The sequence below is a fragment of the Actinokineospora iranica genome (assembly GCF_900101685.1).
Taxonomy (GTDB): Bacteria; Actinomycetota; Actinomycetes; order Mycobacteriales; family Pseudonocardiaceae; genus Actinokineospora; species Actinokineospora iranica.
Genome location: NZ_FMZZ01000009.1, coordinates 114,645 through 227,244 on the forward strand (window position 1 = coordinate 114,645; position 112,600 = coordinate 227,244).

Below are 112,600 nucleotides of genomic sequence, written 5' to 3' on the forward strand. Positions count from 1 at the left end.
CCGGGTCAGTTCGGTCCCCCGCAGCCGTACCACCCGGGGCAGCCGATGCCGCCCGGTGGCCAGCAGCCGCCGCCGTACGGGCAGCCGCAGCAGGCCCAGCCCTATGGGCAGCAGCCCCCGCCGCCGTACGGCCAGCAGCCCCAGCAGCCCGGTCAGCCCTACGGCCAGCCCCAGGGACCCGGCCAGCCCTACGGCCAGCCTCAGGAGCCCGGCCAGCCCTACGGCCAGCAGCCTGGCCAGCCGTACGGCCAGCCCCAGGACCCAGGTCAGCCCTACGGCCAGCCCGGTCAGCCCTATGGGCAGCAGCCTCCGCCGCCGTACGGGCAGCAGCCGCACCCTGGTTTCCCGCCCGCGCCGCCGGAGGGCGGCGGTGGCGCGCCCAAGAGCAAGGCCAAGGTCATCCGGCTGGTCGTCGGCCTCGTCGTGGTGGCCGCGATCGGCATCGCCGTGTTCGCCTTCTCCGGCACCTCCGCGGCGAGCGCCGAGCCGGGGGACTGCATCAAGGTCAACAGCGCCGACGCCAACGACGCCGACGTCGAGAAGATCGACTGCGCCAAGCCGGAGGCCGTCTACAAGGTCGGCAAGAAGCTCGACTCCAGCGTCGGCGACTGCGGCGAGTTCTACGAGGAATACTCCGAGCGCAGGACGGGCAGGCGCAGCAGCGGCAAGAGCTTCAAGCTGTGCCTCATGCTCAACGCCAAGGAAGGCGACTGCTTCGACAACGTCGTGGGCACGAACACCGCGGGCAAGGCCGTCCGGGTGTCCTGCGCGGGCGGCAGCGCCGAGGTCAAGGTCGCGGCCGTGATCAACGGCAAGGCCGACGAGAACGCGTGCTCCCGTGACGTCGACAGCGCGTACATCTACAGCCAGCCCGCCACGACGCTGTGCTTCAAGCGCGTCAAATAGGCGACCCAGCATGCAGAGGGACTCACACTGCCGCCCTTTCTGTTTTCCCTGAAAACGATTTCTTTAATGCCCATCTTGGATTGGTTAACCAGGCCATATGGGCATTGACGTACGACAGCTTGACCACCCCTCGATCAAGCTGGTAGTCTAAAGTTGCGCTTGGCGCTCGATCGGACATGATAAATGGGGGTTTATTTAGTATGGCTACTTTTCGACGTTTCGCCACTGCCGCTCTGCTTGCGGGAGCATTGTCCCTGACCTGTACATCTTGGGCTTCCGCCGAGTCCGGTCAGCGTGATGGTGAAGTCGGCGGTTTGACTGCGGCGCAGTGTCAGAAGTATTTGGCCGATGCGGGTTACGTGGTCGGTAACGATGTCATCAACGCGTGCGCCAAGGCGGCCGGTGGGGATTTGGGGGATTTCAACGCCTGTTCGCTTTCGCTTCAGTTCATTGGCGTTGCCCACGAGGACGCCACAATCGCCTGTCGCCTCGCCCTGCCGTGAATCAATAAGCTTCATTAAGGGTACATCCCACTGGTCGATACGTGGTGGAGTTATCGGTATTAGATAAACAACTGGAGTGGGTCACAACTTCGCGTGCCGAGGTGTGGCCCACTCTATTTTCGGCCGGTGTCGCACATTGCTCATCGGGATTTGGTGACGCATAGGTATATGGAGTCTTAATTCAAGATCCCAAAGTGGTTGAGAAGAAGGGAAAACCTCGGGCCGCTTCAAGGCTTCGCGGTAGTTGGAGCAGGAGCGACGTTAGTCAGTATGCAGGATTCGCCATGATTTGAAGTGAGAGGCCACGCGTTCGTTGGGAGCGCTGAGATGGGTTGCCTTCTTTGCCTCGTTTGCTCAACTCCCTGCGCTCGCGACGATCGTGTCGACGATGACGGGTGTGATCGCGATAGTGTAGGGTAAACTTGGTGGCCGTATTTCGGTAAAACTTTGACCCGTTGGGAAAACCTTTCATCGTCGCGTTAATTCGGTTGCCCGATCGCGGATTTCATCCTCAACTCGTAGAGAAATCGGCGACGAAAGCTGTCAAGGGGGGCTGTCTCCTGTGCGGTTAAGGAGGTGGCGGAGGGAGTGCTCATCAAAATTACCAAAGAACCAGCTCCGGTTTGGCTATCTTTGTGTCGAATGCGCCCATTTCGCCACATCTGCTTCATTCGCCATGAGGCCGTTCACTTGATTTCATGGCAGGTCTCAAGATAGAGAGATTTTCTCGACAGGTTCAGCAAGTGCAGCCTGAACTGGACGTGCAGACGACGAGAGTGCGTGCGTCAAGCCCTACTAATGTGCTGGCGTGTCGATCACTCAGACCTCGCTTGTTATCGGCACACCTTGACTGGATGGTCAAATAAGTTTCGCATCCTCAATGTGAGAAGCGCCACGCAGCAGTTCCGCGACCTTGGCCCGCAGGTCCACGAACGTCTCGCTGGCCCGGGTCTTGATCTGGTCGCGGGCGTCGCCGAGGTCGACGGGGAGGTCGGCGACCACCGAGGCGGGGGACTTGGTCAGGACCAGCACCCGGTCGCCGAGGTAGACGCTCTCATCGATGTCGTGGGTGACCAGCAGGACCGTGGTGTCCTGTTCGCGGCGCACGCGCAGCAGCAGGTCCTCCAGCTCGAACCGGGTCTGCGCGTCGACGGAGGCGAACGGCTCGTCCATGAGCAGTAGCGACGGCCGGTACGCCAGCGCCCGCGCGATGGCGACCCGCTGCTGCATCCCGCCGGAAAGCTGTCCCGGGTGCTTGCGCCCGGCCTGGTCCAACCCGACCGACGCCAGTGCCTCCCTGGCCCGCGCGGCCCGCTGCGACCGCGGGAGCCCGCGCAGCGGGAACTCCACGTTGCGCTGCACCGTCAGCCACGGGAACAGCGACCGGCTGTAGTCCTGGAACACGACCGCCAGCTCGGACGGCACCCCGTCGACGCGGGTCCCGCGCAGGCTTACCGTGCCGCGGGTAGGCGTGATCAGGCCCGCGATCGCGCGGAGCAGAGTGGACTTACCGCAACCCGACGGCCCCACGACGCACACGAGTTCACCCGCGTCGACGGTGAAGCTGAGGCCGTCGACCGCGTTGTGCGCGCCGTCCTTGCCCGGATAGGTGTGTCCGAGATCGGCGACTTCGAGCATGGTGGGCACGTCATCCTCCGGTGGCGCTCGACCGGGCTTCGAGGGAGTGCCGCGGCTGCCAGGCCAGCGCGCGCCGCTCGAAGGCCAGCAGCAGGGTGTTGAACAGGTAGCCGAGCACGCCGAGCAGCACGATCCACGCCCACATGGCGGGCAGCTCGTAGTCCCGCTGGGCGCGCACGAGCTGGTTGCCGATGCCGTTCACCGAGCCGACCAGCTCGGCGACGACCATCAGGATCAGCGCGATGGACAGGCTCAGCCGCAGCCCGGCGAAGATCTTCGGCGCGGCCGAGGGCAGCACGACCCCGAGCGTCCACTGGGTCCGCGACAGCCGGAACGCCCGCGCCGTGTCGACCTTGGTCGCGTCCACGCTCCGCGCGCCGTCGACGGTGTTGAGCAGCACCGGCCAGACGGTGCCGAAGACGATCGTGGGCAGCTGCATGGTGGTGATCCCGACCGAGGCCACGAAGAACGGCACCAGCAGCGGCGGCGGGATGGACCGCATGAAGGTGAAGACCGCGCCCAGGTAAGCCATGGCGGGCCGGGACCGGCCGAGCAGGATGCCCAGCGCGACGCCGATGGCCGCGGCGAGCGCCCAGCCGAGCAGCATCCGCCCGACCCCGGGGGCGATGTGGTCGAAGAAGGCCGGGGAGAACCAGAGCGTGCCCGCGGTCTGGGCGATGGTCGACGGCGGCGGGAAGAACCGGTCGCCCGCCTGCCGGGTGGCCAGTTCCCACAGGGCGACCGCGACGGCGAAGCAGGCCCAGCGCTGCGCGATCCGCTTGAGCGCGCTCACAGGGCCACCTCACGAGTTCGGTGGCCCCGCGCGCCTACCCGCTGTGTCGTTTGTTCGCTCGCAAGCTCGTTCACCGTAGGCCGTCCGCCGACACGTTCCAGGCGAACACCGCGCGGTGCAGCCATTCCAGCCCGGAGTTCGCGGCGAACCCGATGAGCCCGGCCAGCACCGTTCCCGCGAGGACCTCGTCCATGTGCGCCCCGCCGCTGCTCGCCGCCAGGATGAACTGCCCGAGCCCGATAGCGCCGCCCGCGAACAATTCCGTGCTGATCACCACGGCAAGGGAAATCGCGAACGACAACCGCACGCCGGTAAGCACGAACGGCGCGGCGCTCGGTAGCGCTACCCGAGTCAGGACAGCGAGCCTTCCCGTGCCGAACGCGCGGGCGGTTTCCACGTGCAGCGGATCGATCTCGTCGAGGGCGTACATGGTGTTGAACAGGATCGGCCAGAGCGCGCCGTAGACCGCGAGGGTGACCTTGGTGTCCGGCCCGGTGCCGAAGGTCAGCAGCGCCAACGGGATCAGCGCCACCGACGGGATCGGCCGCAGGAACTCCACGATCGTCATCGTCGCCCTGCGCACTGGCGGGAAGCTGCCGAGCACGAGCCCGGCGGGCACCGCGATCAGCACCGCGATGCCCAGCGCGAGCAGGGTGGCCGCGACCGTGGCCACGACCGCCCGCAGGAACACCGGGTCGCCGAGCAGGCGGACCAGGGTCGGGAACACCACGCTGGGCGGGCGCAGGTAATGGGCGGGGACCAGGTCGCTCCGGCTCGCCGCTTCCCAGACCGCGAAGAGGCAGGCCAGGCCGGTCAGGCTCGCGGGAACGCGCGGTGTGCGCACGCTTCGCTCAGCGCTTGCCCGTCACCTGCCCGACTTCTGGATCATGGTCGACACGTCGAGGTGCCCCTTGATCACGCCGAAGTCCTCCATCAGGTTGGCCACCCGCTGGATGCGGTTGGCCTCAAGCGATGTCGAGTAGGTGGAGATGGTGACCAGCTGCGCGGTCTGCGGGTCGATCTTGGCGTACTTGACGAACATGGGCTCGATCTTGGCCCGGTCGGTGGCCTCCGCCTGCGCCTTGGCCAGGCCGCGCTGGAAGGCGGCCAGCGTGTTCGGGCTGGTGGTGGCGAACTTGCCCGCGCCGCCCACGGCGACGTAGCCGGACATCGGGATCTCCGCCGTCGGACCGGAGGCCGCGTCGAACACCGGGGTGGCGCCGAGCTGCTTCATCGCGGTGGTCACCCAGGGCTCCACCAGGACCGCGCCGTCGACTTCGCCGCGCTCCATGGCCGGGATCATCTCCGGGAACGGCAGTTCCACCCAGTTGATCGTGGAGGTCTCGACGTCGAGGGTCTTGAGGACCGACATCGGGGCCAGGTCGGTGAAGCTGCGTCGGGCGGTGATGGCGATCCGCTTGCCGGGGGCGTCGGAGGGCTTGCGGAACGACGAGTTCGGCGGGGCGACGACGACCATGTGCCCTGGCTTCGCGCTGAGCGCGTCGGCGACGATCTTGAACTCGGCGAGCTGCTTGCTCTGCGCGAGCAGCGGCGCCGGGTAGGCGGTGAAGGCGATGTCGAGGTCGCCGTTGAGGACGCCGTTGATGCTGGTCTGGCCGGAGGCCATGACGACGGCCTCGACGTCGAGGCCCTGCTCCTTGAAGTACCCCTGCTCGATCGCCAGGTAGAACGGGGCGACGTCGACGACGGGCAGCACGCCCACCTTGATCTTGGCCTTCTCCACTCCGCCCGCTCCCTGGCCGGAACCGGACCCCTCGTCGTCCCCGCCGAGCAGCCCGCAACCGCTCGCGGTGGCGAGCACCGTGAGCGCGAGCGCCGCGAGCGGCAGGCGGCCGAGGAAGGACCGCCGGGTGGTAACGCTTCGGAGCATTGGAGCCTCTCCTCGTCGGAGCTGGTCGTTGTCAGCCGGTGGTTGTCGCTGCGTTGCCCCCTGGACACCAGGTCGCACTCTAGAGACAGGAGAGTCCATGTCACAATGAGTGCACACAGGATGCCGTGCGGTGAACTCTCTCACTGAATCAGGGGCTCGTGTTGCCCCGTGTGGGGGTATTGTGCAGGAGGTCAGGCCGTGTTTCCACGGCCCGTAGCGAAACGGGACGACAGGGCTCGATGAGTCATCCATCCGGGCGAGGTAGCCGGAGCTGGGCCTCCGCGCGACGTCACGTCAGCATTGTGATGCACAGGTCAACCATCTGGCACCGCCTGTGACTATGCCCTGGAAGGGTTACATCGTGACGTAGACTTCGCTACCTTCTGTGTTCACAGTGAGGCGTAGGCTCAACTGAGTCGCAGGCAGAGCAGAGGCGACTGCTCAGCGCGTCCATGGTGTGCCGTGCCTTCGACTGGGTAGTTGTCCGTTAGAGCTGGCCAACGAGAGTAACGGGCTACTGGCTCAGATGCAGGGAGTGTGCTGGCTGTGCCCGATCACACCGCTGGGGTGTATTCAGGCCCAGGGAAAGACGGTGGTGGCGCCGTGTCGGACCTAGAGGTTGGCGCGGCCGCCAACGCGAAAGCCGCCGGTCGCAAGACTGTCGAGGGCGGTTCGCGATGGCGGCTGCGCAACTGGCGTCTGCGCACCAAGCTGGTCGCCGTCCTGATGGTCCCGGTCCTCACCGCCGTCGCCCTCGGCGTGTTCCGCGCGGCCAGCGAACTCGACCGGGCCGACACCTTCGACGAGGCCGCCGCCGCCATCTCCAACACCCTCGACGTCGTCGCCTTCGTCCACGAGTTGCAGGCCGAGCGGAACCTGGTCGTCGCCTTCGTCGCGGGCAACCGCGCGGGCGACCCCGGCCCGATGCAGGGGCAGATCGAGAAGACCAACGCCAGCCTCGCCCGGCTCGGCCAGGCCGTGGACAACGCCACCTTCGCCACCGGCGGCATCCTGCAGCGGCTCGCCAACCGGCTCAAGGCCATCGCCGCCGTCCGCAACGCCGCCCTGTCCAGCGCCTACCCCGACGTCGGCGTCTACCAGTCCTACACCTCGCTGCTGGAAAGCGTGCTCTCCGCTGGCGCCGAGTTCACCGCCTCGCTCGCCCAGCCCGAGATCGCCCGGCTCGCCGCGGCGTCGCTGGCCATCGTCGAGGGCAAGGAGTTCCTCGGCCAGCAGAACTCCATCCTGATGATCGCCGGGGCGCGCAACGCCTTCCCGGCGAGTATGCTGGACGAGGCCCGCGCGGCCGAGGCCAGCTTCGACGCCTCGATCGCCAACTTCCGCGCGAACGCCGACATCCGCGAGAGCCAGTTCTACTCGGACACCTTCAGCGGCGCCCAGGTCGACGACCGCGAGCGCATCATGCGGACCGCGCTGAACCGCGCCGACCGGGGCACCGACCTGGGCATCCCGCAGGACCGGCTGCTCAACGACGCGCAGGTGACCGCGGACTCGCTGCGCAAGGTCGAGATCTTCCTGCTGACCAAGCTGCGCAACCACGCCCTGGACTCGGCGAGCGTGGCCAAGGGCATCGCGTGGCGCGACGCCGTGATCGTGCTGCTGGCCATCCTGGCCGCGCTGGCGGTCACCTTCGTGGTCTCCCGCTCGCTGCTGGTGCCGCTGCGGGTGCTGCGCCGCGACGCGCTCGACGTGGCGAACCGGCGGCTGCCCGAGACCGTCCAGCGCATCCTCGCCGACCCGGACCCGGTCGAGGCGTCGAAGAACGCCGTCGAGCCGGTGCCGGTGTTCACCCGCGAGGAGACCGGCCAGCTCGCCCGCTCCTTCGACGCCGTGCACGACCAGGCGGTCCGGATGGCGACCGAGCAGGCGCTGCTGCGCGACAACATCAACTCGATCTTCGTCAACCTGTCCCGGCGCAGCCAGACCCTGGTCGAGCGCCAGCTCTCCCTCATCGACCGGCTGGAGCAGGACGAGCAGGACCCGGACCAGCTCGCCAGCCTCTTCGAGCTCGACCACCTCGCGACCCGGATGCGGCGCAACTCCGAGTCGCTGCTGGTCCTCTCCGGCTCCGGGCTGAGCCGCCAGCTCTCCCGCCCGGTGCCCGCGGCCGAGGTCGTCGGCGCCGCGGTGTCCGAGGTCGAGCAGTACGCCCGGATCGAGGTGCTCTCCGCCCCCGAGGTGTCGGTGCAGGGCCGGGCGGTCTCCGACCTGGTCCACCTGATCGCGGAACTGCTGGACAACGCGACCTCGTTCTCCGAGCCGGAGAAGAAGGTCTACGTCCGGATGGCCGTGACCAGGAAGAAGGAACTGGCCATCCAGATCACCGACTCCGGCGTCGGCATGAGCGACGAGGAGATCGAGAGCGCCAACGCCCGCCTCGCCGACCCGCCCGACCTCGACGTCGCGGTGACCCGGCGGATGGGCCTGTACGTGGTCGCCCGGCTCGCCAAGCGGCACGAGATCAAGGTCCGGCTGCGCGACAACGAGGACATCGAGGGCGGCCTCATCGCCCGCATCACCGTCCCCTCCGCCCTGGTGCAGACCGGGAGCGCGGCCCAGCCGACGAGCATCGTGGCCACCCCCGACTTCGGCGACACCGCGGTGAAGGCCAGCGGCATCGCGGGCGCGTTCAGCGGCGGCGCGGCCAAGTCGCGCTCGTCCGATGGCGGGCTGCTCAGTGAGTCCCAGGTGGACCGCCCGGTCGAGGACGTCGCCGGTTACCCGTCGTTCGACCCGCAGTTCGAGTCGCTGTTCGGGTCCGGCAACGTCGAGGACACCGGCGGGTGGGGCCCGCCCGCGTCCGCGGAGGAGATCAACGCCCGGCTCAACGGGCACGTCTTCCCGCCGCCCGAGAGCACGGACAGCCTGTTCGGCGAACCGCTGCCCGAGCCGGAGGACACCTACGACCCGGCGGCCGAGCACACCACCGTCGAGACGCCGCGCAACGGGACCAGCGTCTACACCCCCATCACCCCGCGCGGGGGCGAGTCCGCCCCGCCGGACCGGTCCAGCCTCGACGCCCCCACCGAGCGGCTGCCGATCTACGAGGCCGTGCTCTCCCAGTGGTTCGAGGCGGGCGACACCGGCTCCACACCGCACCCGACGACCAACGGCGGCACCGGCGCCGGGCCCGACGTGGCCGAGCAGGCCGCGACCGGCAGTGCGAACCGGACTGAGAACCGGACTGAGAACCGGACTGACACCGAGACCGAGGCCAAGGCCGACGCGGCCGCCCCGGACGACGCGACCGTCGTGACGCCCGCGGCCGAGGTCGACGTGCCCGCCGACGTGCCCGACCCGATCGCCGCCGCGAAGGCCGACGCCTGGCAGTCGCCGGGCGACGACGGGTGGCAGCGGGCGCGGGCCCTGCTGGACACCTCAGCCGACACGATGACCACAGCGGGCCTGCCCAAGCGCGTCCCCAAGGCGCACCTGGTGCCGGGCTCGGCCGCTCCCCGGGAGGAGTCCGCCGAGACAAAGGCGGCGCCTCCGCTTCCTCCCCGCACCGCGGACGCCGTCCGCGGCCGCATGTCCAGCTTCCAGCAGGGGGTCCGGCGTGGCCGGCATGCCCTTATCGACGCTTACGCTGGTGACCAGACCGGTTCAGACGAGAGCCGCCTAGACGAGGAGCAGGAGTGACGACCGCGTCAGTACAGCAGCCCGGCAGCTTCGGGTGGCTCATCACCGATTTCGTCCGCCAAGTGCCCGGCGTGGCCCACGCCGTGGTCGTGTCCGCTGACGGGCTGTTGCTCGCGGGCTCCCAAGGCCTGCCCCGCGACCGCGCCGAGCAGCTTTCCGCCGTCGCGTCCGGCCTGGTCAGCCTCACCGCAGGCGCGGCCAGGTGCTTCGAGGCGGGCGGGGTCAACCAGACCGTGGTCGAGATGGACCGCGGCTACCTGTTCCTCATGTCGATCTCCGACGGCTCGTGCCTGGCCGTGCTGGCCGCGCCGAACTGCGACATTGGCCTGGTGGCGTACGAGATGACGTTGCTGGTCGAGCGGGTCGGCCAGCAGATGACTCCGGAGCTGCGCGCGCAGCTTCAGGGCGCGCAGCGCCGGTAGCGGCGGTCGAGACGGCGGGGTGAACACACGATGAGCACGGGTCGGCGAGCCACAGGCAGGCGAACTGAGGACGACTTCTCCTATCGGGACCTGTTCGACTCGGACGTCGCATTCGGTGGCCCGGAGCCGGACCAGCCCCTGGACCAGCAGGACGAGCCTGAGCGGAGGCCGGAGATGTCGGATCGAGGGTGGGAGGACCTGTCCGAGCACGGAGTCGGCGACCCGCCGAACCGGTTCGACATCGATGGGTTCCGCGCGCGGCTGTTCGGCGGCCCGAGCGCGACCCTCTACGGCGACCCCGGCATCCCCGCCCAGTCCGACTGGGACAGCAAGGAGATCCCCGCGGTCGCCGACCTCGAACCCGAACCGGACCCGGACGACCTCGCCCCGCACGAGACCGGTTCCCTGGTACGCCCGTACACCAAGACCGGCGGGCGCACCCGGTCGGAGTACGATCTTGCGATTGAGGCGTTGGTCTCCACCAGCGACCGGGGCAGGCTTCCCGACGCCGCGATCCGTCCCGAGCACCGGTCCATCTGCGGCCTGTGCCTCGACGCCCGTTCCGTCGCCGAGGTAGCCGCGCACCTGCGGCTGCCCCTCGGCGTGGCCCGGGTGCTCATCGGGGACATGGCAGGCATGGGATTGGTCTCGATCCACCAGAGCGGCATGGTCGTGGGCGACCGGCCATCGATCGAATTCATGGAAAGGGTGCTCAGTGGGCTCCGCAGGCTCTAGTCCCCTCAGCGCGCGCGGTGGCGCTTCCCCGCAGCCGACCACCTCGGCCAAGATCGTGGTGGCGGGCGGTTTCGGAGTGGGCAAGACGACCCTGGTCGGCTCTGTCTCGGAAATCGTGCCGCTGACCACCGAGGCCGTCATGACCGAGGCCAGCGTCGACGTAGACGACCTGTCCTCGACCCCGAACAAGGTCACCACCACGGTCGCGATGGACTTCGGCCGCGTGTCCCTGGACTCCGACCTGATCCTGTACCTGTTCGGCACCCCCGGCCAGCACCGCTTCTGGTTCATGTGGGACGACCTCGTGCGCGGCGCCATCGGGGCCATCGTCCTGGTCGACACCCGCCGCCTCGCGGACGCGTTCGCCTCCATCGACTTCTTCGAGGACCGCGGCCTGCCCTACGTCATCGCCCTGAACTGCTTCGACCGCGTCCTGCACCACCGCATAGACGACGTGCGAGACGCCCTCACCGTCGAGCCGACAGTCCCGATCGTCACCACCGACGCCCGCGACCGCGACTCCACCAAGGAAACCCTCATCACCCTCGTCGAACACGCCATGCACCAACGCATGTCCCGCGCGGTCTGATCTCATCGCCATAGACGCACAAAACGCAAGCTGTTATGTTTTGTGCGGAGGATGGCGATGAGTGAAGCGGCGGCGCGTCAGGAGACCTATCTGCCCGGCCCGGACGAGGGCCGGGTGGCCCAGGTCCACGATTTCTTGACCGCGCGCGAGCGCGCGGGCCGTGGCACTCCGGATGTCCAGTGTTTCCTGAGTGGAACCAGGCCCGACGACCGCGTCGAACTGCCGGTGGAGCTGTATCAGGTGCTGCGGCAGGTAGTGGACGCCCTGCGCAACGGTCTCGCCGTCACGGTCGCCCCGGTGACCAAGACGCTGACGACCCAGCAAGCCGCCGAGCTGCTGGGGGTCAGCAGACCGACCGTCATCCGGCTGCTCGATGACGACAAGATCCCCTTCGAGCGCACGGGCACCCACCGCCGTATCCTCTTGCGCGACCTGCTGGCTTACCGAGACCGGCGCCGCGCCGAGCAGTACGCGGCTTTGTCGGCCACAACGGTCGACATCGAGGACGACCTCGATGAGACACTCCACCGCCTCCGCGCGGCCCGGCGCACGGTCGCGGAACGTCGCCGATCCAGTTCGGGGAGTGACAGCAGGTCCTGACAAGATGCCCGGGTGTTCACGGCACTTCTCGACACCTGCGTCCTGTGGCCGAGTCTCCAGCGTGATTTCCTGCTCTCCCTCGCCGTCGAAGGCCTCTACCGCCCGGTGTGGAGCGCGGTGATTCTCGATGAACTGGAATACGAAGAGCAGCAGAAGCTGGTCGACCGAGGCGCGGAACGCGCCGAGGCTGGTCGGCGTGCTCGTCGTCTCGTCGCCAGGATGAGAGCGGCGTTCGACGACGCCGAAGTCCACGGGTGGGAGGGTTTGGAGGGCACATTTGGACTTCCGGATCCTGACGACGAACATGTCGTGGCCGCCGCGGTCGTCGCGGGAGCAGGTGCCGTGGTTACCCACAACACCAAGGATTTCCCCAGACATCTCATGCCCAATCGGCTCCAGATCCTGTCGCCGCAACAGTTCGGCGCCGATACCGTCGCGGTGAATCCCGCTCAGGCGCTAGCCGCTGTCGAGGCGATCGCAAGCAGGTCCGGGTGGGTTGGTGACCGGCTGGATGTCACCGCTGTCCTAGACAGGCTTGAGCAGCTCTACAATGGTGGGGGTTCGACCAGGGCGGCGCTGGTGATGCGGTGCAGGGGGAGGCGGCGGATCTCGGCGCTGGCGGGGTCGCGGCCTTCGAGGATGCCGCCGCCTACGCGGAGGGGTTCGAGGACTCGTTGGCTGGCTACGCCGTGGGCGTCGACCAGGCCTACCCAGACGCTCTTGTGGTTGCGGGCGGCTTCTTGGAGCAGGGCCATGGTTTCCGCGGTGTTGGCGCCCGCGCCCGCTGTGGCGGTGACGGTGCGGCCGCGGCGGGTGTCGGCGGCTCGGTCGCCCGCGCGCATGGCGCGGACCATGTCGGCGACCTGGTCGTTGTCCGGTGGGCGGGTGGCGGTGCGGCGGACGGCGCGCAGGGGGACTTGGACGCGGCGGCCCGTGGGGCGCAGGTCGACTACCTGGCCGTCGGCGCCTTCCGCGGCGGGGGCGAAACCGGCGGCGCGTAGCTCGTCCAGGATTTCCAGGAGCGGAAAGGGGCTCACCAGGACCGTCGGGGCGATCTTGCGCAGTTGCAGCGACGCCGCCGCGGGGTGGGCGGCGACTTCCGCGATCAGCGCTGGGTCGTCGCAGCGCAGGAAGGCCGTGGCCGCGCCGCCGCGGAGGCGGCCGTGGCGGCGGGCGACGTCGTCGATCAGGTATTCCAGGGACTGCGGGACGGGGGTGCGGGAGCGGGTGCGGAACAGCTCGTGCAGGTCGCCCGCGGTGCGCCCGGCGTCCAGCGCCCGGCGGATCGAGGTCTCACTCACCCGGTAGACCGTGGCGCTGCCCGCGGACTCGACGTCGGCGACCTCGTTGACCAGCGCGGCCAGGTGCGGCTCCAGCGGGCCGGGCGCGACCACGGTCAGGTCCGCCTGCACGAGCACGTGGTCGATCGGCTCCGGCATGGCCTCGGCCATCCGCTTCGCCGCGGCGGCGGCGCCCTCGTCCAGCAGCGCGCGCCCCGGGCCGCTGAGCGCGCCCAGCGCCACCACGCCCAGCGCGGTCGCCTCGGTCAGCGTCCAGCGCACGATCTCGTCGCGCAGCCGTCCGCCGCGCCGAGGCGCGCGCCAGGCCAGCACGGCGGCCAGTTCGTCCGGCTCGGCGATCCCGGTGCCCGCCTTGAGGTCGGCCAGGACCCGCAGCACCCTGGCCCGCTCCAGCGGCGCCACCGGGCGGCGCAGGTCCTCCGACAGCGGGGCCAGCAGCCGGTCCTTGGCGTCGCGCAGGCCGCCGAGGCCGGGTAGCCGGGGCAGGTCGAGCCAGGCCGAGGCGAGCGTGGCCCACTGGTTCGCCTGCGTGGCGGTCAGCCACACGTCCGCGTGATTCGTCGGCACCCATTCGGGGGTGGCGGCCTCGTTGTCGGCCACCAGGGACGCGGCGGCGGCGAGCTCGACGATCAGGGTGGCCTCGCGTTCGCTGATCTCCATGGCCCGGGTCAGCTTGCGCAGGTCGCGCACGCCGAAGCCGCCCGCTTTGAGCACCGGCGGCGGCTCGGCCGACCACAGGCGCAGCAGGGTTTCGGTGTGCCGCAGGATTTCCAGCGTCGCGCCTGCCGCCGTGGCGTCCACAATGGACGCTTTGTGCGCCTTGGTGCGCAGCGGCGGCTCGGTGATCGACACCGTGCCCGTGGGACCCGTCCCGCGCAGGGCCAAACCGACCTGCCGCGGTAGCTCCACCGTCTCGGCGTCCACCCGCATCAACAGACCGCGCGCCAAGAGCCGCTGAACCGGGGTCTTGGCTTCGTCCAACGGAAGCACTACCGCCGCGTCCTTAGTCTTGCCTACCGGCTGGCCGTGAGCGAGCGTCGTCAGCACCTTGCGCTCGTCGTCGGGCAGGCCCGCCAGCGACGCGGGCACGTCCACCCAGTCCAGCGCGGGCGACGGCCTGCCCAGGCCGGTCGGGAACAGCCCGCCCGCCTCCCGGGCCGCCGGCACGAGCGCGACCGCCTCGTCCGGGCCCCAGGCGACCGCCAACTCACGCAGCCGGTCCACCGCCGCCCGCACCCGATCGGCGGGCACGTCGTCACCCAGATGGGTCGCCGCTTGGGCGAGGTCGGCGGGCTTGCGGTCGGCGTTCGCGGCGAGCAGCGCGTCGAGGACGGCCAGGGTGAAGGTGTCCAGGCCCTCGGCGACCCGGGCGACCGAGGCCCGCGTCGCCGCGCGGGTGGCCAGGACGGTGGTGTCCGGCGGCCGGGGTGTGGCCAGGTCGGGGCGTGCGCGCAGCACGGCGGCCAGCGTCTCGTCGTCCTGGACTCGGAGCCAGTCGGTGAGCGTGGGGCTGGACACCCTGACCACGGTATACGGCGTGCCTGTCCGGTAACCTCGGTACTCGCACAAGACGGTGTTGGTGACCCAGTTCGTGGCACTAGGAGGACCCAGTGGCGAAGGCCGCCAAGCGCGATCGGATCGACCCGACCTGGGCGGGGGACGACGACAACGGCTCGCACCCGGTCTCCGAGCTCACCTCGGACCGCCAGGGGGCGCTCTCGCCGTACGGCGACATCACGTTCCCGCTGGAGACCGTGCCCTACCAGCACCCGGTCACCGAGATCAATAGGTAGGTCTAGGCTTCTCCCGTTTCCAGACGTGACCGTCCACACGGGAGAGATCGCCCATGCCAGTCCCCGGCCCCGGCTATTCCATCACCGTCCGGGTCGAGGCGCCGCCGTCCGCTAGCGCGGCGGGGGACCTGACCAGCGCGGCAGGCCGGGTCGGCGGGGTCATCACCGCGTTCGACGTCGTCGACTCGCACAGCGACCGCGTGGTGGTCGACATCACCTGCAACGCGATGTCGGCCGACCACGCCCGCGACATCACCGACGCGCTGGAGGCGCTGCCGGGCGTCGCGGTCCGCAAGGTCTCCGACCGCACGTTCCTCATGCACCTCGGCGGCAAGATCGAGGTCACCGCCAAGGTCGCCCTGCGCAACCGCGACGACCTCTCCCGCGCCTACACCCCCGGCGTCGCCCGCGTCTGCCAGGCCATCGCGGAGAACCCGGACGACGCGCGCCGCCTCACCATCAAGCGCAACACCGTCGCGGTCGTCACCGACGGCTCGGCCGTGCTCGGCCTGGGCAACCTCGGGCCCGCGGCGGCGCTGCCGGTCATGGAGGGCAAGGCGGCGCTGTTCAAGAAGTTCGCAGGCGTCGACGCGTGGCCGGTCTGCCTCGACACCCAGGACACCGAGGAGATCATCCGCGCGGTCGAGCTGATCGCGCCGGTCTACGGCGGCATCAACCTGGAGGACATCGCCGCCCCCAGATGCTTCGAGATCGAGCGACGGCTGCGCGACCTGCTCGACATCCCGGTCTTCCACGACGACCAGCACGGCACCGCGATCTGCGTGGTCGCCGCGCTGCGCAACGCGCTTCGGGTGGTCGGCAAGGACATCGCGGACTGCCGCGTCGTGGTGTGCGGAGTCGGCGCGGCCGGGTCGGCGATCATCCGGCTGCTGCTGCGGCGCGGGCCCGGCGACGTGCTGGCCGTCGACGTCGACGGCATCGTCCACCCCGACCGCGGCGACATCGATGACAACCTGTGCTGGGTCGCGCGCAACACCAACAAGGACAAGGTGACCGGCGGCCTGCACGACGCGCTCGTCGGCGCGGACGTCTTCATCGGCGTCTCGGCCCCCAACCTGTTCGGCGCGGACCAGGTCGCCACCATGGCCCCGGGCGCGATCGTGTTCGCCCTGGCCAACCCGGACCCCGAGGTCGACCCGCTGGAGGCGCAGAAGCACGCCGCCGTCGTGGCCACCGGCCGCTCGGACTACCCGAACCAGATCAACAACGTGCTCGCCTTCCCCGGCGTCTTCCGCGGCCTGCTCGACGCCCAGGCCCACGGCATCACCGACACCATGCTGCTCGCCGCGGCCGACGCGCTGGCCGACATCGTCGACGGCGACCGGCTCAACGCCTCGTTCATCGTGCCGAGCGTGTTCGACGCGGCCGTGGCGCCCGCGGTGGCCGATGCCGTGCGCAAGGCGGCGGGGACGGCGCACTCCGGCTGAAAGCAGCCGGGTCGTAGCATCGGCCTGTGGGTGAACTGAGCCATGTGGACGACGAGGGCGCGGCCAGGATGGTCGACGTGTCGGCCAAGGAGGTCACCGCCCGCGTCGCGGTCGCCTCGGGGGTCGTGCGGACCACCGCGGAGGTCGTCGGCCTGCTGCGCCGGGACGGCCTGCCCAAGGGCGACGCGCTGGCCACGGCCCGGATCGCGGGCATCATGGGCGCCAAGCGCACCCCGGACCTGATCCCGCTGTGCCACCCGCTGGCGCTTTCCGGGGTCCGCATAGACCTGGAGTTGGGCGCGGACGAGGTCCGCGTCACCGCCACGGTCCGCACGAACGACCGGACCGGTGTGGAGATGGAAGCGCTGACCGCGGTGGCCGTGTGCGGGCTGACCCTGCACGACATGATCAAGGCCGTCGATCCGGCCGCGGTCCTCGACGCGGTGCGCGTCGAGCGCAAGGACGGCGGCAAGAGCGGCACCTGGACGCGAGGAGAACCATGACCACCCGCACGGCGCGTGTCGTCACCGCCTCCAACCGGGCCGCGGGCGGCGTCTACCCGGACAAGACCGGCCCGGTGATCGTCGCGTGGCTGCGCGACCGGGGCTACGCGGCACCGGACCCCGTGGTGGTGCCGGACGGCCCGCCGGTGGCGGCGGCTCTGCGCGAGGCGGTGGCCGCGGCCGTGGATGTGGTGGTGACGACCGGGGGCACCGGGATCAGCCCGACCGACCGCACCCCGGAGGCCACCCGCGAGGTCCTGGACTACGAGATCCCGGGGCTGGCGGACGCGATCCGGGCCGCGGGCCTGCCGAAGGTGCCGACCGCGGTGCTGTCTCGCGGCGTGGCCGGGGTGGCGGGTCGCACCCTGGTGGTGAACCTGCCGGGCTCCAGCGGCGGCGTCCGCGACGGCCTGGCCGTGCTGGAGCCGGTGCTGGACCACGCGGTGGACCAGGTGCGCGGCGGCGACCATCCGCGGCCTGCGGAGACGCCTGCCGCCGATTCGGTTGTCGGCCAGGTGCGCGGCGGCGATCAGGCGTGGCCCGCGGCGACATCGGTCGCTGGTTCAGTTGTGGACCAGGTGCGCGGCGGCGGTTCCGTGGGGCCTGTGGCGACGTCGGTCGGCGGTTCGGTTGTGGACCAGGCGGAGCCTGCTTCCCGGTCCTCGATTGTGCTGCTGGCCGAGGTCAGCGACGCCCCGATCACCGTCGAGGAGCACGCCGCCCTGGTGGAGCACGCCGCTGCGGGCGCGGTGGTCACGTTCGCGGGGGTGGTCCGCGACCACGACCACGGCCGCGGTGTGCGCGGCCTCGACTACGAGGGCCACCCCACCGCCAAGGACGTCATCGCCGAGGTGGCCGAGGACATCGCCCGCGCGGACGGTGTCCGGGCCCTCGCCGTGACCCACCGGGTCGGCCGGTTGGCGATCGGCGATGTGGCGCTGGCCTGCGCCGTGTCCGCGGAGCACCGCGGGCAGGCGTTCGCCGCGTGCGCCCGGTTGGTGGACGAGGTGAAGGCCAGGCTGCCGATCTGGAAGCACCAGATGTTCACCGACGGCACCGACGAGTGGGTCAACTGCCCCTGACCCACAGGCCTTGCTGGTCTTGCCGACGAAGCCGATCTTGCTGGTCTTGCTGCGAGAAGCGGCCGGACCCCCACCGCCGGGGCGGAGTGCGCTGAGGGTCCGGCCCGCACGCTCTCGCGAGGTGTGGCCTTGCCGAGAAAACTACTTCGTGGCGATTTTCTGACCCACCAGGATCAGGTCCGGGTCGCCGATGAAGCTCTTGTTCTTCTCGTGCAGGGCCTGCCAGCCGCCCGCGATGTCGAGGCGCTCGGCGATCTTGGACAGCGAGTCGCCCGCGACCACGGTGTAATCGCCTGCCGGGTTGGACTTGGCGAGGGCGGCCACGGGGGCCGCGGCCTGGACCGGCGCCTTGGGCGCGGCCTTCTCGACAGCCTTGGTCACCGGCTTGGTGGCCTTCTTCGGCGCGACGGCCTTCGGCTTAGCGGCGGCGGCCTTCTGTGGCTTGGCCGCGGCTCCGGCCTTCTTGCCGCACACCGGCCACGCGCCGATGCCCTGCGTCTTGAGCACGTTCTCCGCGACGCGGATCTGCTCCTCGCGGGACGCCGTGTGGGCGCTGCCCTTGCCGCCGTTGGCGGACCAGGTCTTCGGGTGGAACTGCAGGCCGCCGTAGTAGCCGTTTCCGGTGTTGATGCTCCAGTTGCCGCCGCTTTCACACTGCGCGACCGCGTCCCAGTTGACGCTGTCGGCAGAGGCGGGGGATGCGGCGACGGCCATCGGGGCGCCGACCGCGACGCCAGCGACGACGACGCGGGCGATGGTGCGCTTGGCGGCGGACGGCTTGCGGTGCTTGCCCTTGTAACCCATCTCAGTCTCACCTTCCGCGCCTGCGAGTTGTGATCGCTGTGGGCGGGCTTTCGGGAGCCCGACCGGGTTTCACCCCGGCTGCCACGCCTCGCGCTGCGTCGCGCTCGTCGTGGACCCTCGCCCCTGTCCGGAAGTTCGCTTTCGCTCGGGGTTGGTTCCCGAGAGCCCGCCGGACAAGGTTTGGCGCTACGGACTCCCGGGTCGTGCGTGGCTGGTCGGGGCCAGCCGATAGCGACGGTACGTAACCACTGGGGGATACGGAAATCGTCTGAGATGTGACCGTTGTCACGGTAACGCACTGCAAACCGTGACGATCAATGACATTTTCGCTGGTCAGAGCGCTTCGCTTGGCTGTTATTTTGCCGTGTCCTGGCCGAGATAATTCACTCTAGGTGAGGCTTGGGTCACGTCGACTTTGGCACGTTAGGCCAACCGGGAATCCGGATCTCAGCCGCCCGCGAAGGGTGGGAGGACGTCCAGCCCGGTCCCGTCCGGCAGCGCCGCGGCCCGATCGCGGACGGCCACCCCGTCCACGAGGAAGCTGGCCGCGCGCAGCACCCGCGACAGCGCGTCCCCGTGCCGCGCCGAGAGCGTCGCGAGGGCGTCGTGCACGGTGGCCCCCGACGGCAGCGCCAGGGTCTCCTCCGGCACCCCCGCTGCGGCTCGCGCGCCCGCGAAGTACCGGACGGTGACTGTCGTCGTGGCGCCGCTCACGGCTGTGCTCGCATCACCGGTCATGCCTAGCCCCCGATCGCGCTCATCGGCCGCAGCGGCTGGGCGAACCCGGCCTCGTTGATCGTGTGCCCGGCGAGCTTGGCCCACATCGCCGACCGCCACATCTCGGCGATCTCCGCGTCGTCCGCGCCCGCGCGCAGCGGCGCGCGCAGATCGGTCTCGGTTTGGCTGAACAGGCAGGAGCGCAGCGCGCCGTCCGCGGTCAGCCGGGTGCGGTCGCAGTCGCCGCAGAACGGTTTGGTCACCGACCCGATGACGCCGACGTCGGCTGGCCCGCCGTCGACCAGCCACCGCTCCGCAGGCGCGGCCCCGCGCGGCGCGGTGCTCGGCGACAGCGCGAACCGCTCGCCCAGCGTCGCCAGGATCTCGTCGGCGGTCACCATCGCGGCGCGGTCCCAGCCGTGCTGCGGGTCGAGCGGCATCTGCTCGATGAACCGCAGGTGGTAGCCGTGGTCGAGGCAGAAGCGCAGCAGCGGCACGGCCTCGTCGTCGTTGACGCCGCGCAGGAGAACCGCGTTTACCTTGACCGGGGTAAGCCCAGCCTCTTGCGCGCCGGCAAGTCCTTCCAGGACATCGGAAAGCCGGTCGCGGCGGGTGATCTCGGCGTAGCGGTCCCGCCGGACGGTGTCGAGCGAGACGTTGATCCGGTCCAGCCCCGCGGCGGCCAGCGCCTCGGCCCGGCGCGCGAGCCCGATTCCGTTGGTCGTCATGGAAATCCGCGGCCGAGGCGTCAGCGCCGCGGCGGCCGCGATGATCCGCTCGATGCCCTTGCGCAGGGTCGGTTCGCCACCGGTGAACCGGACGTTGGTCACACCCAGGCGCACTACCGCGATCCGGATAAGCCGGTTCAACTCGTCGTCGGTAAGCATCTCGCCGCCGGGCATCCAGTCGAGCCCTTCGGCGGGCATACAGTAGGTGCACCGGAGGTTGCAGCGGTCGGTGAGCGACACCCGCAGATCGGTGGCCACCCGGCCGAACCGATCCACCAGGCCCGGGACGTCCGGCCTGGCGGCGTGCGGGCCCGGCACGGCCGGAAGCCCCAAAGGAACCGCTGTCACCCGATCTAGGGTAGACGTTGTCACCGACAAGTGGCCTGGTCGGCTGACTGTTAGCTCTGGGTGACCATTAGTGCGTGGCGTCTCGACAGCGGCCGATACCGTCGGCCCATGCCGTACTTCAGGTTGTCCGAGGCCGCCAGACTGCTCGGGGTGAGCGACGACACCGTCCGCCGCTGGGTCGACGCGGGCCACCTGCCCGCCGAGGCGGACGCCGCCGGGCGCAAGGTGGTCGACGGCGCCGCCCTCGCCGCGTTCGCCCGCGACCAGGCCACCGAGATCCCCGACCCGATCACCGCTGGCCGCTCCGCCCGCAACCGGTTCGTCGGGCTGGTCACCGAGGTGGTCGCCGACCGGGTCATGGCCCAGGTCGAGATCCAGTGCGGGCCGCACCGGGTGGTGTCGCTGATGAGCGCGGAGGCGGTGCGCGAGATGGGCCTCGAACCCGGTGTGCTTGCCGTGGCGCTGGTAAAGGCAACGCAGGTCATCGTGGAGACACCGTGATTCCTTCTTATCGCGACACTCTTATAGCTAACGGGCGTGGGTAGCCTCCTGCCATGACCGGCCGCTGGACATACCTGATGGACATGGACGGGGTGCTGGTGCGCGAGGAGCACCTGGTCCCCGGCGCGGACGACCTGATCAAGGAGTTGACCGCGGCGGGCACGCCGTTCCTCGTGCTCACCAACAACTCCATCCACACCCCGCGCGACCTGCGGGCCCGGCTGCTGCGCACCGGCCTCGACGTGCCGGAGCAGGCGATCTGGACCTCCGCGCTGGCCACCGCGCGGTTCCTCGACAGCCAGCGCCCCGGCGGCTCGGCGTACGTCATCGGCGAGTCCGGGCTGACCACCGCCCTGCACGAGATCGGCTACATCCTCACCGACCGCGACCCGGACTACGTGATCCTCGGCGAGACCCGCACCTACAGCTTCACCGCCATCACCCGCGCCATCCGCCTGGTCGAGGAGGGCTCCCGGTTCATCGCGACCAACCCCGACGCCACCGGCCCCAGCCGGGAGGGCTCGCTGCCCGCGACCGGGTCGGTCGCCGCGCTCATCGAGCGGGCCACCGGCCGGGCGCCTTATTACGTGGGCAAGCCGAACCCGCTGATGATGCGCTCGGCCCTGCGCGCGCTCGGCGCGCACTCGGAGAGCACGCTGATGATCGGCGACCGGATGGACACCGACGTCCGCACCGGCCTGGAGGCGGGCCTGAAAACGATCTTGGTGCTGACCGGCATCTCGACCGTCGAGACCGCGGAGCTGTACCCGTACCGGCCGACCAGGGTGATCGACTCGGTCGCGGATCTGGTCGGCCGGACCGCCGACCCGTTTCCCGCTCTATAATCCGATCGTGCCAACCCGATTACGGCTGGTCACCATGGGTGCGTCTGAGTGCCGATCACAGCGCGCTCGGTGTTCGGCTCGCCTATCGTCAGTGCCGTGCAGCAAGACAGCCCATCGGGGACCGAGGTGAAGACCGCCACGACCTATGTCGTCGGCGACGTGCACGGTCACCGCGCGGAACTGCTCGACGCCCTGCGCCGAGCCGGTCTGGCAGACGACGACGGCTCCTGGTCCGGCGGCGCGGCCCACCTGTGGTTCCTCGGCGACTTCGTCGACCGCGGCCCCGACGGCGTCGGCGTGATCGACCTGGTCATGCGGCTGGCCGAGCAGGCGGCCGCGGCGGGCGGCCAGGTCGAGACACTGCTCGGCAACCACGAGATCCTGCTGCTGGGGATGCACAGGTTCGGCGATACCGAGGTCCCCTCCGACTTCGGCCCGCGCAGCTTCGCCCGGAGCTGGGAGATGAACGGCGGCCTGGCCAGCGACCAGGAAGCGCTCACCGACGAGCACGTGGCCTGGCTGATCGACCGCCCCGTCCTCGCCCTGGTCGGCGACCAGCTGCTCATGCACTCCGACACCCTGGAATACCTCACCTGGGGCGAGGACATCGACTCGGTCAACGACGCCGTCCGCGCCGTCCTGCACGGCGACGACCTGGCCGAGTGGTGGGAGGTGTGGCGGCGGATGACCACCCGCTACGCCTTCCGCGGCCCGCACGGCGAGGCCGCCGCCGACGACCTGCTGACCACGCTGGGCGGCAGCCGGGTCGTGCACGGCCACAGCGTCATCGCCGACCAGCTCGGCGTCCTCCCCGGCCAGGTCGAGGGCCCCTACGAGTACGCGGGCGGCAAAGCCCTCGGCGTCGACGCGGGCCTGTTCGTCGGCGGCCCGTGCCTGGTCGTCACGCTGCCGCCGGGACCCGACTAGGGCCGTCCACCGGGACGATCCGGGAGCCGAGCGGGACCAGCGACACCGGGATCATCTTGAAGTTGGCGATGCCCAGCGGGATGCCGATGACCGTCACGCACAGGAGGAAGCCGGTCACGACGTGCCCGAGCGCCAGCCACCAGCCCGCGAAGACGATCCAGATGACGTTGCCGATCATCGACGGCGCGCCCGCGTCGCGGCGGGTCTCGATGGTGCGGCCGAAGGGCCACAGGGCGTAGTTCGCGATCCGGAACGACGCCAGGCCGAACGGGATGGTGATGACCAGGACGCAGCAGATGATCCCGGCGAACAGGTAGGCCAGGGCCATCCAGAAGCCGCACAGCACCAGCCAGATGACGTTCAGCAGTAGTCGCACAACATCAACGCTACCTGGTCGGCGCACCCGCCATCCGGACCTGCGCGGGCTGCCCGATCGGGGGAAGGATGGCGGTCAGGACCCAGCCAGCTCCGGGAGGGCCAGCGATGCCGCAGCCAGCACTGCTCAGCTACACCTCAGGCACCTCGCCGACGCCGCTGCTCGGCGACACCATCGGCGACAACTTCGACCGCGCCGTCGCCGCCCACGGCGACCGGGAGGCGCTGGTGGAACGGGCCACCGGCAGGCGGTGGACGTACCGGGAACTGGCCGCCGAGGTCGACGCCGTGGCGCGCGGGCTGCTCGGGCTGGGCGTCGGAAAGGGCGACCGGGTCGGGATCTGGGCGCCCAACGGCGCGGAGTGGGTGTTCACGCAGTACGCGACGGCGAAGATCGGCGCGATTCTGGTCAACATCAACCCCGCCTACCGCGTGCACGAGTTGCGGTATGTGCTCAACCAGGCGGGCATCCGCACGCTCATCGCGGCGCCGTCGTTCAAGACGTCCGACTACGCGGCGATGATCGAGGAAGCGCGCCCGGACTGCGCCGCGCTGCGGGACGTGGTCCTCATCGGCGATGAGTCTTGGGACAGCCTTGTCCGCGCCGAGAGCACCGCGGATCTCGCGGCGATCGGCCGCACCCTCTCGGCCGACGACCCGATCAACATCCAGTACACCTCCGGCACCACCGGATTCCCCAAGGGTGCGACCCTGTCGCACCACAACATTCTCAACAACGGCTTCTTCATCGGCGAGCTGTGCCATTACACCGAGCGCGACCGTATTTGCATCCCAGTGCCCTTCTATCATTGCTTCGGAATGGTGCTGGGAAATCTCGCGGCCACCAGCCACGGCGCCTGCGTGGTCATTCCGGCCCCCGCCTTCGACGCGGGCGCCACCCTGGCCGCCGTCGCGGAAGAAGAATGCACCTCGCTGTACGGGGTGCCGACGATGTTCATCGCGATCCTCGCCCAACCCGCCGTGGACAACGTCGACCTGAGCGCCCTGCGCACCGGGATCATGGCGGGCTCGCCGTGCCCGGTGGAGGTGATGAAGCAGGTGATCGAGCGGTTGGGCATGACCGAGGTCGCCATCTGCTGCGGCATGACCGAGACGTCCCCGGTCTCCGCCCAGACCCGCGCCGACGACTCCATCGACCGCCGGGTGTCCACCGTCGGCCGGGTGCACCCGCACCTGGAGGTCAAGATCATCGACCCGGAAACCGGTCTCACCGTGCCGAGGGGCGTGCCCGGCGAGTTCTGCACCCGCGGCTATTCGGTGATGCTCGGCTACTGGAACCAGCCGGACAAAACCGCCGAGGCGATCGACAGCGCCCGCTGGATGCACACCGGCGACCTGGCGGTGATGGACGACGACGGCTACCTCACCATCACCGGCCGAATCAAGGACATGGTCATCCGCGGCGGCGAGAACATCTACCCCCGCGAAATCGAAGAGTTCCTCTACACGCACCCCCGAATCCTCGACGCCCAGGTGATCGGCGTCCCCGACAAACGCTATGGCGAAGAACTGATGGCCTGGGTCCGTATGCGGGAGGGCGTCGAACCGGTGACGGCGGAGGAAATCCGCGAGTACTGCGCGGGCAAAATCGCCCACTACAAAATCCCCCGCTACGTCCACGTCGTGACCGAGTTCCCGATGACCGTCACCGGAAAAATCCGCAAGGTCGAAATGCGCCAAGCGGCCGTCGAAATCCTGGGCCTGGGTGACGCCGCCGCCGTCGAACACGCTTAAGAGGATCGAGCAGATCAATCCTCGCTCCCGAGTGGATCGAATGACACTCCGCGTGACGCTATTGACCCCAGAAGTATTAACCCTGCGCCGTTTACTCCCGGCTGATTCTGCCGCAGGGTAGGTGGCCTCGACCGGCCGCACCGCGTGCCGGGTCGCCAGTCATCGCAGAACCGCCTGTGCGGGAGGGCGCCGTGGTGCGGACCGTCGCGGTCGTGGGGAATGGGATCGCCGGGGTGACGGCGGCGTTGACGCTGCGGGCCGACGGGTTCGACGGGCGGGTGGTGGTGATCGGGGACGAGCCGGTCGCCCCGTATCGCAGGACGGTGCTGTCCAAGGAATTCCTGCACGGCACACTCACGCCGGCCCGGATGCGGCTCAGGCCGCTGGACGGCTGGTGGGCCGAGCGGATCGAGATGCGCACCGGGTGCATGGCGGTGGGGCTCGACCCGGTGGGCCACGTGCTGGGCCTCGACGACGGCAGTGAAGTCGGCTACGACGTGGTCCTGCTCGCCACCGGGGGACGGGCGCGGACGCTGCCGCAGGCCGGGGGCGTGCCGGGGGTGCGCACGCTGCGGACCCTGGCCGACGCGGAGCGGTTGCGTCCGGCGTTGGCCCCCGGCGCGCGGATCGTCGTGGTGGGCGCCGGGCTGGTGGGGCTGGAGGTGGCGGCCCGCGCGCGGGTCCTCGGCTGCGAGGTCACCGTGCTGGAGTCCGCGGCCGCGCCGCTGCCGCGGGTGCTGCCGCCCGCGCTGGGCGAGGTGTACGCGCGGCTGCACCGGTCACGGGGTGTGGTGCTCCGGACCAACGTGCGGATCGATCGGGTGGAACGGGCGGGTGACGCGGTCGTCGTGTCCGAAGCGGACGGCCGGTGGTGGGTGGGGGACGTGGTGCTCGTCGCGACCGGCATGGCGCCGGACACCTCGCTCGCGGAGTTGGCGGGCATCGAGGTCGGCGGCGGCGGGATCGTGGTCGACGCGCGCGGCCGCACCTCCGCGCCGGACGTCTACGCCGCCGGTGACGTGTGCGACCAGCCCAACCCGCTGCTCGGCGGCAGGCACCGGGTCGAGTGCTGGCGGCACGCCCAGGCGCACGGCGCCGCGGTGGCCCGGTCGGTGCTCGGCGACCCGGCCCCGTTCACCGCCGTCCCCTGGTACCTCTCCGAGCAGTACGGCGTGTCGCTGCTGGTCGGCGGGCGGCCCGCGATCGACGGCGACCTGACCGTGCACGGCGCTCCCGACGACCTCGACTTCGCCGCCGTGCTGCGCCGCGGCGGCGCGGTCGTCGGCGCGGTCGCGGTCAACCGGCCCGCCGCGCCCAGTCCGCGGGCCGATATGGCCAGGTGACGCCCGCCTCTTTGACTCCGGCCGGAGCCGGTGCCAGCGTGGGACGCATGACCAGCCTGGTGGTCGGGTTCGACCTGGACATGACCCTCATCGATCCCCGGCCGGGCATGGTGCTGGCGATGAACGCGCTCGCCGAGGAGTCCGGCCTGGCGCTGGACGGCGAGCACTTCGCGGCCAACCTGGGACCGCCGCTGGAAATGGTCCTCCAGGGCTTTGAAGCCCCCGAAGAGCGGATTCCCGCCCTGGTAGACCGCTTCCGTGCGCTCTACCCGGAACTGGTGATCCCCGCGACGGTAGCGCTACCGGGCGCCGGTGAAGCCCTCGACGCCGTGCGCGCCGCGGGCGGGAGGACCCTGGTCGTCACCGGCAAGTACGGCCCCAACGCCGTGCGCCACCTCACCGCGCTGGGCTGGGACGTCGACGTCGTCGTGGGCGAGCGCTGGGCCGAGGCCAAGGGCGCGACCCTGATCGAGCACGGCGCGGGCGTCTTCGTCGGCGACCACGGCGGCGACATCGCGGGCGCCCTGGTCGCGGGCGCCGTCCCGGTCGGCGTCGCCACCGGCCCGTACACCGCCGCTGACCTGCGCGCGGTAGGGGCTAACGTGGTGCTGGAAAGCCTGACCGAGTTCCCGGCCTGGCTCGCCGGGCACCTGGGCGGCTAGCGGCGGCGCACGACGTGCACGACGCCGACGACCAAGCCCGCAGGCAGGCCCATCGACACCGCCCACAACCAGGGCGCCTGCCGGTCCACAGCGGCGAGAACGAAGATGGCGACGACCGCCAGCAGTCCGACGGCGAACAAGAGGAACGCGACGCGCAGAGCCCTGTCGCCGTGTGTGGAGGCGGTCATGGGAACAGGATAGGCATGTGAACCGTTTCGCCCTCAGCGAAGCCACCGGGTAACGCTGAGGTGGTGCTGAGGCGAACTTAGTGCCGTGGCATAGGCTGGAGCGACGCGCCCCGGGCACGCCCCAGGGCGCGTTCGTCTTGCGCGGGGCGAGGGTCAGTGCCGCGCGGGACGAGACAAGACGACGAGGGAACGGTGAGATCAGTGCCGACCGGCAAGGTCAAGTGGTACGACTCGGAGAAGGGCTTCGGGTTCGTCACGCAGGACGGTGGCGAGGACGTCTACGTCCGCGCGTCCGCGCTGCCAGCGGGGGTGCCCGGGCTCAAGGCCGGGCAGCGCATCGAGTTCGGCGTCGCCGACGGGCGACGCGGGCCGCAGGCGCTGTCCGTCCGGCTGATCGATGCGCCGCCCTCGGTGGTCGAGGCGCGCAGGCGGCCCGCTGAGGAGCTGCACGGGCTGGTCGAGGACATGATCAAGATGCTGGAGTCCGCGGTTCAGCCTGATCTGGCGCGGGGGCGGTACCCGGATCGGAAGGTGACCAAGCGGATGGCTGAGGTTGTGCGGGCCGTCGCTCGGGAGCTTGATCCGTAGGTCGCTGTTGCCGCTTGCTGGGGCTGCTCGATGGGGTGGAGTGGTTTCTTCGGGGCCCCTAGAAGGAAGATCGCCGTGTGAAAGACGGGTGGGAAGCCTTCGGCCTCACACGCGCGAAGCCAGCTTAGCGATCTTCCTTCTCCCCCGAAGAAACCACTCCACCCATCGAGCACCTGGCGGCTTGGGGTTAGGGGCGGGCTTGCAAGATCCAGTAGCCGCTGACCAGGAGTTGGTTGCCGTTGATGACGGCCAGTTTCTGGACTGCGGCTATCAGTAGGCGGTCTGCGTTGTCCGGTAGTTCGAGGGTGTAGGCGTACTGGTTGTCCTTGGGGAAGAAGACGCGGCTGCTGGCGTCTACTCGTTGGCCCTCTCGGTCGAGGTAGGAGAAGGCGACGCCCCAGGGGCTTTGGGCTATGTCCGCGGGTACTGAGACCTGGACTGGTTTGCCTGGGCGGATGCGCAGGCTGGCCACCGCGTCCTCGTTCTGGAGGCATTCCTGGGTGCCTACCTCGCAGAGGATCTGTGGGGTCACGCGGACTGTCTTGCCGTCGGCGTAGAAGGTGACCTCGGGGGGCTGCGGTGTTCCGCAGGCGGTGAGGACGGCGGCCGCGCAGGCCAGGGCAGCGGTCAGGACTCGGCGCACGGGTGGGACCCTACGGGTCCTGGTGGACGGTGTGGGGTGGTGGTCCCTCGGGTAGTGCCGCCGGGCGGAAGCGGCCCCTGGGCTGGCGGGTGGCGCGGCCGGGGTGGGCTGGGCGGTCGCCGCCGAGGCCGGGGATGAGGGTGGCGCCTCGGCGGGACATCAGGGTTTGGGTGAGGCCCAGGGCCAGCATCGCCGAGACGACCAGGAAGCCGACCCACCAGATGGGGGGCAGCAGGACGCCCACCGCGCCGCCGAACACCCAGCCCAGTTGCAGCACGGTCTCCGAGCGGCCGAATGCCGAGGCCCGGGACTCTTCGGGGAGGTCGTCTTGGATCACCGCGTCGAGGCTGTTCTTGGCCAGGGCGCTGGCGATGGCGCCGACCAGGCCGACGAGGGCGGCGGTGGCGATGCCCGCCGCGAAGGTGGCGACCACGGTCGAGGCCAGGGCGCCGATCGCGCAGCCCAGGACGACCTGCTCCGGGTTGCCCACGTGCAGCCGGGCGCCGATGCCGTTGCCGACGAAGCTGCCCAGGCCCGCCGCGCCCGCGATCAGGCCGAGTAGCAGCACCTGCTGGAACGGGGCTGCCTCGTGTTCCGCGCGGACCGCGAACGCGGCGAACATCATCAGGAAGCCGGTGAGCACGCGGATCGTGCCGTTGCCCCAGAGCGACACCACGACGTGGCGGCCCATGGGCTGGCGTTTCGCCTTCTTCGGGTGGGCGCTGATGGAGGCGGGCACCTCGCCCTCGGTGACCTCGACCCAGGCGGGGATGCGCAGTGCCTGGACGGCGCCGAACAGGCAGATCACCACGGTGAACCAGAGCGCGCCCGGTGAGTCGAAGATGTTGGCGAACAGCGCCGCGAACGCGCCGAAGACCCCGCCCGCGGCCAACCCGAACACCGTCAGCCGGGCGTTGGACTTGGCGAGTGTGATCTCCGGCGGCAGCACTCTCGGGGTGATCGCTGCCTTGAGCACGGTAAACGACTTCGACAGCACCATCTTGCCCAGCGCCGCCGGGTAGAGCATCCAGTCGTCGAAGTGCATGGCCATGATCACGCACATGAGCGCCTGACCGGCCGAGGCGGCGCACATGGCGAAGCGGCGGCCGCGTTGGAGCCGGTCGAGCATCGGGCCGATGACCGGGGCCAGCAGCGCGAACGGGGCCACGGTGATCAGCAGGTACAGCGCGACCTTGCCCTTGCTCTCGCCGCTGGCGGCGGAGAAGAACAGGGTGTTCGCCAGGGCGACGGCCATCGCGGCGTCACCGGCGTAGTTGAGCATGGTGGCGTAGGTGAGCGAGGTCAGCCCGGACTTGTCGGCGCCGTCGGCCCTGGTCGCCTTGTGGAAGGCGTTTACCGCCTGGCTGGTCAGCTGCTTGCCGCGCAGCGCGGCGACTCGGGTGACCGTCAGCTTCTTGGGGAACTGCGGCGCGCCGGGCACGGGCGGCTCTTCGCGGTAACCATCGTCCCGGTAGTGCTCATCCCGGTCAGGGCTGTCGCGGTAGCGGTTATCGCGGTAGTGCTCGTCGCGGTAGTGCTCGTCGGAGTAGCGACTGTCCGGGCGGCGGTCTTCGTACCGGCTGTCGTATCGATCGTCGTAGCGGCGGTCTTGGTAGCGGTCGTCATACCGGTCGCTGTAAGGACGGTCGCGGTACCGGTCGCCGTAGGTCTCGTACTCCGGCTCGTCGGGGCGCTCCAGCCTGCGCGTGGGGTTGCGCGGCGGCGGGCCGTAGCGGCGTGGGGCGTGCGGCGGCGGAGGCGGCTCGTGGTTGGCCCAGCTTCTCGGCTGTCGTGGTTCCGGCTGTCGTGGTTCCGGGTGCGGCGGCTCCGGGTCGCGCCAGGGTGGCTGGGGCGCGTCGGCCCAGCCCCGGCGGGCTTTGCGGCCCGCGCCGAACCGGCCTTCGCGGCCTCGACGGCCGGATGGCGGTTGATCAGCGGGGCCGTTGCGAATCACAGGACCATCCTGCCGTACCGAGGGCTATAGCAGTACTCGGACGCGGCGGTCGAGGAGGTGAAGCGCACAAGTCTCAGTCGCTGTCCGTGGCGAACCGGACCCGGAAGAGCTTCGGCCACAGCTTGCCGGTCACCAGGAACTCGTCGGTGCCGGGAACGGCGGCGATCCCGTTGAGCACATCGGTGTTCACCCGCTGCTGGGGCGGGAGCAAGCCGGAGAGGTCAGCGACGCCGGTGACCTCTCCGGTCTCGGGATCAACGCGCACGATCTGGTCGGTCTGCCACACGTTCGCGTACACCGTGCCGTCGACGCATTCCAGCTCGTTCAGCTTGCTTACCGGGCCGCTGTCAGCGCGGACCCGGACGTCCCCGAGTTCGGCGAACGTGTCGGGGTCACGGAAAGTCAGCACATCGGAGCCGTCGCTCATGACCAGCCTGCCGCCCGCGACGTCGTGGCAGAGGCCCCACCCTTCACCCTCGTAGCGGACCCTGCGGCGCTCGGCCAGGGAGGCGCGGTCGCGCTCGATGGCCACGCCCTCCTGCCAGGTGAGCTGCCAGATGCGGTCGCCGACCACGGTGATGCCCTCGCCGAAGAGGTCCGGCGGCAGCGCCGCGCGGCTCCGCACGGCCCCGGTCACCGGGTCGGTGGCCCGCAGCTCCGACCGGCCTTCCTGCCCGGTGCCCTCGTAGAGGACGCCGTCGGCGAGTTCGAGGCCCTGGGTGAACGCGGCCGTGTCGTGCGGGATCTCGGCGACCACCTCGACCCGCAGCCGGGGGGCGCCATCGGCGGAGCCGGGGCCGGGCGCGCTCGTCGCGCAGCCCGCCGCGAGGCACGCGACGGCGGCGGCGAGCGCGGTCAGGCGGGCGGACACGGCACAAGCGTGACACGGCTGTGTGGCCCGATCGGGGCGTGGGGCACAATCAGGCGTGATGACCTCGACGCCAGCTCCAGAAGCCGTGACCGACCCCGCGCTGATCGCGGCGGTCGAGTTCGCGCGCGCCGCCGCGCGGGTCCAGGCCGGGGCGGAGGTCGGCGAGCACGTCTCCGTGCGCGTCGAGGACGCGAACTCGGCCACCCACCTGTTCGAGGCCGACAAACCCGGCTACCGCGGCTGGCGCTGGGCCGTCACCGTGGCCAGCGCGGGCCAGGGCGAGCCGGTGACCGTCAGCGAGGTCGTGCTGCTTCCCGGCCCGGACGCGCTGGTCGCGCCGCCGTGGGTGCCGTGGCAGGACCGGGTCCAGGCGGGCGACCTCGGCGTCGGCGACCTGCTGCCCACCGCGCCCGACGACCCGCGCCTGGCGCCCGCGTACCTCCAGTCCGACGACCCGGCCGTCGAGGAAGTCGCCATGGAGACCGGCATCGGCCGGACCCGGGTGCTGTCCCGCTTCGGCCGCGTCGACGCCGCGGAACGCTGGCAGAGCGGCGAGTTCGGCCCCGGCGCCGACATGGCCCGCAACGCCCCGGCGCCGTGCGGCACCTGCGGCTTCTACCTGCCGGTCGCGGGTTCGCTGCGCGCGGCTTTCGGTGTCTGCGGCAACGAGATCGCCCCCGCCGACGGCCGCGTCGTGCACGCGGGCTACGGCTGCGGGGCCCATTCCGAGGCCGAGGTCGAGCAGGTCTCCCCGGTCCTGGTGGCCGACCTGATCTACGACGACGCCCAGCTCGACATCGTGCGCGTCGCCCCGACCGAGGACGAGCCGCCCGCCGAGGACGAGTCGGCCGCCGAGATGGCCGAGGTCCCCGAGGTCCCGCCCGTGGACGAGGCCGCCCCCGCGGACCCGGTCGAGGTGACCGAAGACGCGACCGGCGAACCTCTCGCCGAGGAGAGTGCCGCCGAGCCCGGTGCGGACGACTCGACCGAGGCCGAGCCCGCGGCGTCCGCCGAGCCGGATGCGGCCGCGGAGCCCGACGCGGCTGCCACTGAGTCGGATGTGGCCGCCGAGTCGATCGAAGGCGTGTCCACCGAACCGGTCGTCAGCGACCAGGCCGCTGTCGAGCCGGACGCGGTTGTGGCGTCCGTCGAGCCGGTGGGCGAGTGGGCTGGCGTCGAACCCAGCGTCCCCGCTGGCATCGCGGGCGCGCCCGCTGGTGACGAGCCGGGCGAACCGGTTGGTGTCGAGTCCGGCGCGGCCGAGGTGACCGCCGACTCGGTCGAGGCCGAATCCGAGCCGGGCGCGGGTGTCGAAGACACCGGTGACGGCGCGGGTGGGAGTGCCGGGCAGCCGTCGGCGGAGGCCGTCGAGCAGGCTGTGGCCGGGGTGGAGTTGGGTGAGATCGCCGCTGACCCGTCCGGTCAGCCCGAGTCCGACCAGCGCGGGTGAGCGCCCCCGACGACCCGTTCGGCACCGCGGCGCTGCGGGCGTCCGTGCTGAGCGCGTGGGCCTCGTCGCCGACCCGTTTTCGGGAAGACGCCAACGCTGAGGAAGACCTTTACCTCGGCGGATACCGGGACCGGCTGCTGGTCGAGCTGGCGCAGAACGCCGCCGACGCCGCCGAGGGGCCCGGCACGCTTCGGGTGTCCCTTGTGGACGGTGAGGTGCGGGCGGCCAACACCGGGCGGCCGCTGGACGCCGACGGTGTGACCGCGCTGGCGTCGCTGCGGGCGTCGGCGAAGCGGCCCGCGCAGGGGGTCGGGCAGTTCGGCGTCGGGTTCGCCGCCGTCCTCGCCGTCACGGACGCGCCGCGGGTGGTGTCGGTGGGCGGGGGAGTCGCCTTCTCCGCCGACGAGACCCGGCGCGCGCTCGCCGACCACCCCGAACTCGCCGCCCGTGCGGCCGACCGCGGCGGGCGCGTTCCCGTGCTGCGCCTGGTGTGGCCCACGGCAGCGCAAGAGCAGCCGCCCGCCGGGTTCGCGACCGAGGTCCGGCTGCCGCTGCGCGCGGACGTCGACGGCGCCGCGCTGCTCGCGGGCTTCGCCGCGCAGGCGGTCGACCTGCTGCTCGCCCTGCCCGCCCTGAGCCGCATCGAGATCGGCGACGCCGCGTGGTGGCGGGTCGACGCCGACCCGGCGCACGTGGCGATCCACGGGCCCGACGGTGTCGCGTCCTGGCTGCTGCACCGGGTCGAGGGCGTGCTGCCACGGGAAATCGTGGCGAGCCTGGGCGTCGAGGCCCGCGAACGGCCACAGTGGACAGTCTGCTGGGCGGCCAAGGTCGACCAGGACGGTGTGCCGCAACCCCTCGGCGACGACGTGCTGCACGCGCCCACCCCCACCGACGAGCGGCTGTCCCTGCCCGCGCGGCTGGTGGCGACGCTGCCGATCGAGCCGTCGCGGCGGCGGCTGCGGCCCGGGGCGGCGGCCGACGCCGTGCTCGCCGAGGCCGCCCGCGCCTACCCGGACCTGGTGGCGCTGGCTCCCGCGGCGCACCGGACGGCGCTGGTGCCGCTGGTCGGCTTCCCGCTGTCCGAAGTGGACGACAAGCTGCGCGATCTGCTGCTTGCCGCCCTGCGCAAGGCATCCTGGCTGCCTGCCGCTGGCGAGGAAGAGCCGCGCTGGCTCGCGCCCGCCCGCGCGCAGGTCCTCGACGTCGAGTCCGACGGCTTGGCCGACCTGCTGTCCGAGGTGATCCCCAACCTCGCCGACGGCGCCCTGTCCGGGCAGCCGCACGCCGCCGCGCTCGCCGCCCTGGACGTGCCCCGGCTGCGGCTCGCCGAGGTCGTCGCCGCGATCACCGGCACCACCCGCACCCCGCAGTGGTGGCACCGGCTCTACACGGCGCTGGCGCCCGCGGCCGAGACCGACGCCACCGCCCGCATGGAACTGGGCGGCCTGCCCGTCCCGCTCGCCGACGGCCGCACCCTGCCCGGCCCGCGCGGCGCGGTCCTGGTGGACGACGCCGAACTGCTGGACCTGTTGACCCGCAGCGAAGTGGGCGCGCTGCGCGTGGTCCACCCGCGCGCGGCGCACCCGGTGCTCGAACGCCTCGGCGCGCACCGCGGCAGCGCGGTCGACCTGCTCGACGCGGGCGGCCTGCAGGACGCGGTGGAACGCAGCCTGGACGACGTCGAGTCCGGTGTGGACATTTCCGGCCTGGTCTCGGTCGTCCTGCGGCTGGTGCGCGACGCCGGTGTGCGCACCGGAGAACGCCCCTGGCTCGGCGCCCTCGCGCTGCCGGACTCCGTCGGCGACTGGCGGCGCGCGGACGAACTCGCGCTGCCCGGCTCCCCATTGCTGGACGTCCTGGACGAGGACGCGCCCGTGGGCGTGCTGGCCGAGTCGATCGCCGCGGAGTGGCCCGAGCACGTCCTGACCGCCCTCGGCGTCCTGGACGCGTTCGCGCTGGTCACCGACGAGGCCCCCACCGGCCCCGACCACGGCCTGGCCGACGAGGCCGACTGGTGGGACGCCCAGCCCGAGCCCCCGGCCCGCGTCCTCGCCGTCCGCGACCTCGACCTGGTCACCGACGACGCCTGGCCGCGCGCGCTGAGCCTGCTAGCCGCCGAACCGGACACCTGGCGGGCCCTGCACGAGGCAGGTGGCTACACCGGCTGGTGGATCGCCCGCAACGCCGTCCTCGACGGCGCCGCCCCCAGCGACTGGCGGCTCCCCGAGGCCGAGGACTTGGCGGGCCTCTACGACGTGCTGCCGGACATCGGCGTGGACCCGCGCGTCCTGGCCGCCATCGGCGTGCGCACCGAACTGCGCGTAGACAACGCCGACGACGCAGAAGACCTGCTGATCCGCCTAGGCGACCCCGACCGCGGCCTGCACCCCGGCGCGGTCCTGCGCACCCACGCCGCCCTCGCCGAGGCCGTGTCCGACGAGCTGTTCGACCCGGCCGACGTCCGCCTCCCGGAGAACACCCGCACCCTCGCGGGCACCGTCTCCACCGACTGCGTCATCCTCGACGCCCCCTGGCTGCTCGCCGTCCTCGAAGAGGACCAGGTGGTCTCGGCGGGCCCCGACTTCGCCCTGGCAGAACCCTTGGCTGAACTGCTGGACCTCCCCCTGGCCACAGAAGAGGTAGGCGGCGAGATCGCCTCCACCGGCGAGCCCGTCCCCTGGTCCGACCTCGGCGCGGTGGCCGCGGCCTGCGAACTCCTGCACGTGGAGATCCCCGTCGGCAGCGCCATGGTCCACGACAAACTTCTGGTCCGCACCGCAACCGGCGAACACAACGTCACCTGGTGGGTGGTGGACGACGTCGTCCACTGCGAGGACACCCCCGAGGCACTGGCCCGCGCCCTGGCCTGGACCACCGACCGCTGGACCGACCGCCACACCTTCACCGCACTGATCGAGGAACCGGCCCACTACCTCACCTGAGCCGTCCTCCTGCCAGGCAGGCAAGCACCCACCAGGTGCTCGATGGGGTCAAGCAGCAAACCCGAGCATCTGCCAGGAAGAACCTGCGCTCGCCAAGTGCTCCACCCCATCGAGCCAACCCACGAGAGTCCCGAACCACTTCACCCCATCGAGCAAACCCACACAACCCGACCCCACCCACGGACTAGTCGAGCTTCTGCGCCCCCCGAGACCCCCGGTTCGCCGCGCGACGCTGCCACAGCATGACCAGAGCACCTACTATGCCCAGTGCCGCACCGGACAACGCCGTCCACAGCCAGATCGGCGGTGTCCTGTCGAAGCCGTAGCGGGCTATCAGCAGGACGATCGCCGCCAGGAACCAGACGCCGGTCCCGAGGTACACGATGGGCCCCAGCGCCAGCAGCCGCCGCGGGAGCGGGGGCACGGGGCGCAGGGGGGCCTTGGGGTGCTCTTCGGTCGGTCCCGCCACAACCGGGAGGCTACGGCATGGCCACGGACACCCCGCCCCGCTCCGCGCTCGACCGGTTCTTCAGGATCAGCGAACGTGGCTCGACCCCGGCCAGGGAAGTGCGCGGCGGGCTCGTCACGTTCGTGACCATGGCCTACATCGTGGTGCTCAACCCGCTGATCATCGGCAGTGTCGCCGCGGACGACGCGGCGGCGCACCGCGACCTGTTCGGCGACATCCTGCCGGTCGACCAGGTCGCCGCGGTGACCGCGCTGGTGGCCGGGGTGATGACCATCCTGTTCGGGCTGGTCGCCAACTTCCCGTTCGCGCTGGCCACCGGGCTGGGCATCAACACGCTGGTGGCGGTCACCATCGCGCCGCAGATGACGTGGCCGGAAGCCATGGGGCTGGTGGTGGTCAACGGGGTCGTCGTGCTGCTGCTGGTCGTCACCGGGGTGCGGACCGCGGTGTTCAACGCCGTGCCCGGGCCGCTGAAGTCGGCGATCGCGGTGGGCATCGGGCTGTTCATCGCGCTGATCGGGCTGGTCGACGCGGGGTTCGTGCGGCGAATCCCGGACAGCGCGGGCACGACGGTGCCGGTGGGGCTGGGCATCAACGGGTCGATCGCGTCCTGGCCGACGCTGGTGTTCGTGGTCGGGCTGGTGCTGATGGGTGTCCTGATCGCGAAGCGGGTGCGCGGCGCGATCCTCATCGGCGTGCTCGCCGCGACGGCCCTGTCCCTCGTCGTCGAGGCCATCGCCAAGGTCGGGCCGTCGCGGGGGGTGAACCCGAAGGGCTGGAACCTGGGCTACCCGGCGCTGCCCGACGATGTCCTGTCGCTGCCGGACCTGTCGCTGGTCGGCGACATCTCCTTCGGCGCGTGGTGGCGGGTCCCGGCGATCACCGCGGCGCTGCTCGTGTTCACCCTCGTGCTCACCGACTTCTTCGACACCATCGGCACGATGACCGGCCTGGGCAAGGAAGCGGGCCTGGCCGACGCGGACGGCCAGCTGCCCAACACCAGCAAGGCGCTGTTCGTCGACGGCGTCGGCGCGGTCGCGGGCGGCGCGGCGTCGTCGAGTTCCAACACGGTCTACATCGAGTCGGCCGCGGGCATCGCCGAGGGCGCGCGGACCGGGTTGGCCAATGTGGTCACCGGCGTGCTGTTCCTCGCCGCGATGTTCCTGACACCGCTCTACCGGGTCGTGCCGATCGAGGCAGCCGCACCCGCGCTGGTCGTGGTGGGCGCGATGATGATGGGCCAGATCCGGGAAATCGACTTCACCGACTTCACCGTCGCCCTGCCCGCGTTCCTCACCATCGTGGTCATGCCGTTCACCTACTCCATCGCCAACGGCATCGGCGCCGGGTTCATCAGCTACGTCCTGCTGCGCGCGGTCACCGGCAAGGCCCGCGGCGTGCACCCGCTGCTGTGGGTGGTGGCCGCCGCGTTCGTCGTCTATTTCGCCATCGACCCGGTCAGGGCGGCGCTCGGATGACCCCGCCCACCCTCGCCGCCATCGAAGCCGCGATCCGCGCCGGCTGGGGCCGCGACACCTGCGACCCCGACGACCTGGCCGACGGGCGCCCGAACAACCCCGCCCGCGGCCAGTGCGGTCCCACCGCGCTGGTCTTGCACGACCTGATCGGCGGCGACCTCGTGCTCGCCGAGGTCCGCGCTGGTGATGGGCTGGGCTGCCGGGTCGGGTACCACTGGTGGAACCGGGTCGGCGTGGTCGAGGTCGACCTGACCAGGGAGCAGTTCGCGGTGGACGAGGTGGTGGGGCCTGGCGAGGTCGTCGCCCGCCCGCCCGGCCCGCCCAAGCGCTGCCGGGAGCAGTACGAACTGCTGCGAGCGCGCGTGTTCGGGGCACTCGACGCGCTGTGAGCTAGGACGTAACGGGTAGTACACGGCCGTTTAGTGAGTTATGCTAAGCATTGTGTCGGAGGAGTCGGCCGAACGAGCGCTCACCAGCCGGTTGCGACTGGCCGTGGTGCGGCTCAACCGCAGGCTCCGCGCCCAGCGCGCGAGCGCAGAGACCTCCTCGGCCGCCCTGGTCACCCTGACCCAGCTTTCGGCGATGTCGTGCCTGCACAAGTGCGGCCCGCTCTCGCCGGGGGAACTCGCCGCGAAGGAAGGCGTGCAGCCGCCCTCGATGACCCGGGTGATCGCGGCCCTGGAAGACGCGGGCTATCTCACCCGCTCCCCGCACCCGCGGGACGGGCGGCAGGCGATCGTGGCGCTGACCGAGGCGGGCACCGCCTACATCCAGGCGGACATCTCCGCGCGCGAAGCGTGGCTGGACCGACGATTGGCCGAACTCGACGACGGTGAGCGAGCGATCCTCGCCCAAGCCGCCGAGATCATCGACAGGATGGCGGGGAATCAGAACTAGTGCGAGCCTATGCGGACGGTACCCGAGAGCGGCACAACTCTTCCCCGCCACCGCATAGGCCGATCGCGGCCACATCGTCCACTTCGGACACGCAGCGGCCGGGGATGTTCTCCTCGCTGCGAATCCGCAACTACCGCATGTTCGCCGCGGGCAGTGTGGTGTCCAATGTGGGCACCTGGATGCAGCGCATCGCCCAGGACTGGCTGGTGCTGGTGCTCACCGACAACGACCCGGTCGCGCTCGGCGTCGCCGCGGCGCTGCAATTCCTGCCCACACTGATGTTCTCGCTGTGGGCTGGCGTGCTCGCCGACCGGCTCGACAAGCGCAAACTCCTGATCGGCGTGCAGATCGGCCTCGCGTCGTGCGCCCTCGTGCTCGGTCTCCTCGATGTCACCGGCTTGGTCGAGGTGTGGCACGTGTACCTGCTGTGCTTCGTCCTCGGCTCGTTCTCCGCGGTCGAAGTGCCGGTGCGCCAGTCGTTCGTCGCCGAGATCGTCGGCCGCGCCCAGGTAGCCAACGCGGTCGCCCTGAACTCCACCAGCTTCAACCTCGCCCGCGTCGTCGGCCCGGCCATCGCGGGCGGCCTGATCATCCTCATCGGCACCGGCTGGCTGTTCCTGGCCAACGCCCTGTTCACCGTCGCCGTCATCATCGCCCTGTGGCGAATGGACCCGAGGAAACTGATCCGCGGCAAGAAACTGGCCCGCAGCAAGGGCCAACTCCGCGAGGGCCTGCGCTACGTCCGCCACCGCCCCGACATCCTGTCGGTCCTGGTGCTCGTGTTCTTCGTCAGCACCTTCGGCATGACCTTCTTCGTCACCCTCGCCGTCGCCGCCGCAACCGTCTTCCACCGCGACGCGGACGGTTACGGCCTGCTCACCACCACCCTGGCCGCGGGCACCCTCACCGGAGCCCTCTGGGCAGCCCGACGCAGCGGCAGAGGCACCCCCCGCACCCGCCTCCTCCTAGGCGCCGCGTTCAGCTTCGGAGTCCTGGAAATCCTCGTCGGCTTCATGCCCACCTACACCACGTTCGCCCTGGCCCTGATCCCCGTCGGCTTCAGCGTGATGACCTTCATGACCACCGCGAACGCCACCGTGCAACTAGCCGTAGCCCCAGAAATGCGTGGCCGGGTGATGGGCCTCTACATGCTCGTCTTCCTGGGCGGCAACCCCATCGGAGCCCCCATGACCGGCTGGATGGCCCACCAATGGGGCGGCCGTTCCCCCTTCATCATCGGCGGCGCCATCGCGGCCATGGCAGCGGTGACCTGCGGCCTGGTCCTCATCCAACGAGGCGGAGTGGACCACCCGGCAACCCACTGGGGCAGGCTCCTGACCAGGCGCAGGAAAACCCCCGTATCCCGCTAACCCGCGAACCTCCACGCCCCAGCCCCTCGGTCACCGCCAAGACAGACCGGTCGACAGAGCGAACCTGCCAAAGCCAACAAGCCCAACACCCCCGTTGCTCAGGCCTCGCAGGCCGTCCCGCCCCCACAAGCCGTACTCGACCTGCCAGTTCCTCGATGGGGGGAGCCAGGAGCACACCCGCCCTCCTGCCAACAGCACCCGGCCTTGCCAGGTGCTCGATGGGGTGGAGTGGGGCTCAAAAGAAGAGCACCGCGAAACCTGTGGACAACTCCGCGAGCCTGTGGACAACCAAGCGCGCCGAGCGAGAAGCTGGGCCAAACGGGTGTATGGAGACCGTCTTCACGGAACATTGAGGCGCACCCTCTTGCGTGGACCAGAGAGGTAAGGCTAACCTAAGTCTCGTCGCTTCGTGGTGGGAGCGGCAGTCAGTTCGGGAACAGCGAGACCCCCGCGCCAAGCGTCCGGCGCGGGGGTCTCGCGTTTCACACGGCGGTTTCAACTTGTCGGAGCATCCGCCGCCGGGCTCAGGGGGTTACGCGGCGGGGGCCGGGGGACGTAGGCCGTTGGTCCCCGCGCGGGCGGCGTCGAAGCGGGCGGTGACGTCGGCCCAGTTGACGATGTTCCAGAGTTTCTCGATGTAGTCGGTCTTCACGTTCTTGTACTGCAGGTAGTACGCGTGTTCCCAGGTGTCGAACACCAGCAGCGGCGTGGTGGCGATCGACAGGTTCGAGTGGTGGTCCTTGAGTTGCTGGGTGATCAGCCGCTCGCCGATCGGGTCCCAGGCCAGCACGCCCCAGCCGGAGCCCTGGATGGTGCCGGAGACCGCGTTGAGCTGGGCGCGGAGGTTGTCGAATGAGCCGAAGTGCTCGTCGATGGCCGCGGCGAGTTCGCCGGTGGGCTTGTCGCCGCCGTCGGGGCTGAGGTTCTTCCACCACTGGTTGTGCAGGGTGTGCCCGGCGAGGTTGAACGCCAGGGTGGTCTCGAGGCCGACGATCGCGCCGAAATCGCCCTTGTCGCGGGCGGCGGCGATCTTCTCCAGGGTGTCGTTGGTGCCCTTGACGTATGCGGCGTGGTGCTTGCTGTGGTGGAGTTCGTTGATGTCGCCGATGATCACCGGCTCGAGTTGCCCGTAGTCGTAGTCCAGGTCGGGCAGGGCGTAGGGCGCCACGGGGGGTCTCCTTGTTGCCAGTCGGTACTAATTGCAACATACTGGCAGAAGGCTCAGGGGTCGACCGGCCAGGTGTGCACCGGCTCGCCGGCGGCACTGAGGCGGACGTAGCGGCGCAGCATCCCGACCAGTGCCGCGTCCCGGGTCAGTCCGCGCGTCTCCAGCAGCGCCACGGTCTCGCGCTGCCAGGACGAGCCGGTGCGCCGGGCCAGGCAGCGGCGCTCGATGACCCCCAGGTACCGCTCCCGGCAGGCGTCGGAGACCCCGCAGTCCTTGAGGCCCTGGTGCGCCATCGGCAGGAGCTTGCGCAGTACCAACTCGTCCGGCGGCACCCAGCCGATGCCCGGCCAGTACAGCTGCGCGTCGAAGCCGTGCCGGGCGCCCGCGTGCAGGTTTTCCTCGGCCGCCTGAAACGACATCTGCGTCCACAGTGGACGATCATCGCCAATGAGCGCGCGCTGGGCGCCGTAGAAGAAGGCCGCGTTGGCGATGAGGTCGACCACGGTCGGTCCCGAGGGCAGCACCCGATTTTCCACCCGCAGGTGCGGCACGTCATCGGTCACGTCGTAAACCGGCCGGTTCCACCGCCAGATCGTGCCGTTGTGCAGCCGCAGCTCAGCCAACTTGGGCGCCCGTCCCGAATCCAGCGCCTCGAACGGGTCCTCGTCGTCCATCTCGGGCAGCAGCCCGGGAAAGTAGCGCACGTTTTCCTCGAACAGGTCGAAGATCGAGGTGATCCACCGCTCCCCGAACCACACTCTGGGCCGCACACCCTGGTTCTTGAGCTCGTCGGGCCGGGTGTCGGTGGATTGCAGGAACAGCGGAATCCGCGTCTCGTGCCACAACGCTTTGCTCAGCAGGAAAGGCGAGTTCGCCGCGATCGCCACCTGCACGCCAGCCAGGCACTGCGCCGCGTTCCAGTTGGCCGCGAACGACTCCGGCGCCACCTGCAGGTGCAGCTGGGTCGACGTGCACGCCGACTCGGCGAGAATGGTGTCCTGCATGACGCGCAGCCGCTCCGGGCGCTGCCCGGGCATCGGCGAGCCCTCCATGCGCAGCATCAGCTCCTCGCCGCGGGCGGCGAAGATCTCGTCGTTGAGCGCGCGGAACCGGGGGCTGTGCGAGAGCCACTTGGCGTCGAAGTGCTCGCGGCGCAGCGTCGGCAGGGTGCCGATCATGACCAGGGACGCGCCAGCGTCCTGGGCTTTGGCCGCCGCGCCTGCCAGTGAGAGCCGCAGCTCGGCCTCCAGTTCGGCGGACTGCTCGCCGTGCAGCGGCCGGTGGCGGGCGTTGAGTTCGAGGTTGTGCTGGCCCAATTCGACCGTGTAGCAGGGGTCATCGATCTTTTCCAGGACCGTTCGGTTGAGCATCGCGGGCTGGAGGGCGTCGTCGACGAGGTTCAGTTCGATTTCCACGCCCATCCGCGGCGGCGAGTCGGCGAACCCGCCCTCGGCGAGCATCCGCTCCAGGGCGTCGAGGCACCGCTGCACTTTATGCCGGTAACGCTGTCGGTCTTCTCGGCTGAAAGCGTTGGTCGATACGTCCTGCCCCATGCCGCCTCCCGTCTGCAGGTTCGCGGCCCGGCACGTGCCCGGGACGCCAAGATTTTCACAGTGATCACCCCCGGGCTAGCGGCCAAATTGGTGCAGTGCGTTATCTGTATGTAACACAGAGCAAGCAAGACGCGATCCGGATTCACCGCCGGGACCGACATGGGAGACTGCCCCTGTGGCGCAGGTGATCGAGGTGAGCGACCCGGGGGACCCTCGGCTCGCTGATTTCCGCGACCTGTCGACGGCCGACCGGCGACCGGACCGGCCGGGCGGGCGCGGTCTGGTGATCGCCGAGGGCGTCGTCGTGGTGCGGCGGCTGCTCGCCTCGCCCTACCCGGTGCGCGCGCTGCTCGGTGTGCGGCGCCGGATCGAGGCCATGGCCGAGGACCTCGACGGCATCGACGCGCCCGCCTACGTCGCCACCGCCGAGGTGATGGCCGAGACGGTCGGCTTCCATCTGAACCGTGGTGTCCTGGCCTCGGCCGACCGCGCGCCCGCACCCGACCCCCTTGAGCTTGTCGAGCGCGCCCGCACGGTGGCCGTGCTCGAAGGCGTCGGCGACCACGAGAACCTCGGCGCGCTGTTCCGCAACGCCGCCGCCCTCGGCGTCGACGCCGTGCTGCTCGCCCCCGGGTGCAGCGACCCGCTGTACCGGCGCAGCGTCCGGGTGTCGATGGGGCACGTCCTCGCGGTGCCCTTCGCGCCGATCGAGCCGTGGCCGGACGGGGTGAAGTGGCTGCGCGACAGCGGGTTCCGGGTGCTCGCGCTCACCCCGCGGGCGGATTCGGTACCGCTGTCCGATGCGGTCGGCCCAGGCGAACGGGTGGCGGTCCTGCTCGGCTCGGAGGGCCCGGGACTGACCGACGCCGCGATCGACGCGGCCGACGCCGCGGTCAGGATCCCGATGGCGGGCGGCGTCGACTCCCTCAACGTGGCCACCGCCGCCGCGGTCGCCTTCTACGCGCTCAACGCATCCAGCGAAGGGGGTAGCTGATGGAACTGCGCGCCAAGGACGAGCGTGCCGTCCTCATCGGCGACGGTGACGATGGCGCGGGCACCCGCGAGGTCGACCCGGACAGCCTCGCCCTCGGCGGCGACCTGTCGGCCGACCTGCACGAATGGGCCCGCGTGGTCAGCGCCGTGCGCCGCGGCGGCAGCGAGGAAGCCGGTTCCGCCGCGCACGTCGTCTCCCGTCGGGGCCGCCAGCTCGCCACCCGGGTCGCCAGCGCCATGGGCGCCCCGATCAGCTATATGGACCCGCTTTCCGGAGAGGTGTCAGTCGTGGAACCACCCGCTGCCGTAGCCGAGCCGGAGCGGGAAGCCGTGCCCGCCGAGCCCACCCCGTGGGGGACCGGGCTGCTGATCTCCGCGTTCACCACGGTGCTGGTCCTGGCCGCGGTCCTCACCCTGGCGGTGACGCTCTACCAGACCAACCCCCTGCTGGCGATCGGCTCGAACCTCGTGGTCAGCGCGGGTCTGCTGCCCTCGGTCTGGCTGGCCCGCGAGGCCCCGACCTGGCGCTGGGTCGCGGTCGGCGTCGCGGCGGGCATCGCCCTGGGCTGGCTGGCCCTTCCCTTCATCATCTTTGGGCAGTGACTTTCAGACCAGGGAGTCGCGCCAGGCGGTGTGCAGGGCGTTGAAGCGGCCGTCCGCGCTGATCAGGGCGCCGGGGGAGCCGTCTTCGACGATCCGGCCGTCGTCGACCACCAGGACGCGGTCGGCGATCAGGACCGTCGACAGGCGGTGGGCGATGATCAGCGCGGTGCGGTCGGCCAGCACGGACTCCAACGCCTTCTGCACCACGCGTTCGGTGGGGACGTCGAGGCTGGAGGTGGCCTCGTCCAGCACCAGGACCGCCGGGTCGGCCAGGAAAGCGCGGGCGAACGCGATCACCTGCCGCTGGCCCGCCGAGAGCCTGCCGCCGCGTTTGCGCACGTCGGTGTCGTAGCCCTCCGGCAGGGCGGTGATGAACTCGTGCCCGCCGACCGCCCGCGCCGCCGCCTCGATCTCCGCGCGGGTCGCGTCCGGCTTGCCCAGCGCGATGTTGTCCGCGACCGAGCCGCTGAACAGGAAGTTCTCCTGGGTCACCATGACCGCCGCCGCGCGAAGGTCCACATCGGACACTTCGCGCAGGTCGATCCCGTCCAGCCGCACGGTTCCCGAGGTCGGGTCGTAGAACCGGGCCACCAGCTTGGCCAGCGTCGACTTGCCCGCGCCGGTCGGGCCGACCAGGGCCACGGTCTGCCCTGCGGGCACGGTGAGGTCGAACGCGGGCAGCACCACCGGTGCCGTCGGGCTATAGCGGAACTCGGCGTGCTCGAAGGTGATCGAGCGGCCCCGCTGGCCCGGGTTCTTCGGCAGCGGTGTCGGCTTCTCGGGCTCGGCGACCTCCGGTTTCTCTTGCAGCAGGCCGGAAATCTTCTCCAGCGAGGCGATGGCGGAGGAATAGGCGTTGGTGAACTGCGCGATGTCGTCAAGCGGGTCGTAGAACCGGCGCAGGTAAAGCAGGAACGCGGTGAGCACGCCCAGTTCCAGGCCGCCGTCGACCACCCGCCAGGTGCCGATGGCAAGTACCAGAGCCAGTGTCAGGTTTCCTACCAGGCGAACGTTCATGGTGAACCTGGCCATCACGGTGAGCGCGTCGGCGTTGGCGTCGCGGTAGCGGACGTTAAGCCCGTTCATGATCGACTCGTTGCGGCCCTCGCGGCGGAACGCCTGCACCGCGCGGATGCCGTTCATGCTCTCCACGAACTGCACGATGATTTTGGCGATGGCGCCGCTGGTGCTGCGGTACGCCAGGTTCGAGCGCAGGTAGAACCAGCGGGTGACCAGCACCAGCGGCACCAGCCCGGCCAGCACCAGCAGGGCAAGCGGCAGGTCGAGCCACAGCATCAGCACGGAGATGCCGACCAGCGACAGGACCGCGGTGAGCAGGTCGTCGATGCCGACCTCCAGCAGGTCGTCCAGCGCGTCGACATCGCTGGTGAGCCGGGAGATCACCTTGCCGGAGGTGTAGGACTCGTGGAACGACAGCGGAAGCCGCTGGGCGTGCTCGAAGATCCGCTGCCGCAGGTCGATCAGCAGGGCCTGGCCGATGCGGCTGGACAGCCGCAGGAAGACGTTCCACACCACCGCGGACGCCAAGCCGCAGAACGCGTATCCGCCCACGCACCACGCCAGAACCGTGGTGTCCCCGGCGATCGCGTTCGGGATGCCGGTGTCGATCGCGGCCGCGATGAGCAGCGGCCCGGAGAGCTGCGCGACGTTTTCCAGCACCACCAACAGAAACGCGAGCGCGGTCCGCCCCGCCACCGGGCGCACCAGGGTGGCGAGCAGCGCGCGCGAGCGGGCGTGCAGCTTCACCCCGATGGCGTGGGTGACTTCCTCGGTGTCCTCCGTCGCGACGCCCCGCCAGGCGAAGTCGTCGTCCGCGGTGCCGTTCGGCGCGGTGGTGGTCATCACGCCACGCTTTCTTCGTCGGCTGATTCATCCATTGTGGACAGAAGGTCGCGGTAGTCGGGGTTGGTGGCGAGCAGATCGGAATGGGTGCCCACAGCGGTGATCCGCCCGCCGTCGAGCAGGGCGACCCGGTCGGCGAGCTGCACGGTGCTCGGCCGGTGCGCCACGACCAGCGCCGTGACCCCGGAAAGCACGCTGCGCAGAGCGTGTTCGACCTCGGCCTCGGTGTGCACGTCCAAAGCGGACAGCGGGTCGTCCAGGACCAGCACCTGCGGCTTGCCCACGACCGCGCGGGCCAGGGCCAGCCGCTGGCGCTGCCCGCCGGAAAGCGACAGGCCTTCCTCGCCGATGCGGGTGTCCAGGCCCCACGGCAGCCGGTCCACGAAGTCCTCGGCCTGCGCGATCCGCAGCGCCACCCGCACATCCTCGTCGGTGACCCCCGGCGACCCGAGGGCGACGTTTTCCCGCACGCTCGCCGAGAACAGCACCGGGTCCTCGAACGCCATCGCCACCACCGTGCGCAGATCGGCCAACCGCAGATCACGCACGTCCATCCCGTCGACGGTCACCTTGCCGCCGGTCACATCGGCCAAGCGCGGCACCAGCGCGGTCAGCGTCGTCTTCCCCGACCCCGTCGGCCCGACCAGCGCGACTGTCTCACCTGGACGGACAGTCAGATCCACCCCGCGCAACACCTCGCGCCCCGAACCCGAGTGCCGGAACCGCACGTCGTGGAAGCGCACCTCACCCTTGCCGTCGACAGGCAGCGGGCGCGGCGATTCCGGGTCTGTGACCGTGATTCGCGCGTCCCGCACCTCCCAGTAGCGCGCCGACGCGGTCGCCGCCTGGTTCGACTCGGCCAGCAGCCAGCCGATCGAATCGGTCGGCCAGCTCAGGTAACTGGCCACGGTGACACCCGCGACCAGCGTGCCGACCGTCATCGTGCCGTCGACAACCTGGAACGTGCCGAACAGCAGCTGCGCCGCGATGCCCAGCTCGGGCAGCAGCAGGATCGCCGCCCACAGTTTCGCCTGGAGCCGGTATTTCGCCAGCTCCGTGTTCCGCAAGTCGTTGGCCTGCTTGAGGAAGCGGGCAGTGAGCTGTGGTCCGCGGCCGAATGCCTTGAGCACCCGGATGCCCAGCACCGATTCCTCGACCGTGGTCGTCAGATCACCCACCTGGTCCTGCGACCGCCGCGCCAACACCTGGTACCCCGACTCATACCGCGAGGAGATCATCACCAGCGGCGCGGCGAAGACGAGCGTGATCAGGCCAAGCATCGGCGAAAGCCAGAACAGGACCAACAACCCGAGCACCAGCGTGATCGAGTTGACCACCAGGAAGATCCCGGCGAACGCGATGAACTGACGAATCGTGGACAGGTCCGACACCGCCCGCGACAGCAACTGCCCCGACTGCCACCGGTCGTGAAAGGAAATCGGCAGCCGCTGCAAGTGGTGGTACAGGTCGGCGCGCAGTTCCGCCTCGACTCGCGTGCTCGCCCGCGCCACCAACCGGCGGCGCAGGTAGAACAGCAGCGCCTCCGCCGTTCCCAACACCGCGACCGCCAAAAGCAGCCACGGCAGCGGCCCGGTGTCCCGGGTGGCGACCGGCCCATCCAGCACCCGCTGGATGACCAGCGGAATCATCAGCCCGCACACCATCGACCCGAGCACAGCCGCACCCGACCCGATCAACCGGCCGCGAACCGGCCGCAGATAAGGGGTGAGCCGCCGCAAAGCCGCGATACTGCCGGTGGGTGTGGAATCGCCGTCCCCGGGCGCGGGGTGAACCGACGTCGTCGCGTCCATTTCGCTCCCTGTCCTCCACAGGGACGTTAGCGATCCCCAGTGCGGACGGTCATCCGGTTTTCCGGCACCCGGGGCGGCATCATGGTCCCCATGACACGACCGGACCCCGTGCGCTTCCTCCGCACGGAACCCAGCATGGCCTTCCCCGAGGGCAGGCTCCTCGCCCTCCGCGACGGCCAACTGCACCTGCTGGCCCCGGACGGCTGGACCCGCCTCGGCCGCTCCCGCCCCGACACCGCCACCTGGCTGACCCGGGAAGCCGCAGAAGACTGGTGCGAACGCGAGGGCTGGGACCTGAACCTCCTGGACGCCGTCCCCGCCACGATTCTCTAGCGCTCGCAGCCTTCGTGAAAGCCAGTCGACGGGAAGCGGGCGCGACCGCTGTGCCTGAGCACTCTGCTCCAGACGCGAGCGGCGGCTGACCGGATCACCAGGCCCAAGCTTGACCAGAGCGAATGCAAAACACTGTTTCAACTCGCGAACCCGCAGGTCAACCAGCGCCCTCCCCGCACACGCGGGGATGCTCCCCCGCGCGGGGTGCACTCAATTACCCGTAATAGAGCCCTCCCCGCACACGCGGGGATGCTCCGCAGGTAGAGCTGGCGTGAGAAACGGGACCTTGCCCTCCCCGCACACGCGGGGATGCTCCAGCCGCTGGCCGCTCCGACGGCGGGATCGCGATGCCCTTCCCGCACACGCGGGGTGCTCCCAGCAGCCCGGCTCGCTCGTCGGCCGGGAGGTCGCCCTCCCCGCGATGCGGGGATGTTCTCCGTCGGCCGATGCAGGCTGCATCACCTGTGGCCCTCCCCGCGCACGGGGGGTGCTCCCCCGAGGTCGCCTAGGCCGGGAGTGCCCTCCCCGCGCGCGGGGATGCTCCGTTTCCACCAAGGTGAGTGCGCTCTTGCGCTCGCCCGTCCCGCGCGCGCGGATGTTCCGCACTCGACGCGCACCGCTTCGCCATGTGGCACGTTCTCCCCGCGCAGGCGGGGGTTGTTCCGGTTGTGGCCATCGCTCGGCTGTCCTCGTGTTGTCTGCCCTCTCCCATGAAGGTGCCGGCTGTGCGGACGAGGCAATTTGCTGTTCCGCCTGCTCATCACGAGCGCTTGGTGATCGGCTCGGCAGCCACGACGCGTATCCCGCTCCCTGGGGGAGCGGGATACGCGGGGGAGTGAGGTGGGTGCCGGGCGGGGCCTGGCGCTGGTCAGCCTCGGTTGGAGCGGGTGCCCAGGAGGACGTCTTCCCAGGACGGGACGATCGGGCGGGCCTTTTTCGCCTTGCCGCGCCTGGGGGGTTCCACCTTGCGGGCGGGCTCCTCGATCAGAGCGTCCTGGTGGTCCTCGCCGCGCGGGCGGGGGGTGTCTTCGGGGTGGTCAGATGCCAGGATGGCGGGCTCCTCGGGGGCGGTGGCGGGCTCCGGCTCGGGGATGAGCTCGAAGTCCTCGACGAAGTCCTGTTCCTCCGTCCTCGGCTCCGGGTCCCGGCGTGCTGGTTCCACCACGACCGGGGTGGGCACGGGGGCCACCGGCGGGGCGAACACAGCCTCGATCTCCGGGTCCGGTTCCGGTGCGGTGACCGGGAGGTGGTGGTCGAGGTTGAGGGCGGCCTGGGCGAGTTCGGTGACCGGGCGGACCGTGCGCAGCGGCTTGTTCGGCTGCGGGTCGAGCAGGTCGTGGGCGTGGTCGTCCAGGGGGGTGACCGTGCCGCCGTGGGCGCCGGGGTGGAAGGACCAGTGGGCGCTGTTGAGCGACCGGCCCGCGTTCCAGCACAGCTGCACGACCCACTTGCCGTCCTCGCCGCGCCAGGAGTCCCAGGTGGCGGCCGTGTAGTCCTGGCCGCGCAGGGTGAACGCGTGTTGGACGACCTCGCCCAGGGTCTGCAGGTCCGGGCCGTCCTCGCGGATAGGGTGGGCGCGCTGCGCGAGGTCGGCGGTGCGGGAACGCTCCAGCAGGACCGGGTAGGCGAACCGCTCCACCTTGTGGGCGGGGATGCCCGCGGCCTCGGCGACCTGCTCTACGGACTCACCCGCGCGGATGCGGGTCTGGATCTCACGAGGACGCATCTGGCTCTCCAGCTCGATCTCGATCTGGCCGAGTCGGGTGACGTCTCCTCGGGCGGCCGCACGCAACCGCTCGTCTGCGGGGAGGGTGAAACGCTCGCCACGTGCCGGGTCCTCGCAGATGACGGTCTTGCCGTCATCCGAGAGCCCGACGACCCGCAGCGCGCGCATCGCGAACCTCCCTGCGACATGAGCAGACTTCACTCGCCAGCTTCCCACGGTAGATCGGCGAGTCGCCTTGACGCGCTAGGCGCGCCGCGATCCCCGTGACATCCGTTTGTGATCTTGCCGTACTCATCGGCCCTCCCGCATCCGGGTTCAGCCCTGGTTCACCCGTTCGCCCGGGCGTGTCGCGTGGGACACGACGGAGGCCGCCCGTCTCCGGACGGCCTCGTGCGCCAAGTGGTTCCCGTGTTTAGGCCAGCCGGTCGACCACCCAGTCGATCGCGTTCGTGAGCGTGGTCACGTCGTCCGGCTCGATGGCCGGGAACATCGCCACCCGCAGCTGGTTGCGGCCCAGCTTGCGGTACGGCTCGACGTCGACGATGCCGTTCGCCCGCAGCGCCTTGGCCACCGCGGCCGCGTCGACCGAGTCGGCGAAGTCGATCGTGCCGACGACCTGCGAGCGCAGCGCCGGGTCGGCCACGAACGGCGTCGTGTACTCGGTCTTCTCCGCCCAGGTGTAGAGCCGCTGCGACGAGTCCTTCGTGCGCGACACCGTCCAGTCGAGACCGCCGTTGGCCAGCATCCAGTCGATCTGCTCGGCCAGCAGGAACAGCGTGGCCACCGACGGGGTGTTGTACGTCTGGTCCTTCACCGAGTTGTCCAGCGCGGTGGTCAGCGACAGGAACTCCGGCACCCAGCGGTCGGACGCGCCGATCTCGGCGACCCGCTCCAACGCCGCGGGGCTCATCAGCGACAGCCACAGCCCGCCGTCGGAGGCGAACGACTTCTGCGGCGCGAAGTAGTAGACGTCGAAGTCCTCGGCCTTGACCGGCAGGCCGCCCGCGCCGGAGGTCGCGTCGATGGCGACCAGCGCGCCATCGGACCCGGCGGGCCGCAGCACCGGGACGGCCACGCCCGTGGAGGTCTCGTTCTGCGCCCACGCCACCAGGTCGGCGCCGTCGGTGTAGGTGAACTCCGGGGCGCTGCCCGGGTCGGCCTTGACGACGATCGGGTCGGCCAGGAACGGCGCGCCCTTGGTCACCGAGGCGAACTTGGCGGAGAACTCGCCGTAGGTGAAGTGCTGCGAGCGCTCCCGGACCAGGCCGAACGCGGCCGCGTCCCAGAACGCGGTGGCGCCGCCGTTGCCGAGGACGACCTCGTAGCCCTCGGGCAGGGAGAACAGCTCGCGCAGGCCCGCGCGGACCCGGCCCACCAGCGACTTCACCGGCTTCTGGCGGTGCGAGGTGCCCAGCAGCGCGGCTCCCTCGGATGCCAGCGCGGCGACCTGCTCCGGCCGGACCTTCGACGGTCCACAGCCGAATCGGCCGTCGGAGGGCTTGAGCTCCGCGGGGATCTCCAGCGTGCTCGGGTCGGCGGTCTGGGTCATCTCGGCGCCTTTCGCGGTGTTGACGTGGCCCCGCCTGCCTCGGCGGAGCGGCCTGCCCAGTCTCGCACTCGTCAGCCCTCTCTGGTCCGCCAGCCCTGTTCGTCGACCCCGCCCGGGATGGCCTCCGGCGTGCCGTACGGCTCCCGCGTGAACACGAAAGTCACCAGGTCAAGGTGGGTGACCGCACCGGAGGCGGAACGGTGCAGCGTCAAGGTCTCGCCCGCGTAGTAGCCGTCGAGACCGGTCCAGGTGTCCCGGCCCTCGGGACGGAACCGGGACTGGCGGCCCCGGGTGGACACCGGCGCGAGGCTGAGCCAGCCGCCGGGCAGCAGCCGCAGCACGTACGGGGTCGGCCCCCAGTGCCACTGGCCGGTGAGCGCGAGCAGCTCAGGGTCGGCCTCCGCCATCGGCTCCCACTCCGCGGGCAGCGCGGGCTCGTGCTGCTCGACCAGCTCGATCAAATCGTTGGCGACCGCGCCGACGGCCACCCCCGAGGTCGTGTTCGCCATGACCAGCGCGCCCGTGCCGCTGTTCTGGTCGCTGAGGACCATGGCCAGGAACCCGGGCATCGAACCGCCGTGCCCGGTTAGGCGCCTGCCGTTGATCCGCATGGTCTGCAGGCCGAGGCCGTAGCCGGACGTCCAGGTGGCGTCGTCCTCGACGTGCGCGGGCTCGCGCATCTCGGCCACCGTGTCCGGGTGCAGCACATCGCCGGTGTCGCCGCCGACGAACCGGGTCCACCGGGCCAGGTCGGACACGGTGGACCACAGCTGGCCCGCGGGCGCCATCGCCCCGGCATCCGGGGTCGGCTCCCTGAGCAGGACGTCGGCGTACGGGTGCACCGCCCACCCGGTGGCGGCGGGCGCCCGCGGGTGCGGAGTCGTGCGGGTCATGCCGAGCGGAGCCAGGATCTCGGTGTTGAGCGCGTCGAGCCAGGTGGTGCCCCGCAGCCGGGCGACCAGCTCGCCGAGGACGCCGTAGCCGACGTTGGTGTAGTGGAACCGCGCGCCCGACCGGTGCCGCAGCGCCCCCTCCACCAGGCTCGTCTCCAGCGCGGGCCAATCCCCGCCCTCGGCCCGCTCCCACCACTGGCCGGGCGACTCGGAGGTGAGCCCGCCGGTATGCGCGAGCAACTGCGCGATGGTGACCGCCCCGAACGACGTGCCCGGCATGTGCTTGTCCAACGCGTCGTTGAGGTCAAGCTTGCCCTCGTCGCGCAACCGCATCACCAGGACGGCCACGAACGTCTTGGTGATCGACCCGATCCGATACTGGGTGTCGGTCGTCGGCACGGCCCCGTCGACCTTCCCCCGCGCACCGGTCCAGGCAAGCCGATCTCCCCGGACAACCCCCGCAACCAACGACGGCGCCCGGCTCCCGGCCTGCTCGGCCGCGATCCGGCGGAGCAACGCGAACTCAGTGGTCTGCAACATGCTTCCGATTGTCGGCCATCGCCCGACGGAACCTGCCTGGAAGGGCCCGAGTTATCCACAATCGCCGAAGTTGTCCACAGGTTTCGCGCGGGCCTTCCGTCTGGCCCCAGAGCCGATAGACTGGAGCGGGGCGGCCCCCCGGGGAGGGTGGGGTTTGCCGTCGCGCGTGGGGGATCGGCGGATCTCACTGCCGGGAGGCATTGGTCGAGTGCTCCGGAAGCTCGCAGACTGACTGAAAGTGAGTGCAAAACGCTGTTCTGGTTCGTGAACCCGCAGGTCAACTAGTGTCTTCCCCGCGCACGCGGGGCTGTTCCGTGGCCGTCCGGGCGGGTCCAGAACGTGACCTGGTCTTCCCCGCGCACGCGGGGCTGTTCCCCTGCGCGCCTACATCGACCGGTTCGACAAGCTGTCTTCCCCGCGTACGCGGGGCTGCTTTCAGGGCGCGGTGCGGGCTGCGAGTCCAGGGTTCGGAAAGCGGCAAGCCCCGCATATGAGCGGAGCGCTCGGTGCGGGGCTTGCCGTCGAACTGAGGGGTCAGGCGCCGGAGATGGCGTCCCAGCCGTCGACTTCCTCTGGGGTTCGGGGGCTGGGGCCCACGTACTTCGCCGCGGGGCGGACCAGGCGGCCGGTGCGCTTCTGTTCCATGATGTGCGCGCACCAGCCCGCTGTGCGGGCGCAGGTGAACATGGCGGGCATCATGTGCGGGGGCACCTGGGCGAAGTCCAGGATGACCGCCGCCCAGAACTCGACGTTGGTTTCGATGGCTCGGTCGGGGCGGCGTTCGCGGAGTTCGGCTAGGGCTGCCTGTTCCAGGGCGGCGGCCACCTCGTAGCGTTCGGCGCCGAGTTCCTGGCAGGTGCGGCGCAGGACGCGGGCGCGGGGGTCTTCGGCGCGGTAGACGCGGTGGCCGAAGCCCATGAGGCGTTCCTTGCGGTCCAGCAGGTCCTTGACGTACTTGGTGGCGTCGCCGGTTTTCTCGACCTCGGCGATCATCGGCAGGACCCGGGCGGGGGCGCCGCCGTGCAGGGGGCCGGACATGGCGCCGATGGCGCCGGAGAGGGACGCGGCGACGTCCGCGCCGGTGGAGGCGATCACCCGGGCGGTGAAGGTCGAGGCGTTGAGGCCGTGCTCGGCGCCGGATACCCAGTACGCGTCGACCGCCTTGACGTGGGCCGGGTCGGGCTCGCCGCGCCAGCGGGTCATGAAGCGCTCGGTGATCGTGTTGCACTCGTCGATGCGGTTTTGCGGGACCGCGGGCTGGTGGATGCCGCGGGCGGACTGCGCCACGTAGGACAGGGCCATGACCGACGCGCGGGCCAGCTGCTCGCGGGCCTCGTCGTCGGAGATGTCGAGCAGTGGGCGGTAACCCCAGATCGGGGCGAGCATGGCCAGACCGGCCTGCACGTCCACCCGGACGTCGCCGGAGTGCACGGGCAGCGGGAACGGCTCGGCGGGCGGCAGGCCGGGGCCGAAGCGGCCGTCGACAAGCAGTGCCCACACGTTGCCGAAGGTGACCTTGCCCACGAGGTCTTCGATGTTGACGCCGCGGTAGCGCAGAGCGCCGCCGTCCCGGTCCGGTTCCGCGATCTCCGTGCGGAAGGCCACCACGCCTTCCAGCCCGGGACGGAAACCGTCGTCCGGCTCGTCGGCCGAGGCCACCGAGGGTGGAGCCTGGTCGATGTCCTGCACCGCGTTGCGCATTGCTTCGCCTTTCACGCCATGTCCCCGACGGTTCACGCACAGCGGCAGCGGCGTCAAGACAGGTCGCCCGCGCCGGGCTCCACTGCACGGCTGGCGTCACCATGCTCCTTGTTTTCCACGTTAGCAATCGTTCACAGCGGTGTCTTCGGTCACGATCCAGTGAAACGATCCAGATTGTGCGGTCGCGCCATTGCGTCACAAACGAACACAACATTTCCTCGCTCGGGTGGCACCTGTCACCGTCCGAGCGGTTCCCGTTCACCTGGATTCCCCGTACCGTCAAGCGGTGAGGCCCCCACCACACACCCGCGCGGTCTGAGGAGATGCGGCATGGCTGACGGCGAAATCGCTCTTGACCTTCCGACCATGCGGGTCGCCTACGAGCAAGGCGCGCTGTCGGAGTACGACCTCGCCGATACCTGGCACGAGCAGTTGCAGCGCTGGCTGGACGAGGCCACGCAGGCGGGCCTGCCCGAGCCGAACGCCATGGTCCTGGCCACCGCGGGCGCCGACGGGTTCCCGTCCTCGCGAACTGTTCTGGCCAAGGGGCTCGACGCGCGCGGGCTGGTGTTCTTCACCAACTACACCTCGGCGAAGAGCCACGACCTGATGGCCACGCGCTACGCGTCGGCGACGTTCCCCTGGTACGGCCTGCACCGCCAGGCGACGGTGCGCGGCACCGTGGAGAAGGTCCGCAGCGCGGAAACGGCGGAATACTGGGCCAAGCGCCCGCGCGGCTCGCAGCTTGGCGCGTGGGCGTCGCCGCAGTCCATCGTGGTCAGTGGGCGGGCGGCGCTGGAGTCCGCGCTGGCCAATGTGGAGCGCCGGTTCGCCGACGCGGAGACGGTGCCGGTGCCGCCGCACTGGGGCGGCTGGCGGATTCAGCCGGAGCTGGTGGAGTTCTGGCAGGGCCGCCGCGACCGGATGCACGACCGGTTGCGCTTCAAGCTCTCCCGGGACGGCTGGAAGGTCGAGCGCCTCGGCCCGTGATGCCGTCTCGGCAGGCGGGAAACCCCAGGCGGACAGGTCGTTAGCGGCCCTAAGCTCGGGTGATGTGAGCACCGACGCGGAAACCCGGGGGCGGCGCGGCCGAGCCCGCAGGCTGCTCGGCAAGGCCGTCATCGACACCCGCCCGCTGCGGATTCGGGATTTCCGCCGACTGTGGCTGACGACCGCGGTCACCGCCGTGGGCAGCCAGCTCACCGCGGTCGCCGTGCCCAAGCAGATTTACGACCTGACCGGGTCCTCCGGTTACGTCGGGCTGACCGGTGCGGTAGGACTGGTGCCGCTGCTCGTCTTCGGCCTCTGGGGCGGCGCGATCGCCGACGCGTTCGACCGGCGCACGGTGTTGCTGGTCAGCAACCTGGGTGTCGCGGTGGCGTCCGGTTTGCTCTGGTTGCAGGCGTTCCTCCACTTCGACTCGGTGGCCCTGATCCTGGTGTTGCTGGGCGTGGGGCAGGCGTTTGTCGCGGTGAACATGCCCACCCGCAGCGCCGCCGTGGCCCGGTTGGTGCCCACCGCGTTGCTGCCGCCCGCGGTGGCGCTGAACTTCACGACGTTGACGTTCGGAATGGTGTTCGGCCCGCTCATGGCGGGCTCGCTCATCCCGGTGCTCGGACTGTCCACTTTGTACTTGGTGGACACGGTGGCGCTCTTCGGCGCGCTGGCGCTGGTGTCGCTGCTGCCCGCGATCCGGCCGGGGGAGGGCGCGTCGCGGCGCGCGGGGATCAGCGACATCGCGGACGGATTCCGCTACCTCGCCGTGCGCAAACTGCTGCTGGTCTCGTTCCTGGTCGACATCATCGCCATGACCGCCGGAATGCCGCGCGCGCTGTTCCCCGAGATGGCCGAACGCACCTTCGGCGACCCACCCGGCGGCGGAATCGCCCTGGGCTGGCTGTTCGCGGCGATCCCGATCGGGTCGGCGCTGTTCGGGCTGTTCTCCGGCGCGTTCGCCCGGATCGCCAGGCAGGGCGCGGCGATCACGGTGGCGGTGTGCGCGTGGGGGCTCGCGGTAGTCGGGTTCGGCCTGTCTAACTCGCTGTGGCTGGCGGTGCTCTTTTTGGCTCTCGGCGGTGGCGCCGACCTGATCAGCGCCGTGCACCGCGGTTCCATGCTGCAAACCGAGGCGACGGACGAGATGCGCGGGCGGATGCAGGGGGTGTTCACGGTGGTCGTCGCCGGTGGCCCTCGGGTGGCGGACGTCCTGCACGGCTGGGGCGGGGCGGCGTTCGGGACCGCGGTGGCCACGACTGTGGGCGGGGTGTTGGTGGTCGTGCTGACGATCGCGGCGGTGGCGGCTGTGCCGTCGTTCTGGAGGTATCGGCTCGCGGGGTGAGTCGGGCGGTGGACTGGTTGACCGCCGCTCCGTCCGGGAGCCGAGCGCTTGGGCGCGAACCACCAGGTCACGGGTGCATGATCAGGTTGGATTGTTTCTTGCCGCCGACCCCTGCACACTTCCGATCATGGCGGATCAGACGCGGGGGCCCGCGACCATGGCACAGACAGCGGGCGATGAGGGACAACCGGAGCTCAAACGGGTCATCGGGCCCGGGTTGCTGCTGTTGTTCGTCGTCGGCGACATCATCGGAACCGGCGTGTACGCGCTCACTGGAACGGTCGCGGGGAAGGTGGGGGGCGCGCTCTGGCTACCCTTCCTGCTGGCTTTCACGGTCGCGTTCCTGACGGCGTTCAGCTACCTGGAACTCGTCGGGAAGTACCCCAAGGCGGCGGGGGCGGCGCTGTACGCCAACCGTGCCTTCAAAATCCAGTTTCTCACCTTCATGGTGGCCTTCGCGGTGATGTCCTCGGGCATCACCTCCGCCGCGTCGGCCGCGCAGGCGTTCGGGAACACCTATCTGCGGAAGCTGATGGGCGACTCGTTGACCATTCCGACCGTGTATATCGCGCTCGGGTTCATTCTGCTGCTCGCCGCGGTGAACTTCCGGGGAGTCGCGGAGTCGTTGTGGGCCAACGTGGTGCTCACGTTCATCGAGCTGTCCGGGTTGCTGATCATCATCGTGGTCGGGTTCTACGCGATCACCAACGGCGAAGGGGAACCCGCGCGGCTGACGCACATCGACACCGTGGGGCAGACTCCGCTGATCGCGGTCACCTCGGCAACGGCGCTCGCGTTCTTCGCCATGGTCGGGTTCGAGGACTCGGTCAACATGGCGGAAGAGTGCCGCGACCCGGTGCGGATCTTCCCGCGCGCCATGCTGCTGGGCATGGGGATCGCCGCGGTGATCTATGTGCTGGTGGCGCTCACCTCCTCGCTTTTGGTGCCCGCCAAGGATTTGTCCGCGGCGAAGAGCGACGCCCTGCTCAAGGTGCTGGAAGTCGGCGCGCCCGGGTTCCCGCTGTGGGTGTTCGCGCTGATCGGGCTGCTCGCGGTCATCAACTCGGCGCTGATCAACATGCTGATGGCCAGCAGGCTCGTCTACGGCATGGCCAACGAGCGGATCATCCCGCGGGCGTTCGGCACCGTGCACCCGTTCCGCCGCACGCCGTGGGTGTCGATCCTGTTCACCAGCGCGATCGCGATGGTGCTGGTGGCGCTGGTCGACATCAACGCGCTGGGCGGCACGACCTCGCTGCTGCTGCTGATCGTGTTCACGGTCGTCAACGTCGCCGTTCTGGTGCTGCGCAAGGAAAAGGTGGAGCACAAGCACTTCCGCGCGCCGACCGCGCTGCCGCTGATCGGCGCCATCGCGTGCGCTTACCTGGCTAGCCCGCTGTCCGGGCGGCCCGCGCGGGAGTACGGGATCGCGGCGATCCTGCTCGGAGTCGGCGTGCTGCTGTGGGGAGTCAACCGGCTTGTGGTCGGCAAGGTGAAGTTCGACGCGGAAAAGTTGTCCAAGTAGCGGTTCAGTCGTCGTCCGGTAGGCCGCTGGTCTCGTGGTCGGCGCGGAAGAGGGCTTCGTCGAGAAGCTTGCGCAAATGCGAGCCGCGGGCGCGGTAGAACACGCGCCTGCCCTCCTTCCGCGTCGCCACGAGACCGGCCAGGCGCAGCTTGGTCAGGTGCTGGCTGGCGCTGGTGGGGCCGACCTCGGCCAGTTCGGCCAGCGTGGTGACGTCGCGTTCACCGCCGTCGCGGAGCGCCCACAGGATCCTCAACCGGGTGGCGTCCGAAAGCATCGCGAACAGGCCAACAGCCGCATCTACCTGGGCTTTTGTCGGGTCGCCTGTGCTGTCGTGCCCGGGGGACGAGAGGGAGTGCACGCAACACCTTCACAATCAACTAGGTATGCAGGTATCTTCGGTGGCATGGCACGCGGACACGGACATGGGCATGGCCACGGACATCGCCACTCTGATTCTGCGCTGGAAACCAGCGCGCGGGGAATGCGGGCGCTGTGGATCTCCTTCGGGGTGCTGCTGGTCACCGCTGCCGCGCAGGCGGTGATTGTGGCACTGTCGGGATCTGTGGCACTGCTCGGTGACACTCTGCACAACGTCGCTGACGCGTTGACGGCTGTGCCGTTGGCGATCGCGTTCGCCCTCGGTCGGCGGGCGGCTACCCGGCGGTTCACCTATGGGCTGGGGCGGGCAGAAGACTTGGCGGGGCTGGTTGTGGTGGTGCTGATCGCTTTGTCGGCGTGCGCGGCCGGGTATCAGGCGGTTTCGCGGATCATCGAGCCTCGGGCTGTCGAGCATCTCGCTCTTGTGGCGGTGGCTGGGGCGATCGGGTTTCTCGGGAACGAACTGGTGGCCAGGTACCGGATTCGGGTTGGGCGGGAAATCGGGTCGGGCGCGCTGGTGGCTGACGGGTTGCACGCTCGGACGGATGGGTTGACCAGCCTGGTGGTCGTGCTGGCGGCTGGGGGGACTTGGGCCGGGATTCCCTATGCCGACCCGGTGGTGGGACTGGGGATGACCGTGCTGATCGTTCTGGTGTTGCGGGCCGCCGCCCGTGAGGTCTTCGGGCGGTTGCTTGACGGGGTTGACCCTGAACTGGTGGACCGGGCCGAGTTGACGCTCGCCGACACGCCTGGGGTGCGGGGAGTCACCGCTGTCCGGTTGCGGTGGGTGGGGCATCGGTTGTTCGCCGAGTCCACCATTGTCGCTGACGCCGACTCGACGCTTCTGGCGGCGCACACGGTGGCGGTCGAGGCCGAACACCGCTTGCGGCATTCCTTGCGGCACTTGGCCGAGGTCACCATCCACATCGACCCTGCCCCACACCCGGACCCCGACCACCCGGCCCACGACCACCATGCCGCGTTGGCCCACCACCTGAGGTAGCGGCGCAACCGCTCACGGCGGTTCCTGACCCCAGTCTCACCCGGCTCCGCGGCGGGGCGCGAGGAAGCGCGGTCCGCTCCGACGCGTCCAGGACGTCAGGAGGTGGTGAGGCGGGCTAGTTCGGTGGCGTCGTGGGCGGAGAAGACTGTGACCTCGGGGGAGTGGGTCTTGACGAGGTCGCGGAGGCGGTTCTGGTTGGTGTGGCGGGCTTGGGCGTTCATCTGGGCCTGGCTCTCGAAGGCGCGCAGAAGTGGGGGACAAGACGGGGGTTGATTCATTTCGGTGTGGGTGAAGTAGGCGTCGCCCGCGTGGAGGAGCCAGCCGGTTTCGGTGCGGACGGCGATGCCGGTGTGGCCTTGGGTGTGGCCTGGTAGGGGGACCAGGAGGAAGTCTTCGGGAAGGCCGGTGAGGGTGCGGACGGCGTTGAAGCCGAACCACTCGTCGCCGCCTTCCTGGGGGGTGTGGATTTCCCACTTGGGACCGTGTGCCCATTGGGCTGGGCGGTAGCGGTCTCGTTCGGCTCGGGATTTTCGGGTCATGGCGGCTTGGTGTTCTGGGGCGTAGACGTGGACTCGGGCGTCGGGGAAGTCGGGGAGGCCGCCCGCGTGGTCGAGGTCCAGGTGAGTCAGAATGATGTGGCGGACGTCGGACGGGTCGTAGCCGAGTGCCGTTATCCGGCTGATGGCGGCATTGTCCGGGTCGGGGATGGGGCGGATCATCTTCGCGAAGAGCGGGGGCAGGGAGCCCGGTGGGTTCGCGAGGTCGGACAGGCCGAAACCGGTGTCCACCAACACCAAACCGTCTTCCGACTCGATCAGCAGGACGTGGCAGACGAATTCCGCGGATCGGAAGACGCCGGGTTTTCCGTCGAGCAGGCGGCCGCCGGGTGGGCGCATGGGGCCGCAGTCCAGGTGGGTCACGCGCATGTCCTCTGTCCCTTCAGCAAGTGCGCCAGCATGGCGCCGACGGCGTGCAACGGCGCGGTGTCGCGCTGGTTGCGGGCCAGGAGTTGGGCGCCCTCGATGGCGGCGATGAGCGTGGTGGCCAGGTGATCCGCTTCGGTGAAACCGTGCTGGGTCAACTGGTCTCGGATGACGGTGTGCCATGAGGCGAACATGTCGGCGCAGGCGGCGCGTAGCCCCTCCACGTCGTTGGCGGCTTGGGCGAGTGTCCCAACTGGACAGCCGTTGCGGTAGTCGGAAGCGGCGAGGTGTTCCGCCATCGACTCGGTGATGGTGATGACGCCGGTGGGCAGGTCTGGGGCATCGGCGAGGATGGCCTCGATCCAGGACCGCAGTTCTCCACCGACGAGTTCGACCGCCTCCGACGCCAATTGCTCTTTGCCGCCGGGGAAGTGGAAGTACAGGGAGCCTTTGGGCAGGTCGCCCTCGGTCAGCACCTGGTTCACCCCGGTGCCGTGGTAGCCCTGCGCCCGGAACAGGTGCGCGGCGGTGCGCAGGGTGCGCTCTCTGGTGTCCGTTCTCCGTGCCATGCGACCGATACTATGGCGACCGGTCTAGTGAGTGCAAGGCTCCGTACGCTATGCGGACATGGACAGCACCAAGCAGGTGGAGATCGGCAAGGGCGGCGCGCGGGCCGTCGTGACCACGCGGGGCGCGACGCTGCGGGGGTTCGCGGTCGACGGGGTGGCTTACCTGGAGACCTTCGGCGCGGACGAGGCCCCGCCGATGGGGGCGGGCGCGGTGCTCGTCCCGTGGCCGAACCGGGTCGCGGGGGCCGAGTGGGCCTATGGCGGGAAGACGCTGCGGCTCGCGGTCACCGAACCGGCGCGGGGGAACGCCAGCCACGGGCTGGTGCGGCGGGCCGAGTGGGAGGTCGTGGAGCGGCATGAGTCCGCGGTGACCTTGGGTGTCAGCGTGGACGGGCAGCCGGGGTGGCCGTTTCCGTTCCGCACCACGATCACCTACGAGCTGGGCGACGGCGGGCTGACGGTCACCCACGGGGTGCGCAACCTGGGCGACCGGGTCATGCCGTTCGGCGTCGGGGCGCATCCCTATCCGCGGCCCGGCAACGCCGACGGCGACGACTGCGCGCTGCGGCTCGCCGCGACCACCCACCTCCCGCTCGACCCGGAGCGGATGGTGCCCACCGGCGGTCCCGTCCCGATCGACGGCTACGACTTCGCGGGCGGGCAGGCGCTGCGCGGGGTGACGCTCGACGACGCGTTCGGCGGGTGCGAACCCGGGCCGGACGGGCTGGTGCGGCACTCGCTGCGCGGGCCGGGAGGTGGGGTCGAGGTGTGGGCGGAACCGGTGTTCAAGTGGGTGCAGGTCTACACACCGGACTCGTTCCCCGGCAAGGACAACGGCCGGGCGGTGGCCATCGAGCCGATGACCTGCCCGCCGGACGCGCTGAACTCCGGCATCGACCTGCTCGATGTCGCCCCAGGCGCAGAATGGCGCGGTTCCTGGGGGGTCACGCCGCTAATGTCCTGATCATGACTATCGCGGTGACAGGTGGATACGTCGTTCCGGTCGCGGGCCCGCCGCTGCACGGCGGGACGGTGCTCATCGACAACGGCAAGATCGTCGCGGTCGGTCCGGCCGCGGACGTGGAGGTGCCCGACGACGCGGAGATCGTCGACGCCTCCGGGTCGTGGGTGCTGCCCGGGTTCGTGGAGGCGCACGGGCACCTCGGCGTGCACGAGGAAGGCGAGGGCTGGGCGGGCCAGGACACCAACGAGATGACCGACCCGAACACCGCCCGGGTCCGCGCCGTCGACGCCATCAACCCCGACGACGAGGGTTTCCGCGACGCGCTCGCGGGCGGTGTCACGACGATCGTGGTCAAACCGGGCTCCGGCAACGTCATCGGCGGACAGACCGTCGCGGTGAAGGCGTGGGGCCGGACCGTGGACGAGATGCTGCTACGCGAGCCGGTAAGCATGAAAAGCGCTCTCGGCGAGAACCCGAAACGGGTCTACGGCGACAAGAAGACCATGCCCTCGACCCGGCTCGGCGTCGCCGCGGTGATCCGGGAGGCGCTTACCAAGGCGCAGGACTACCGGGCGCGCAAGGCGCACGCGGAGACCGAGGGCAAGCCGTTCGAACGCGACCTCACCAACGAGGCTCTGGTCAAGGTCCTCGACGGCGACCTGCCCTGGTGCCAGCACTCGCACCGGGCCGACGACATCGCCACCGCGCTGCGCCTGGCCGACGAGTTCGGCTACCGGCTCGTGCTCAACCACGGCACCGAGGCGCACCTGCTGGCCGACCTCATCGCCGAGCGGGACGTCCCGGTGGTCATCGGACCGCTGTTCACCAGCCGGGTCAAGGTGGAGGTGCGGCAGCGGACCCTGCGCGGGCCGGGCATCCTCGCCCGCGCGGGAGTGCGGATCGCGATCACCACCGACCACCCGGTCGTGCCGATCAACTTCCTCGTCCACCAGGTCACCCTCGCGGTCAAGGAAGGCCTGGACGTGGAGACGGGGCTGCGCTCCATCACGGTCAACCCGGCGGAGATGCTCGGCCTGGCCGACCGGGTGGGGGCGCTCAAGCCGGGCCTGGACGCCGACCTGGTCATCTGGTCAGGCGACCCGCTGGACGTGATGAGCCGGGCGATGCGCGTGTTCGTCGACGGCCGCGAGGTCTACCACTACGACGAGAACGCGCGCGCGGGCGTGACCCTCGACCCGTTCTACCGGGACACGCTTTAGGCGCTCACGATCTCGCCGACAGTGCTGTCCGGGTTCTGCCCGCAGCTATAGAGCACGCTGGCCACGATGTACGGCTCGGTGGCCCGCAGCGGCTCGTTCCGGCTGCGGTAAAGCTCCGCGAGCAGGGCGCGCTGCTCGGCCTCCGGCAGCGACCAGAACGTGTGGCACGGCATCGACCCACCCGACTCGGCGCCGTCGGCCACCGCCACGTAAGCCGCCCGCGCGCCGATGACCAGCACCACCGCGGCGAGGGCTGCGGCCACCCCGACCGCGGCCCGCCGAACCGCGACCCGCTCGTCCCCGCGGTCCGGCGGCGCCACCGTCCGCACCATCTCCGCCACCGTCTCGTGAAACGCCGGGTCCTGGGCGAACTGCCGGTCCAGCAGATCGACCAGGGCCCGCCGCCGCGGCCCTGAATCCGGCTCGGTGTCGAACGCGTCGAGAGCGGCGGCCAGGCGCATGAGGCGCAGCCGCCGGGTGACCGTGTCGGTCAGTGCGGTGTGGGTTTCACGGTGGCCGTCGACAGCCGGAGCCTTTCGCCGGGCCAGGAGGTCCACGACACGCTCGGCCAGAATCGGGTCGCTCATTGGTCACCCTCGGGTGAGGTCGAAGCGGAGGTTCCCATGACGGGGGGATCGTTGCAGAACTTGACTGTGTAAGCGAACCCGGGCGCGAGTTTTCGACCTGTTCAGAGAACCGTCACCTGCGTCGATTCCCCTGTTTGCCCGCGGGTTCAGCGTCCTTTGAGTTGACGGGCGATTACCACGCGTTGAATTTGATTAGTGCCCTCGAAGATCTGAGTGACTTTCGCCTCGCGCAGGTACCGCTCGACGGGAAAGTCGCGGGTGTAACCTGCCCCGCCGAGTACCTGGACGGCGTCGGTGGTGACGCGCATCGCGGCGTCGGTGGCGACGAGTTTCGCGATGGCGGCCTGGCGGACGAACGGGAGGCCGCGGTCGCGTCTGCGGGCGGCCTCAAGGTAGGTGGCGCGCGCGGACTCCACGGCGGCGGCCATGTCGGCCAGCAGGAACTCCACGCCCTGGAAGTCGATGATGGAGCGGCCGAACTGGGTGCGCTGCCTGGCGTAGGCCACGGCCTCGTCCAGCGCGGCCTGGGCAAGGCCGACGGCGCAGGCGGCGATGCCGAGCCTGCCGGAGTTCAGCGCGTCCAGGGCCAGCTTGAAGCCCTCACCCTCGGCGCCCAGCAGCCGGTCGGCGCTGACGCGGGCGCCGTCGAAGAGCATCTGGGCGGTGGTGGAGCCGGTCAGGCCCATCTTGCGTTCGGGTGGCGCGGCGCTCAGGCCGGGGGTGGCCGCGTCGACCAGCAGGCAGCTGATGCCGCGGCTGCCGTCGTCGGAGGTGCGGACCATGGTCGTGTAGAAGTCGGCCTGGCCGCCGTGGGTGATCCACGCCTTCGTCCCGGTGACCACGTAGTCGTCGCCGTCGCGGCGCGCGCGGGTGGACAGGGCGGCGGCGTCGGAACCGGCGTGGCTTTCCGAGAGCGCGTACGCGCCGAGCAGGTCGCCGCCGAGCATGTCCGGCAGGAATCGGTCACGCTGCTCGTCCGTGCCGCGCTCGGCCAGCGGGTAGCAGGACATCGTGTGCACCGACAGACCGACGCCGACCGACATCCACGCCGCCGCGATTTCCTCCACGACCTGCAGATAGACCTCATACGGCAGCCCCGCGCCGCCCCACCGCTCCGGGTAGGGCAACCCGAGCAGGCCGCTGCGGCCGAGCAGCCGGAACCGCTCGCGCGGGAAGCGCGCCTGGTCCTCGTGCTGGGCCGCCAGCGGGGCCAGCTCGTCCCGGGCGATCTCCCGGGTGAGCTTGAGCAGGTCCTCGGCCTCGGTGGTGGGCAGCAGTCGCTCGGCAGGCATGGCGGGTCCTCAAGAGCGGCGGAACGGTACTGAGAACAGTACTGTAGGACGCCTGAGAGTACTCTTGTGGCTCGTGTGCTGTCGATACGCTGTGGCATGAGCCGCCCCACCCGCCGCGCCCCGACCGCCCGGCAGACCGCCCTGCTGGAGGAGCTGCTGGCCGTCTTCCTCGCCGAGGGGTTCGCCGAGACCACCCTGGACGACTTCGCCGCCCGGCTGCACTGCTCGAAGTCGACGCTCTACGCGCTCGCCCCCAGCAAGGAGCAGCTGGCGCGCAAGGTGGTCGGGCACTTCTTCCGGGTGGCCACCGAGCGCGTCGAGAAGCGGGTCGCGGGGGCCGCCGACGCGGCGGAGCGGATCACCCGGTACCTGTCCGGCGCGGCCGAGGAACTGGGCGTCGCCTCGGCCAAGTTCGTCGCCGACGTCTCCGAGTTCCCGGCGACCCGCGAGGTGTACCGGCGCAACGCCGAGGCCGCCGCCGCCCGGATCGGCGCGTTCATCCGCGAAGGGGTCGCCGACGGCGTCTTCCGCGAGGTGCACGCGCGGCTCGTCGCCGAGATGGCGGGCTGGCTCATCGAGGGCATCCAGGCCGGGGTGCTCGGCGCGCGGGCCGGAGTGTCCGACGCCGAGGCGTTCGCCGGGCTGGCCGACCTCATCCTCGGCGGCCTCGCCCCCGGCGGAAATGCCATGGGACAGGCCGAATCGCGCCGCGGCCTGTGATACGTGTCCCAACAGTGCCTCTCGGGTCTCGTCACGGCTGTCCGTAATGCGCGTCGAGCACTAGCGTAGGAGGCTCAGGACCCCAATGGGGCGGTGCTGCGCTGTGGCTTCATCGAGCCGCGTCCGCACCCGACCAGGGCCGTACCGGCTCGGCCGTCACCGCCGCCCTGCCCGAGTGTGAGAGGTACTTGCATGCCCGACGGGACCGCTGTGCCCACCGGCACCGAGCAGACCGCCACCCTTCGATACCCCGGCGGCGAGCACGAGATGGGCGTCGTCGCCGCCACCGACGGCACATCAGGCGTCGACCTGGGCAAACTGCTGGCCAAGACAGACCTGGTCACCTACGACCCTGGGTTCGTCAACACCGCCGCCTGCTCATCGGCGATCACCTACATCGACGGCGACAAGGGCATCCTGCGCTACCGCGGGTACCCGATCGAGCAGCTGGCCGAGAAGTCGAGCTTTCTGGAGGTCAGCTACCTGCTGATCTATGGCGAGCTGCCGAGCCGGACCGAGCTGGACGAGTTCACCCACAAGATCAGCAGGCACACCCTCCTGCACGAGGACCTGAAGCGGTTCTTCGACGGCTTCCCGCGTGACGCGCACCCGATGCCGGTGCTGTCGTCGGCGGTGTCGGCGCTGTCCACCTTCTATCAGGACAGCCTCAAGCCGTTCGACTCCCACCATGTTGAGATTTCCACTATCCGGTTGCTGGCGAAGCTGCCGACCATCGCGGCGTACGCGTACAAGAAGTCGGTCGGGCAGCCGTTCCTCTACCCGGACAACTCCCTGGGGCTGGTCGAGAACTTCCTGCGGATGACCTTTGGCTTCCCCGCGGAGAACTACGACGTCGACCCGGACTTGGTCCGCGCGCTCGATTTGCTGTTCATCCTGCACGCCGACCACGAGCAGAACTGCTCGACCTCCACGGTCCGGCTTGTCGGCTCGTCGGAGGCGAATCTGTTCGCCAGTGTCTCCGCCGGGATCAACGCCCTGTTCGGCCCGCTGCACGGCGGCGCCAACAGCGCGGTTCTGGAGATGCTGGAAGGCATCCGCGACTCCGGCGGCGACGTGGAGTCGTTCGTGAAGAAGGTGAAGAACAAAGAGGACGGTGTGAAGCTGATGGGCTTCGGCCACCGGGTCTACAAGAACTACGACCCGAGGGCCGCCATCATCAAGAAGACCGCGGATGACATCCTCACCAAACTCGGCGGCGACGACTCGCTGCTGGACATCGCCAAGCAGCTTGAAGAGCACGCCCTCGGCGACGATTACTTCGTGCAGCGCAAGCTCTACCCGAATGTGGACTTCTACACCGGGCTGATCTACCGCGCGATGGGCTTCCCCACGAAGTTCTTCACGGTCCTGTTCGCCCTGGGCCGCCTCCCCGGCTGGATCGCCCACTGGCGCGAGATGATGAACGACCCGGCCACCAAGATCGGCCGCCCCCGGCAGGTCTACATCGGCCACACCGAACGCGACTACAAGACGGTCAGCGAGCGTTAAGACAGGCGCGAGAAAGGGCCGCCCGGTCTCCCGGGCGGCCCTTTCTCGCGTTGGCGGCTTGGTCAGAAGGTGATGGGGAGGTTGATCGGGATGGTGACGGGGATGTTGACCGGGATGACCACCTGGCTCCCGCCGCCGGTCTCGATCGGGTCGGCGCTTGCCGTGGGGGCGGTCAGGACCAGGGCCGCCGCCGTGATGATGACCTTGCTGATGGTGCGCACTGGTGTGGCTCCTCGCCTGGGGGTGTCGAGTTGATCTTCAGGGCCGCCCGGGCGGATGTCAAACAGCCGGACGGGCGGACGATGCGGAAGGTGCCCCGGGAAGGGGCAGCGCAAACCAGGCCGGAGTGAGCCGCGGGTCACGGATTCGGAGATCGGTGTCCGCATCCGGATCGCAGTGCCGCTGAAGGTGCGGGACGCGTGGGTGGCGTCGCGGCCGACTCGCCCGCGATTCTCTGGTTTCGGCGCGATCTGGGCACCGGTGGCCATCGGCTCTGCTGGCGGCCGCGGCCCGTTCCGCCCGTGTGGTCGGGCTGTTCGTGCTTGATGACGCGCTTCTGCGACCGTCGGGGGTCGCGCGGCGGGCGATCTTGTGCGCTACCGGCAAGCCCTGGGAGTGAAGTGATCAGCAATCTTCCTGGGCCGTTTGGGCGCGGCCGATAGGCCACATGGGTGTTTGGTCAGTTGGTGTCGGACCAGGTGAGGAACGCGGTGGCGAACTCGGCGGCGCGGGTGCGGTACTGCTCGTGCGCGCCGTTCACCCGCCACTCGAACGGAAGTCCGCCCTCGCCGCCGCCGCAGGCGGGGTCTTTGCGCCAGCAGAGCGACTCGGCGGGCCAGCCGGGCGGGAAGGGCGGGACCGGGCCGAGGGTGAACGGGCCTTCTGGGTGCTGGTCGAAGAAGAAGTGGTTGAAGCCCAAGGAGATCGACGGCAGCGTGTCGATCAGATCCTCCAGGTCGTTGACCATGCGGATGGTCGTCTCGGCGCTGTTGAGGTTCGGGTCGCCCAGAAGCAAGACGCGGTAGCGGTTGTGGGCGGGGGCGGGTTCGGTGGCCAACGCCCGCCGCACCACGTCGGCGCCCTGGGAGTAGCCGATGACGACCACATCGCTGGCCGGGCAGTCGGTTCGCAGGGCGGCCAGGTCGTCGTGCATCCGGCGGACACCGTCGCGGACGCTGAGGACGTACCACCATGGCTTGCCGATGACGAACAGGCCGGTGTCGAACAGGACCGCCGGGTACTGATTCCCTTGCGCGCTGACGCCAGAGGGCCGCTGGGCGCGGAGGGCGTCCACGATGGCGGAGATCTGCGTGCCGAGCGGGCCGGTCTCGCCGGTGCCGCGGACGGCGTAGACGTGCAGGGGCAGGCAGCGGGACGGTGTGGCTTCCGCCTGGGGCGCCAGGAGGAAACAGGCGGCCAAGACAGCCGCCAAGGCGATCGCGCGGAGCCGCCCGGGAATCATGAACGCATTATCGGGTTTTCCGTGCGGGAAGACCATCCACACTTCGGTGACAAAAAGGGCGTCAGCCGCGCAGGGCTTCGCGCAGGGGGATGCGGGGACCGGTGCGCAGAATGGCGCCAGCGTAGATCCGCCCGCCCAGGCGGGCGAGCAGCGCGACGGCGGCCAGGGTCAGCGCGGCGGCCAGGGCGATCTGCCCCGCGGGCGCCTCGGCCAGGGCGATGCGGCCGGGCATCAGGATGGGGGCGAACGGGGGCAGGACCGACAGCACCGCGGTGGCGGTTCCGTTGGGGGAGCGGGTAAGCAGCCCCAGGCCGAGCACGAAGGCCAGCACCAGCACGGAGGTGACCGGCAGCAGCACCGCCTGCGTCTCCTCCTGCCGCGACACCAGGGAACCCGCCGCGGCGAAGACCGACGCGTAGAACAGATAGCCCAGCAGATACCAGAACAGGCCCCACACCAGCGTTCCCAGCGCCGCGCCGGGAATGGTCAGCACCTCGGTCGCGGTGGCCAGGACGACCCCGACCGCGCCGATCACCGCGAGTTGCGCCAGGCCGACGAGGCCGAGGCCGATCACCTTGCCCAGCAACAGCTGCCACGGGCGCACCGTGGCCAGCAGGATCTCCACGACCCGGCTGGACTTCTCCTCCACCACACCCTGGGCGACCATGGTGCCGTAGAGCAGCAGCGACAGGTACAGCAGCGCGACGATCACCAGCGCCACCGCGAGCCGCTGGTCCCGCTGGGCGTCGGGGGCGTGCAGGGACCGCACGTCGACGCCCGCGTCGGCGACGGTCGCGAGCACCTGGTCGGGGTCGAGTTCCTCGACCGCGGCGAGCTGGGCGCGCAGGACTTCCTGCTGCACCAACGCGTTCAGGGCCCGCCGCAGGTTCTCGTCCAGGGTGTCGCCGACGACGACGCGCAGCGCGGCCGGGGGACCGGTGACCAGGGCGTCCAGGTCGCCATCGGCCACCATCGCCTCGCCTGCCACCGGGTCGCGCACGGTCGACGCGCGCACGTCCACGCCGCGGGTGCGGGCCTCCTCGCCCAGCGAGCCGGAGAGAACCGTCGCCTGGCCGGACAATCCGACCCGGGTGACGTTCGCGGCGCCGAACACCGTGCTCTGCAGCAGCACGAAGCCGATCAGCACGGCCACCGACACCGCGGTGCCGATCAGGAACGAGCGGGTGCGCAGCCGGGCGTGCAGCTCGCGCCGGGCGATCAGCCACACGGCCCGCCGCGCGGTCACGAGCCGTCTCCGACCGCGTCGCGGTAAAGCTCGACCAGGGACGGGCGGTGGTGGCTGAACTCCCGCACCGGGCCGGTGGCCAGGGCGGCGGCGAGCACGGCCTGGTCGTCGACGCCGTCCGCCAGCCGCAGCCGGACGCGTCCATTGTGGACACCGACGACGGTCGTGCCAGCCAGGCCGTCGGCCCAGCCTGGCGCGGCCCCGGGCGCGTGCACGACCACGGTGGTCCCGCTGCCCGCTCTCAGCTCGTCCACGGTGCCGCAGGCCACCATCCGGCCGCGCTGGATGATCCCGACCCGGTCGCACAGCCGCTCGACCAGATCCAGCTGGTGGCTGGAGAACAACACCGGCACGCCCGCCCCCGCGCGCTCGCGCAGCACCGCGGCCAGCACGTCGACCGCGAGCGGGTCGAGACCGGAGAACGGCTCGTCCAGCACCAGCACCTCCGGATCGTGCACCAGCGCCGCCGCGAGTTGCACGCGCTGCTGGTTGCCCAGGCTCAGCCGCTGCACCTCGGCGTCGCGGTGCTCGCGCAGCCCCAGCCGGGCGATCCAGTCCTCGGCGGCGCGGTGGGCCTGGTTCACCCCGAACCCGTGCAACTCGGCGAGATAGACCAGCTGGTCGAGCACCCGCATCCTCGGGTACAGGCCGCGTTCCTCCGGCAGGTAGCCGAACCGGCGGCGGGTCGCGTGGTCGAGCGGCGCGCCCGCCCAGCGCACCTCGCCCGCGTCGGCGGCCACCACCCCCAGCACCACCCGCATGGTGGTCGTCTTGCCCGCGCCGTTGCCGCCGACGAACCCGAACAGCTCGCCAGCGCGCACCTGGAAGCTCACCTGGTCGCAGGCGGCGACGTCGCCATAGCGCTTGCAGACTCCGTCGATCTCCAGTGCGTCGATCTCCAGCGCGTCGATCTCCAGCACGACCGTTGTCCCCCTGCCTGACGCTGTCCGCCCCAGTATCCCGGTTCGCGGGCCGGTGAACCGACTGGCCGGTGCGCCTGCAAACGAGTTGATCGTTTCGGGCCCGGCGGGGAACCGATCGGAGGATTCTCCGTCACAGTGGGGCGGATCATCCGGGATGGACCATTGGAGGGGTGTTGACGAACCCTGAGCAGTGGCTCGCGCAGTACGACGAGACGCTGAAGAAGGCCGCCGCGAGCGCGCGGAAGGCGGACGAGGCGCTGCGGGAGGTGGGCGGCTCGGCCACATCGCCGGACGGTGAGATCACCGTCCGGGTCGGCGCGAACGGCGCCACGACCGGGCTGGTGCTGCGGCCCGGGGTCCGGGACATGGAGCCGGAGCACCTCGCCCGGGTGATCTTGGCGGTCACCCGGCAGGCGCAGCGCGACGCGAGCGCGCACGTCGTCGCGGCCATGCGGGACCTCGTCGGGGACTCGCCCGCGCTGGAGGTCGTCAAGGCGCACCTGCCGCAGGGGTTCGCAGGCGACGGCACGGACGATCCGGCGAACCTCGAACTCCTGCGCGACACGCGCGGCGACGACGAGTACTTCGAGAACCCACCCGAAGTCGTCAACTAGGCCCTGCCTCAAAGTACCGGCACACGCCAGCCGCGCCGGATGCGGCCCCTGACGGCACGGCCACGACACCCAAGTACGACACCGGTACGAGCGGCGCCGGCGGCCGCACCGCCAGGAACCACCCCGATCACGACTGACACGCACCAGTACTTCGAGACAGGACCTAGGAGCCAGGCACATGGGCAGCGGTTTTGACGTCGACGTGGCGGCGGTGCGGGTCCACGCGCACACCGTCGCGACCATCTCGACCCGGGTGGGCTCGGCCACCGGGTCCGCGCGGTCGGTGTCCGACGGCGCTTACGGCCTGATCGGCCAGTTCTTCGCCACCGCGATCACGGGCGCCTGCGGGGACGTGCTCGACGGCGTGCGGAAGGTCGCCACGGCCGTGGACGACGTGCGGGCGGGCCTGGAGACCGTCGCGCGCGAGTACGAGCGGACCGACGCCGGGAACGCGGCGACGTTCGCTGGCCGGGAGGCTGGGGCGTGACCATCACCGGCGAGCAGGCCGCGGCCAACCTCACCACCGACGTCAAGGGCGCGAAGATCGCCATCGAGCGCGGCGACTGGCTCGACGCGGGCCTGTCGGTCACCAACGTCGCCCTCGACGTGATCGGCATCGCGGGCGACCCGCTGGGCGCGGTGGGCAGCGCCGGGTTCGGCTGGATCATCCAGCACATCTCGTTCCTGCGGGAGCCCTTCGACGCGCTGCTCGGCGACGCGGACTCGATCACGGGCAGCGCGCGGGGCTGGGCCAGGGCGGGCGACGAACTCGTCGCGGCGGCGGACACCTACCGCCAGGCCGTGCCGACCGAGACCGGCGGCTGGCATGGCTCGGCTGGCGAGGCGTACCGGCGGGCCGCCGCGACCCAGGCCGAGGGGCTGGACGCGCTCGCCGAGGTCAGCCGGGGCGTCGGCGCGGCGATCAGCGGCGCGGGCAAGCTGCTGGCCGAGGTGCGCAAGGCCGTGCTCGACTTCATCGACTCGTGCGTCCAAAAGGTCATCACGATCATCATCGAGGCGCTGGCCAAGTCCTGGCTGAGCTTCGGGGCGAGCATCGCAGAGGGCATCGCGCGCTCGGTCGCCGAGGCGGTGCGGACCGCGCGGAAGATCATGGGCGAGGTCCAGAAGTTCATCTCCTCGCTGCGGAAGATCATGGCCACGGTTCAGAAGATCGTGACGCTGGCCAAGTCCGTGAAGCAGTTGCTGGAGACGATCGGCGGCCGCGCCAACCAGTCCCCGACCGCCACGACCCGCCAGGCGGCCCCGGTGGACACCTCCGGCATCGACGCCGCCGCCGACCGGCGCTACACCACCCCGGCCACGGCGGGCCCGGCCTACACCAGCACCGCCGCGCCGGACTACCGCCCCAACCAGTTCCAGTTCGGCGCGACCAGCCCGGGGCCGACCTACCAGCGGTCCGCGGTCCCGTCCCAGCAGCCCAACCCGCCCTCCTACGGCCCCAGCGGCCCGCCGCCGGACCCGGGCGTGCCCGCGTCCAGGGTGGACCGCGCCCGGTGGATCGGGTCGGCTGTCGAGATCCTGGTCAGCCACGGCGTCGACCCGGCCAAGATCGACGCCGAGCAGATCGCGCGCATCGTCGACCGGGCCTCCGGCGGCAATCCGCACGCGATGAACCTCGACGCTCCCGGCGCGGCCGATGGCACCCCGGCCAAGGGCCTCACCCAGATCACCGACCCGGTGTTCCAGCGGCACCAGGTCCCCGGCCACGGCGACATCTGGCAGCCGGTCGACAACCTGCTCGCCGGAATCCGGTACTTCCTCGCGCGGTGGGGCTCGCTGCTGGCGGCCCTGGATGGCGCGTTCGACGCTGAGTGATCCGTGTTCACGGCCGCGGGTTGGCGGGCATCGCGCCTTCCGGCACTCGCGGCTGCGGACGATGCTCGCCGACGACGTCACACCGACGACGTGAGGCCGCGCAGGGTGCGCTCGACCAGGGCGGTGACGGCGGGCGCGGCGGCGGCCTCGTCCGCCGCGACCAAGCCGATCCGGGTCCGGCGGTGCAGGACGTCGGCGGGAGTGAGCGCGCCTTCGTTGCGCACGGCCCAGACGACCTCGGCTGCGGTGACCGGGCAGCCGGGGGCGATCGGGGCGGCCAGTTCCGGATCGAGCAGGCCGAGGGCGTGCACGGTGGCGGCTTCGGTTCCATAGCGGGAAACCAGCCTGGCTGGTGCGTCTACTGTGGACAGCCGAGCGCGCGGGGCCGCACCGACCAACGGAATCGCCCGGGTGCGCGACGGGCCCGCGGCCAGCCCAGCGGCGTCGATGGCCGCGTCCACCGCGTCGGCGGCCATCCGGCGGTATGTGGTCAGTTTGCCGCCCACCACGGTGATCACGCCATTGGACGCGGTCAGGACGGCGTGGTTGCGGGACAGGTCGGCGCTGCGGGAATCCGCCGCCACCACTGGGGAATCGACCAGCGGGCGCAGGCCCGCGAACGCGCCCAAGACGTCCGCGCGGGTCAGGGTCCGCTCCAGCGCAGAGGACGCCACCGTCAGCAGAAAGTCCACATCGGACTCCGGAACCGTTGGCACGGCCGGAATCGGGCCGTCCACCGGCTCGTCGGTCAACCCGACGTACACCCGGCCGTCCTCCTGCGGCAGCACCAGCGCGAACCGGCCGAACGCACCCGGGATCGGGACCGTCAGCGCCGTCGCGCCCGCGCCGAGGGTCGCGCCGTCCAACACCAGGTGCGACCCGCGCGATGGCCGCAGCCGCACCGACGGCACGAGCTCGCCCGCCCACACGCCCGCCGCGTTCACCACCGCCCGCGCGCGGACCTCGACCGCCCGCCCGGTGAGCCCGTCCACGATCTCCGCGCCCGTGCCGGTCACCCCGGTCACCCTGGCCTGGGTCAGCACGCGCGCGCCGAACCCGGCCGCCGTGCGGGCCAGGGCGACCACCAGGCGGGCGTCGTCGACGAGCTGGCCGTCGAAGGACAGCAGGCCGCCGCGCAGCCCGGCCCGGCGCAGCCCAGGGGCCAGCGCCATGGCCTCGGGCGCGGACACCCGGCGCGGGCGGGGCAGCAGGCTCGACGGGGTGCGCGCCGCGCGGCGCAGGCCGTCGCCCGCGAGCAGGCCCGCGAACGTGACGGCCGCGTCCCGGCCGGACACCGCCGGGTGCAGCGGCACCAGCTGCGGCAGCGCGCGGGTCAGGTGCGGCGCGGTCGCGGTCATCAGGACGCCGCGCTCGACCGCGCTTTCGTGCGCCAGGCCGACGTCGCCGTTCGCCAGGTAGCGCAGGCCGCCGTGGACGAGCTTGCTGGACCACCGGGACGTGCCGAACGCCAGGTCCTCGGCCTCGGCGATGGCCACGGTCAGCCCGCGCGCCGCCGCGTCCATGGCCACGCCCGCGCCGGTGACGCCGCCCCCGACGACCAGCACGTCCACGACCTGGCCCGCGTCGAGGGCGGCCAGGTCCTCGGCGCGGCGGGTGGCGTTGAGCGCGGTGCGGGCGGTCATGGCGCGAGGCTCGCGTCGAGCACGTGCGCCAGCTCCGCCAGCAGCGCCTCGGCGCCGACATCGACGGTGGCGGGCCCGTGGGAGAGCACGAACGACTGCACCACCAGCAGCAGCGCGCGGGCCTGGGCCGCCGGGTCGGCCATCCGGACCGAGCCGTCCTCGTGCCCGGCGGCGAGCTGGGCGAGCAGGAACTGCTCGGCGATGTGCTGGGTGCTGCCCAGCCGCTGCACGACATAGGGCAGGACCAGTTCGCCGTCGCGGTCGAGGACGGTGCGCATCAGCGGGTCGGCCACGATCGCCCGCACGCTCGCCACCGAGCCGCCGACCAGCCGGGCGCGGGCGTTCTGGCCGGTCACCGAGCCGCTGACCCGGGCGAGCAGCTGGCCGAACTCCCTGGTCATCAGGGCTGTGAGCAGGCTGCGCACGTCCGGGAACCGCCGGTAGAGGGTCATCCGGCTCACTTCGGCGCGCCGCGCGACGTCGGTCAGCGTCGTCCGCCGCACGCCCTGGTCGAGGACGCAGGCGCGGGCGGCGTCGAGCAGCACGTCGTCGTCGACACGGCTGGGTGAGACCGCCCGCTCCGGGGACTTGGTGTGACATTCGGCCTTCATGTGTCACACTCTAACCGTGACCCTGCCTGTGGACCACTCGGTCCTTCCCGACCGCCGGGTCCGCGCGGGCTGGACCGGTTCCGGCGGCGCGGACGCGACCCTGCCCGCGCACGCGAACCGGTGGCTGAGCGCGAAAACCGGTCTCACCGCGCGCGGCACGCCCGTCGCGCCCGACTCCGCGCTGGCCGTCGCCGAGTCGGGGCTGCCCGCCCCGGCGCGGGCCGTCCTATCGGCCATTGTCGGCGCCGAGCACGTCCTGGTCGAGCGGGAAGACCGGCTCGGCCGCGCGGGCGGACTGTCCTACCTGGACCTTCTCGGGAGGCGGGGCGCTGGCAGGCCCACCGTCCCGGATGCCGTGGTGTGCCCGGGAAACCGCGCCGAGGTGCAGCGCGTGGTCGAGGCGTGCGCGGAGCACGACGTCGCCGTGGTGCCCTTCGGCGGCGGCACATCGGTCGTCGGCGGGGTGGCCGCGCTGCGTGGCGGCAAGGCCGCGGTGGTCGTGCTGGACCTCGCCCGCCTCGACCGGCTCGTCTCGGTCGACCCCGTCTCCCGGCTCGCGGTGTTCGAGGCCGGTGTGGTCGCCCCCGAAGCCGAGCGGCTGCTCGCCGCGCACGGGCTCACCCTGGGCCACTTCCCGCAGTCCTATGAGCGCGCCACCCTCGGCGGGTTCGCCGCCACCCGCTCGTCCGGGCAGGCATCGGCGGGCTACGGCCGGTTCGAGGACATGGTCGAGGGCGTCCGGCTCGCCACCCCGCGCGGCGAATGGCGCCTCGGCGTGTCGCCAGCCTCCGCCGCCGGACCCGACCTGCGGCACCTCGTCGTCGGCAGCGAGGGCGCGTTCGGGGTGATCACCGAGGTCACCCTGCGGGTCCGCCCCGCCCCGGCCTGGGACCGCTACGAGGGCTTCGTCCTCGACGGCTTCGCCGCGGGCGCGGCGGCCGTGCGGACCCTGGCCCAGGGCGGCGCGCTCGGCACCGTCACCCGGCTGTCGGACCCGAGGGAAACCGAGGTCGCGCTGGCCCTCGCGGACGGCTGGCGGCCCGCCGCGCTGCGCGCCTACCTGCGCGCCCGCGGCGTCGTCGAGCCCTGCCTGCTGGTCGTCGGCTGGGAGGGCGCCACCCGCGCCGAGATGCTGTCCCGCCGCCGCGCGACCCGCCGCGCGCTCGGGCCTGCCGTCCGGCTGGGCGTGGGACCGGGCAACGCATGGCGGGCGGGCCGGTTCGCCGGACCCCGCCAGCGGGATGCGCTGCTCGACGCCGGGATGTGCGTGGAAACCCTGGAGACGGCCACCTACTGGGCAGGCCTGGACCGGCTGCGCGCCGCCGTCCGCGGCGCGCTGCTCGGGTCGCTGACCGCCCCCGGCCGCAAGCCGATCGTGGCCTGCCACATCTCCCACGCCTACGAGACCGGAGCCTCGCTGTACTTCACCGTCCTGGTCCCCCGCGACGCGGAAGACCCGGTCGGACAGTGGCAGGCGGCGAAACAGGCGGCCTGCGCGGCCATCGCCGGGCTCGGCACCATCACCCACCACCACGCCACCGGCGTCGACCACGCCCCCTACCTGCCCGAGGAGATCGGCGCGCTCGGCGTCGACGTGCTCGCCGCGATCAAGGACCGGCTGGACCCGCGTGGCGTCCTGAACCCGGGGAAGCTGATCGCCGCACCACCCCCAGCGCCAGGCCCCCGACCAGCCCGCTGAAGAACAGCAGCGACGCGGTCGTCGCCCGCTCGCTGATCGCGCGCTCGCACATGTCGATGTAGGACACCGTCAGCGCCCGGTCCGCGACGCCCAGATCCTCCACGATCCACGGCGTCTCCGCGCCGCCGATGGCGTTTCCGCAGGTCACCGATCTCGGCTGGGCCGCGTCCGGGTGCGCCACATGCACCGGGACCAGGGCCATCACCAGGCCTGCCAGCAGTCCCACCACCGCCAGCACCGCGGCGAAACCCCGCCGGGTCAGGGTGATCTGGGCGAGCGGGTCTTCCGCGGGGGCGCCGTCGGGTTCGGTGCTCATGGCGCAGAGCCTGTCGGATTCACCCGTCCGCCGGCTACCGTCTGAGTGGGAACAACTGGGCTACGGCGGTGTGATGCGCGCGTCTTATGGGGACTTGGTCACCTGCTGGTCGGCGTGGACCACGTAGCGCTGCTGCGGTGGCCGCCTGGGCATGTCCGAGGGCTTCGGCACCCGCGCGTAGGGCACCGGCGGCTCGCTATCCGGCAGGCCGTAGAACCGCTGCGCGGCGTGGGCGTCGGCCTCGGTCAGCGGGCCGTCCGCCGTCGGCGCGTCCTTGACGACCTCCTTGGCCACCGTGATCCGCAGTTTCCGCTCGGACAAGCGCGCGCCGTCGAGCGGCACCAGGCTTTCCCTGCGCCCGAACAGCCCGGTGCCGACCGTCACCCACGCGGGCTCCCGGGTGGCGGCGTCCAGGTACACCGCGCCGACCCGGCCGACCTTGCGGTCGTCCGGGTCGAACACGTCGCTTCCGATCAGGTGCTGCGGTCTCATGGACCACACGGTCGCGTCGGCGTGCTGCCCGCGCAACGCGCGTCACTCGATGGAGTGGACTTTTCCCAGGTCAGACCGGAAAATAGGCGCTCGTTTCGATCCGTCCGCCCGAGCAGACCGACCCGAACGCGAACGGCACCACCTCTTGGCCCGCACCACCCGGGAGGGTCACCCGCAGCGCGGCCGACGGCGGCCCGCACGGGCCATCGACCGGCTCACCGGGACCGGGCATGACACTCCACCGCAGCCGCTTGCCCGCCGTCGCGCCCGGAGCCAGCCGCACCAGCGTCGGCCCCGGGTCGCCGACGTGGACGTCGACGGTCGGGTTGCGCGAACCGTCGGCGGCGACCAAGTGGAGCGTGCCGAATCCGTCGAGCGTGCAGGCGCCGCTTGAGACGTTGCGAACCCGCAGGGTGGCCTGCCGCTGGCCCGCGCCCGGGTCCAGGCCGCCGATCGACCCGATCAGCGCCGACGCGGCACACGGTCCCTCTAATGGGCTAATTTCCGGCACGGGCGAGCCCAGCGCGGCCAGCGCGACCGCCACCGCCATTCCTGTTGTCCCCCACATGACTTCCCCCGTTCGTCGTGTGTGGACTGTCCTATCAGGGCAACCGAAAAGCGCGCTGGGTACTAGCCGTCGTTCACCCGATCGTGGACTGCGCGTCCCATGGGTCGGTGAGCGCGGCCATGCCGGTCACCGGGGCCACCCAGACGTAGGTCCAGCACACGTCGCCGCCCGCGGTCACCACCCGGACCCGCACGTACTCCTCGCCCTCGTACTCGTCCAGCGCAGCCAGCGCCGCGCCATCGCGCAGCGGCACCGTCCACCCGGAGACACCCGGCCCCGCGCCAAGGCGCAGCGCGGGATAACCGAAGCCGGTGTCGAACAGCGTGCCGCCCAGCCGCGCCCGCCGGGGCTCGCCCGCGACATGCGGGGCGAGCAGGTGCCAGGCCGAGGCCCGGGGCTGAAGGGTGCCGTAGACGAACAACGCGCCCGGATAGTCGGCCGGGTCGGGGGCCCCGACCAGCACGTCGAGGTCGAGACCGTCGTTCGGCGCGGGCTCACCGACCAGGCCCACCGCGACCTCCTGCGGCACGTCGGCACACCGGACCGGGGCGCCGTCGACCAGCAGCGGCCTGCGGATGGTGGACGCGCCGACGTACGCGGGCACCCGGTCGAGCACGCCGCCGTCATCGATCAGCGTGACCCGGCCTGCGGACACCCGGGCGAGGTGGTAGCGCTCCCCGCGGCCTTCGCAGACGTCGAGAACCGCCAGTTGCTCCCGGGTGACCATGAGGACGGCGTGTTCCTCGTCCGCGCCTGGGCTCGCGGCCAAGACCACCGGGCGCTGGTCGTCGACCACGCGGAAACCTGCCGCCCACACCGCGGCCAGCCCTTCACAGCGGGCACGGAGGACCGCGACCGGTCCACACAGGCCGAGGGCGTCGCGTAACCAGGTGAGTTTGGCCGGGTTGGGGTTGGAGCCGTAGGACAGCAGGGGAAGCCGGTCGGCGAGCGGTGCGGCGTTCCTCGCGGTCAGCCAGGCGTCCAGGTCGGTCCCTTCGACACGCCAACCGGACAGTGCCGCCGGGTCGGCGGTCAGCGGCCAGCCGCGGCCGTCGTCGTGGACGAACGAGCACGGGGGGCGGGTGCCGGGATAGGGCGCCGCGGGGAACTCGGCATCGGTGAACACCGCACTCCTCGGGTCAGGCTCGCATCAGGGGGGTTGCTCGATGGGGCGGGGTGGCTGGTTGCGTTGTTGGCTCGACGGGGTGGAGTGGTTTCTTCGGGGCACCTACGAAGGAAGATCCCGTCGTGGGAAAGACGGGTGGGGAGCCTTCGGCCCCACGACCACGGCGAGTTTAGGGATCTTCCTTCACCCCCGGAGAAACCACTCCACCCCATCGAGCACCTGGCAGGGCCGGGTGCGGACTTGGGGGGCGGGTGCCCTCTTTCTTGTGTCTTGTGCTTGTGCCCCTTCGAGCGTCTTGCCGTGGCTTTAGGGGGTGGGGGTGGCTTTGCGGTGGTCGTAGGCCCGCTGGGCGGCGAGGATGTCGGGGGTTTGGCGTTCGATCAGGCGGTATAGCTCTCGGACGCGTTCGGCCATGGGGATGCCCAGGTGGGTGAGGGAGTAGTCCACGTGTGGGGGGATCACGGGGTGGACTTCGCGGTGGACCAGGCCGTCGCGTTCCAGGGACTGGAGGGTTTGGGCGAGCATCTTCTCGCTCACGCCGCCTACCGCCCGGCGTAGTTCGCTGAAGCGGTGGGTGCCTTCCAGGAGGACGCCGAGGACCAGGACGCCCCAGCGGCCTGCCACGTGTTCCATGACCGCGCGGCCGGGGCAGTCGCGGTTGAAGACGTTGAACGGTGTGGCCTCGATCATGTCGCCCATGTGCGTGCGCCCCTTTCACCTGGAGGCTTTCGTTCGGGTAAGTATAGGAGGTTTGGGTGGGTACTATCTATAGGTTAGTGCTCGACTTACGGTGCGTCCGGACCTGACCCGATGGACTGGGGAGTGGACGAAACGTGACGATCTTGGTGACCGGTGCTACCGGACAGCTTGGCGGCCTTGCCGTGCGGCACCTGCTCGACCGGGTTTCTCCGGGCGATCTGGTGGTCTCCGTGCGCGACCCTGCCAGAGCGGCGCACCTGGCCGAGCGCGGCGTGGCCGTGCGGCAGGGGGATTTCACCCGGCCGGACAGTTTGGACTTCCACGGTGTGGACACGCTGCTGCTGATCTCCGCCGATGGGCCGGAGGAGGTGCGGGGGCCGGGCCACGCTGCGGCCGTCGCGGCGGCGCGGAAAGCGGGAGTGCGGCGGCTGGTCTACACGAGCCTGAGCGAGGCGGACGCGTCGCCGCTGCTGCTGGCTCGGGTGCACGCGGCGACCGAGGCGGTCATCCGGGACAGTGGGCTGGCCTTCACTTTCCTGCGCAACGGTCTGTACCACGAGGCGTTTACCGACGCGCTGCCGCAAGCGCTTGCCTGCGGGGCTCTTGTGACCGCTACCGGCGCTGGTGAGATCGCTACCGCGAGCCGGGACGATCTCGCTCTCGCGGCCGCGGTAGTGCTCACCGAAGAGGGGCACGAAGGCGCGGTGTACGAGCTGACCGGTCCACGGGCCTGGCGGTTCGCCGAGTTGGCGGGCATCGCGACCGAGGTCGCGGGCCAAGCGCTGGCGCACGTCTCGGTCTCCGACGACGAGCGGCGGGCCGTCCTGGCCGACGCGGGATTGCCGGGGTTCGTGGTGGACCTGCTGGTGGACGCAGAGAGCCACATCCGCGCGGGCGCGCTCAGCCAGGTCCGCCCCGACCTGGCCAAGCTCATCGGCCGCGAGCCGACCCCGGTGGAGCGCGCCGTCAGCGCCGCGCTGGGCGGATGATGTAGGCGATCCCGCCGGGCGCGCCCGCGACCGCGCCGCTGGCGGTGTGCCGCTTGGTGCGCAGCCAGATCGTCTCGAACTGGGCCCGGTCGTACACCCGGCGCACGGCGGCGTTGTCCGGCGACGCGGGGTCGTTGGCGATGACGTCGCCCTCAGGGGTGAAGCCGACGACCACCATCAGGTGACCCGCCGTGCCGTAGCCCGCGCCGTCGAGTTCGTCGGCGCGGAAGGACTGCGAGGTGATCACCGGGACGCCCGCGGCGATGTGGGACTCCAGTTCCGCCATCGACCGCAGCCGCGTCACGTGCGCGGACAGGCCGAACGTCGCGGCGTAGGCGGTGTTGAACGGCCAGTTGCCGGTGCCGTCGTAGGCGTGGTCGTAGGTGTGCCGGGCGGCGTGGTCGACGCTGGGGTCCGCGTACGCCGGGTCCACCCAGGCCAGGTCGGCCTGGCTCGGGCCGCGGCCCCAGTACTCGACCACCATCTCCGTGGAGGTCGGGCTGCACCACGCCTCGCCGCCGCCCCCGTACTGCGGGTACTGGCCGACGTGGGTGTTCTGCGAGTAGCGGGGCACCGGCAGTTCGATCCCCCGGGCCGGGCCGGGGGCGCTGGCGGGCACGGTGAACCGGTCCGGCACGGCCGAGGTCATCGCGCCGACCATGGTCAGGGTGGGGGAGGCGTCGGTGCCCGCGAGCCGGTAGAGCGTCACGCGCAACCGGTAGCCGGTAAGACCCTGGGCGGCGATGAACGTGTCGACGTCGACCATGCCCGCCGCGCCGGACTGGCCGGGGACGCTGGTGCGCTGGATGTCGCCGTCGCCGGACGCCCACCGGCCCAGCGAGTACCAGCGCTCACCCGCGCGCGGCCGCATCTCGACCTGCAACCAGGTGCCCGGGGGCGTCTGCGCGTTCCACGACGCGACGAGCTGGGTGGCGGCGAACCCGGGCCGGTGCTCGGGCGAGGTCCAGGTCGCGTACTCGTAGCGCCGGGTAGTGCCCAGCCCCGGTTCGGTGTGCTCGACCGTGCCCGCGGGGCGCGCGATCCGGAGACCGTTTCGACCGGGTAAGAGCCCGTCGGTAAGTCCGGCGCCGAACGCTCGGGGCATCCGGAACTCGCGGTAGTCGACAGCCGCGGTGGTCGCGGCGGCGGTGGGGGAGACAGCGGCGGCGACGGCCAGCGCGACGCAGCAGGCGGCGAGGATCTTGGGCAGAGTCAGGGGGATCACCATGGTGAAGATTTTCGCGTCGTCCACGTGCTGTGTAAACGCTTGACAGCCGGTTGGCTCAGTCCGCCGCGCCGGTCTCCAGCTCGGTCACGAACTCCGCCCAGAACTCCTCGACGCACCGCTCGATGCGGATGCCCAGCTCCAGCGACTTCACCTGCCACGGGTCGGCGTAGTCCACGATCCGCTCGTGCTGGGCGATGTAGCCGTCCGCGCGCGACCGGTGCGAGTCCCGCCGCGTCCTGGCCAGGTTCACCAGGTCGGCGCGGTCGCCGAAGGTCGCGAAGAACAGCTTGAGCAGGCCGAGGTCGCGGACCTCGGTCTGCTCCGGCGTCGGCGCGCCCAGCCACTCGCGCAGCGCGTCGCGGCCCTCCTGGGTGATCGAGTACGTGCGCCTGCGCCTGCCGCCGTCCTCGATGGACGCGGTGACCAGGCCGTCCTCGGCGAGCCGCGCGGGCTCGTCGTAGAGCTGGGAGTGGGCGAACGCCCAGAAGTTGCCGACGGTGTACCCGACCCGCTGCTTCAGGTCGTAACTCGTCGCGGGACCGTGGCTGAGCATTCCCAAGACCACATAGGACGTGGCGTTGAGCTTGCGGGCGCGCGGACCGGGCGTCGGCTCGCTGGGCAGGGTCGTCACCCCCTTCAGTCGCGGGAACGCGACGACCCTACCCAGCCCGGTGGTTCTCTGCCCCCGATTGGCGGTACCGAGTTCGCACTGACCGGCCGCGTGCGCTGTGCCGAGCGGGCGAGGCTGGTCCGCCCGGCCGCTCAGCCGAGTCGCTTCACGTCCAGCCTGCCCTCGGAGTGCGCTGCGCGCAGCACCTTCTTGTCGAACTTGCCCACGCTGGTCTTGGGGACCTCCTCGATGAACGCCCAGTTCTCCGGGACCTGCCACTTGGCGACCTTGTCCGCCAGGAAGCCGCGCAGCTCCTCCGCGCTGGCCTCGGCGCCCGCGCGCAGCACCACGGTGACCAGCGGGCGCTCGTCCCACTTCGGGTCGGGCACGCCGATGACCGCGGCCTCGGCCACCGCCGGGTGCGCCATCACGTGGTTCTCCAGCTCCACCGACGAGATCCACTCGCCACCGGACTTGATGATGTCCTTCGAGCGGTCGGTGAGGGTGAGGAAGCCGTCCGGGGTGAGGGTGCCGACGTCGCCGGTGCGCAGCCAGCCGTCGTCGAACCTCTCGGCGCTCGCGCCTGCTGAGTCGTCCTTGTCCAGCCGGTAGTAAGAGGCGGCGATCCACGGCCCGCGCACCTCAAGCTCGCCGACGCTCTCGCCGTCCCACGGGGCCTCGCTGCCGTCGTCGCGGACCAGCCGGGCGGTGACGCCCGCGGGCAGGCGGCCCTGGGTGTAGCGGTACTTCCACGCCGCTTCCTCGCCGACCCCGGCGGGCGGACGGCAGATGGTGCCCAGCGGCGAGGTCTCGGTCATGCCCCAGGCGTGGATGATGTGCACGCCGTACTTCTCGGCGAAGGTGTGCATCATCGACGGCGGGCAGGCCGAGCCGCCGACGACGACCTCGCGCAGCGGGCTCAGGTCCTGCGGGTGGCTGTCCAGGTGGGCGAGCAGCCCCTGCCAGATGGTCGGCACCGCCGCCGAGTGCGTCGGCTTGAACTGCTTGATCATGGCGGCCAGCGGCTCCGGCTGCAGGAACCGGTCCGGCATGATCAGCGACGCGCCGGACATGAACGCCGCGTACGGCATCCCCCACGACATGGCGTGGAACTGCGGCACGATCACCAGCGAGCGGTCCGCGGCGGACAGCGCCATGCCCTCGACCATGCAGACCTGCATCGAGTGCAGCCAGATCGAGCGGTGCGAGTAGACGACGCCCTTGGGGTTGCCGGTGGTGCCGGAGGTGTAGCAGATGGCCGCGGCGGCGCGTTCGTCCACTTCGGGCCAGTCGAACTCGGTCGGCGCGGCGGCGAGCAGGTCGTCGTAGGCGTGCACCTCGACGCCTTCCGGCGCGGTGATCGCGGCGGCCGGTCCATTGGCGACGATGACGTGCCGGACGGTCTCGAACGTCGGCAGCACCTTCGCCAGCAGCGGCGCGATGGAGGCGTCGACGATGACGACGTGGTCCTCGGCGTGGTTGGCGATGTAGGTGAGCTGCTCGGGGAACAGCCGCACGTTGAGCGTGTGCAGCACCGCGCCCATGGCGGGCACGGCCAGGTAGGCGGTCAGGTGCTCGGCGTTGTTCCACATGAACGTGGCCACCCGCTGGTCGCCGGTCACGCCGAGCCCGCGCAGCGCGTTGGCCAGCCGGGCGGCCCGGTCGCCGATCTCGGCGAAGGTGGCGGTCCGGCCAGCCTCCCCCGTCCAGGTGATTACCTCGCTGCCCGAGTGCACGGTCGAGCCGTGGCGCAGCAGCGTCGCGATGGACAGGGAACCGTCCTGCATGGTGCTCAACATCGTTGACAAGCTCCTGGGGAATGGGACGGCAGCAGCCGTCCGGCGGATTCCGACGCCCCGACTACCGGCAAGTAATCCCACACGATAGTGCGCGCGTCGCTGCCGCGACACAGTCGAAACGGCGCAATTCGGATGTTGATCATGTGCTCACGCAGCGTCGTCGACCCCTGACAAGACGCGCTCCGCAAGAGGTTTCTGCGTGTCGGGGGTATGTTGCCCAACGAGGTGTCGTTTACTGGTGAAAGGCACCGGGCCGCCGGGTCGCACGGTGCGCCGAGGGTGGGGACTCGTTTCCGCTTCGGTGACCGTCGGTAGTCATGGTGCCCGCCGAACCACTGTCTGACCCACCGCTGCCGCGGTGGGTGATGAAGGAAGGACAATTACGTTGGCTCTGCCCACGTTGACTCCCGAGCAGCGCGCGGATGCGCTCGCCAAGGCAGCCGAGGCCCGCAAGGCGCGCTCGGAACTGCTGGCGTCGATCAAGTCCGGTGAGCGGACCATCGCGTCGGTGCTCGATAAGGCCAAGGACGACAAGACCATCGGAAAGACGAAGGTCGCCGCCCTGCTCAAGGCCGTCCCCGGCCTGGGCGCGGTGAAGGTGGCCGCCCTGCTTGAGCAGGCGGGGATCGACCCGGACCGGCGTGCCGCCGGTCTCGGCGAGCGCCAGCGCGCCGCGCTGCTCGACGCGCTGAACTAGTCCTCTACTAGTCCTCTGCTAGTCCTCGACTAGTAGAGGAACCTCGGGTGGGCGTCGGTGTCGACGCCCACCCGAGGTGTCTCCGGCGTGGGCAAGGCCATAGCGGGCCCATGCCCATTGCCGCCGCCGCGCTAGGCATGATGGGGCGATGGCAGCAGACGGAGCGCGACGCGCGGCGGCCGACCTGGTCGAGGACTACCGGCCCGGGTCGTTCCTGCTCGCGGGCCCGGAGAGCACGCTGCTGGCCACCGGCTCCCAGGCCGCCGTCAGCGAGACCGACCCGGACGAACTCGCAGCCCGGGTGACGAAACTGCTGGTCGACACCCAGGCCCCGGTCGCCGTCGGCGCGCTCCCGTTCGACTCAGCCGCCGCCGGGCACCTGGTCATCCCCGAATCGGTGCGCCGCGCGGGCGGCCTCCACCCCTACCTGCCCGCCGGTGAGCCGTGGTCGCCGCCCGCGCCCGAGGTCGTGGCGGTCCCCGAGCCAGCCGACTACGAACGGGCCGTCGCCGACGCGGTGACCGCGCTGTGCGCCGACACGGGTCTGCGCAAGGTCGTGCTGGCCAGGGCGCTGCGGCTGACCTTCGCCGAGCGCGTCGAGGTGGCCCGGCTGCTGCCCGGCCTGGCCGCGGCCAACCCGCTGGGCTACACCTACGCCGCCGACCTGCCCGGCGGCAGCACCCTGGTCGGCGCCAGCCCCGAACTGCTGCTGGCCCGCACCGGAACCCAGGTCGTGTCCAACCCGATGGCCGGGTCGCTGCCGCGCGGCGCCGACCCGGACAGCGACCGCGCCAACGCGGCGGCGCTGCTGGCGTCCACGAAGGACCAGGCCGAGCACCGGCTGGTCGTGGAGGCCGTGGTGGACGCGCTCGGCCCGTTCTGCCGCGGTCTCTATGTGCCGGGCGGGCCGTCGCTGGTCAGCACACCGACCATGTGGCACCTGTCCACCCGGATCACCGGCGAGCTGGCCGACCCGGACGTCTCGTCGCTGCGGCTGGCCGCGGCCCTGCACCCCACGCCCGCGGTCTGCGGCACACCCGCCGCGGCGGCCCGGTCCGCGATCGCCGACCTGGAGCCGTTCGACCGCGGCTTCTACAGCGGCGTCGTCGGCTGGTGCGCCCCCGACGGCGACGGCGAGTGGGTCGTGGCGATCCGCTGCGCGGAGGTGTCCGGGGCGCGGATGCGGCTGTTCGCCGGGGCCGGGATCATGCCCGCCTCCCGGCCCGCCGCGGAGCTGGCCGAGACCTCGGCGAAGTTCCGGACGCTACTGCTCGCGCTGGGCTTGGACCTCTAGGAGAGGCCCTTCACCAGGTCGTCGGCCCAGAGCACGCGCACCTGCGGCGCGGCGTCGCCCAGGACGGCGACGCACGCCCGGTAGCCGGGGCCCGCGTCGATGTCGACCAGGTGCGTTGTCGCTGGCAGCAAGCCCGCTTTCGTGCCGTCGAGCAGGGCTGGCTGCTCGTCGGGGGCGCTGACCGCGATGGCGCGCATCGGGACCGCGAGGCCCTTGCCGGTGGCCTTGAGGACGGCTTCCTTGCGCGACCAGTACGTGAAGAACCCGGGAACCGGCGTGGTCAGCGCGGACTGCTCCCGCTCGGTCAGCGACATGCGGACGAGCTCGGCCATCAGCTCCCGCTCGACCACCTGCTCCACGTCGACGCCGACCGGGGCCGCGGCCAGCGCGACGGCCACCCGGTCGCCGGAGTGGGAGATGGACAGCTCGGGGCCGCCGCCGACTCTGGGCTTCCCATGCGGGCGGTCGCAGTCCGGGCAGGTGCTGTCGAACCGGACCGCACGCGGCGGGACCCCCAGCTCGCGGCCCACCAGCGCCTTCGCCATCACCCGGCCGGTGAGGAACCGGGCTCGGTCGACCGCGCGGGCGTAGGTCTCCCCGCGGACCTGTTCCACGGGGTCGAGCAGGTCGAGCAGGGCCGGGGTCGGTGCCGCCGGGTGGGCTAGGTGGACCTCGCAGCGCATCCCCCGGTCGTACCAGTCGGTACAAAATGGGCTGTTGGCGGGTTACAGTCGTGCGATGGGCGCTCCGACGATCACGTCGCCGTTGCCTCCCGAGCTGGTGGACCTGGCCAAGACGCAGCTCGCGAGGCTGCCGCGGTTCGCGGCCGAACTGGCTGAACGCCTCAGCGAGACCGACGAGTTCTACCGCAGGGTGGGCCACGACGAGCTGCGCGCGGCCTGCGCGGCCAACCTCGGCAGCGCCTTCCACGCGGTGATCGACGGCGCGGAAGTCGACGTCGACGTGGCCCGCGAAACCGGCCGAGGCCAAGCGGCGCAGGGCATTCCGCTGTCCGCCGTGCTCCGCGCCTACCGCATCGCTGGCGCGTTCACCTACGAGACGCTCACCGCGCGGGCGGTTCCCGCGCTGGCTCCGGAGCAACTGCCGCAGGTCAGCGACACGGTGTGGCGCATCGTCAACCGGTACTGCGACGCGATCACCGCCGCTTACCGGGAGGCGGGCGATCCTTCCACACGGCCGCAGGAGATGGTGCCGGTCCTTGAGGCGTTGCTGACGGGCCAGGCCATCGACTTCGACGCGGCGGCGGTGGACCTGAAGCTGCCGCCGACGGGGCCTTTCGTCGTGCTCTATTGCGATCGCGTGGTTCCTGAGGTGAACGCGGCTGCCTGGCACACGGTTGGTGGGGCCGAGGTCGCCATCGTCGTGGTCGAGCGCGCCGCGGATCTGCGTGCGCTGCGGGCGGTGTTGGACGGTGTGCCGGTCGCGGTCGGGATCAGTCCGCCGGTCGCTTCCCTGCAACGGATCGCGGCCGCGTTGCGCCGGGCGAAGATCGCTCGGCGGTGTCTTCCTCCTGGGAAGGCTGGGGTATCGGGATTCAGCGACCGTCCACTGACGACACTGGTGGCGGGGGCGCCGAAGCTGGCTTTGGAGCTGTCCCATGATGTGCTGGCCGGGATGCGGGCTGTGTCTCCGATCGAGCAGTCGACTTTGCTTACGACGTTGCTGATTTGGGCGGATGAGGGCGGTTCGCTCAAGGAGACCGCTGATCGGCTGTTCACGCATCCGAACACTATTCGGTACCGGCTTCGGCGGATTCATGAGCTGACTGGGCGTGATCCGATGGAGCCTCGTGCCGGGGCCGAGTTGCTGATGGCGGCGGAAGTGGTTCGGCTCAACGGGGCTTGAGGTTCGTTGTCTGCTCGATGCTCTGTTCGTGGGTTGGCTCGATGGGTGGAGTGGTTTCCTCGGGGCCCCTACGAAGGAAGATCGCCGTGTGAAAGACGGGTGGGAAGCCTTCGGCCGCACACGCGCGAAGCCAGCTTAGCGATCTTCCTTCACCCCCGAAGAAACCACTCCACCCCATCGAGCACCTGGCAGCTTTGGGTCCGGCTGGCAGGGGGGCGGGTTTGCTGTCCCGCTCCCGTCGAGCACTTGGCGGGCGCTTCTTGGCCTGGCAGGAGGGCGGGTTTGTTGCCTTGCCGTACCCGCACCCGGCGGCGTCGGGTGCGGGTACGCGGGTGGGTCAGGAGTAGAGGCTGTCCACCTCGGTGCCGAAGTCCTTCATGATGACGCGGCGCTTGAGTTTCAGGGACGGGGTTAGGTGGCCGGTTTCTGGGGTGAACTCGGTTGCCAGGACGCGGAATTTGCGGACGGACTCTGCCTTGGAGACCGCCGCGTTGCCCTCGTCCACTGCCTTCTGGATTTCGGCTAGGAGGACCGGGTCTTCCGCCAGGTCCGCGACTGTGGCCTCCGCTGGCTTGTCGACGGTGGTCTTCCAGTAGGTGAAGTATTCCTTGTCGATGGTGATGAGGGCGGCGATGTACTTCTGGCCGTCGCCGACGACCATTGCCTGGGCTACCAGGGGGTGGGAGGCGATTCGGTCCTCGATGACGGCGGGGGCTACGTTCTTGCCGCCGCTGGTGACCAGGATTTCCTTTTTGCGGCCGGTGATGGTGAGGAAGCCGTCGTCGTCCAGGGAGCCCAGGTCGCCGGTGCGGAACCAGCCTTCGGCGTCGAGGACTTCCGCGGTGGCCGCCTCGTTGTTCCAATATCCGGAGAAGACCTGGCCGCCCTTGAGGAGGATTTCGCCGTCCTCGTCGATGCGGACCGCGCTGCCGGGGAGGGGGCGGCCGACGGTGCCTGCCTTGAAGTTGCTTGGGGTGTTGGTGGTGGAGGCCGCTGTGGTCTCGGTGAGGCCGTAGCCCTCCAGCACGAGCAGTCCCACGCCGCGGAAGAAGTGGGTGAGGCGCAGGCCCAGGGCAGCGCCGCCGGAGATCGCGTACTTGGCTTTGCCGCCCATGGCGGCGCGGAGCTTGCTGTAGACGAGTTTGTCGAAGAGGGCGTGCTTGAGTTTGAGGCCGAGGCCCGCTTTGCCCTCTGCCTTGCTGTAGGCGATCGCGGTGTCCGCGGCGGCGTCGAAGATCTTGCCCTTGCCCGCGGCGTGCGCCTTCTGGCGGGCGCCGTTGTAGACCTTCTCCAGCACGTAGGGCACCGACAGGATGAACGTGGGCTGGAAGGTGGCCAGGTCGTCCAGCAGGTTCTTCACGTCGGGGCCGTGGCCCATGGTGGTGCGCGAGAGCGCGCAGCCGATCTGCACCATGCGGCCGAAGACGTGCGCCACGGGCAGGAACAGCAGGGTGGCGGGCTTCTCGGTGCCGCCTTCGCCGCGGAAGAGTTCGGGGAGGATGTTGTCGCCGTAGCCGCATTCGGCGAAGAAGTTGTCGTGGGTGAGGACGCAGCCCTTGGGCTGGCCGGTGGTGCCGGAGGTGTAGATGATGGTGGCGGTGTCCGGGCCGGTCACGGCGGCGCGCCGGGCGTCGACCTCGGCGGCGTCGGTGTCCTTGCCGAGTTCGGTGATCTTGTCGATGGCGCCGTCATCGATCTGCCACACGTGCTTGAGGCTGGGCAGGTTGTCCTTGACGGCGTCGACGCGGGCCAGGTGCTCGGTGGTCTCCACGATGACGGCGACCGCGCCGGAGTCGGACAGGATCCACTGGATCTGCTCGGCGGAGGACGTCACGTAGATGGGCACCGAGACGCCGCCCGCGGCCCAGATGGCGAAGTCGAGCAGGGTCCACTCGTAGCGGGTGGCCGCGAGGATGGCGACCCGGTCGCCCGCGCCGATGCCCGCGCCGATGAGGCCCTTGGCCACCTCGGTGACCTCGTCGACGAACTGGGTGGTGGTCACGTCGACCCAGGCCGCGCCCTGGCGGCGGCGGTACGCGATGTGCTCGGGAGCTTCCTTGGCGTTGGTGAACACCAAGTCGGCAAGCCCGCCTGCCTCTTCTCGCTTAGCGACTGCGGGGACGGCGATCTCGCGCATCTCTTGCTCCTGTCGAACGGCACACGGTGGGGGCTCGGCGGGGTCGCCACGGGGACCCGTACCGGCTACCTAGCGGTAACTTTGGCCCGTATCTTGCCTGCTCGCGAGGCCGTGGGCCAGAGGGCGGGCGGAACTGGTATCACCGCCCGTGACAAAAACACCCGCCCCGGCCTTGGCTGGGGTGCCAGGACCGGGGCGGGTGAGAGCGGGTCAGAAGGTGAGCCGGAACGCGTCGATGAAGCCGGTGTCGGCGGTGTAGACGTCCTGCACGCGCAGCCGCCATGTGCCGTTGGCCACCTCGGCTGAGGCGTTCACCGAGTAGGTGGTGACCACGTTGTCCGCGGAGTCGCTGGAGCTTGAGTTCTTCACCCGGTACGCCGTGCCGTCCGGGGCGACCAGGTCGATGACCAGGTCACCGCGGTAGGTGTGCTTGATGTCGACCCCGACCGCCAGGTTCGACGGCGCGTTGCCGGTGACCCCGGTCACCGAGACGGCGCTGAACACCGCCGCGCCCGCGTCGGGGATGCTCACGTTGTTCAGGTTCTCGAAGACCTTGCCCGACTGCGGCGGCCCGCTCAGGCTCGCCGCGGCCGAGGCTATGGCCGAGGACAGCGCGCTGACCTGGGCGTACACGCCCGGGAAGTTCGGGCGGGCGCAGCCCTGGCCGTAGGAGACGATGCCGACCTGGACCCAGTTGCCTGCCGAGTCGCGGCGGACCATCGGGCCGCCGGAGTCGCCCTGGCAGGTGTCCACGCCGCCCTGCGGGTAGCCCGCGCAGATCTCCACGGCGGTCTTCATGCTCGGGTACGCCTGCTGGCAGGTCGAGTCCGGCACGAACGGCACCTCCGCCTTGAGCAGGTAGCGCTGCTGCGCCCCGCCCTCGGTCGCCGAGCCCCAGCCCATGACGGCGAAGGTGCCGTTGTCGTAGGCGGTGCTGGTCGCCAGCGGAAGCTTCGCCGCGCCGGTGATCGGGCTGGATAGGCGGATCAGCGCCCAGTCACCGCCAGCGGATGTGCTGTAGCCGGGGTTGCGGTAGACGTAGTTCGAGGTCCGCGTGACCCGGTTCGGGTCCTGTAGGTCGACGGTCCCGTAGGTGGCGGTGATGCTGGAGTTGTTGCCGGTGCTGTTGACGCAGTGCGCCGCGGTGAGCACCAGGGTGTCGGTGTACATCGAGCCGCCGCAGCCCATCGACAGCCGCACCATCCACGGGAACTCGCCCTGGGCGGCCCGGGTGCCGCCCACGACCTGCGGGGTCACCGGCCCGTCGCTCGGCGGGGGAGCGGCGGCGGCGTGCGTCGCCGTGCCCGCCACGAGCGCCGCCGCGCCCACGGCCACCAGCACGGTCTTGCGGAGTCTTCTCAACCAGTTGCCCTCGGTCACGGGTGCTCTGTCCTTTCACGCGCCCACGGGGTGCAGGGGATGCGGGGTGGTGCCGAAACCGCCGGGGGTCGCGACGGTCGAAGGTGGAGACGCTCCGGGCCCGCGCGCCGACAGCGGTGCCCGGAGCGTCTGGTCAGAAGGTGAGCCGCCACAGGTCGATGAAGCCCGTGTCGACGCTGTAGAGGTCCTGCGCGCGCAGTTTCCAGGTGCCGTTGGCGACCGCGGCCGAGGCGTTCACCGTGTAGGTGGTGATCACGTTGTCCGCCGAGTCGCTGGAACTGGAGTTCTTGAGCCGGTAGGCGCTGCCGTCCGGCGCGACGAGGTCGATGACCAGGTCGCCCCGGTAGGTGTGCTTGATGTCGACCGCGACCTGCAGCGCGGTCGGGGCGTTGCCGGTCACCCCGGTCACCGCGATGTCGCTGGTGACCGCCGCGCCCGCGTCCGGGATGGGGACGTTGGTCGCGTTCTCGAAAACCTTGCCCGCTGGCGGCTGCGTGCCGTCGCAGGTGAGGCCGATCGCGCGGCGCGGGCAGTCCGCGTAGTCCAGCAGGTGCAGCACGGGCGCCTTGTTGCGCGCGGTTTCCCGGCCGATCACCTCGTCGGGCGGGTAGAAGCCGGACAGGCCGCCCGCGCTGGCCGGGTACATCTCGAAGGTGTAGGCGTAGATCTTGTGGACGCCCCACAGGTAGTCGTCGATCGACCCGTCGGTGATGTAGAGGTCGGAGGCCTGTTCCGGGGTGTAGCCGTTGAGCTGCGCCATCGCGCGGCCGAGGGTGGAGAAGACGCGCTGGTCTTCTGCGGTGAGGCCGGGGGCGGTGTCGTCGCGGGTGTAGCCGTAGGGCCACAGCACGAGTTCGCTGTAGGTGTGGAAGTCGATGGCCGCGGTGATCTGCTGCTTGCCGCAGGCGGCCCGGCTGGTCACGAAGTCTTGCAGCGCCCGCACTTCCGGGCTGGACGCGGGGGAGGGGCCGCGGTAGGTCTCGCTGCCGGTGCTGCCGGAGGAACCGCCGCAGCAGCCCCATTTGAAGTCCCAGTTGCGGTTGAGGTCGGTGCCCACGTTGGTCGAGCCGGTGTTGGGCTGCCGGTTCTTGCGCCAGCCCTGGTACGAGCCGGTGCTGATGTCGAACTCGCCGCCGTCGGGGTTGACGTCCGGGATGATCCAGATCTCGCGGGAGTCGACCAGGGCCTTGACCCGGCTGTCGGTGGCGTAGGTGTCGGTGAGCGTGTTCACCAGGTACAGCGCCATTTCCACGGTCAGGTGCTCGCGGGCGTGCTGGTGCGCGGTGAACAGCACCTCGGGCTCGGTCTCGTCGGTCGCGGCGTTGTCGGAGACCTTGACGGCCACGATGTCGCGGTTCTGGTAGCTCTTGCCGATGACCTGCTTGGTGATGAGGCCGGGGTGGTCGGCCACCGCCTTGTTCAGCTCCGCGGTCATCTCGGCGAAGTTGTGGTAATTCGAGTCGGCGCTGGGGAAGTCGGCGGGCGCGACGGCGCCGCGGTCGCCGAGAACGGCCGACTCGGCTTCCACGGTGAAGCCCATCGCCCGGATGCGGGTGACCTCGGCGGGCGTCGCGGTGATCAGCATCCGGCTGTCCTCGACCCCGTTGACCGCGGCGCCGGTTCCGGCGACGGCGGTGCGCTGCTGCGCGGTCTTGACGCCGATGACGTGGTACTCGGCGGAAGCGCGGACTGTCGGGGCCTGCTGGCCCGCGGCCGCGGAGTTCATCGACAGGATCAGGGCAAGGGCGGCTAACGCCCCGACCAGAATGGACAGACGTGTGCGTGTCACGCGGGCCTCCCGCAGGGTGCGCCCCGAGCCCGGGGCGCTGGAGGTGGGTATTCAGTTGTGCGAGCGGCCCCGGACGAACCCGAAGGCGCCCTCTCGGCCGGAACCGCTCGGTTCCTCGAATGGTGACGGGTCGATCCCGCGTGTCACAAGGCTACGGAGGTAGGGCTTCGTTACCGTTTATTTCCCACTTTCGCCATGTAAACCCCCTTGTGTCACCGTCAGCGACGGCTCTGCTTGATCACCTGCCGGGCGCGGTGGTGCAGCCAGTGGCTCGCGACCCAGTAGAAGCGGAACTTGGGGTTGCGGGTCTGCCGGTGGTGGTAGCGGTAGTAGATCTGCTGCACGATCACGGCCAGCCGGAACAGCCCGAACACCTGGTAGAACGGCCAGTTCTCGGTGGGCAGGCCCATCCGGTCGCAGTAGTACTCGACAACCTCTTGGCGCGTCAGCATTCCCGGCAGGTGGGTCGGCTGCATCCGCAGAGCGTTGGCGAGCGGCCCCTCACCGGCCTCGATCCAGTAGGCCAGCGCGCCGCCGAGGTCCATCAGCGGGTCGCCGACGGTGGCCATCTCCCAGTCCAGAATGCCCTGGATGGCCCCGGGTTCGTGCCACGGCCGGTCAGGGTCGAGCACCACGTTGTCGAACCGGTAGTCGTTGTGGATCACACACGACCGCACGTCCGCGGGTTGGTTCGCCGCCAGCCACGCCATCACGCGCTCGTAGCTGGGCACGTTGCGGGTGCGGGCCCGGCGGAACCGGTCGGACCAGCCCGCGACCTGCCTGCCGACATACCCGTCGCCCCTGCCGATCTCGGCCAGCCCGGCCGCCGCCGGGTCGACGGAATGCAGGTCCGCCAACCGGTCCAGCACGTTCCGGCACAGGCCTACCGCCTGCTCGCGGCTGAGCGAGACCCCGGACGGCAGGTCGCGGCGCAGGATCACCCCCGGCAGCCGCCGCATCACGTAGAACTCCGAGCCGATCACCGACTCGTCCGCGCACATCGCCACCATGTCCGGCACATACGGGAAAACCGGCTTCAGCCGGGACTGGATCAGGTGCTCCCGGCCCATGTCGTGCGCCGACTTCGCCTTCGTGCCCGCGGGCGGGCGGCGCAGGATCAGGTCCTGGTCGGGGTAGCGCAGCAGGTACGTGAGATTGGACGCGCCGCCGGAAAACTGGCGCACCAGTGGGGTTTCGGTCTGTCCGCCGAGGTGCGGCGCGAGCCAGTCGCGCACCGCCTCGACGTCGAACGCGTCCTCGTCGCGGACGCGCTTGGGCTCGTCCAGGGTCATCGGGTCTCCTCGATTCGGGCGCGCAGCCGACGGGCGGCCCGGGAAATCTCCCGGCGGAACACCGGCGGCGCGAACCGCTTAACCCACCAGGCGGTCCGGCCCTCGCGGTGGGTCAGCAGCAGGAACTTGTTACGCAGCACCGCTTTGCGCACCTGCTCGGCGATGTCCTCCGCGGTGAGCTTGCCGTTGCGGATCAGCTTCGCGCTGATCTCGGCGAGTGCCGGGTCCGGGGAGCGGAAACTGTTCGCCAGGTTGGTGTTCACGAACGCCGGGCACACCGCGGTCACCCCGATTCCCCACGGTTCGAGTTCGTGCCGCAGCGACTCCGACAGCGCCACAACGCCCGCCTTGGTCACGTTGTAGGAACTCATGAACGGCGGCGACAGCAGCCCGGCCATCGAGGCGACATTGACGATGTGCCCGGAGTTCTACCCCTTGAACAGCGGGACGAACACGCGGCACCCGCGCACCGCGGACAGCAGGTTGATCTCGGTGATCCAGGTCCAGTCCTCGGCGGAGACGGCCTCGATCCGGCCCGCAGCCGCCACTCCGGCGTTGTTGACCAGGACATCGAGCCCGCCCCACTCCCGTTCCACCCACTCGCGCGCCCGCTGCCAGGCGGCCTCGTCCCGCACGTCCAACGGCAGGAAAGCCGCGTTTTCCGCCGCCGCGGCGGCCTTTCCGGCTTCCTCGTCGACGTCGGTCAGCAGAACTTGGGCGCCCGCGGCGGCGAACCGCGCGGCCATCGCCCGGCCCAGCCCGGACGCGGCTCCGGTGACCAGCACCCGGCTCATCGGTCAACCTCACTCATTCGGTTGCCGCGCGAGCCTGCGCACTGTGTCAATGGTTCGCTCGCACGCTCGCTCATCGGGTCATCCCGTACTTGCCAAGCTCCAGTCGGGCCACGACACCGCGGTGCACCTCGTCCGGGCCGTCGGCCAGCCGCAGCGCGCGGGCGACGGTCCACGCGCCCGCCAGCGGGAAGTCGTCGGACAGGCCCGCGCCGCCGTGCATCTGCATCGCCATGTCGATGACGTTCTGCGCCATGGCCGGCACGACCGCCTTGATCTGCGAGACCGGGGAGAGCGCGCCCAGGATGCCCTGGGTGTCGAGCAGCCAGGCGGCGTGCAGCACCAGCAGCCGCGCCTGGTCGATCGCCATCCGCGCCTCGGCGATGCGCTCCCGGTTGCCGCCCAGGTTCACCAGCGGCTTGCCGAACGCGATCCGCTCGACGCCGCGCCGACAGGCCGCCTCCAACGCAGCCTCGGCGAGCCCGATCAGCCGCATACAGTGGTGGATCCGCCCCGGCCCCAACCGGTTCTGCCCGATCTCGAAGCCCCGGCCGGGCCCCGCGACGAACGCGCTGACCGGCAGCCGGACGTTGTCGAAGCGCACCTGCCCGTGCCCGTACGGCTCGTCGTGGCGGCCCATCACCGGCAGCATCCGCTCGACGGTCACCCCCGGCGCGTGCCGTGGCACGGCGACGATCGAGTGCCGCCGGTAGCGCTCGCCGTCCGGGTAGGTCAGTCCCATGAACAGGATGACCTCGCAGCGTGGGTGGCCGATGCCGGTGCTGAACCACTTGCTGCCGTTGACCACCACCTCGTCCCCGTCGACCACCGCGGTGGCCGCCATGGTGGTGGCGTCCGAGGAGGCGATGTCCGGTTCGGTCATGCAGAACGCCGACCGGATCTCCCCATCGAGCAACGGTCGCAGATAGCGCTGTTTCTGCTCGTCGGAGCCGTACTGGTGCAGGACTTCCATGTTGCCGCTGTCCGGGGCGTTGCAGTTGAACACCTCCGAGGCGATGAACGACCGCCCCATCAGCTCCGCGACCGGCGCGTAGTCCACATTGGACAAGCCGGAGTGATCGGGCAGGAACAGGTTCCACAGCCCGGCCGCGCGCGCCTTGGCTTTGAGCTCGTCGATGACCGGCAGCACCCGCCACCGGTCCTCGGCCGGGAGCGCGAGCAGTTCGCGCAGGTAGTCGCCCTCGACCGGGGCGATCTCCCGCTCGATGAACGAGCCGACCCGGTCCACGTGCTCCCGCGCTTTGCTGGAGGGGCTGAAGTCCACGGCAAACTCCTCGCAGTTGAGCAATGCTTAACGGCGAGCCTAGCGCGCCGTTGAGTGTTGCTCAATAAGATGGGCGGTGTGACCCAGTCAGCACGGCTCAGCGGGGCCGACCGCCGCAAGCAGCTCATCGGCATCGGCCTGCGGATGCTGACCAAACGCCCCATCCACGAACTGCCCCTCGACCAGGTGGCCGCCGAGGCGGGCATCTCCCGCGGCCTGCTGTTCCACTACTTCCCCACCAAAACCGACTACTACCAGGCAGTGGTCAGCGCCGCCGCCCGCCGACTCATCCGCGCCACCACCCCCGACCCGGACGCGCCCCCCGCCGACCAACTCCGGCAAACTCTCGACACCTTCGTGGCGTTCCTCGAGCGCCGCAGAGACCTCTACCTGGCCCTCTTCCGCGGCTCGGCCGGGGGAGCCGACTACCTCATCGAGATCTACGAGCAAACCCGCGACGTCTTCGCCGACCGCACCGTGGCGGCCCTGGGGCCGATCGAGGTCACCCCAGCCCTGCGCCTGGTCATCCGCGGCTGGTTCAGCTTCGTGGAGGACACCACCCTCACCTGGGGCCGCGACAAGCCCATCCCCCGGGAAGAACTCCTCACCCTGCTGGCAGGCGCGCTCCCCGCCCTGATCACAGCGGCCCAACCGACCCTGGCGCCCCAGGTCCACAACCTGTTCCCCTGACCCCCGGGAGAAAATGACCCCCGTGGACACGACCGAGGCGACCCGGTTGCGCATGAGCAGGCAGCGCTCCAGAGACACCGGAACCGAACTGGCCCTACGCCGCGCCCTGCACGCCCTGGGCCTGCGCTACCGACTCCACCGCCGCCCCCTCCCCGCCATCCGCAGAGAAGCGGACGTCATCTTCACCCCCGCCCGAGTAGCCATCTTCATCGACGGCTGCTTCTGGCACGGCTGCCCCACCCACGCCACCTGGCCCAAACGCAACGCCGACTTCTGGCGCGCCAAAATCGAGAAAAACCGCACCCGCGACCGCGACACCGACGCGAAACTCACCGCGGCAGGCTGGGCGGTCGTCCGAGTCTGGGAACACGAGGACCCCGCTGCCGCCGCCACCCGCATCCACCACCTAGTCACCCAACGCCGTCTCCGTACCTGACAGCCCCAGCCCAGCCCACCCACTCCAGCCACTCTCGCCAACCAGCCACCAAGTGCCCCACTGAGCTTCCACGCCCCATGATCGCGAGTTATCCACAGGCCCGGCTCCCCCTATTCCCCTCGCTGACCTGCGACGATAGGATGGAACAGGGCTCGGCCCCCAGGGTGGGCGGGGTTTGTTGTGGGGGCTGTGGGCGGCGGAAAAGAAGCGGCCGCGCAGGCGTTCGAGGCCTGGTTCAGGCGTCTCGCGATGCTTTCTCCGCACCCGGGGCTCGCCCGGTGCTCGATGGAGTGGAGCGGCAAACCCGCCCTCCTGCCACTCCACCCCATCGAGCAGACAACGGAACCAGCAAGCCGCGCGAATGCGAGAGCCAAGCCGGCTAGCCTGACCCCGTGGCCCTCACCATGATCGACCTCTTCGCCGGGTGCGGCGGCATGACCGCGGGTTTCGTAGCCGCAGGGGACTACCGCCCCGTTCTCGCCGTCGAATGGGACCTGCACGCCGCCGCCACCTACGCGGCCAACTTCGGCGAGGATCACGTCCGCTGGGCCGACATCACCACTGTCACCGACATCCCGCCCGCCGATCTGATCATCGGCGGCCCCCCGTGCCAGGGTTTCTCCAACCTCGGCTCCCGCGACGTCGACGACCCGAGGAACCAGCTGTGGAAGCAGTACCTCCGGTTCGTCCGCGGCGCCCGCCCCAAGGTGTTCGTCATCGAGAACGTCGACCGGTTCCTGTCCTCGCCCGAGTTCGCCCTGCTGCGCGCCGAAGCCCGCCCCGGTGGCCTGCTCGACGGATACCACCTGACCCCCGGCCTGCTTCTCGCCGCCGATTTCGGCGTTCCGCAGCGGCGCAAGCGCGCGTTCGTGATCGGTTCCCGCGTCGGCCCGATTCCGCTGCCCGCGCCCACTCATTCCCGGGACCGCTGGCACGGTGTCCGCACTGTTCTGGAGGGATTGCCCGAGCACCCGGCGCACAAGACCTTGCCGGACTCCACTGTGGAAATCCTCGGCCACCGCGTCCCCGGCCGCTTCAAGAGCGCCGACCTGCACTTGGCCCGCACCCCGACCGCCCTGTCCCTGGAGCGCTACCGCGCCATTCCCCCAGGCGGCGGCCGGTTCGACCTGCCCGACCACCTCCTGCCCCGCTGCTGGCGCGAGAAGAAAACCGGCACCACCGACGTCATGGGCCGGATGCGCTGGGATGAGCCGTCACTGACCATCCGGACCGAGTTCTACAAGCCGGAAAAAGGCCAGTACCTCCACCCCCAGTGGGAACCCGGCCCGCACGGCCACCGCGTCGACCGCCCGATCACCCACCTGGAAGCCGCCCGCCTGCAAACCTTCCCCGACACCTTTGAATGGTGCGGCACCAAAATCCAGGTCGCGAAGCAGATCGGCAACGCCGTGCCCCCCATGCTGGCCGAGGCCATCGCCCACCACCTCAAGCCCTACCTGTCCGCCACACCCACCCCGGCCCCTGCCCCCTGCCGACTCTGCGGATAACCGTGCCCGCGAGTTATCCACAGGCGCCGCGCGTTCCTTTCCGCGCATGACCTGCGCCGATAGCCTGGAACAGAGCAGGGCCTGCGAAGTCGTGTCGTTGTCGAGGGTGAGTTCCGAGGAAAGGCAGGTGGTCGGATGGCACGGTGATTCCATGCCGAAGTACGGAAGTACGGAAGTACGGAAGTACGGAAGTACGGAAGTGGCGGAGCGCTGTGCTGGAGCGCCGGAGTGTGTCGGCGGGGTGCGGCGGCGGCGCGTGTCGCCGGGAGCGGTGCCCTGATCATCTGACCATCTGGTCGCCTGGGCAGGCCGAGGCGGGTGGCATGGGCTCGACGGCTCGACGGCTCGACGGATGGCCACCGGCGTGGGCGCGAACGTGATCGGCTGGGCCGTGGCTGCTTCCTGGTCGACCACCGATTCAGTTGGATCTGTGCCGAGGCGGGTGAGGGTTCGCGCGCCGGGTGGCCGATTCAGCGACCCAGGCCCGCGCGCTGCCGCCGGTGGTGCAGTCGTTCGAGCTCTCGCTCGGCCTGCCGCCGCCCCGGACAACGGGCCGAACCGGCGTCCCTCAGGGCCGGTTGTCGTGTCCCCGGCGCTCAGAGTCGGGACTTGAGCACCGCGACGCCGTCGCCGCTGAGGCGGTCGAGTGCGGCTTGCCTGCCGGTCACCAGCAGGAGCAGCGCGGTCGTCGGGCCGCTGACCTCCTTGCCGGTGCCCACGGCCCAGGTCGAGTCCGTCGCGGTCAGGCGTAGGTCGCGGAAGCGTTTGCGGCCGCCGAAGACGAAGGCCAGCGACCAGGCTTTGGCCAGCGCGGCGCGGGCGGCGTCGGTCGGGATGGGGACCGTGCGGTTCAGCGGCACCATGATGTCGTGCGTGTGCGTCAGCACGTCCATCAAGGTGGTCACCGGGCCGCTGCCGGGGGCGAAGCGGCGGGAGTCGGCGAACGCGCGGATCTGGGCCACGATCTCGGCGGTGGGGAGTTTCGCCTGCCGTCGGGCGGTCACGTCGACCACCTTGTCGAAGTCGCCCCGTGCCCGGGCCATCTCGACCAGGACCGTGCGCAGGGTGGTCTGCGGGGACAGGGTCAGGTGCGCCGCCACCTCCCGCACCCGCCAGCCCGCGCACAGCGACGGCCGCTCCCAGTCCTCGGCGGGGAGGTCGTCCAGGAGATCAGCCAGTCGGAGTCGCGCCGCGGCGATCTCTCGCCACACCTGGTCGCGGTTCATGAAGGCCTCCGAAAGTTCAGGTTGCCTGAATATAATGCTGCCTGAAGAGTACGAGGAGGCAGCATGGATGGCAATGGGCGACCTGCCGGACCGCCGCCGCGCGGGCCGGAGCGCAACACCGGGGCGCTGCTGTTCCAGGCCTATCAACGCCTCGCCGATCACATCAACGACGCGACCCGGCGGGTCGACCACCGGGTCCGGCCCGCGCACGCGGCCGTGTTCGTCAACATGGAGCACGCGGGCATCCGGTTGACCCGGCTGGCCGAGAAGGCCGTGATGACGCCGCAGGCCATGGGCGAGTTGGTTGACGACCTCGAAGGCTGGGGCTTCCTGCGCCGGGTGCCCGACCCCGTCGACCGCCGGGCCAAGCTCATCGTCTTCACCGAGCGCGGGCACGACGCCCTGACCACCGCGTTCGCCGTGATCGACGGGGTCGAGCGCAAGCTGCGCGCCCTCATCGGCGCCGCCGAGCTGGCCCGGTTGCAGGCCGCGCTCATCCGCATCGCCGAGGAGTTCTAGAGACACGCGTCTCGTTGCAGTGCAACTAGGTGCATATGTAGATTGCTCGGCATGGCACTGGAGCACGCGATCCTCGTCTCGCTCAGCGAGCGCGCGGGGACCGGCTACGAGCTGACCCGGCGGTTCGACAAGTCCATCGGGTTCTTCTGGCAGGCCACCCACCAGCAGATCTACCGCGTCCTCAAGCGTATGCACGACGCCGGATGGGTGACGGCCGAACACGTGCCGCAGGACGGCAAGCCGGACAAGAAGGTCTACACCGTCGGCGCCCCCGGCCGTGCCGAGCTGGCCCGCTGGCTTGCCGAGCCGGACGCGGCGGCCACCGTGCGCGACCTGTCCCTCAAGATTCGCGGCACCGCGTTCGGCGACGAGGACGCCGTCCTGGCCGAGGTCGTCCGCCACCGCGACCGGCACGCCGAGCGCCTGGACCTGTACCGGGCCATCGAAAAACGCGACTTCCCCCACCCCGACGTGCTCACCGGCACGCGGCTGCACCAGCACCTCGTCCTGCGCGGCGGCATCACCGCGCAGGAAAGCCTCGTGTCCTGGTGCGACGAGGTGATCTCGGCCCTGCGCGCGGAGAAAGGCGACCGGCAATGAGCGACTACCCGACCCTGCTGTCCCCTGTGGACCTTGGCTTCACCACACTGCGCAACCGGGTGGTGATGGGGTCGATGCACACCGGCTTGGAGGACCGCGCCCGAGACATCCCGGCCCTGGCCGAGTACTTCGCCGAACGCGCGCGCGGCGGGGTGGGCCTCATCATCACCGGCGGCTACGCCCCGAACCGCTCGGGCTGGCTGTTTCCCTTCGCTTCCAAGCTGACCACCGCCGCCGAGGCGCGCAGGCACCGCGTCGTCACCGACGCGGTGCACGACGCGGGCGGCAAGATCGCCCTGCAGATCCTGCACGCGGGCCGGTACTCCTACCACCCGCTGAGCGTGTCCGCGTCGGCGATCAAGGCGCCGATCAACCCGTTCCGGCCGCGCGCGCTGTCCGATCGCGGCGTTCGCGCGCAGATCGACGACTTCGTCAAATGCGCTGTCTTGGCAAGGGAAGCAGGCTACGACGGCGTCGAGATCATGGGCTCCGAGGGCTACTTCATCAACCAGTTCCTCGCCCCGCGCACCAACAAGCGCACCGACCGCTGGGGCGGGACCCCGGAGAACCGGCGCAGGCTCCCGGTGGAGATCGTCCGGCGCACCCGCGAGGCGGTCGGCGAGGACTTCATCGTCGTCTACCGGCTGTCCATGGCCGAGTTTGTCGAGAATGGACAGACCTGGGACGACATCGTGGCGCTGGGCAAGGAGATCGAGGCGGCGGGCGCGACGATCATCAACACCGGCATCGGCTGGCACGAGGCGCGGGTGCCCACGATCGCCACCTCGGTTCCGCGCGCGGCGTTCGCCTCGGTCACCGCGAAGTTCAGGCCGCACGTGTCCATTCCGGTGATCGCCACGAACCGGATCAACATGCCGCAGGTCGCCGAGGAGATCCTGGCCCGGGGCGAGGCCGACCTGGTGTCGATGGCCCGCCCGATGCTCGCCGACCCGGACTGGGTGCGCAAGGCAGAGCGGGGCCGCCCCGACGAGATCAACACCTGTATCGCCTGCAACCAGGCGTGCCTGGACCACATCTTCAGCAACCGCAAGGCGTCCTGCATGGTCAACCCGCGTGCCGCCCGGGAGACCGAGCTGGTGCTGCTGCCGATCCGGCGGGCGAAGAAGATCGCCGTCGTCGGCGCGGGACCGGCGGGCCTGTCGGCGGCGGTCACTCTCGGGCAGCGCGGCCACAGCGTCGACCTGTTCGAGGCGGAGTCGGAGATCGGCGGCCAGTTCGGCATCGCGCGGCGCATCCCGGGCAAGGAGGAGTTCGCCGAGACGATCCGCTACTACGCCCGCCAGATCGAGTTGGCCGGTGTGCGGCTGCACCTGGAAACCCGGGTCACGGCGGCTGACCTGACCGGCTTCGACGAGGTCGTGCTCGCCACCGGGGTAACCCCGAGGGTGCCGGACATCCCGGGTGTCGACCACCCGTCCGTGCTGTCCTATGTGGACGTGGTTCGGCACGGCAAGCCGGTGGGCGAGCGGGTCGCGGTCATCGGCGCGGGCGGCATCGGCGTCGACGTCAGCGAGTTCCTGACCCACGCCGACTCGCCCGCCCTCGACCTCGCCGCCTGGCGGCACGAGTGGGGCGTCACCGAGCCGGACGCCACCGCGGGCGCCCTCACCGAGCCGATGCCCTCGGCTTCCCCGCGGCAGGTCTACCTGTTGCAGCGCAAGCAGGGCCGGATCGGCACGGGCCTGGGCAAGACCACCGGCTGGGTCCACCGCGCCGCCCTCAAGGCCAAGCGCGTCGAGCAGATCGCGGGCGTCAACTACGAGCGCATCGACGACCGGGGCCTGCACATCACCTTCGGCGCCAAGCGTGAACGCCCCCGCATCCTCGCCGTGGACACCGTGGTCATCTGCGCGGGGCAGGAGTCCGTCCGCGACCTGGCCGACGACCTGCGCGCGGCGGGCATTCCCGTCCACCTCATCGGCGGCGCCGACGTGGCCGCCGAGCTTGACGCCAAGCGCGCCATCGACCAGGGCACCCGGTTGGCCGCGACGGTGTGACTCACAGGGAGTCGAGGAACGTGGCCACGGCTCGGTTGAACTGGTCAGGGCGTTCGAGGTTGGGGAGGTGGGCGGCGCCGGGGATGACCACGCGGGTGGTCGCCGGGATCAGCTCGGCCTCGGCGACGGGCGTGTACTCGTCTTCGGAGCCGACCACGGTCAGGACCCTCGCGCCGCGCAGGGTTTGGCGGTAGTCCGGGCGGGTGGCGCGGGCACGCTGGGCGGCCGCGGCGCCGCTGGGCGGGGCGGCGAGCATCATGCGCAGGACGTGGTCGGCGGCTTCGGTGTTTCCGGGGGCGACCATTTTCCAGAGGACTTCGCGGGCGTAGGGCTCCATTCCCTCGCGTTCCAGGCGGTCGGCCATGGATAGGCGGTCATGGTGGCCGTCCGGGGTTTCCGCGCGGGCGGTGGTGTCGGCCAGGATGAGGGCGCGGACCCGGTCGGGGAACCGGCGGTGGAACTCCATGGCGATCTGACCGCCCATGGAAAGTCCACAGAGGACAGTTTCGCCGACGCCCAGGGAATCGAGCAGGTCGGCCAAGTCGTCGGCGAATGCCGCGAAAGACGTGGCCGGTGGGAGTCGGGTTTCGCCGTAACCGCGCAGGTCTGGGGCCAGGACGCGGAAGCGGGGGGCGAAATGGGCGAACTGGGGGCGCCACATCGTCCGGTCGAAGGGGTGGCCGTGCACCAGGAGCAGGACAGGGCCGGAGCCCTTGTCGTCGTAAGCCATGCCGTCGTAAGCGATTGTCATGTCGTCCTCTCTTGTCAGGACGACGGTAACGAGGGCAGTATCTCGGTGCAATGAAAACAATGCCCTCGGAGCAATGATGGACTACCGCGAGATGGCCGACGCGCTCGCCGCCGAGATCGCTCGGGGGACGTTGCGGCCGGGAGAGCGGTTGCCGACGCAGCGTCGCTTCGCGCGGGCGCACGGCATCGCGGTGTCCACGGCGTCCCGGGTGTACGCGGAACTGGCGCGGCGCGGGCTGGTGGTGGGCGAGGTCGGCCGGGGGACGTTCGTTCGGACGGGGGAGCCGCCGCCGGAGATCGCGCTGGCCGAGCCCCGGCAGGCGCGGGTCGATCTTGAGTTGAACTTCCCTGTGCTTCCCGAGCATCCCGCGATGCTGGCGGAGAGCCTGCGGGCGACGCTGCGGCCGGACGCCATGGCGGCGGCTGTCCGTCCAGTTGGGACGGAGGGGACGGCGCGGGCGCGGGAGGTCTCGGCGGGCCTGCTGGCCCGTGGGGGATGGGCGCCGAGGCCGGATGACGTCCTGTTCGCGGGCACGGGGCGGCAGGCGATCGCGGCCGTTCTCGCCGCGCTGGTGCCGCCGGGGGAGCGGCTGGGGGTCGAGGCGCTGACTTACCCGGTGGTCAAAGGCATCGCGGCTCGGCTGTCGATCCAGTTGGTGCCACTGGCGATGGATGATCAGGGGGTCGTGCCGGACGCGGTGAGCGGGTCGTTGCGGGCGCTCTATCTGCAACCGGCGCTGCACAATCCGCTCGGAGTCTCGATGAGTGCCCAGCGGCGTGCGGCGATCGCCGATGTGCTGCGCGACCGCGAGATCCCGCTCGTCGAGGACGGCATCTACGGGTTTCTGCACGATGACCCGCCGGTGTCGGCGCTGGTGCCCGAGCTTGGTGTCCTGGTGGACAGCCTGTCCAAGCGGCTCGCGCCGGGGCTGACCCTCGGGTTCGCCGTGGTCCCACCGCGGCTGCACGCGCGGGTGGCGGCCGCGAATCGGTCCGGTGGCTGGGCGGCGCAGCGGTTCGCCCTGGAAGCGGCCCGCGGGTGGATCGCCGACGGCACCGCGGCCCGGCTCCAAGCCGACAAACGCGCCGACGCGCAGGCTCGGCAGGCGCTGCTCGCCGAACGCCTCGCCGGGTTCGCCGTGCACGCCGACCCTCGGGCCTATCACTGCTGGTGGGTGCTGCCCGAACACTGGCGGGCCGAGACCTTCGTGGCCGCCGCCGCCCGGCACGGGATCGCGGTCACGCCCGCGGCCGCGTTCGCCGTTGGCGCCGCGCGGGCGCCGCACGCGGTGCGGTTGGCGCTGGCCGCGCCGCCGCTGCCGGTGCTCGCCGCCGCGTTGGGCCGTTTGGCCGATATCGCCCGCGGGGCCGACGACTCCGGCGGCGACTCGTGTTGAGCGAATCCCGCTGACCTCGTTACCGGGGGCATGTGATCGACATGAAGTGCCGGGGAGCCGGAAGAACCCCCCTTCCTAAGTCGCTGGAAAGCGCTTCCACGCCGCGCTCCTGGCCGCGTCGGGAAACCCGGAGCTAGTGGAGGCTTTGGTCGCGGTGAACCGACGCATCCGTTATGCGCGGATGTACGACTTCATCATCGAGGGCCGCATCGAGACCTCCATCGCCGAGCACATCGAGATCATGGAACGCGTCCACATCCGCGAGCTGGACAAGGCCCTGCGCCTGCTGCACGAGCACATCGGCGCGTCCCCGGAGTTCGTCGTGGAACCCGCCACCCGCGCCATCGCCGCCCGGCACAGCACTCAGCTGGGCTGAGCCGCCGCCCGCAGCGCGTTCCCCGGGATCTGGACGCGCAGGTCGGGGGCGCCGTGCAGGAGCAGGTCGACCGGCTCGCCGAGCTTGTCGACCAGCGCGGCCACCGCCGCCCCGGTCAACCGCTGCCAGTGCGGCGGCCAGTCCTCCGGGGTCGCGCTGTCCGCGACGAACGCGTCCACGATCCTGCGGTCCGCACCGTCGCGCGGCACCAGGTGCTCGCCCTCGGGACGGGTCGGGTCGGCGGGCAGCACGAGCTCGGCGGTGAGCGCGGCCTGTCGGACGTCGTCCATGTCCCCCTGCCCGATGTGCGCGCGCTGCATGATCGCTTCCAGCTCCGAGCGCGGCACGGGCCAGCCCAGCGCCAGCGGCGACGGCCGGTAGTCCGGGTTCGCCTCGAACAGCTCCACAATGGACCCCGTCGAGTCGACCGGATAGCGGCCGACCACAGCACTGGGCGGCACGTCCGGGCCGGAGTGCGCCGGGTCGACCACCTCTACCCAACCGCCCGCATGGGAGCGCGCCAACTCCCGCAACTCCGCCGACACCGGCGGCGGGGGCAGGGCCAGGTAGCGCGGATTCGGCACGTACTCGTCGGTGATCTCCCCGTAGATGTCCACCCGGTAGCGGCCCATGACCTCGTTGGACTGGAGGGTCCCGTCCTGATCCAGGTCGAAGGCGACGGGCAGCCAGCTGTTGGGCATCATCTTGGCCTGCTCGCGCATGGCCTCGGTCACGGGCGGCTTCTGATACGGGGCGGTCATCCGCGTCCCACACTCCTCGGACTGATCTTCGTGAGTACCTGGCAGGGTACGAGAACAACCAGGCGCGGATACACCGGCAGGTCGATGCGACCATCCGTCACCGCCAGGACCACGCGGCCCCTGCTCGGGCAGGTCTCGCACGCGGCGCCAAGCCGACAGCGCCGATGGTCTCGCGGCCCGCCGGATGCGACACGGCGGCCAGCTCGGTCATGGGATGATCGCCTGCGTTCGCGCCACTTCCTGGCGCGATCCGCGTTTCCACTTTCGGGGGCGGGAATCCCTGCGGGGGACACTGAGACTCGCCTGGGTGGGTGGACGGGAAACGGATTCCGCCTACCGGGGGACTTGCCGGGCGTCTGGGCCGGGCGCTAACGAGTGAAATCGCTAACCGGCCGTAGTCGCTTCCTTTGGCCTGATAGCCGGGTGCCGTTTACCGCTGATCTTCGCCGCTCGTCGTGTACCCGCCCGTAGGTGGAAAGCGGCCAGGAAGGGTTCAGCATGATGTGTCCCGAGGCGTCAAGACTCGTGCGGCTCCCCGTCCTCCCGGGGAGCCGCACTGGCGCCTGTGGATTCCCATTCGCGAGAGGAGCACAAGCCAGGTGAACCTACAAGCATCCGCTGGTGAGAATCCAGAGGATGGGGAGACCAATCGGGTGATTCCGGACGCCCCGGACAACGTTGTCTCCCTGGACGAGTTGCTGACCCGCGAGGTCGACGCCAAGCCGGACACGGAGTGGCTGGCCTGGGTTCGCGAGGTCGTCCGGGACGGGTGGGGGCCGACGCTGCGCGCGCTGGTCCTGCTCGTCGCGTTCGTGGCGGTGGTCTTCGTCATCGGCGCCTTTCCGGCGCTGTGCACGACCATCGCGCTCGTGTTCGGCAACGTGATCGTCCGCCGGGTCCGGATTCCGGTTTCCCCGTAGTGACCCCGCTTTAGCGGGAACGAGGGCGGCGGGCCGCTGTGGTGTTCGGCGGCTCGCCGCCCTCGGTGTGCCTCAGCGCCCCGACTCACCGACCTGTCCGTCCAGGACGCCGACCGGCCCAGCGGCCCATCGTGCCCGGCCTGAGCGGAGCGGCCATCCACGCCACCGCCGACGGCTCGCGCCGGTGCGCGTCCCCGGTGCCGATCGTCTCCGCGCGGCATCTCCGACCAACCGTCCACCCGGTGTCGTCGCGTCGCCGCACATCCCGGATTCGCTGAGCGCCAGGTGGGCAGGCTCGGGCGACCGCGCCGCCGAGGGGCGGTGCGGCAGCGGATTCCGGTCGCCGATGCCGTGCTCACACTGCCTACAGTACGACAACAATCAGCAACAAACAAGCAAGCGCGTTTTGCCGTCGTCACGGGGCCTGACGTGCGAGATCATTCGTTCCATGACGGGGCGGAAAGGTGATTCCGAGACAGAGTGGCCGCTGGGCCCGTGGCTCAAGGACGCGCGCAAGGCGCTGCGCCTGTCGCAGAAGCAGGCGGCGGCCAAGGCGCGGTTCTCCCGGACCGCGTGGCAGCACCTGGAAAACGGGGGCCGCTCGGACGGCAGGCCGGTGCGCCCCAAATCGACAACGGTGATCAGCGCGGCCCTCGCGGTCAGCGCGAACCCGCTCGTAGCCCTGGAGTTGGCAGGCCTGGACCCCACGGCCTACGAGCCCGCCCGCGCGGGCCGCCCGGCCGGTTCGGTCGACGAGGCCCGCGACCTGCTGCTCCTGCTCAACGAGCCCCAACTCGTCGCGGTCACCGAGATGCTCCGCGCCTTCATCGACCCGCGCCCCCTCCCCACCTCGTCCCCCACCATCCTCGAGCGCTACCGCCAAGGCGCCACCCTGAGCGAGCCGGAACACCAGTCCGACAGCCGGGACACCGAGTCCGAGGAGTAGGCGCCCGCGCCCACGAGCGGGCCACGGCGGTCATCGCGATGTCGGAATCCGTTGTCCTGGACGGACAAGGTGGCTGCGGCTACCGCAGGATGCCCGCGGCGAGCCAGGATGCGGCGCCTGCGGGTGGGTGTGCTCTCGGGCAAGCCGTGCGGATGTCGGCCTGAAGTCGCAGGTCGGGGACTGGCACGACAAATCTTCGCTGCGGGCTCGGCTACCGTGCGGGGCCGGGCGCTCCCGCTTATGTCGGCTTGCCGCGGGGTTGCCAAACTGGTGAACAGGAACGCGTCATCGAGCGTACGGTCGCCACTGTCCAGGTGAGCTGGACCGGAACCGTCCTCACCGGCGCGTTCGCGAAAGCGCCTGCCTGCCCGGGTGGCGCTACCCCCGTTCCTTCCGCGCGTCGTGCAGCGCGTCGTCGAGCATTCCCCGCTCCATCGTCGGGTCCAACTCTCCCAGCGGATAGCACCGGCCACGCCGTGTCGAAGCCCGCCCGTCGGAGCCGACTTCAAGAGTCCGGAAAACGATTACCGCATGGGTGACAACCCGCCCAGCGGGCAAATGCCCCTCCGCCGCGAGGAACGCGGTCAACGCGTCCCCGATGTCCACAAAGGCACGGTCTGTGTTCGCCACCAGGACTCCCTCCCTGAATAAGTCCTGTTCAGTGGACCACGGTCGTCCCTAGTGGCGCACCCGTACACGCTCGGGGCTGTGGATAACTCCACGCCCGTGCTGGGCCGGTAGGTTGGATAGGTGGTCGGCTCACCGCCGGAGGCAGTGGAGTACTCCGATCGGGTGCCGCCGCCGATGGGACCGCGTCGGTTGGCATCTGGGGGACGTGCCCTGCGCCGACAGCGACTCTGTGTGGGCGGGTCCCGGCGCGGCGGCATTAGCCGATCCACACAACTTGGTGAACATTATGGAGAAAAACTACCCACACCGGCAGTAGTTATTCTTACATTCTCGTGATGATCGCAGCAAATGTCACCCTAGGTGATCTCATTTGATCCATATCGCACGAATGGCCTCTCGCTGCCCCGGGTGTGCACATGATGGAATTGTTTGTCCGCTGAGCAGGCGAGGAGCTGGTATGGCCCTTCTCGCGACGCGGTGGCACACGGCTGCCCTGCGCGGCTCTCGGCTACACGTAATCCGGCCGAACGCGTCTGGACTACGTCAATACACAACGTTGCGTCCGGATGGAACCCTGCTCCAGGCTCACTGGTTGCCCATAGTTTTCAAAGGAGAGCGCCCGATGGACGGCGAAGGCACCATGTCGATGAGCGAGCAGCTCGCCCGCACGCTTGGCGAAGAACTCCGCCGAGCCCGCGCCGCGGCGGGCTGGACGCGCGCGGAACTCGTGGCGGTGTTGGAGGACGCGATTCAGACGCAGACGTTGTCCACATACGAGCTGGGTCAGCGAAACTGCACCGTGGTGCGCTTTGTCGAGATCTGTCGTGCCTTGCGTGTCTCGGCTCCGGAACTGCTCACGCGGGCACTGCAGCGCGCCGCTATCGATCTGGAGAACCTGGTGTTGCAAGTCGACTTGCGGAGTGTCGTCGAGGATCGGCAAGCGGAATTGCGCCCATTGCGCCGATGGGCCCGCTATCGGCTCGACAACGACACGACCGGCACCGGAATCGCCCTTCTCGATTTCGCTGTCATCAAGGAGATGTCCGCGTTCTGTGCCTTGTCGCAAGGGGACATGGCGCGTCGCCTCGCGGCGTTCGCGCCAGAATGAGGGGCGGTGTCCGGTTGTTGACTGGTCACACCGGCGTGCTGTGGATGGTCCACCATTCCAGGCCGCACGGCGCGGTCGTCTGGTCCAGGGTGGCCCCGGAGGATTTGGTGTCCACGTTGGCCAGATTCTTCGGTGTCGAGGGGGTGCGCGCGGTCGCGAGAGCGACCGCGGGTGTCGCCGCTGCCAGCATGAAGGCGACGAGAACGGCCTTGACGAACAAGTGAAACCCCTTCGCGATTCGAGAAGCCTCCGCGGGCCCCCTGTTCTTGGGTTGGGGGAACCGCATGAGTAGATGCTGTTGCGGCGTGCGTGCGTGCCACTGTGCATATGACTCTACTCCTGCGTGAGTAGAGAGGCGCGGCTGGGGCTATTTGGGCCTGCCCTGTCGGGGGTTGCCGCTATAAGCGAGAAGAGTTCACCTTTTGCTGTTCAGGAGGTGATGCTGTCGCCCTGGGGTGGCTGGTTGGCGAGGCTGGTTTTCGTCCGTGCCGTGGGCAGGGGAATGTGGGCGGGCAGTTTATCCAGTTTGGCCTGCACGAGCGTCGCCTGGGCGGCGTTGTTCATCTGCAGGTAGATCTGCTGTGCGCGCCGCCAGGCCACTGTCGCCTCGGTTGGCTCGCCCTGTGCGAGAAGCACCCCGGCGAGGATGTCGAGAGCACGCGCGAGAAAGGGGATGTGGTGGATGCTCGTGCACACATCGACCGCCTTGCGGGCGTGCTCCATGGCCGCCGCGCGGGTGCCTGCCGCGTGCATGGCGGCCGATTCGACGCTGATCTCGGCGACCAGTGGAAGATCGGGAATGGCTTCCGCGATAGCGAGAGCCTGGGTCGCATACCCCGC

The 112,600-nt window shown here is 70.5% G+C and carries 106 protein-coding genes and 5 pseudogenes (2 of these 111 only partly in view); 55 read left to right on the forward strand and 56 right to left on the reverse strand.

Going from position 1 to position 112,600, the window contains the following annotated elements:
- Positions 1 to 906, forward strand: partial view of an LppU/SCO3897 family protein gene (locus tag BLS56_RS19090; protein ID WP_228771754.1) — the 3' portion only. Its footprint begins 18 nt before the window's first position; the window shows 906 of its 924 coding nt (coding positions 19-924); its start codon lies off the left edge, out of view; the stop codon is at positions 904 to 906.
- Positions 907 to 1,106: 200 nt separating this feature from the next.
- Positions 1,107 to 1,409: a hypothetical protein gene (locus BLS56_RS30735; RefSeq protein ID WP_139190816.1), complete on the forward strand. Its 303-nt coding sequence runs from the start codon at positions 1,107 to 1,109 to the stop codon at positions 1,407 to 1,409.
- Positions 1,410 to 2,267: 858 nt separating this feature from the next.
- Here the strand turns inward: BLS56_RS30735 and BLS56_RS19095 are convergent.
- From BLS56_RS19095 to BLS56_RS19110, 4 genes are all read right to left on the reverse strand, one after another.
- Entirely contained in the window at positions 2,268 to 3,056 is a 789-nt protein-coding gene (locus BLS56_RS19095; protein ID WP_091452732.1) for an ABC transporter ATP-binding protein, read from the reverse strand.
- Between the two features lies 1 nt (position 3,057).
- A complete protein-coding gene (locus BLS56_RS19100) occupies positions 3,058 to 3,840 on the reverse strand; it encodes an ABC transporter permease (RefSeq protein ID WP_091452735.1) in 783 nt (260 codons plus the stop codon).
- A gap of 70 nt (positions 3,841 to 3,910) precedes the next feature.
- Positions 3,911 to 4,684, reverse strand: a complete 774-nt coding sequence (locus tag BLS56_RS19105) for an ABC transporter permease (RefSeq protein ID WP_228771755.1) — start codon at positions 4,682 to 4,684, stop codon at positions 3,911 to 3,913.
- Positions 4,685 to 4,705: 21 nt separating this feature from the next.
- Positions 4,706 to 5,731 carry an ABC transporter substrate-binding protein gene (locus BLS56_RS19110; RefSeq protein ID WP_175482925.1) on the reverse strand — a complete coding sequence of 342 codons (1,026 nt, stop codon included), beginning with the start codon at positions 5,729 to 5,731 and terminating at the stop codon, positions 4,706 to 4,708.
- Between the two features lie 603 nt (positions 5,732 to 6,334).
- Here BLS56_RS19110 and BLS56_RS19115 point away from each other — a divergent pair.
- The 6 genes and pseudogenes from BLS56_RS19115 to BLS56_RS32380 all read left to right on the forward strand — a co-directional run.
- Positions 6,335 to 9,391 (forward strand): sensor histidine kinase, encoded by a 3,057-nt coding sequence (locus tag BLS56_RS19115; RefSeq protein WP_091452739.1) that lies wholly within the window; start codon positions 6,335 to 6,337, stop codon positions 9,389 to 9,391.
- The gene (locus BLS56_RS19120) at positions 9,388 to 9,813 is read left to right on the forward strand and encodes a roadblock/LC7 domain-containing protein (RefSeq protein WP_018682546.1); all 426 of its coding nucleotides are present in this window, start codon (positions 9,388 to 9,390) and stop codon (positions 9,811 to 9,813) included. Before BLS56_RS19115 ends, BLS56_RS19120 begins: the two co-directional genes overlap by 4 nt.
- A 30-nt stretch (positions 9,814 to 9,843) precedes the next feature.
- On the forward strand, positions 9,844 to 10,548 hold the full coding sequence (locus BLS56_RS19125) for a DUF742 domain-containing protein (RefSeq protein ID WP_091452742.1): 705 nt from the start codon (positions 9,844 to 9,846) through the stop codon (positions 10,546 to 10,548).
- A complete protein-coding gene (locus BLS56_RS19130) occupies positions 10,529 to 11,137 on the forward strand; it encodes a GTP-binding protein (RefSeq protein ID WP_091452744.1) in 609 nt (202 codons plus the stop codon). The genes BLS56_RS19125 and BLS56_RS19130 overlap by 20 nt, the downstream gene beginning before the upstream one ends.
- A gap of 57 nt (positions 11,138 to 11,194) precedes the next feature.
- A complete protein-coding gene (locus BLS56_RS19135) occupies positions 11,195 to 11,737 on the forward strand; it encodes a helix-turn-helix domain-containing protein (RefSeq protein ID WP_091452747.1) in 543 nt (180 codons plus the stop codon).
- Between the two features lie 12 nt (positions 11,738 to 11,749).
- Positions 11,750 to 12,040, forward strand: a pseudogene (locus BLS56_RS32380) (PIN domain-containing protein); the annotation flags it as partial.
- A gap of 242 nt (positions 12,041 to 12,282) precedes the next feature.
- Here BLS56_RS32380 and BLS56_RS19145 read toward each other — a convergent pair.
- Entirely contained in the window at positions 12,283 to 14,556 is a 2,274-nt protein-coding gene (locus BLS56_RS19145; RefSeq protein ID WP_091453154.1) for a helicase-associated domain-containing protein, read from the reverse strand.
- 92 nt (positions 14,557 to 14,648) lie between these two features.
- On the opposite strand from BLS56_RS19145, the gene BLS56_RS19150 reads away from it, so the two are divergent.
- From BLS56_RS19150 to BLS56_RS19165, 4 genes are read left to right on the forward strand one after another with little or no spacing between them, the layout of a single operon-like run.
- Complete coding sequence (locus BLS56_RS19150; RefSeq protein ID WP_091452749.1) at positions 14,649 to 14,831, forward strand: hypothetical protein; 183 nt, start codon at positions 14,649 to 14,651, stop codon at positions 14,829 to 14,831.
- Between the two features lie 53 nt (positions 14,832 to 14,884).
- Positions 14,885 to 16,279: an NAD-dependent malic enzyme gene (locus BLS56_RS19155; RefSeq protein ID WP_091452751.1), complete on the forward strand. Its 1,395-nt coding sequence runs from the start codon at positions 14,885 to 14,887 to the stop codon at positions 16,277 to 16,279.
- Between the two features lie 26 nt (positions 16,280 to 16,305).
- Complete coding sequence (gene moaC / locus BLS56_RS19160; protein ID WP_091452754.1) at positions 16,306 to 16,782, forward strand: cyclic pyranopterin monophosphate synthase MoaC; 477 nt, start codon at positions 16,306 to 16,308, stop codon at positions 16,780 to 16,782.
- Positions 16,779 to 17,864 (forward strand): molybdenum cofactor biosynthesis protein MoaE, encoded by a 1,086-nt coding sequence (locus BLS56_RS19165; protein WP_091452757.1) that lies wholly within the window; start codon positions 16,779 to 16,781, stop codon positions 17,862 to 17,864. Before moaC ends, BLS56_RS19165 begins: the two co-directional genes overlap by 4 nt.
- A 141-nt stretch (positions 17,865 to 18,005) precedes the next feature.
- Here the strand turns inward: BLS56_RS19165 and BLS56_RS19170 are convergent, their stop codons facing one another.
- The 3 genes from BLS56_RS19170 to moaA form a co-directional block, all read right to left on the reverse strand.
- Entirely contained in the window at positions 18,006 to 18,668 is a 663-nt protein-coding gene (locus tag BLS56_RS19170) for a LysM peptidoglycan-binding domain-containing protein (protein ID WP_091452758.1), read from the reverse strand.
- A 447-nt stretch (positions 18,669 to 19,115) separates the two neighbouring features.
- Positions 19,116 to 19,406 (reverse strand): MoaD/ThiS family protein, encoded by a 291-nt coding sequence (locus BLS56_RS19175; protein WP_091452761.1) that lies wholly within the window; start codon positions 19,404 to 19,406, stop codon positions 19,116 to 19,118.
- Positions 19,407 to 19,408: 2 nt separating this feature from the next.
- Entirely contained in the window at positions 19,409 to 20,461 is a 1,053-nt protein-coding gene (gene moaA / locus BLS56_RS19180; RefSeq protein ID WP_091452763.1) for a GTP 3',8-cyclase MoaA, read from the reverse strand.
- Between the two features lie 108 nt (positions 20,462 to 20,569).
- On the opposite strand from moaA, the gene BLS56_RS19185 reads away from it, so the two are divergent.
- From BLS56_RS19185 to BLS56_RS19195, 3 genes are all read left to right on the forward strand, one after another.
- On the forward strand, positions 20,570 to 20,962 hold the full coding sequence (locus BLS56_RS19185) for a TOBE domain-containing protein (protein WP_091452765.1): 393 nt from the start codon (positions 20,570 to 20,572) through the stop codon (positions 20,960 to 20,962).
- Between the two features lie 53 nt (positions 20,963 to 21,015).
- On the forward strand, positions 21,016 to 21,807 hold the full coding sequence (locus tag BLS56_RS19190; protein ID WP_091452768.1) for an HAD-IIA family hydrolase: 792 nt from the start codon (positions 21,016 to 21,018) through the stop codon (positions 21,805 to 21,807).
- Positions 21,808 to 21,903: 96 nt separating this feature from the next.
- Positions 21,904 to 22,734 (forward strand): metallophosphoesterase family protein, encoded by an 831-nt coding sequence (locus BLS56_RS19195; protein ID WP_228771756.1) that lies wholly within the window; start codon positions 21,904 to 21,906, stop codon positions 22,732 to 22,734.
- On the opposite strand, the gene BLS56_RS19200 is transcribed toward BLS56_RS19195, so the two are convergent.
- Positions 22,709 to 23,110 (reverse strand): YccF domain-containing protein, encoded by a 402-nt coding sequence (locus BLS56_RS19200; RefSeq protein ID WP_091452772.1) that lies wholly within the window; start codon positions 23,108 to 23,110, stop codon positions 22,709 to 22,711. The genes BLS56_RS19195 and BLS56_RS19200 overlap by 26 nt on opposite strands.
- Before the next feature lie 107 nt (positions 23,111 to 23,217).
- Here BLS56_RS19200 and BLS56_RS19205 point away from each other — a divergent pair, with 107 nt between their 5' ends.
- The 3 genes from BLS56_RS19205 to BLS56_RS19215 all read left to right on the forward strand — a co-directional run bounded on the left by BLS56_RS19205 (position 23,218) and on the right by BLS56_RS19215 (position 26,869).
- Complete coding sequence (locus tag BLS56_RS19205; RefSeq protein ID WP_091452774.1) at positions 23,218 to 24,864, forward strand: AMP-binding protein; 1,647 nt, start codon at positions 23,218 to 23,220, stop codon at positions 24,862 to 24,864.
- A 191-nt stretch (positions 24,865 to 25,055) separates the two neighbouring features.
- Complete coding sequence (locus BLS56_RS19210; RefSeq protein ID WP_175482926.1) at positions 25,056 to 26,207, forward strand: NAD(P)/FAD-dependent oxidoreductase; 1,152 nt, start codon at positions 25,056 to 25,058, stop codon at positions 26,205 to 26,207.
- A 47-nt stretch (positions 26,208 to 26,254) separates the two neighbouring features.
- A complete protein-coding gene (locus tag BLS56_RS19215) occupies positions 26,255 to 26,869 on the forward strand; it encodes an HAD family hydrolase (RefSeq protein ID WP_091452779.1) in 615 nt (204 codons plus the stop codon).
- On the opposite strand, the gene BLS56_RS19220 is transcribed toward BLS56_RS19215, so the two are convergent.
- The gene (locus tag BLS56_RS19220) at positions 26,866 to 27,057 is read right to left on the reverse strand and encodes a hypothetical protein (RefSeq protein ID WP_091452782.1); all 192 of its coding nucleotides are present in this window, start codon (positions 27,055 to 27,057) and stop codon (positions 26,866 to 26,868) included. The genes BLS56_RS19215 and BLS56_RS19220 overlap by 4 nt on opposite strands.
- Positions 27,058 to 27,258: 201 nt before the next feature.
- Here BLS56_RS19220 and BLS56_RS19225 point away from each other — a divergent pair, with 201 nt between their 5' ends.
- Positions 27,259 to 27,645: a cold-shock protein gene (locus BLS56_RS19225; RefSeq protein WP_091452784.1), complete on the forward strand. Its 387-nt coding sequence runs from the start codon at positions 27,259 to 27,261 to the stop codon at positions 27,643 to 27,645.
- Positions 27,646 to 27,832: 187 nt separating this feature from the next.
- Here BLS56_RS19225 and BLS56_RS19230 read toward each other — a convergent pair whose 3' ends face one another.
- The 3 genes from BLS56_RS19230 to BLS56_RS19240 all read right to left on the reverse strand — a co-directional run bounded on the left by BLS56_RS19230 (position 27,833) and on the right by BLS56_RS19240 (position 31,113).
- Entirely contained in the window at positions 27,833 to 28,288 is a 456-nt protein-coding gene (locus BLS56_RS19230; RefSeq protein WP_091452787.1) for a DUF2771 family protein, read from the reverse strand.
- A 10-nt stretch (positions 28,289 to 28,298) separates the two neighbouring features.
- Positions 28,299 to 30,242 carry an MFS transporter gene (locus tag BLS56_RS19235; protein ID WP_228771757.1) on the reverse strand — a complete coding sequence of 648 codons (1,944 nt, stop codon included), beginning with the start codon at positions 30,240 to 30,242 and terminating at the stop codon, positions 28,299 to 28,301.
- A gap of 73 nt (positions 30,243 to 30,315) precedes the next feature.
- On the reverse strand, positions 30,316 to 31,113 hold the full coding sequence (locus BLS56_RS19240) for a glutaminyl-peptide cyclotransferase (protein ID WP_228771758.1): 798 nt from the start codon (positions 31,111 to 31,113) through the stop codon (positions 30,316 to 30,318).
- Between the two features lie 58 nt (positions 31,114 to 31,171).
- On the opposite strand from BLS56_RS19240, the gene BLS56_RS19245 reads away from it, so the two are divergent.
- Positions 31,172 to 32,563, forward strand: coding sequence for a DUF3027 domain-containing protein (locus BLS56_RS19245; RefSeq protein WP_091452790.1), 1,392 nt, complete (start codon positions 31,172 to 31,174; stop codon positions 32,561 to 32,563).
- Positions 32,560 to 35,508, forward strand: coding sequence for a sacsin N-terminal ATP-binding-like domain-containing protein (locus BLS56_RS19250; protein ID WP_091452793.1), 2,949 nt, complete (start codon positions 32,560 to 32,562; stop codon positions 35,506 to 35,508). The genes BLS56_RS19245 and BLS56_RS19250 overlap by 4 nt, the downstream gene beginning before the upstream one ends.
- 184 nt (positions 35,509 to 35,692) lie before the next feature.
- Here BLS56_RS19250 and BLS56_RS19255 read toward each other — a convergent pair whose 3' ends face one another.
- On the reverse strand, positions 35,693 to 35,977 hold the full coding sequence (locus BLS56_RS19255) for a DUF2530 domain-containing protein (protein ID WP_228771759.1): 285 nt from the start codon (positions 35,975 to 35,977) through the stop codon (positions 35,693 to 35,695).
- Positions 35,978 to 35,994: 17 nt separating this feature from the next.
- Between BLS56_RS19255 and BLS56_RS19260 the strand changes: the two genes are divergently transcribed.
- From BLS56_RS19260 to BLS56_RS19275, 4 genes are all read left to right on the forward strand, one after another.
- Positions 35,995 to 37,455, forward strand: coding sequence for an NCS2 family permease (locus BLS56_RS19260; RefSeq protein ID WP_091452796.1), 1,461 nt, complete (start codon positions 35,995 to 35,997; stop codon positions 37,453 to 37,455).
- Positions 37,452 to 37,844, forward strand: a complete 393-nt coding sequence (locus BLS56_RS19265; protein WP_091452797.1) for a YunG family protein — start codon at positions 37,452 to 37,454, stop codon at positions 37,842 to 37,844. The genes BLS56_RS19260 and BLS56_RS19265 overlap by 4 nt, the downstream gene beginning before the upstream one ends.
- Before the next feature lie 52 nt (positions 37,845 to 37,896).
- Positions 37,897 to 38,352 (forward strand): MarR family transcriptional regulator, encoded by a 456-nt coding sequence (locus BLS56_RS19270; RefSeq protein ID WP_228771760.1) that lies wholly within the window; start codon positions 37,897 to 37,899, stop codon positions 38,350 to 38,352.
- A gap of 104 nt (positions 38,353 to 38,456) precedes the next feature.
- Positions 38,457 to 39,722: an MFS transporter gene (locus tag BLS56_RS19275; protein ID WP_091452802.1), complete on the forward strand. Its 1,266-nt coding sequence runs from the start codon at positions 38,457 to 38,459 to the stop codon at positions 39,720 to 39,722.
- A gap of 532 nt (positions 39,723 to 40,254) precedes the next feature.
- Here BLS56_RS19275 and BLS56_RS19280 read toward each other — a convergent pair.
- Positions 40,255 to 40,890, reverse strand: coding sequence for a superoxide dismutase (locus tag BLS56_RS19280; protein ID WP_091452804.1), 636 nt, complete (start codon positions 40,888 to 40,890; stop codon positions 40,255 to 40,257).
- Between the two features lie 53 nt (positions 40,891 to 40,943).
- The gene (locus tag BLS56_RS19285) at positions 40,944 to 42,443 is read right to left on the reverse strand and encodes a glutamate--cysteine ligase (protein WP_091452806.1); all 1,500 of its coding nucleotides are present in this window, start codon (positions 42,441 to 42,443) and stop codon (positions 40,944 to 40,946) included.
- Positions 42,444 to 42,618: 175 nt separating this feature from the next.
- Here BLS56_RS19285 and BLS56_RS19290 point away from each other — a divergent pair, with 175 nt between their 5' ends.
- Positions 42,619 to 43,437 carry a TrmH family RNA methyltransferase gene (locus tag BLS56_RS19290; protein WP_091452809.1) on the forward strand — a complete coding sequence of 273 codons (819 nt, stop codon included), beginning with the start codon at positions 42,619 to 42,621 and terminating at the stop codon, positions 43,435 to 43,437.
- The gene (locus BLS56_RS19295) at positions 43,437 to 44,039 is read left to right on the forward strand and encodes a DUF2537 domain-containing protein (protein WP_091452810.1); all 603 of its coding nucleotides are present in this window, start codon (positions 43,437 to 43,439) and stop codon (positions 44,037 to 44,039) included. Before BLS56_RS19290 ends, BLS56_RS19295 begins: the two co-directional genes overlap by 1 nt.
- A 3-nt stretch (positions 44,040 to 44,042) precedes the next feature.
- On the opposite strand, the gene BLS56_RS19300 is transcribed toward BLS56_RS19295, so the two are convergent.
- Together BLS56_RS19300 and BLS56_RS19305 are read right to left on the reverse strand one after the other, a co-directional pair.
- Positions 44,043 to 45,902, reverse strand: coding sequence for an ABC transporter ATP-binding protein (locus BLS56_RS19300; RefSeq protein WP_091452813.1), 1,860 nt, complete (start codon positions 45,900 to 45,902; stop codon positions 44,043 to 44,045).
- Positions 45,902 to 47,713 (reverse strand): ABC transporter ATP-binding protein, encoded by a 1,812-nt coding sequence (locus tag BLS56_RS19305; RefSeq protein ID WP_091452816.1) that lies wholly within the window; start codon positions 47,711 to 47,713, stop codon positions 45,902 to 45,904. The genes BLS56_RS19300 and BLS56_RS19305 overlap by 1 nt, the downstream gene beginning before the upstream one ends.
- Before the next feature lie 90 nt (positions 47,714 to 47,803).
- On the opposite strand from BLS56_RS19305, the gene BLS56_RS19310 reads away from it, so the two are divergent.
- Entirely contained in the window at positions 47,804 to 48,046 is a 243-nt protein-coding gene (locus BLS56_RS19310) for a hypothetical protein (RefSeq protein WP_228771761.1), read from the forward strand.
- Between the two features lie 868 nt (positions 48,047 to 48,914).
- Here BLS56_RS19310 and sepH read toward each other — a convergent pair.
- The 4 genes from sepH to BLS56_RS19330 form a co-directional block, all read right to left on the reverse strand.
- The gene (sepH, locus tag BLS56_RS19315; RefSeq protein WP_091452819.1) at positions 48,915 to 49,940 is read right to left on the reverse strand and encodes a septation protein SepH; all 1,026 of its coding nucleotides are present in this window, start codon (positions 49,938 to 49,940) and stop codon (positions 48,915 to 48,917) included.
- Positions 49,941 to 50,184: 244 nt separating this feature from the next.
- Complete coding sequence (gene serC, locus BLS56_RS19320) at positions 50,185 to 51,321, reverse strand: phosphoserine transaminase (RefSeq protein ID WP_091452823.1); 1,137 nt, start codon at positions 51,319 to 51,321, stop codon at positions 50,185 to 50,187.
- A gap of 71 nt (positions 51,322 to 51,392) precedes the next feature.
- Positions 51,393 to 52,754, reverse strand: coding sequence for a serine hydrolase domain-containing protein (locus BLS56_RS19325; protein ID WP_091452824.1), 1,362 nt, complete (start codon positions 52,752 to 52,754; stop codon positions 51,393 to 51,395).
- 534 nt (positions 52,755 to 53,288) lie between these two features.
- Positions 53,289 to 54,455 carry a citrate synthase 2 gene (locus BLS56_RS19330; protein ID WP_091452827.1) on the reverse strand — a complete coding sequence of 389 codons (1,167 nt, stop codon included), beginning with the start codon at positions 54,453 to 54,455 and terminating at the stop codon, positions 53,289 to 53,291.
- 330 nt (positions 54,456 to 54,785) lie between these two features.
- Here BLS56_RS19330 and pdxH point away from each other — a divergent pair, with 330 nt between their 5' ends.
- The 3 genes from pdxH (at position 54,786) to BLS56_RS19345 (ending at position 58,318) form a co-directional block, all read left to right on the forward strand.
- Positions 54,786 to 55,445, forward strand: a complete 660-nt coding sequence (gene pdxH / locus BLS56_RS19335; protein ID WP_091452828.1) for a pyridoxamine 5'-phosphate oxidase — start codon at positions 54,786 to 54,788, stop codon at positions 55,443 to 55,445.
- 64 nt (positions 55,446 to 55,509) lie between these two features.
- Positions 55,510 to 56,793: an MFS transporter gene (locus BLS56_RS19340; protein ID WP_091452831.1), complete on the forward strand. Its 1,284-nt coding sequence runs from the start codon at positions 55,510 to 55,512 to the stop codon at positions 56,791 to 56,793.
- 127 nt (positions 56,794 to 56,920) lie between these two features.
- Positions 56,921 to 58,318, forward strand: a complete 1,398-nt coding sequence (locus BLS56_RS19345; protein ID WP_091452834.1) for an APC family permease — start codon at positions 56,921 to 56,923, stop codon at positions 58,316 to 58,318.
- 4 nt (positions 58,319 to 58,322) lie between these two features.
- Here the strand turns inward: BLS56_RS19345 and BLS56_RS19350 are convergent, their stop codons facing one another.
- Positions 58,323 to 58,592: an ArsR/SmtB family transcription factor gene (locus BLS56_RS19350; protein WP_091452837.1), complete on the reverse strand. Its 270-nt coding sequence runs from the start codon at positions 58,590 to 58,592 to the stop codon at positions 58,323 to 58,325.
- 129 nt (positions 58,593 to 58,721) lie between these two features.
- Here BLS56_RS19350 and BLS56_RS19355 point away from each other — a divergent pair, with 129 nt between their 5' ends.
- On the forward strand, positions 58,722 to 59,699 hold the full coding sequence (locus BLS56_RS19355) for a cation diffusion facilitator family transporter (protein WP_091452840.1): 978 nt from the start codon (positions 58,722 to 58,724) through the stop codon (positions 59,697 to 59,699).
- Positions 59,700 to 59,794: 95 nt separating this feature from the next.
- On the opposite strand, the gene BLS56_RS19360 is transcribed toward BLS56_RS19355, so the two are convergent.
- Both BLS56_RS19360 and BLS56_RS19365 read right to left on the reverse strand, forming a co-directional pair.
- Positions 59,795 to 60,625 carry an MBL fold metallo-hydrolase gene (locus tag BLS56_RS19360; protein ID WP_091452841.1) on the reverse strand — a complete coding sequence of 277 codons (831 nt, stop codon included), beginning with the start codon at positions 60,623 to 60,625 and terminating at the stop codon, positions 59,795 to 59,797.
- Positions 60,616 to 61,191, reverse strand: a complete 576-nt coding sequence (locus BLS56_RS19365) for a TetR/AcrR family transcriptional regulator (RefSeq protein WP_091452844.1) — start codon at positions 61,189 to 61,191, stop codon at positions 60,616 to 60,618. Before BLS56_RS19365 ends, BLS56_RS19360 begins: the two co-directional genes overlap by 10 nt.
- A 58-nt stretch (positions 61,192 to 61,249) precedes the next feature.
- On the opposite strand from BLS56_RS19365, the gene BLS56_RS19370 reads away from it, so the two are divergent.
- Both BLS56_RS19370 and BLS56_RS19375 read left to right on the forward strand, forming a co-directional pair.
- A complete protein-coding gene (locus BLS56_RS19370; protein ID WP_091452846.1) occupies positions 61,250 to 62,155 on the forward strand; it encodes an aldose 1-epimerase family protein in 906 nt (301 codons plus the stop codon).
- 2 nt (positions 62,156 to 62,157) lie between these two features.
- Entirely contained in the window at positions 62,158 to 63,375 is a 1,218-nt protein-coding gene (locus tag BLS56_RS19375; RefSeq protein WP_091452849.1) for an amidohydrolase, read from the forward strand.
- Here BLS56_RS19375 and BLS56_RS19380 read toward each other — a convergent pair.
- On the reverse strand, positions 63,372 to 63,962 hold the full coding sequence (locus BLS56_RS19380; protein ID WP_091452851.1) for a hypothetical protein: 591 nt from the start codon (positions 63,960 to 63,962) through the stop codon (positions 63,372 to 63,374). The genes BLS56_RS19375 and BLS56_RS19380 overlap by 4 nt on opposite strands.
- 146 nt (positions 63,963 to 64,108) lie before the next feature.
- Complete coding sequence (locus BLS56_RS19385; RefSeq protein ID WP_091452853.1) at positions 64,109 to 65,254, reverse strand: acyl-CoA dehydrogenase family protein; 1,146 nt, start codon at positions 65,252 to 65,254, stop codon at positions 64,109 to 64,111.
- Positions 65,255 to 65,350: 96 nt separating this feature from the next.
- On the opposite strand from BLS56_RS19385, the gene BLS56_RS19390 reads away from it, so the two are divergent.
- Both BLS56_RS19390 and BLS56_RS19395 read left to right on the forward strand, forming a co-directional pair.
- The gene (locus tag BLS56_RS19390; protein ID WP_091452856.1) at positions 65,351 to 65,974 is read left to right on the forward strand and encodes a TetR/AcrR family transcriptional regulator; all 624 of its coding nucleotides are present in this window, start codon (positions 65,351 to 65,353) and stop codon (positions 65,972 to 65,974) included.
- Positions 65,975 to 66,166: 192 nt separating this feature from the next.
- Positions 66,167 to 67,483 carry a citrate synthase gene (locus BLS56_RS19395; protein ID WP_091452858.1) on the forward strand — a complete coding sequence of 439 codons (1,317 nt, stop codon included), beginning with the start codon at positions 66,167 to 66,169 and terminating at the stop codon, positions 67,481 to 67,483.
- A 62-nt stretch (positions 67,484 to 67,545) separates the two neighbouring features.
- On the opposite strand, the gene BLS56_RS31605 is transcribed toward BLS56_RS19395, so the two are convergent.
- The 4 genes from BLS56_RS31605 to BLS56_RS19410 form a co-directional block, all read right to left on the reverse strand.
- Positions 67,546 to 67,704 (reverse strand): DUF2147 domain-containing protein, encoded by a 159-nt coding sequence (locus BLS56_RS31605; protein ID WP_175482927.1) that lies wholly within the window; start codon positions 67,702 to 67,704, stop codon positions 67,546 to 67,548.
- A gap of 458 nt (positions 67,705 to 68,162) precedes the next feature.
- A complete protein-coding gene (locus tag BLS56_RS19400) occupies positions 68,163 to 68,945 on the reverse strand; it encodes a cutinase family protein (RefSeq protein WP_175482928.1) in 783 nt (260 codons plus the stop codon).
- Between the two features lie 61 nt (positions 68,946 to 69,006).
- Positions 69,007 to 70,191, reverse strand: coding sequence for an ABC transporter permease (locus BLS56_RS19405; RefSeq protein WP_091452862.1), 1,185 nt, complete (start codon positions 70,189 to 70,191; stop codon positions 69,007 to 69,009).
- Positions 70,188 to 71,111, reverse strand: a complete 924-nt coding sequence (locus tag BLS56_RS19410; RefSeq protein WP_228771762.1) for an ABC transporter ATP-binding protein — start codon at positions 71,109 to 71,111, stop codon at positions 70,188 to 70,190. The genes BLS56_RS19405 and BLS56_RS19410 overlap by 4 nt, the downstream gene beginning before the upstream one ends.
- Positions 71,112 to 71,284: 173 nt before the next feature.
- On the opposite strand from BLS56_RS19410, the gene BLS56_RS19415 reads away from it, so the two are divergent.
- The 3 genes from BLS56_RS19415 (at position 71,285) to BLS56_RS19425 (ending at position 73,564) form a co-directional block, all read left to right on the forward strand.
- A complete protein-coding gene (locus tag BLS56_RS19415; RefSeq protein WP_228771763.1) occupies positions 71,285 to 71,728 on the forward strand; it encodes a YbaB/EbfC family nucleoid-associated protein in 444 nt (147 codons plus the stop codon).
- A gap of 178 nt (positions 71,729 to 71,906) precedes the next feature.
- Entirely contained in the window at positions 71,907 to 72,215 is a 309-nt protein-coding gene (locus BLS56_RS19420) for a type VII secretion target (protein ID WP_091452867.1), read from the forward strand.
- On the forward strand, positions 72,212 to 73,564 hold the full coding sequence (locus BLS56_RS19425) for a WXG100-like domain-containing protein (RefSeq protein ID WP_091452870.1): 1,353 nt from the start codon (positions 72,212 to 72,214) through the stop codon (positions 73,562 to 73,564). Before BLS56_RS19420 ends, BLS56_RS19425 begins: the two co-directional genes overlap by 4 nt.
- Before the next feature lie 77 nt (positions 73,565 to 73,641).
- Here BLS56_RS19425 and BLS56_RS19430 read toward each other — a convergent pair whose 3' ends face one another.
- Together BLS56_RS19430 and BLS56_RS19435 are read right to left on the reverse strand one after the other, a co-directional pair.
- Entirely contained in the window at positions 73,642 to 75,207 is a 1,566-nt protein-coding gene (locus BLS56_RS19430; protein WP_091452873.1) for a glycerol-3-phosphate dehydrogenase/oxidase, read from the reverse strand.
- Positions 75,204 to 75,818, reverse strand: a complete 615-nt coding sequence (locus BLS56_RS19435; protein WP_091452876.1) for a TetR/AcrR family transcriptional regulator — start codon at positions 75,816 to 75,818, stop codon at positions 75,204 to 75,206. The genes BLS56_RS19430 and BLS56_RS19435 overlap by 4 nt, the downstream gene beginning before the upstream one ends.
- Here BLS56_RS19435 and BLS56_RS19440 point away from each other — a divergent pair.
- Positions 75,817 to 77,517 carry an FAD-binding oxidoreductase gene (locus BLS56_RS19440; protein ID WP_091452878.1) on the forward strand — a complete coding sequence of 567 codons (1,701 nt, stop codon included), beginning with the start codon at positions 75,817 to 75,819 and terminating at the stop codon, positions 77,515 to 77,517. The two genes, BLS56_RS19435 and BLS56_RS19440, sit on opposite strands and share 2 nt — an antisense overlap.
- Here the strand turns inward: BLS56_RS19440 and BLS56_RS19445 are convergent.
- From BLS56_RS19445 to BLS56_RS19465, 5 genes are all read right to left on the reverse strand, one after another.
- Positions 77,426 to 77,833, reverse strand: coding sequence for a hypothetical protein (locus BLS56_RS19445; RefSeq protein WP_091452881.1), 408 nt, complete (start codon positions 77,831 to 77,833; stop codon positions 77,426 to 77,428). The genes BLS56_RS19440 and BLS56_RS19445 overlap by 92 nt on opposite strands.
- Positions 77,834 to 77,917: 84 nt before the next feature.
- The gene (locus tag BLS56_RS19450) at positions 77,918 to 78,325 is read right to left on the reverse strand and encodes a PRC-barrel domain-containing protein (protein WP_139190818.1); all 408 of its coding nucleotides are present in this window, start codon (positions 78,323 to 78,325) and stop codon (positions 77,918 to 77,920) included.
- A gap of 70 nt (positions 78,326 to 78,395) precedes the next feature.
- A complete protein-coding gene (locus tag BLS56_RS19455) occupies positions 78,396 to 78,875 on the reverse strand; it encodes a DUF4232 domain-containing protein (RefSeq protein WP_175482929.1) in 480 nt (159 codons plus the stop codon).
- A 91-nt stretch (positions 78,876 to 78,966) separates the two neighbouring features.
- Positions 78,967 to 80,019 (reverse strand): gamma-glutamylcyclotransferase family protein, encoded by a 1,053-nt coding sequence (locus tag BLS56_RS19460; protein ID WP_091452889.1) that lies wholly within the window; start codon positions 80,017 to 80,019, stop codon positions 78,967 to 78,969.
- Between the two features lie 306 nt (positions 80,020 to 80,325).
- Positions 80,326 to 80,718: a winged helix-turn-helix transcriptional regulator gene (locus BLS56_RS19465; protein WP_091452892.1), complete on the reverse strand. Its 393-nt coding sequence runs from the start codon at positions 80,716 to 80,718 to the stop codon at positions 80,326 to 80,328.
- A gap of 134 nt (positions 80,719 to 80,852) precedes the next feature.
- On the opposite strand from BLS56_RS19465, the gene BLS56_RS19470 reads away from it, so the two are divergent.
- Positions 80,853 to 81,707 (forward strand): SDR family oxidoreductase, encoded by an 855-nt coding sequence (locus BLS56_RS19470; protein ID WP_091452894.1) that lies wholly within the window; start codon positions 80,853 to 80,855, stop codon positions 81,705 to 81,707.
- On the opposite strand, the gene BLS56_RS19475 is transcribed toward BLS56_RS19470, so the two are convergent.
- The 3 genes from BLS56_RS19475 to BLS56_RS19485 form a co-directional block, all read right to left on the reverse strand.
- Complete coding sequence (locus BLS56_RS19475; protein WP_091453170.1) at positions 81,685 to 82,935, reverse strand: C39 family peptidase; 1,251 nt, start codon at positions 82,933 to 82,935, stop codon at positions 81,685 to 81,687. The genes BLS56_RS19470 and BLS56_RS19475 overlap by 23 nt on opposite strands.
- Before the next feature lie 55 nt (positions 82,936 to 82,990).
- Positions 82,991 to 83,566 (reverse strand): PadR family transcriptional regulator, encoded by a 576-nt coding sequence (locus BLS56_RS19480; RefSeq protein WP_091452897.1) that lies wholly within the window; start codon positions 83,564 to 83,566, stop codon positions 82,991 to 82,993.
- Positions 83,567 to 83,697: 131 nt separating this feature from the next.
- Entirely contained in the window at positions 83,698 to 85,344 is a 1,647-nt protein-coding gene (locus tag BLS56_RS19485) for a long-chain fatty acid--CoA ligase (protein ID WP_091452901.1), read from the reverse strand.
- A 385-nt stretch (positions 85,345 to 85,729) separates the two neighbouring features.
- Here BLS56_RS19485 and mihF point away from each other — a divergent pair, with 385 nt between their 5' ends.
- Both mihF and BLS56_RS19495 read left to right on the forward strand, forming a co-directional pair.
- Positions 85,730 to 86,041: an integration host factor, actinobacterial type gene (gene mihF / locus BLS56_RS19490; protein WP_175482930.1), complete on the forward strand. Its 312-nt coding sequence runs from the start codon at positions 85,730 to 85,732 to the stop codon at positions 86,039 to 86,041.
- Positions 86,042 to 86,189: 148 nt separating this feature from the next.
- A complete protein-coding gene (locus BLS56_RS19495; protein ID WP_091452907.1) occupies positions 86,190 to 87,335 on the forward strand; it encodes an isochorismate synthase in 1,146 nt (381 codons plus the stop codon).
- Here BLS56_RS19495 and BLS56_RS19500 read toward each other — a convergent pair.
- Entirely contained in the window at positions 87,332 to 88,018 is a 687-nt protein-coding gene (locus tag BLS56_RS19500) for a 4'-phosphopantetheinyl transferase family protein (protein ID WP_091452909.1), read from the reverse strand. The genes BLS56_RS19495 and BLS56_RS19500 overlap by 4 nt on opposite strands.
- A 55-nt stretch (positions 88,019 to 88,073) precedes the next feature.
- Here BLS56_RS19500 and BLS56_RS19505 point away from each other — a divergent pair, with 55 nt between their 5' ends.
- The gene (locus BLS56_RS19505) at positions 88,074 to 89,201 is read left to right on the forward strand and encodes a PucR family transcriptional regulator (RefSeq protein ID WP_091452911.1); all 1,128 of its coding nucleotides are present in this window, start codon (positions 88,074 to 88,076) and stop codon (positions 89,199 to 89,201) included.
- Between the two features lie 337 nt (positions 89,202 to 89,538).
- Here the strand turns inward: BLS56_RS19505 and BLS56_RS19510 are convergent, their stop codons facing one another.
- The 8 genes and pseudogenes from BLS56_RS19510 to BLS56_RS19535 all read right to left on the reverse strand — a co-directional run bounded on the left by BLS56_RS19510 (position 89,539) and on the right by BLS56_RS19535 (position 97,875).
- Complete coding sequence (locus tag BLS56_RS19510; protein ID WP_091452914.1) at positions 89,539 to 91,338, reverse strand: AMP-dependent synthetase/ligase; 1,800 nt, start codon at positions 91,336 to 91,338, stop codon at positions 89,539 to 89,541.
- 210 nt (positions 91,339 to 91,548) lie between these two features.
- On the reverse strand, positions 91,549 to 91,869 hold the full coding sequence (locus BLS56_RS33060; RefSeq protein WP_407640540.1) for a proprotein convertase P-domain-containing protein: 321 nt from the start codon (positions 91,867 to 91,869) through the stop codon (positions 91,549 to 91,551).
- A 45-nt stretch (positions 91,870 to 91,914) separates the two neighbouring features.
- Positions 91,915 to 92,718 (reverse strand): annotated as a pseudogene (locus tag BLS56_RS19515) (S1 family peptidase); the annotation flags it as partial.
- A gap of 133 nt (positions 92,719 to 92,851) precedes the next feature.
- Complete coding sequence (locus tag BLS56_RS33065; protein ID WP_407640541.1) at positions 92,852 to 93,277, reverse strand: proprotein convertase P-domain-containing protein; 426 nt, start codon at positions 93,275 to 93,277, stop codon at positions 92,852 to 92,854.
- Positions 93,254 to 94,507: pseudogene (locus BLS56_RS19520) on the reverse strand (M14 family metallopeptidase); the annotation flags it as partial. The gene BLS56_RS33065 and the pseudogene BLS56_RS19520, both read right to left, overlap by 24 nt.
- Positions 94,508 to 94,725: 218 nt before the next feature.
- On the reverse strand, positions 94,726 to 95,799 hold the full coding sequence (locus BLS56_RS19525; RefSeq protein WP_091452918.1) for a phosphotransferase family protein: 1,074 nt from the start codon (positions 95,797 to 95,799) through the stop codon (positions 94,726 to 94,728).
- A pseudogene (locus tag BLS56_RS19530) lies at positions 95,796 to 96,593 on the reverse strand (SDR family oxidoreductase). Before BLS56_RS19530 ends, BLS56_RS19525 begins: the two are co-directional and overlap by 4 nt.
- A 70-nt stretch (positions 96,594 to 96,663) precedes the next feature.
- Positions 96,664 to 97,875, reverse strand: a complete 1,212-nt coding sequence (locus tag BLS56_RS19535; RefSeq protein ID WP_091452919.1) for an acyl-CoA dehydrogenase family protein — start codon at positions 97,873 to 97,875, stop codon at positions 96,664 to 96,666.
- Positions 97,876 to 97,953: 78 nt separating this feature from the next.
- Here BLS56_RS19535 and BLS56_RS19540 point away from each other — a divergent pair, with 78 nt between their 5' ends.
- The 3 genes from BLS56_RS19540 to BLS56_RS19550 all read left to right on the forward strand — a co-directional run bounded on the left by BLS56_RS19540 (position 97,954) and on the right by BLS56_RS19550 (position 100,509).
- The gene (locus tag BLS56_RS19540) at positions 97,954 to 98,565 is read left to right on the forward strand and encodes a TetR/AcrR family transcriptional regulator (RefSeq protein WP_228771766.1); all 612 of its coding nucleotides are present in this window, start codon (positions 97,954 to 97,956) and stop codon (positions 98,563 to 98,565) included.
- A 13-nt stretch (positions 98,566 to 98,578) separates the two neighbouring features.
- Positions 98,579 to 99,001: a very short patch repair endonuclease gene (locus BLS56_RS19545; RefSeq protein ID WP_091452924.1), complete on the forward strand. Its 423-nt coding sequence runs from the start codon at positions 98,579 to 98,581 to the stop codon at positions 98,999 to 99,001.
- 392 nt (positions 99,002 to 99,393) lie between these two features.
- Positions 99,394 to 100,509 (forward strand): DNA cytosine methyltransferase, encoded by a 1,116-nt coding sequence (locus tag BLS56_RS19550; RefSeq protein WP_228771767.1) that lies wholly within the window; start codon positions 99,394 to 99,396, stop codon positions 100,507 to 100,509.
- 596 nt (positions 100,510 to 101,105) lie between these two features.
- Here the strand turns inward: BLS56_RS19550 and BLS56_RS19555 are convergent.
- Positions 101,106 to 101,735, reverse strand: a complete 630-nt coding sequence (locus BLS56_RS19555) for a maleylpyruvate isomerase family mycothiol-dependent enzyme (RefSeq protein WP_091452926.1) — start codon at positions 101,733 to 101,735, stop codon at positions 101,106 to 101,108.
- 63 nt (positions 101,736 to 101,798) lie between these two features.
- Between BLS56_RS19555 and BLS56_RS19560 the strand changes: the two genes are divergently transcribed.
- From BLS56_RS19560 to BLS56_RS19570, 3 genes are read left to right on the forward strand one after another with little or no spacing between them, the layout of a single operon-like run.
- On the forward strand, positions 101,799 to 102,254 hold the full coding sequence (locus BLS56_RS19560; protein WP_091452928.1) for a MarR family winged helix-turn-helix transcriptional regulator: 456 nt from the start codon (positions 101,799 to 101,801) through the stop codon (positions 102,252 to 102,254).
- A gap of 51 nt (positions 102,255 to 102,305) precedes the next feature.
- Complete coding sequence (locus BLS56_RS19565; protein WP_091452931.1) at positions 102,306 to 102,854, forward strand: PadR family transcriptional regulator; 549 nt, start codon at positions 102,306 to 102,308, stop codon at positions 102,852 to 102,854.
- The gene (locus BLS56_RS19570; protein WP_091452934.1) at positions 102,851 to 104,872 is read left to right on the forward strand and encodes an NADPH-dependent 2,4-dienoyl-CoA reductase; all 2,022 of its coding nucleotides are present in this window, start codon (positions 102,851 to 102,853) and stop codon (positions 104,870 to 104,872) included. Before BLS56_RS19565 ends, BLS56_RS19570 begins: the two co-directional genes overlap by 4 nt.
- Position 104,873: 1 nt before the next feature.
- Here BLS56_RS19570 and BLS56_RS19575 read toward each other — a convergent pair whose 3' ends face one another.
- The gene (locus BLS56_RS19575) at positions 104,874 to 105,623 is read right to left on the reverse strand and encodes an alpha/beta fold hydrolase (protein ID WP_091452936.1); all 750 of its coding nucleotides are present in this window, start codon (positions 105,621 to 105,623) and stop codon (positions 104,874 to 104,876) included.
- Between the two features lie 73 nt (positions 105,624 to 105,696).
- Here BLS56_RS19575 and BLS56_RS19580 point away from each other — a divergent pair, with 73 nt between their 5' ends.
- Together BLS56_RS19580 and BLS56_RS19585 are read left to right on the forward strand one after the other, a co-directional pair.
- Complete coding sequence (locus tag BLS56_RS19580) at positions 105,697 to 107,019, forward strand: aminotransferase-like domain-containing protein (protein WP_228771768.1); 1,323 nt, start codon at positions 105,697 to 105,699, stop codon at positions 107,017 to 107,019.
- 100 nt (positions 107,020 to 107,119) lie between these two features.
- Positions 107,120 to 107,395: pseudogene (locus tag BLS56_RS19585) on the forward strand (FCD domain-containing protein); the annotation flags it as partial.
- Here the strand turns inward: BLS56_RS19585 and BLS56_RS19590 are convergent.
- The gene (locus BLS56_RS19590) at positions 107,383 to 108,156 is read right to left on the reverse strand and encodes a type VII secretion system-associated protein (RefSeq protein WP_091452942.1); all 774 of its coding nucleotides are present in this window, start codon (positions 108,154 to 108,156) and stop codon (positions 107,383 to 107,385) included. The pseudogene BLS56_RS19585 and the gene BLS56_RS19590 sit on opposite strands and share 13 nt — an antisense overlap.
- A 653-nt stretch (positions 108,157 to 108,809) precedes the next feature.
- On the opposite strand from BLS56_RS19590, the gene BLS56_RS19595 reads away from it, so the two are divergent.
- Positions 108,810 to 109,076: a hypothetical protein gene (locus tag BLS56_RS19595; RefSeq protein WP_091452945.1), complete on the forward strand. Its 267-nt coding sequence runs from the start codon at positions 108,810 to 108,812 to the stop codon at positions 109,074 to 109,076.
- 448 nt (positions 109,077 to 109,524) lie between these two features.
- Entirely contained in the window at positions 109,525 to 110,022 is a 498-nt protein-coding gene (locus BLS56_RS19600; protein ID WP_175482931.1) for a helix-turn-helix domain-containing protein, read from the forward strand.
- A gap of 378 nt (positions 110,023 to 110,400) precedes the next feature.
- Here BLS56_RS19600 and BLS56_RS19605 read toward each other — a convergent pair whose 3' ends face one another.
- Entirely contained in the window at positions 110,401 to 110,652 is a 252-nt protein-coding gene (locus BLS56_RS19605) for a hypothetical protein (protein ID WP_139190820.1), read from the reverse strand.
- Between the two features lie 622 nt (positions 110,653 to 111,274).
- Here BLS56_RS19605 and BLS56_RS19610 point away from each other — a divergent pair.
- Complete coding sequence (locus tag BLS56_RS19610; protein ID WP_091452953.1) at positions 111,275 to 111,760, forward strand: helix-turn-helix domain-containing protein; 486 nt, start codon at positions 111,275 to 111,277, stop codon at positions 111,758 to 111,760.
- A 25-nt stretch (positions 111,761 to 111,785) separates the two neighbouring features.
- On the opposite strand, the gene BLS56_RS19615 is transcribed toward BLS56_RS19610, so the two are convergent.
- Both BLS56_RS19615 and BLS56_RS19620 read right to left on the reverse strand, forming a co-directional pair.
- Positions 111,786 to 111,980 carry a hypothetical protein gene (locus BLS56_RS19615; RefSeq protein WP_091452956.1) on the reverse strand — a complete coding sequence of 65 codons (195 nt, stop codon included), beginning with the start codon at positions 111,978 to 111,980 and terminating at the stop codon, positions 111,786 to 111,788.
- Between the two features lie 209 nt (positions 111,981 to 112,189).
- Positions 112,190 to 112,600 carry the end of an AfsR/SARP family transcriptional regulator gene (locus tag BLS56_RS19620; RefSeq protein WP_139190824.1) on the reverse strand. 2,580 nt of this gene lie beyond the right edge of the window, so the window shows 411 of its 2,991 coding nt (coding positions 2,581-2,991); its start codon lies off the right edge, out of view — the gene reads right to left on this strand; the stop codon is at positions 112,190 to 112,192.

Bases quoted from the DNA above. Each gene is read 5' to 3' on its own strand.
- BLS56_RS19505 (WP_091452911.1), top strand. From the start codon at position 88,074: ATGGGCGCTCCGACGATCACGTCGCCGTTGCCTCCCGAGCTGGTGGAC.
- BLS56_RS19590 (WP_091452942.1), bottom strand. From the start codon at position 108,156: ATGACCGCCCCGTATCAGAAGCCGCCCGTGACCGAGGCCATGCGCGAG.
- BLS56_RS19370 (WP_091452846.1), top strand. From the start codon at position 61,250: ATGGACAGCACCAAGCAGGTGGAGATCGGCAAGGGCGGCGCGCGGGCC.
- BLS56_RS19400 (WP_175482928.1), bottom strand. From the start codon at position 68,945: ATGATTCCCGGGCGGCTCCGCGCGATCGCCTTGGCGGCTGTCTTGGCC.
- BLS56_RS19265 (WP_091452797.1), top strand. From the start codon at position 37,452: ATGACCCCGCCCACCCTCGCCGCCATCGAAGCCGCGATCCGCGCCGGC.
- BLS56_RS19305 (WP_091452816.1), bottom strand. From the start codon at position 47,713: ATGGACGCGACGACGTCGGTTCACCCCGCGCCCGGGGACGGCGATTCC.
- BLS56_RS19510 (WP_091452914.1), bottom strand. From the start codon at position 91,338: ATGCGCGAGATCGCCGTCCCCGCAGTCGCTAAGCGAGAAGAGGCAGGC.
- BLS56_RS19445 (WP_091452881.1), bottom strand. From the start codon at position 77,833: ATGAGCACCGAACCCGACGGCGCCCCCGCGGAAGACCCGCTCGCCCAG.
- BLS56_RS19295 (WP_091452810.1), top strand. From the start codon at position 43,437: ATGGAACTGCGCGCCAAGGACGAGCGTGCCGTCCTCATCGGCGACGGT.
- BLS56_RS19310 (WP_228771761.1), top strand. From the start codon at position 47,804: ATGACACGACCGGACCCCGTGCGCTTCCTCCGCACGGAACCCAGCATG.
- pdxH (WP_091452828.1), top strand. From the start codon at position 54,786: ATGGCTGACGGCGAAATCGCTCTTGACCTTCCGACCATGCGGGTCGCC.
- BLS56_RS19330 (WP_091452827.1), bottom strand. From the start codon at position 54,455: ATGCGCAACGCGGTGCAGGACATCGACCAGGCTCCACCCTCGGTGGCC.
- BLS56_RS19440 (WP_091452878.1), top strand. From the start codon at position 75,817: ATGTGTCACACTCTAACCGTGACCCTGCCTGTGGACCACTCGGTCCTT.
- BLS56_RS19455 (WP_175482929.1), bottom strand. From the start codon at position 78,875: ATGGCGGTGGCGGTCGCGCTGGCCGCGCTGGGCTCGCCCGTGCCGGAA.
- BLS56_RS19435 (WP_091452876.1), bottom strand. From the start codon at position 75,818: ATGAAGGCCGAATGTCACACCAAGTCCCCGGAGCGGGCGGTCTCACCC.
- BLS56_RS19260 (WP_091452796.1), top strand. From the start codon at position 35,995: ATGGCCACGGACACCCCGCCCCGCTCCGCGCTCGACCGGTTCTTCAGG.
- BLS56_RS19285 (WP_091452806.1), bottom strand. From the start codon at position 42,443: ATGGGGCAGGACGTATCGACCAACGCTTTCAGCCGAGAAGACCGACAG.
- BLS56_RS19545 (WP_091452924.1), top strand. From the start codon at position 98,579: ATGACCCCCGTGGACACGACCGAGGCGACCCGGTTGCGCATGAGCAGG.
- BLS56_RS19575 (WP_091452936.1), bottom strand. From the start codon at position 105,623: ATGACAATCGCTTACGACGGCATGGCTTACGACGACAAGGGCTCCGGC.
- BLS56_RS19220 (WP_091452782.1), bottom strand. From the start codon at position 27,057: ATGACCGCCTCCACACACGGCGACAGGGCTCTGCGCGTCGCGTTCCTC.
- BLS56_RS19190 (WP_091452768.1), top strand. From the start codon at position 21,016: ATGACCGGCCGCTGGACATACCTGATGGACATGGACGGGGTGCTGGTG.
- BLS56_RS19485 (WP_091452901.1), bottom strand. From the start codon at position 85,344: ATGTTGAGCACCATGCAGGACGGTTCCCTGTCCATCGCGACGCTGCTG.
- BLS56_RS19215 (WP_091452779.1), top strand. From the start codon at position 26,255: ATGACCAGCCTGGTGGTCGGGTTCGACCTGGACATGACCCTCATCGAT.
- BLS56_RS19365 (WP_091452844.1), bottom strand. From the start codon at position 61,191: ATGGCACGGAGAACGGACACCAGAGAGCGCACCCTGCGCACCGCCGCG.
- BLS56_RS19430 (WP_091452873.1), bottom strand. From the start codon at position 75,207: ATGACCGCCCGCACCGCGCTCAACGCCACCCGCCGCGCCGAGGACCTG.
- BLS56_RS19395 (WP_091452858.1), top strand. From the start codon at position 66,167: ATGCCCGACGGGACCGCTGTGCCCACCGGCACCGAGCAGACCGCCACC.
- BLS56_RS19175 (WP_091452761.1), bottom strand. From the start codon at position 19,406: ATGACCGGTGATGCGAGCACAGCCGTGAGCGGCGCCACGACGACAGTC.
- BLS56_RS19565 (WP_091452931.1), top strand. From the start codon at position 102,306: ATGGCACTGGAGCACGCGATCCTCGTCTCGCTCAGCGAGCGCGCGGGG.
- BLS56_RS19380 (WP_091452851.1), bottom strand. From the start codon at position 63,962: ATGAGCGACCCGATTCTGGCCGAGCGTGTCGTGGACCTCCTGGCCCGG.
- BLS56_RS19345 (WP_091452834.1), top strand. From the start codon at position 56,921: ATGGCGGATCAGACGCGGGGGCCCGCGACCATGGCACAGACAGCGGGC.
- serC (WP_091452823.1), bottom strand. From the start codon at position 51,321: ATGACCCAGACCGCCGACCCGAGCACGCTGGAGATCCCCGCGGAGCTC.
- BLS56_RS19560 (WP_091452928.1), top strand. From the start codon at position 101,799: ATGGATGGCAATGGGCGACCTGCCGGACCGCCGCCGCGCGGGCCGGAG.
- BLS56_RS19165 (WP_091452757.1), top strand. From the start codon at position 16,779: ATGACCACCCGCACGGCGCGTGTCGTCACCGCCTCCAACCGGGCCGCG.
- BLS56_RS19500 (WP_091452909.1), bottom strand. From the start codon at position 88,018: ATGCGCTGCGAGGTCCACCTAGCCCACCCGGCGGCACCGACCCCGGCC.
- BLS56_RS19205 (WP_091452774.1), top strand. From the start codon at position 23,218: ATGCCGCAGCCAGCACTGCTCAGCTACACCTCAGGCACCTCGCCGACG.
- BLS56_RS19580 (WP_228771768.1), top strand. From the start codon at position 105,697: ATGATGGACTACCGCGAGATGGCCGACGCGCTCGCCGCCGAGATCGCT.
- BLS56_RS19525 (WP_091452918.1), bottom strand. From the start codon at position 95,799: ATGACCCTGGACGAGCCCAAGCGCGTCCGCGACGAGGACGCGTTCGAC.
- BLS56_RS19375 (WP_091452849.1), top strand. From the start codon at position 62,158: ATGACTATCGCGGTGACAGGTGGATACGTCGTTCCGGTCGCGGGCCCG.
- BLS56_RS19390 (WP_091452856.1), top strand. From the start codon at position 65,351: ATGAGCCGCCCCACCCGCCGCGCCCCGACCGCCCGGCAGACCGCCCTG.
- BLS56_RS19135 (WP_091452747.1), top strand. From the start codon at position 11,195: ATGAGTGAAGCGGCGGCGCGTCAGGAGACCTATCTGCCCGGCCCGGAC.
- BLS56_RS19245 (WP_091452790.1), top strand. From the start codon at position 31,172: ATGACCTCGACGCCAGCTCCAGAAGCCGTGACCGACCCCGCGCTGATC.
- BLS56_RS19185 (WP_091452765.1), top strand. From the start codon at position 20,570: ATGCCGTACTTCAGGTTGTCCGAGGCCGCCAGACTGCTCGGGGTGAGC.
- BLS56_RS19350 (WP_091452837.1), bottom strand. From the start codon at position 58,592: ATGCTTTCGGACGCCACCCGGTTGAGGATCCTGTGGGCGCTCCGCGAC.
- BLS56_RS19450 (WP_139190818.1), bottom strand. From the start codon at position 78,325: ATGAGACCGCAGCACCTGATCGGAAGCGACGTGTTCGACCCGGACGAC.
- BLS56_RS19385 (WP_091452853.1), bottom strand. From the start codon at position 65,254: ATGCCTGCCGAGCGACTGCTGCCCACCACCGAGGCCGAGGACCTGCTC.
- BLS56_RS19475 (WP_091453170.1), bottom strand. From the start codon at position 82,935: ATGGTGATCCCCCTGACTCTGCCCAAGATCCTCGCCGCCTGCTGCGTC.
- BLS56_RS19360 (WP_091452841.1), bottom strand. From the start codon at position 60,625: ATGCGCGTGACCCACCTGGACTGCGGCCCCATGCGCCCACCCGGCGGC.
- BLS56_RS19355 (WP_091452840.1), top strand. From the start codon at position 58,722: ATGGCACGCGGACACGGACATGGGCATGGCCACGGACATCGCCACTCT.
- BLS56_RS19125 (WP_091452742.1), top strand. From the start codon at position 9,844: ATGAGCACGGGTCGGCGAGCCACAGGCAGGCGAACTGAGGACGACTTC.
- BLS56_RS19555 (WP_091452926.1), bottom strand. From the start codon at position 101,735: ATGAACCGCGACCAGGTGTGGCGAGAGATCGCCGCGGCGCGACTCCGA.
- BLS56_RS19570 (WP_091452934.1), top strand. From the start codon at position 102,851: ATGAGCGACTACCCGACCCTGCTGTCCCCTGTGGACCTTGGCTTCACC.
- BLS56_RS30735 (WP_139190816.1), top strand. From the start codon at position 1,107: ATGGCTACTTTTCGACGTTTCGCCACTGCCGCTCTGCTTGCGGGAGCA.
- BLS56_RS19325 (WP_091452824.1), bottom strand. From the start codon at position 52,754: ATGTTGCAGACCACTGAGTTCGCGTTGCTCCGCCGGATCGCGGCCGAG.
- BLS56_RS19465 (WP_091452892.1), bottom strand. From the start codon at position 80,718: ATGGGCGACATGATCGAGGCCACACCGTTCAACGTCTTCAACCGCGAC.
- BLS56_RS19610 (WP_091452953.1), top strand. From the start codon at position 111,275: ATGGACGGCGAAGGCACCATGTCGATGAGCGAGCAGCTCGCCCGCACG.
- BLS56_RS19300 (WP_091452813.1), bottom strand. From the start codon at position 45,902: ATGACCACCACCGCGCCGAACGGCACCGCGGACGACGACTTCGCCTGG.
- sepH (WP_091452819.1), bottom strand. From the start codon at position 49,940: ATGCGCGCGCTGCGGGTCGTCGGGCTCTCGGATGACGGCAAGACCGTC.
- BLS56_RS19495 (WP_091452907.1), top strand. From the start codon at position 86,190: ATGGCAGCAGACGGAGCGCGACGCGCGGCGGCCGACCTGGTCGAGGAC.
- BLS56_RS19170 (WP_091452758.1), bottom strand. From the start codon at position 18,668: ATGGGTTACAAGGGCAAGCACCGCAAGCCGTCCGCCGCCAAGCGCACC.
- BLS56_RS19155 (WP_091452751.1), top strand. From the start codon at position 14,885: ATGCCAGTCCCCGGCCCCGGCTATTCCATCACCGTCCGGGTCGAGGCG.
- BLS56_RS19275 (WP_091452802.1), top strand. From the start codon at position 38,457: ATGTTCTCCTCGCTGCGAATCCGCAACTACCGCATGTTCGCCGCGGGC.
- BLS56_RS19110 (WP_175482925.1), bottom strand. From the start codon at position 5,731: ATGCTCCGAAGCGTTACCACCCGGCGGTCCTTCCTCGGCCGCCTGCCG.
- BLS56_RS19600 (WP_175482931.1), top strand. From the start codon at position 109,525: ATGACGGGGCGGAAAGGTGATTCCGAGACAGAGTGGCCGCTGGGCCCG.
- BLS56_RS19420 (WP_091452867.1), top strand. From the start codon at position 71,907: ATGGGCAGCGGTTTTGACGTCGACGTGGCGGCGGTGCGGGTCCACGCG.